Source organism: Fibrobacter sp., from assembly GCF_017545445.1.
In the GTDB taxonomy this organism is placed as follows: domain Bacteria; phylum Fibrobacterota; class Fibrobacteria; order Fibrobacterales; family Fibrobacteraceae; genus Fibrobacter.
In genome coordinates this window covers 1-115,343 of record NZ_JAFWOM010000140.1, presented here as the reverse complement: position 1 = coordinate 115,343, position 115,343 = coordinate 1, and the positions used below count along the sequence as shown (strand labels likewise).

The following is a 115,343-nucleotide window of genomic DNA, read 5'->3' as shown; positions in this document are numbered from 1 at the left end:
AAAAGTCAAAATTAGCGGGCTTGGCGACATTGACATTAAAGACAAACGCATTTTAGTAATCGACGATATCCTTGATACGGGCAACACAATGAAATCATTGGTGGAATCTCTTGCGGAGCTTGGCCCCGCATCCATCAAGACTTGTGTATTGCTGAACAAGGAATCTAGGCGAGTGGTGGATTGTCATGCCGACTTTGTCGGCTTTGAAATTGAAAATAAATTTGTGGTGGGTTACGGTCTCGATTACGCAAACGATTACCGCACCCTGCCCGAAATATGGACTCTTGAAGAAGTATGACAGAAGAGAATAATAACAACGTAGAAAATGACGACTTGAACGAAGTCAAGAAACACGCCACCCAAACGTTCGCCGCCATCGAACGCAGCTTTTCTCGCATGGCATTCCGCAAGAGGAATACGATTAGAATTATCGTCTGCCTGTTGTTCTTTATCTTGGGCTACCAAGCGAATAACTTGTTCCGTAGCGGCATCCCGACCGAAAAAATTATCGAAAAAATTGCAGCCCAGCCGGACTTGCCCAATAGCAAATGCAAGTTCCGCTATGACCGCCCGATGGAATACGCCATCATGCACGAATGCATTTTTTCGCACGATACGCCGACAAATGAAACCAAGTTAATCCAGCGTATCAATTACTGTTCTTGTGCATTGGAACGCGTACAAAAAAAGAAACCCTTCCAGAAAATGTTCGAAAACAATCTGGAGGACTTCACTTTCAAGATTCGCGAAGAAATTCTCTGCAAGGATGAAAAAATTCCGCCTGCACTGGAAATCGAATCCGAATCTTCTACCGCAAAATAGTTTTTTATACAATCGACCCCGGCACAGTGGCCGGGGTGATATTTTTTGTCGTTATCATCTCGGACTCTGTGACCGAGGTGATATTTTTTATTGTCATCCCGGATTTATTCCGGGATCAGTTTTTATTAAAGGATTAGCATTCCGTCGCCGTAGCTGAATAATTTAAGTTTATTCTCTACGGCCATTTTGTATGCGGCTAAAGTATTTTCACGGCCATAGAACGCAGACACGAGTAAAATCAAAGAACTCTTTGGCCAATGGAAGTTTGTCAAAAGCCCATCGACGAGTTTATACTTATAACCCGGATAGAAGAATGCGTATGTCACGCCCTTTTGCGGCTTCAAGAATCCGTTCGCATCGGCAATCGTCTCGACCACGCGAGTGCTTGTCGTGCCGACAGTAACGATGCGGCCTCCTTCGCGCTTGGCCTTGTTGATGATGTCTGCGTTTTCTTTCGTCAGTTCGTAGTGTTCTCCGTGCATTTTGTGCTGCGAAAAATCTTCGACGGAAATGTTCTGGAACGTTCCCGGCCCTACATGGAGCGTGACTTCGGCGACATAGACGCCTTTCGCTTTCAAGTCAGCAAGCATTTGTTCGCTAAAGTGGAGACTTGCAGTCGGAGCGGCAACGGCACCGGCGTATTTTGCAAAAATCGTCTGGTACGCTTTCTTGTCGTCTTCGTCATCGGGGCGATCGATGTAAGGCGGCAGCGGAACGTGCCCTTCCTTGTTCATGACCTCTTCCATTTCAGCAGGAGTCTTTGCAAAACGCAAAACGCGGTTGCCGTCTTCTTCATGAACTTCTTCCACGAACGTGCGAACGCCTGCCAGCGTGAGTTCTCGCCCGACTTGGAACGCCTTGCCCGGATGCACTTTGGCTTCAAAGCGGGCTTCACCTGCTTCGGAGGGGTTCAGCGCCTGCACCAAGAGAACTTCGACTTGGCCGCCAAATTGCGTCTCGCCGTATAGACGAGCGGGAATCACCTTCGTATTGTTCACCACGAGGCAATCGCCAGGACGGAACAAATCGACGATTTCCGGAGCCTTCATGATACGGCGTTCACCGCCATTCTTCGGGCAATAGAGAATATGGGTTTTGCCTTTCCCTGCCGTGCGGCTCGCAATCAGTTCTTTAGGGAATTCAAAGTTAAAGTCAGAAAGACGACATTCCATTGTTACGCCTTCATTTCCTTCAATGTAGCTTTCAATTTATCAATCATTTCGGTTTTCAGCGATTCCGGCTTCAAAATTTTGACATCTTGGAGCACGCCGAAAAGCCAAGTCTTAAAGTCTGGTGTCAAGCGGAGCTTTAAATTGACAACCATATCGCCATTGTCTTCGTTGATTTCTGCATTCGGCGAGAAACGAGATTTCAAGAATTGCGTCTTGAGCCAGTTCGACTTGATGAGAAGTGAAACTGTTTGCGGATCTTCAGCCGAAACGTACTTTCCAAACGCATACTTGTAATGTTCATCTGCGTTAAACGGCTCACGTAACGGAATGGCAGAAATGTTGGTCTGGGTGAGGTTGACGATATTTTCTACAAGGTAATTCTTGAAAACATGTGTTTCCGGGAACGTATCGTCTGCGGCAATCAAGTACAATGTGTCAATGCGCATGATGAGTTTTACCGGGCTTACTTCAACCGTTTTCTTTTCGGTGCCTTCGTTTGTGCTCTTGTACGAAATGCGAATCTTGAAACCATCGCGAATAGCTTTCAAAAGCCTTGATACCATCGCATCTTGAGCTTTGTGGTCGCAGAACGGACCGTAATCCATGATGTAATTGGGGTCGAGCGTAATCGCTTCGGCTTTGAAATTATCGGGGTCCGTAGTCTGCATGGATGTGATAACACTATCGATGAGCTTGCGGTTTTTCAAATCCACAGGAGTGGTGTCATCCATCGTCTTTTTCAGTTTTTCAAGCTGCTTGACTATTTTTTGGTTGAAATCGAGCTTTTCGGCAGTTTGGATAACGTAGAACGTTTCACCATCTTTCTTGTACTTGTGAAGTCCGCAGTTTTCTTGTTGCAAAGCATCCAAGTGACGGAAGATGGTTCTTGGCCCACAATCCATGGCTTTGGCAAGCATCGTCACCGTCATCGGGTAACGGAGTTTACTTTTAATTTTGTTGATTTTTTCGTATCCAGATGCCATATTACCCCTCCTTTTTAAGGCTTGAAAATTCTAAGGCGGTTTCCGACCGATACAGACTTTGTAAGGCCAGCAACCACTAAAAGTGCAAATTCACGTTGTGCGATATTTTTGACTCGCCCTTCGACCAAGTATCTGTTTCCCACGTATGTCACGCGAACAAATATATCTTTCAAGAAGTGGATAGAGGCGATTCTATCCATAATTTTATGACAAAGTTCCTTTTGCCCGAGATTCTTTTTTAAAATTGCAGTTCCAGATAAATTTAACGAGATGATTCCTGGAATGTTTTCAATTTGGGATCTCAATTCTGTTGGATAAACTTCGTCTTCATAATAAAATGTCACTTGAGCGTTGCCCGATTTTACTTTGACTTTGTACTTAAAAATCGGGATTGTAGCATCGTCGAGAACATCCCAAACGCATCGTTCCAAATCGCTATCGGACATTTTGGAATTTTTCCGCACGCGTACCATGTTGACGCATCCGCGAATGCCCGACATGTCATTGACGCATTCGCCAACCGCTTTTTTTGTCGCAAGGCTATTTACAAAACCTTTTAAATAAACGATTCCCTGCCCTGCTTCTACGGTCACTTCTTCGCTGAGTCCGTTCGAAAGATGTTCCAGCCTTTTACGTACGACAAAAGCGACTTCGTCATTCGGCGGATTTTCGGCATAGCGCGGATAGCTGATGAAAATCATCATGCCGTCGTCCATCAATGCGACGAGTTTATCTTTAGTCTCGTCCTTTACAACTCCGACCGCGATGCCAAACTGCTTGCGGAGCACATGATAAACGTGATCTCCCAATAACGTATAAACGCTTTGTGCCGGCAAAAGTTTGTAGCCGTCAGGCGATTCCTCATGGTCAATGGCAATCTTTGGACCTTCGTACTTTTCGTCGGTAAGTCCATTCCTTTTATAGACGACGATATCCTTGTCTTGCGATTGGAAAAAGCTCTTGACAACGCAAGGCCTTATCGCCCCGTCAAAATAAATCCAGTCACCGGGAAAAATACGGTTGTGACCATAAATTTTTGCGTATTCAGAATGAACATCGTCTTTGCGGCAGAACGCAAATTCCTGCGAAAATGCGACATGAAACGTTGCGCAGTGTGTACAAACACAGAGCAGCGGGATGCCTTTTTCTAATCCCCCATACGTCGAAAACTCTTCCATGGCGCAAATGTCATGGAGCACAGCCCGCCTGCATTGCCTACAGTATAGCTGCTGAGAGTATAACTTATAAGGGAAAAATTGACGCATGGATTGAGGGTAGTGGTTAGTGGTTGGTGATTAGTGGTTAGGGATGTAATAGGGAACGTTTTAATTACAATTCCTGTTTACTAACCACTGCTTACTAACCACTATATTCTACTTCATCATCGGCATTGCCACGTCGATGCGGCGGAGCGTTTCTTCCTTACCGAGCAACTCGAAGAGTTCCCACAAGCCAGGGCCAGCCGTCACGCCGGAGACCGCAAGGCGCGGAGCACCGACGAGTTCGCCGACTTTGTGACCGCAACGTTCTGCAAGTTCATAGAATCCTTTTTCGATGACCGGAGTCTTGAAGTCTTCGATAGAAGCGAGCATATCGCGAACAAGCGTTGCCAGTTCCTTGGAGCCTTCGCCAAAGTGCTTCTTCACGCCCTTTTCGTCGTAGGTCGTCGGGGCGACAAAGAAATAGACCGCCATGTCAGCGAGGTCCTGCACAAAGTGGGCGCGCGGCTTGAGCTGCTTCACGATTTCGTCGAGGCGTGCTTCCGGTTCGTTCGAAAGATCGATGCCCTTTGCGGCAAGGCCTTCCTTCATGATGCCCTTGAGGAATGCGTCATCGCACATGTGGATATGCTGGCCGTTCATCCACTGGAGCTTCTTTTCGTCGAAGCTGGCGGATTTCGGGTTGATGCGTTCCAGCGTGAAGCTATCGACCATTTCCTTGATAGTCATGACTTCGCGGTCGTCGCCCGGGTTCCAGCCGAGCAGAGCGAGGTAGTTCACGAGCGTTTCTGGCAAGTAGCCGAGATCGCGGAAGTCACCGACAGAAGCGGCACCCTTGCGCTTCGAAAGCTTACCGCCGTTCTTGTCGAGAATCACCGGCAAGTGGCACCATACAGGCGGTTGCCAGCCGAAAGCCTTGTAAAGGAGTTCATGCTTCGGTGTGGAACTGATCCATTCGTCACCGCGGAGCACGTGAGTCGTACCCATAAGATGGTCATCCACGACGCTTGCAAAATGGTAGGTCGGGTAACCGTCGCGCTTGATGAGCACGAGGTCGTCCAAAAGTTCGTTCTGGTAGCTGATGTGGCCGCGAATCATATCATCGAATTCGGTCACGCCAGTTTCTGGCACCTTGAAGCGGATGACAGCCTTTTCGCCAGCGGCAATGCGGGCTTCGGCTTCTTCGCGGGAAATATTACGGCAATGGCGGTCGTAACCGGTCACCGGCACATGAGACTTTTCCTGTTCGGCGCGAACTTCCTGCAGGCGTTCTTCGGTGCAGAAGCAGTAGTAGGCGCAGCCAGCATCCAAAAGCTTCTTGATTTCACGGTGGTAAATGTCCAAGCGTTCGCTCTGGAAATACGGACCGCAATCGCCTTCGCAACCCGGACCTTCATCCCACTGGAGGCCGAGCCACTTCAGGTCGCGCATCAAGTCGTGCAAAGCTGTTTCGTTATAACGTTTGCGGTCGGTATCTTCGATACGCAGATAGAACGTACCGCCCATGTGTTTAGCAAAGAAGTAGTTGTAAATAGCGGTACGCGCACCGCCCACATGCAGGTAGCCCGTCGGGCTCGGGGCAAAACGGACACGGACTGGACGGTTAGAATTGCAATTTTCGCACATAGATTCCTCTTTTTGATTTTACATGTCAAAAAATAGCAATTTATAAAGAGGATATAATTGCAGAATTTTATTTATACATCAATATAAACGTTTTTAGCAAAGAAAAAATGGGAAGTCCCCAAATGACAATGTTTAACATTATCTTCAGGAAACTTCCCAATAAGCTTATATCTTATGCGATTATGCTCTTGCAGCAAGTTCTTCGGGCGTGCGGCTGAGAATGTCCCAATCACCACGCTTGATTATCTTGTACGCATAACCTTGTTCGGTAAGGAACAGCTGGCGGTTCATTGCAAATTCCTGTTCCTTGGAGTCCTGCGTCACGATGCTGTAAAAGTGGGCTGCACCGCCGTCGCTCTTGGGGCGGAGTACGCGGCCAAGGCGCTGGGCTTCTTCTTGGCGGCTTCCGAACGTACCCGAAATCTGGATGAGCACGTTCGCATCGGGCAAGTCGATGGCAAAGTTACCAACCTTAGAGACCATGAGGTTCTTCTGTGCGCCAGAGCGGAAGGCTCCGTAAAGCTTTTCGCGTTCCTTGTTCGGAGTTTTGCCGGTAATCAACGGAATCTGCAAATCTTCGGAAAGAGCTTCGAGCTGGTCGATGTACTGGCCGATAATGAGCACGCGGTCGTCGGGCTTGCTGAAATGCTTGAGCAATCGTTCGACGATATCCGTCTTTTCGGGGTTCGTGCTCGCAAGCGTAATCTTTTCACGAACGGGAGCAAGTGCGTACTTCATCTTGAGTTCCGGTTCCATCGGAATACGGATTTCGTTACAGTCGGCAGTGGCAATCCAGCCTTGTGCTTCCAAGATGCGCCACGGGATGTCGAACTTTTTCGGTCCGATCAAGCTGAACACTTCAGTTTCTTTGTGGTCTTCGCGAACGAGCGTTGCCGTAAGGCCCAAGCGACGAGTGGCCTGCATTTCGGTACTCAGACGGAACACCGGAGCCGGGAGCAAGTGGACTTCGTCATAAATCATGAGTCCCCACTTTTCTTGACTGAACAGCGGGAAGTTGGCGAGTTCCTTCTTGACTTCTTCTTCCGTCATTTCCGGTTCTTTGACTTCCTTATCATCGTCGCCCTTCTTGGCACGTTTGCGTTGCGTCAAGATCTGGTACGTGGCGACTGTCACCGGACCGATTTCCTTGACTTCGCCGGAGTATTCCTTCACTTGGTCGAGCGTGAGGTTCGTCTTGTCGCAAATTTCGCGGATCCACTGGCGCGAAGAAGAAATGTTCGGCGTCAGAATCAAGGTCTTAGTTTGTATTAACGCCATCGTCGCAAGTCCGATAACGGTCTTACCGGAACCGCAGGGGAGCACGATTACGCCGGAACCACCCTTTTCGCTACCGCTCGCGTAGAACACTTGTGCGGCATCCTTCTGGTAATCGCGGAGCGTGAACGGCTTACCAGAAACAGTTGTTTCGCGAAGCTTAATCGGGAGCGGGTCGCCAACGGTATAACCAGCGAGGTCTTCGACCGGGAAGCCAGCATTGGTCAGCACCATCTTGAGGTGGCCGCGACGTTCCGGATCAACAACGACATGCGTGTCGTCAATATGTTCGATGATGAACGGCTCCACATCCCTCAGTTTGCAGATTTCGAGGAACATAATTTTATCATCGGATTCCATCAGCAAACGGTCATCTTCTTTTTTAAGACGGAGCAAGCCGTAGCGTGCCATGTAGTCTTCGATTTCGGTGACGACCGACGGGGGTACGGGGTAGCGACTTTGACTATCCAAGCGTTCGAGAACTTCGGGAGCGCGGAGCCCTGTCGCCGCAGCGTTCCACAAACTCAAATGAGAAATTTTATAAGTGTGCAAGTGTTCCGGGCTTTTGACAAGCTCCGTAAAAGGTGCGATTGCATCACGTGCGGTGGTATAGTTCGGATTATCGACCTCGACCATAATTTCGAGGTTGCTTTGTACAATAATTGCGCCATTCGGATTCATAGGGCGACAAATTTAGTTAATTTAACCCGTTTTCGCAAGTCTTAAGGATTTGCTTAATTTCTTACAAATAGGATTTATAAGCCCCCAAAATCAGCACCCCCTTATTCCGCAGTTTTGCGGTAGGCTTTGGGCGAAACTCCGACAAGACGCTTGAAGAACTTTCCAAAGAAAGATACATCCGGGAAGTTCAGAATTTTCGAAACTTTTTGAATGTCTCTGGAAGACGAGCGCAGCAGGACCTTCGCATCAAGCGCAATATGTTCGTCAATCCATCGCTTGGCATTCTTGCCGGTCTGCTCTTCGGCAACAGCGGAGAGGTACTTCGGCGTAATGCCAAGTTCATCGGCATAAAACTTCACGGAATGCTGTTCGCGATGATGCTCAACAACGAGGTCAATAAACTGCGAGAATAGCACCTGTCCTCGGCTCTTGACCACGTCCGCAGTAGCAGGATCGCTCCTCATTCCAATGCATTCGTACAAGAGACCAATCAAATAATTTTTCAATATTTGCAGGCGGCACGAATTCATATCGGTCGTTTCAAACTTCTTTTTCAAGAATTCAAAGCTTGAGTTCATTTGTTCAAACTCAACTCTTTCCAATTGCATCAACGGATTTTCGCGAATTTTCAGAATCAAGCGAGTCGTGTCGTCAAAGCGTATAATCAACTCGTCGATCATATTTTTTGAACAAGCTATGCAGATGGGATCAAAATTTTCCGAAACATTCTTAGCGCGTACCACCTGTTCTGGAAAAACGACAAACAAAGAACCAGCTTCGAGTTTATAATGTTTCAAATCCAATTCAACATCAACAGAGCCGCGCCTCACAAGAAGAAGTGCCGCTGCCTGAACCTTCACGTAGTTTTCTAAACCAAGTTCCTTCAAGCTGTTGAACATGGCAATCTTGTCGGGGAACATGCTCACTTCGCGTAAAAGATTCAATATCGAAAAATCCGCAGTGCGGATGTTTGTGTTCTTATGAAAAAGGATGTTATTCATTATAGAAACATCTTAGTAAAATGTTAGGAAAACGTCAATTTTATAGACGACAAAAGCACAAGCCGCGCGACGAGAGGGGACAACAGAGCAAAGCGAGCGACGCTACCTTGGTTATCCTCAAATTCAATTGCAGGCTCGAAGCGTGTGATACTTTTCCTAAGACCTACACCTAAACCCCAAATTACATCGTCTTGAGAAGGTTGTCGAAATAAACAATCGTCTTTTCGAGGCCCTTGCGGAGCGGAATCGTCGGTTCCCAGCCGAGAGCTTCTTTTGCAAGCGAGATGTCCGGGCGGCGCATCTTGGGGTCGTCTCCGGGGAGCGGCTTATATACAATCTTACTCTTGGAACCCGTAAGGTCGAGCACTTCCTTTGCAAGTTCGAGCATCGTAAATTCGCCGGGATTGCCGATGTTCACGGGGCCAATTATCTTATCCTGATTCATCATGCGGACAAAACCTTCGATGAGGTCATCCACATAGCAGAAACTGCGCGTCTGGCTACCGTCACCGTAAATCGTAAGGTCTTCGCCGTTTAACGCCTGAACGATAAAGTTCGAAACGACGCGGCCATCGTTAGGCAACATGCGCGGGCCGTACGTATTGAAAATACGAACAATGCGGATATCAACTTTGTTCTGGCGGTGGTAATCCATGAAGAGCGTCTCGGCAACGCGCTTGCCTTCGTCGTAGCAACTGCGGATGCCGATGGGGTTCACGTTTCCCCAGTAGTCTTCGGTCTGCGGATGCACGGCTGGGTCGCCATAGACTTCGCTTGTACTGGCTTGCAAAATGCGAGCATAAACACGCTTAGCCAGCCCCAACATGTTAATAGCACCCATGACGCTCGTTTTGATCGTCTTCACCGGGTTGAACTGGTAATGGATCGGACTTGCGGGGCACGCCAAATTAAAAATGCGATCGACTTCCAAAAGAATCGGTTCAGTCACATCGTGGCGGATGAGTTCAAAATTACGGTTGTCACGCAAATGAGCGACATTCGCCATTCGTCCCGTGAAATAGTTATCAAGGCAGATAACTTCATGGCCATCGTTTAAAAGTCTTTCGCAAAGGTGACTCCCTAAGAAACCTGCACCACCAGTAACTAAACAACGCATAAAAGCTCCAAATTTTACTAACCGAGGGAAATATAGTAAAGAGGTACGAGCAATAAAGGCGACATGTTACGCCTGTGGAGTGACAGTGCGCGATTTCTTCGCTTTCGGCTTTTCTCTCTTCACTTTTATTTTCTCTTTCTTAACTTTTCCATCTCCGCTTTTTGCCTTGACGATAAAAAGAATACCCACAATGAGAGCAACTCCCAAAGCAACCGACAGCAACGCACTACGCAAGAATCCGGCCACAATAAAACATACAACACTTACTGATGCGACAAATAACGCATAAGGGAACTGCGTGTTGACGTGGTTCACATGATTACACTCAGCACCGGCACTTGCCATAATCGTCGTATCTGAAATCGGCGAAATGTGGTCACCGCAGACAGCCCCCGCCATGCAAGCCGAAATCGAAATAATCATCAATTCTGGATCCACACTGGAAAAAGCAGCAACGACAATCGGAATCAAGATACCAAATGTTCCCCAAGACGTTCCTGTCGAAAACGCAAGCCCGATTCCAACGATGAAAATAATTGCCGGCATAAAGTTCATAAGAACCGTAGCTTTCCCCGTAACAATACCCGCCACAAAATCCTTCGCTCCAAGCGTATCCGTAATTCCCTTCAAGCTCCAGGCGAGCACCAAAATAATAATAGCAGGAACCATCGCCTTGAAACCTTCAGGCAAGCATTCCAAGCACTTTCCTATCTTCAAAATGCGGCGGCCCAAAAACCAAATAACAGTCACGATAAACGCGGCAAAGCTACCATACACAAGACCAACAGAAGCATCACTTCCGCCAAACGCATCGACAAAACCTTTGTGAGCCTCTCCGCTTGCAAAATATCCGCCCGTATAAATTAATCCAAGAACGCAAAATAATATCAAAGTAACAATCGGGAACACCAAATCCAGCATGGTTCCACGAGATTGTTCAACATTTACTTTTTCCATTTTCGCATCGATCATTTCTGCTGCGGACTCGTAACTTTTCATCGGGCCAAAATCGACTTTCAAAAGAACCAAAGCAAACAAAGCGACAATCGTCAACAAAGCATAGAAGTTATATGGAATAGACTTGACAAACAAACCCAAACCATCTTCGCCTTCGACAAACCCCGTCACCGCAGCCGCCCACGAACTGACTGGAGCAATAATGCAAATCGGAGCTGCAGTCGCATCAATCAAATAAGCCAATTTTTCATGGCTCACTTTAAATTTATCCGTAACAGGGCGCATCACACTCCCCACAGTAAGGCAGTTGAAGTAGTCATCGACAAAAATCAGAATACCCAGAATAATAGTCGCAATTTGGGCTCCGACCTTAGATTTGATATGCAACTTCGCCCAATTTCCAAACGCAGCCGACGCTCCAGATTTATTCATCAAGGCAACCATCGCACCCAGCATTACAAGGAAAAAGAGGATGCCCACGTTCCACGGATCAGACACTTGCTTGACCATGCCATTCTTGAAAACGGCATCCAAAAACAGCGGAAAATCCCCTTGGCTAATAAAAAGGCCTCCAATTACAATCCCAATGAAAAGGGATGAATACGCTTCCTTTGTTATAAGGGCATGAATAATCGCCACGACTGAGGGAACCAACGCCCAAAATGTGCCATGAAAAACAGATACGACTTCAACAGCTTGCTGTTCCATAATTTACTCCTCTTTAAAAGAAATAATAAAAAAAATGCAAAATTAAAGAACCAAGCAATTCAAATTATTGCAAAAAATCCCCGATCAAGTCGGGGATGGCAGTTACGAACATTGTAAAGATGACGAATTACGAAAAAAATTATTTCTCTTTCTTATCGCCGTACCTGTAGCGGTAACCATAACCATAGCCATAGCCGTAACCATAGCCATAGCCATAAGAACTGCTATCATGGACACACTGGTTGAGCACGATGGCTTTTTTCTCCAATTTCGCCAAGCTCAACTGGTCAACCGTTTCCTGGATATTTTCCATAGAATGCTTCTTGTATTCAATAACAATCAAGCCGAAATCAACCAGCTTCGCTATCGCCTGGGCATCGGACACAAGCGAGTTTGGCGGAGTATCAATAACAACAATATCGTATTTCTGCCGGCAATCCTGCAACAGTTCCGCGAAAGCCTTAGATGCAATCATTTCACCTGGGTTCGGCGTATGGGAACCATTCGGCAAGAAATATGCACCTTCACCCAAATCCACAACAACATCTTCCAGTTTGCAGGATTTGGAGATAATGTCCGTCACGCCCTTTTCGCGCTTGTGCGAAAGCCTTGACTTGCGAAGGTCAGCATCAATGAACAGCACCCGTTTATCTTGTTTGGCAAAAAGATAAGTAAGGTTCAATGCGATAAACGATTTGCCCGCCCCCGGAGCGATACCCGTCACCATAAGCACATGGCCACCTTCATCGATGCACGAGAAATCCAAAGCTGTACGCAACGTACGAATCTTTTCTACCGCTAAATCCTCGGAATCCGCCTTCGCCAAAATAAAACGCTTGTCATCTACACCAGAAAGCTTATGACTAATCTTAGTCTTGGGAACTTTCGCATAGACGCTCACGCCGGTCTCGCGTTCGATTTCAGAGGACGACCCCACGCCGCGATTACGCAGATTGCGCAACATAAAAACAAAAACCCAGCTGAAAGCGAAACCGCCACCAAACCCGAAAAAAACTATTTTCTTACGGCTAGGCGAGACCGGCTTTTTGTGTATATAAGCCGGATCAACAATACGCACGTTACCGATTTCGCTTGCACGCACTACACGGAGTTGCTGGATGTTGTTCAAAACGGACGTATAGAGTTCATTATTAATCGAGACATCTTGCTGGAGCTTTAGCACATCCTGTTGCGTCGTTGGAAGTTTTTTCGTTTTACCTTCTTCACCAGCAAGTTCTTTTTGCAACCGTTCCTGCTGTTGCAAAATAGCCTGCATCGTAGGATGGTCCGACTTGAACAAACGAGATTTTTCTTGATACGCCTGCTGTAATGAAAGCAACTGTGTTCTTAACTCCACTTGACGTTTTAACGTACCTTGAGCCTCAGCACTTAAATCTACCGTTCCAGCCTTGTTACGGTAGCTCGTCAAAAGTTGCTGAGATGAATCCAATTTAGCCTTGATGGACGGGAGCTGCGCTTCCAAAAAAGCAAGGGATTTTTCGGCCTCGGCACTGCGCATTTCAACATTCTGGCGCACATACATCTCGGCAATGGCGTTAAGCACATCCGCAGCACGGTCAGGGTAGCGGTCCGAATAAGAAATTTCAAGGATGTTCGTATTTCTCCCCTTTTCATCCGCACTAACCGCCCCTTGCAGCCCCTCTGCCACTTTCAACACAGGAGCACTCCACAAAACAAATCTCTGCCCAGGCAACGCATTCATCGACTTAACGCAAATGGCAATAGAATCAGCCCCTACAGGAACACGGTACGTTTCGCCCACCTTGCCTTCTACGACGCTAGCCCCTAGCGGTGAAATTAATTCATACGAATCAGAAGATTTGACCTCAGCAATCCACTCCCCCTCCTTTTCTTCTTCCGTCAATGGTTCGGGCGGTTCGAATAAATCCAAGTCCATACGCCCCTCGCGATGCATAAGGCGGTCAATAAAGTCCATCGGCTCCGCACCATAATTCAAGTGCAATTTTTCGACCACAGGTATCAGTACGCTGAGACTCTTCATCAAATGAATCTCCGCCAAGGCAGGACTATGCGTTTCAAAGAGATCACCCATTTCAGCAATCGCCTTGCCACTCTTCGACTTCGTGTCCAATTGCAGCATCGCGGTACTTTGGAAAACGTCCCGGCTATAGCGGGCATAAATTACCCCCGTAATTAAACCGACAATGGAGAAAAATGCGAATATCATCCAATGACGACGGAATAAGTCGAATAGTCCGAGAACGTCTTCGGTCATATCAGTAGGCTTAAAAGACGCCATCGAAGGCAATTGTCTGTTTTGATTTTGTTCGGGTATATTAGTCATAAAGCTCCCATTTTGCAGAGCAAATATAAATATTTTTTTTCAAGCCCGATATTTACGACTTCTATGCACAGTCCGAATAGGTTACATGCCAATTTTTTCGCGGACTACATGCCCCATGAACACAACGTTACCGATGATATAGCGTTTCCACATGCGGCGCGGTTCCTTGAGCAACCTGTAGAGCCACTCCAATCCCATGCGTTGCCAAATTTCCGGAGCGCGTTTATAGGTTCCGGCAAAAAAATCGAATACAGCCCCGACAGTCCCCACATGGCAATGGATATTCAACCGGTTCCAGTTGGCATACGTCCACTTTTCCTGTTTGGGTGCAGTCATGCCAATCCACAGCAAATCAGGATTTGCCTCGTTAATCGCCCGGACCATGTTCTGGTCGTCTTCCAACGTAAACTTGGGCTTGTAGGGGGGAGAATAGGTCACCACCTCGAGGTTCGAGTAAAGCGCTGCTGACTTTTTGCGGATCAAATCAAGCACCTTTTCGCTCGACCCAAGGAACATCACCTTGCCGCCAAGCCGATTGAGACGGTGCATCTCGAATGCAAACAAATCCCACCCGGCAATGCGTTCCTTCGGTTGAGTCTTGGCCTTGAGCCAACGACACGCACGCACAATGCTGATGCCATCGGGAATCAGCACATCGCCCTTCGTCAACGCCTCTTCAAAAAGGGCATCCTTACGGGCGTTATTGTACGAAAACGCATTGATCGTGTTGATCAACAGCTTGCCATCAGGCAAATCGGCCAAATTGGCCCGACAACCGAGAAGATTGAGCTCCCTTATACTTATCATAAGTTATACCATCCGCATTGGACAATAATAGCAAATTATAAGCATTTTGCAAGTTATCTACAAAAGAAAAAAAAAATTAGCACATCGCCATTCTGAAGCCAAAGCCAATAAATCTATAAATTTAACGGAAGTATGATTACGACCGCAATCTATTCTTGAAAAGATGAAACGATTTTCCACTCACCGAGGGTGCGTTTTTCGGCATCGAACGAGACGCCGATTTTAAACAATTTTTTCGGAGAACCATTCACAGCCAAGCGAGCCGAATACGGGATCAAGTAACCCCGATCGTCAATTTGCTTGAGAGCGTCATCGACGGTCCCGTTTCCATCCAACATAAACTCAAAAACATAAACTGCATCGGTCGTTTCGACGACGACATCGCAACGGCCTGCCGCAGACTTTTCTTCGCAACGCGTCAAGTACGGTGTCGCCAAGCTGAACACACAATACACAATCGTCTTGTAGTGCAATTCGCCCTGCGGTTCCGAGTCGTACGGGACACCACTCATATACGCCCGAATGACCTGAAGGACTCCGTCGATGTCGCCATCCTTCATTCCCTGAATTACCCGGCTCACGACAGTCGAATATGCGGTGCTCTGCCCGGTATAATACGCAAGAAGACACTTGGTAAAGCCTTCCGCGACTTCGTGGTTCGGGAATGCTAACACATAGGGCGAAAACTCTCCTCTGTTAAATTTTTTGATGGTGAGGTATCCGCTCTGGTACAGCATCGGGATGGGATTATCGGCTGTTTCGGTGGGGGAATCGAACACTTCGGCGGCGACGGCAAACCCCTTGTCGAATAGCTCCGCGTCCATTTTGTATTTTTTAACAAGCTTTGTCAAAATTGTCGGCGTGCCAGTCGCAAACCAATAATTAGCGAGATTCTTTTTGCTTAAAGAACTTATCAGACTAAATGGATTAAAAATATCTGGAGAATTTTCTGAAAAATGGTAGCCGTCATATTGACGCGTCAGGGCTTCGCACGCTTCGTCGTATTTCATGTCGTTTTTATCTGCAAGTGCTTGAATTTCAGGCTGCATCTGGGAGAAAACTTCTTCCTTGGTGATGCCGCAAATAGCCGCATATTCGTCATCCATCGTGATGACGTTCAAATTATTGAGTTCGCTGAAGATACTGAGCTGGCTGAACTTGCTGATGCCGGTAAGGAACACGAAGCGGAGAATACCGCCTAAGTCCTTAAGGGGGCTGAACAACTTCCGCATTTCATTCTTGAGCGTGAGCTGGAGTTCTGGATTTTCCATGCTGTCGAGCAGCGGAGCGTCGTATTCGTCAACGAGCACCACGGGAGGCATGCCGGTGGATTCATGAGCAGCCTTGATCAGCAATTCGAAGCGAACGCCCCAAGCCGACTTATCAGACGGTTCAAGCCCGTATTGCCGCTCCCATTCCCCGAGTTTCAAGTTAAGCGTGTCCGCCAAATCTTCTTCGGTAATGAACTTGTTCCCAGCAAAGCTCAGCTTGAACACCGGGTATTTTTTCCACTCGGATTCGAGCCTTTCCATGGCAAGGCCCGCAAACAGTTCCTTGCGGCCTTCAAAATAACATTGGAGAGTGCTTATCAACAGCGATTTGCCGAACCGCCGCGGACGAGACAGGAAATAAAATTGACTCGTATGAGTCAACTTATAGACAAGATCTGTCTTATCAACATAGAAATATTCGTTTTCACGAATCTGTGCAAAATCCTGCACACCAATAGGAAATCTCTTCAACGCCATACCACTAATTTAATAATTTCGGTAAAGCAACGCAATAGGGCTCAGTTCTGATAGTTTGATTAGACGACTTCAATTACGAGTTCGAAATATCGTGCGTATGAGAGAATTAAACCAAATCCACGGACATTTCTTTTTTGAGTATTTCTATAGTTTGCAAAATAAACGAATTTGCAAGCGGTTGTTGGCAAAATTTGCAAAGTTTTGCTTTTTCAAAATTTTTCGTTGTAGATTAAAGCCTCTAAACTTAACGGAGGGACTTTTATGAATCAATCTATTCCAGAAAAGCTGAAAGGCAAAACCTACATCGATCCGAGAACCGATACCGGATTCAAGAACTTGTTCGCCAGCAAGGATGCCATCAAGGACTTTGTTGACGGAATCCTGCACCTGAAAGGCGACGACCAAATCAAGGATCTGAAATACTCGTTCGATGAAGTGATTCGTTTTATGGTTCCCAAGGAACGAAAAATTTCTCTGGACGCTTTCGCAACGACCAACTCCAATCGCTTTCTCAACATCGAAATGCAAAAAGCGGACCATGGATTCTTTATCGACCGAACCATACTGTATAAAGCTTTCTTGATTATCAGGGGCAAACAGGAAATGGAAGAAACGGAAGAATTCAAGGCACTTTCCAAAGAAGAAAAGGAGTACAGGCGGTACGAAATCCCTGAATGCATTTCTATCTGGATTTGCGACTTTGAATTGCCGCAGACAATGGGGAATTACATTGACGAATGGGCCGTTTACAGCAGGGAATCGCTGAACAAAGGGAAGGCCGAAGCGATTTTCCCGAAAAATAAGTATATTATGGTTAATCTGACAAGGTTCAACAAAACCGCAGACGAAGTGAAAGACCCCGTTGACATTTGGCTCTACGTGCTCAAGCATGCGCATGAAGGCAAGCCTCTCCCTGACTTTGGGAATGACATTGTCAACGAAGCCTTGAACCGCATCAAGATCGAAAATTTGGACAAAACAACTTTGACCGAAGCGGAGAGAGAAATGACTACAAAAGAAGAAATCGCTTGCTGCTTGGCGAGTGCCAAGATAGAAACAAGACGCGAAACAAGGCACGAAACTAAAATCGAAATGGTCGATGCCATGCTTGCAAATGGAAAATTGAACGATGAAGAAATCGCCGCCATTTCCGGCTTTTCCAAAGATGACATTCTCAAACGCAAAGAGATCCTGACAAAAAGGCGATAGCCTCTAAATTTACCGAAAGAATGATTACGACCGCAATCTATTCTTCAAAAACTGAAACGATTTTCCACTCACCGAGGGTGCGTTTTTTAACATCGAACGTAGCACCAATCTTGAACAATTTTTTCGGAGAGCCGTTTGCTGTCAATCGAGCCGAATACGGAATCAAGTAACCCCGATCGTCAATTTGCTTGAGAGCGTCATCGACAGTCCCTTTTCCATCCAGTTTAAACTCGAACATATAGACCGCATTGGCGGTTTCGACAACAGCATCGCAGCGACCAGCGGCACAACATTCCTCGGTACGCACGACATACGGCGTACACAGCTTAAAAATCAGGAAAAATACTGTCTTGTAGTGGTTTTCGTCCTGACGTTCCGCATTATACGGAATACCACCAATAAACGCTTTAATAAGGACAAGGGCGTTGTCAATGTCGCGAGATTCCAAAGAATCTACAAGTCGCAACAGGAAAGAGTCGTTTTGAACAACGTCGTCCATCGCATAATACGGCATTAACGCTTTCAAGAATCCAAGGCGAACTTCATCATTCGGGAATCCCAGAATAAACCGGTTTCCTGACTTCGCCGTTTTAATGGTCAGATATCCACTCTGATACAGCATCGGGATAGGGTTTTTAGCAGTCTCGGTCGGAGCATCAAACATGTCCTGAGTAGCATCAAAACCGGAGTCAAATGGAACCGGATCAACCTTGTACTTGCTCATGAGCCGAGTCAAAATCGTCGGCGTGCCAGTTGCAAACCAGTAGTTCGCAAGTTCGCGCTTGGTTAAAGAATTTATCAAGCTGAACGGGTTAAACACGTCCGGCGAATTCTTACTGAAGTGGTAGCCATCATATTGACGAATAAGTGCCTCGCACGCTTCGTCGTATGTCATGCCGTTCTTGTCCGCGAGAGCTTGAATTTCGGGTTGCATCTGGGAGAAAACTTCTTCCTTGGTGATGCCACAGATGGCCGCATATTCGTCATCCATCGTGATAACATTCAAATTGTTGAGTTCGCTGAAGATTGAAAGCTGGCTGAACTTGCTGATGCCAGTAAGGAACACGAAGCGCAGAATGCTGCCGAGGGCTTTCAAGGGACTGTAAAGGCTACGGACTTGAATCCGGATATCATTAAAGGATTCCATTCCGAAAGTGTCAAGCATCGGGGCATCGTATTCATCAACAAGAACTACAACTTGCTTACCGGTTTGCTCATGAGCAGCTTCTATAATACGAGCCATTCGCACGCCCCAAGTGTGAATGTTTGGCTCGGGCGTAACTCCAAATCGTTTTTCATGAGGTTCTAGAATTTTGTTCAGTGATTCGACAAGGGAATCTTTGCCAGAATATTTTACGAGGCTCATATCCAGCCGAATAACCGGGTACTTTTTCCACTCAGTTTCGAGCCTTTCCATGGCAAGGCCTGCGAACAGCTCCTTGCGGCCCTCAAAATAATATTGGAGCGTGCTAATCAACAGCGATTTGCCGAACCGCCGCGGACGGGACAAAAAGTAATACAAGTCTGTATGCGTCAACTCATAGACAAGATCCGTCTTATCTACGTAATACATACCTTCTTCGCGAATTCTCGCGAAGTCCTGCACACCAATTGGAAATCTCTTCAACGCCATACCACTAATTTAATAATTTCGGTAAAGCAACGCAATAGGGCTCAGTTCTGATAGTTCGATTAGACGACTTTGATTACGAGATTGAAGTATGAAGAGTAGGAAAATGTAGCGAACCCCAGCCGAAAATTTGAAATATTACGTTCATTATAATTCGTTGCAATATTTTTTACATTCCCTTTTCAGACAACAACTTATTATACAAATCACCAATCTGTTTATTTATTGTATTTATATTAAACGTAGTTTCTGCAAAGCAAGCAGATTCCTTAGCAATAGATTCTCGAAGATCTCTGTCCGTTATAATTCTTTCCATACAGTCCGATAGTTTTTCTACATCTCCCGGAGAAAAAAGAAGCATGTTTTTCCCATCTTTTGCAACATCAGGAATACCACCAACCGGAGTCGTTATTACAGGCAAACCAAAACTCCAAGCATCCAAAACACTCATAGGAAATCCCTCTGCATAAGAAGGTAAACAAAAAACGGTCGCTTCACGGAAAGCTTTTTCTTTATCAAGCCCATTAACCCAACCAAGCCATAGAACTTGATCGCTAACATGCAATTCTTCAGCAAGCAATTTTCCCTTTTCAACTTCACCATTTCCAGCAAAAACAATCTGCCAATCAGGATATTTCACGGCTATTCTAGCAAAAGCCTTTATCATATCATCGTAACCTTTCCTATGGCATATTGTTCCAGCATAAAGAATAGAGAACTTTTTTGACAGAACACAAGAAAGGTTAGAATCTAAAGAAGAAATATTGAGAGAGGGTGGACAAGGATTGTAAATAACTTGAACCTTAACAAAAGGAAATATAGTTTCAACTTCTTTTTTCCAATACTCACTCAACACAACAACTCTATCAGCCCTCGCAAACAAAAACTTGTACAAAAAAGCATATTTACTTCGAATAGTCGTTTCAACAGAAAATGAATGAAAATGTATAACCGTTTTTTTTGATAATAGCTTTGCAAACCAAACAAAAATAATTTTTCGCATGGCAGAAGGAGGTTCGCTTAAATGGATATGCACCAAATCATAAAATGGCAATAAAAATAAATATTCAATAAATGCTGGAATAACCTTCAAAAACTTTAACAATAGGCCTTTATCTATATGGGTTTCTATCCATTTGCAATGAAATTCATTCCATTGAGCTCCCTGCTGATGAGCTTTTACGACAGAAGTTATTCCACCACGCGTTTTATGCGATGTTGCAACAACAAGAACTTTAGGCATAAACTATTCCTTAAATTTCAAGATTTTAGCAGGAATTCCTCCAACAACAGCATTATCAGGAATATCCTTTGTTACAACAGCCCCTGCACCAATAGTAACGTTATTACCGATCCGTACAGGACCAAGAATAGTCACACCAGTACTTATATAGACATTATCACCAACATAAATATTACTATCAACCTGATCTGGAGTTTTTCGACCAAAAAGAACCATAGGTAATATCGTTGTATTCTTTCCCGTATGCACATAAGTATTCATCCTTACAAATCCTGGATGAACTATATATGCTCCAGGTCCTAGAACATTAGGCATAATATAAAGCCCTGATTTTTTTTTCAATCTTCGGTAATTCCACATACACAAGATATATGGAATTAAATTAAAGATATTTCTTTTTTTATTGAGATAGTATTCATAATAGCGTAAAGCTCTCATAAAGACAATAGGAAGATAATCATCTGCAAATGTTATCCATTTTATAAAACGTCTTTTAAAAGAAACAGAATTCCTATCTTCTTTTAAATAGTATTGCAAATCTGATTTTGACTTTATCATTAATAGACCTCTAAAACTAATTTACTGTTAATGAACCCATAAATTTCATTTTGTTCGTAATTATAAGGAAAAAAGGAATTCTGCTAAATGTTTTCCAACAGTTTTGTAATTAAAAAATTTAAGTCCCACATTATAACCATTTTTTCCAATTTCTCTAGATAACTCTGGATAGGCTGAAATCCACTTAAATGCATCAATAAAACCTTGCGGATTGTAATTGCAAAAGAATGCCGAATCCTTATCTTTAAAATAGAAGTCGACTTCACCAACTTGGCAAGTTATAATTGGTGTAGCCGCTGAGGTGTACTCTGCTATTTTTTGACTAAAACGAGCATGATCTTGTTCAGAATTTGGATCCATGGGGATTATTAATCCCAAAGCATTTTCGTATAAAGAAATTAATTCGCTATATGAAATTTTTCGTTTAACTTTAACAAAATCCCCTCCCTTTATGCGTTCAATATGATCAACTATAACTTGTACCTGCGAATCGCTACCAGCCAAGATCAAAATTAAAATTTGATTATTTTTCTCACTTTTTTTATAGCTTACAAATGCATCTACAAGAGGTATTATAACTCGAGTGTATGCGGCATAAACACAATAAACAAAATAGTTAGAACTATTATTTTTTTCTTTGATTCTTTTAAACTCTGCTAATACAGGGACTTTTAAATATGGTTTGTTAAATTTTTTTATTTTTTTTATAATATATTCACTAATAGGTAAAATTCCATCTGCCAAATATCCAAAATTTTTCGTGTATAAGTAGGTACTAGGTTTTCGTAAAGGATGTGTTGATTTTATCGTGGGCAACCACTCATGAGATATAACGGCAATCTTATATCCGTATTTATGAGCGTAAAAACAATAAATTCTGTAGATGTGATAATCAGGGGCTTCCAATATCACAATATTCTTTTGGTTTTGCTTATATAGATTCTTCAAGTCTTTTTTCCAACTTGAAAGATTCCCTAACCAACTTATAAGCTGATTTCCTTTTTTGGGGTAAGAAATTACATCGCCAACATTTGCATAATGGAGTACAGAACGTCGTTCAACACAAGAGCAACCAACAATAGAATTAATTATTGTTACACACGCTCCCTGTTCCACAAGGCCACGCGCCATGAATTCTGTTTTAGTATTAGTTGCAGAAAAACTATAACCAAAACTAGAACCTGTCCCTAAAAATATAACATTCAAATTATTCACTAATCGTCCTTATCACTTTACATGGGTTTCCAGCAGCTACAACATTGGCAGGAATATCATGAGTTACAATACTCCCTGCTCCAATCACGCTATTCTCGCCAATATGTACACCTTTTAAAACTTTAACACCATATCCCAACCAAACATTATCCTCTATCACAACAGGAGCATTCTTACCTGTTCGAGGATCACCAGAATGCCAATCGCTATCTGTTATCAAAGTGTTAGCACCACATCTAACATTATTACCTAGTTTTATCGACAATGCTGCACCCATAACAGTTCCAGAAAAACCACAATTATTGCCGATATAAATTTCAGAATTTCTAGCAATTGTTGAAATCATACAAGGCGAATACACACCAATCAAATTTGATCGGTGCGATGAATTAAATCGGCAATTATCTCCTATAGAGATAATACTATTGGGTTCTGTGCGGAATACAGTTTTTCCATAAAACTGATTCTTTAGACCGATATTCACGCCCCACCACCATGCAGTTAGAATATTTGGTAAAAGCCAAATATGCGGGCGAATTCTATTTGCAACAACATTGCTATAATGAGCTAGACTATTCGATTTATGCAACATAAATATTACCAATAGCAACCAGATTCAACAGATGACGCATTTTTTATTTTTTCAGATCCATCTGGATACACCCAATACTCATTAAACAAATCTCTGTAGCAAGAGTTCGTGTATTGAGACTCCCAGCGTTTTCCTTTAATTCCAAACAAGAGCTGTAACCCTCCCCCTAGATGAAATCCCTTTTTCCCGATTTCTTTGCAATGCGCCGCCAAAGGTAAGCCATAAGCACCACACCCAATAAGAGCCACATCAAAATCTGTATGATCGATTTGCTTAATCATCGAATCCAGAGCTTCAAACCAGTTGGCAAATTTACATTTTTCACCCGCTAAAGTTTGTACAGCCTTTATAACAGTAAGACTCTTAAAATCAGGGAGCCAGTCCTTTGAAGGGAATAAATGGGCTCTTTTTTCATACTGTTTTTCAATGGTTTCCTTAAAAGGGTGAATAACAAGGACCTTTTTTCCTTCTAAAGCCTTCATCCAGGAATGTTCAACAAAAAATGGATACAGGGCTTCAAACTGAAAGAACTGACACTTGGAATTGAATGGCAAAAATTTTTCATAATAAGAAAAGCGCCCAGCCAAATCCATTGTCGGAATATACTTCATATACAATTCTGCAAACTTTTCCAATTCTTTTAAATTACCACCGGGAAAGAATCCAGAAAATTGACACAAGTTATTGTCTAATCTAGGGAAATCCCACCAGGGAAGTCTCGTTTTGTCAGTAATGTAATTAAGCAATTTCTTGAAATAGCTTATATCACTATGAACCGTAATGTAATTATTTATGACGGCACCTTCTGTCGTCCCCATTCTACCAATAAAGCAAGGCTTATCCGCACTTAATAAATCAAAAATGGCTTGATTGGCATTTTCTCTCTCATTTTCGCTAGGCCAAGACTGTCCAACATATTTTTTTCTAAAAGCTTTTTTGTAGACATTGCTTAGCAGCTTCATTATTTTCGTCTTCATATTACACCCTCGTATCATTTACGCGCTCATTCGACAAATAAATTGATTCATAGATACGTCTTAATTCTTGAGCAACATTTTGGGGATTATGCCTTTGCGATGCTCGTACTCTCGCATTTTTCCCCATATCAACATATTTAGCATAATTTTTTTCACAATCCATTATAAGCCCGGCAAGAACATACGGTTCTCCTTCCTGATACATATTCCCTTCAACCCCATCCTTCATCATACTTGCAGTACCACCAACATAGGATGCAATTATGGGCATACCAAGCATCATCGCCTCGCATAATGAATTTGGACTATTTTCAATTCTACTCACCTGAACAAATAAATTTGAAGACATCATCTTTTCAATCAGCCGAGAAGAATCCATACGGCCTAAAAATTTAACACTCGATGAATTTTTGTTAAAAGATGTCATTTTTTCAGAATACAAAGCTTTTTCGTCATTAGACGTTATACCAAGAACGTTCCATTCAAAAACAAATCCTGCATCTTCTAAAATTTGGGCCGCTTGGAAAATCACTTCGACCCCCTTCCACAAGCCAAAACTTATTGTCGAAACAATCTTGAATTTTCCATTTGATGGAGCAGTCCATTCTTTTTTGAAAAAATCGCTACGAAGAATTTCATTACAGGTATAATATTTTCTTTTCGGGTTCAATGCCAATGAACACATTTCATCCCACTTCGTACGACCAATAATATTATCTATTATTCGGTAAATTCTTTTTTCCCTTAACGATTTTCTGCAAAAATGGCGATACGAAGCAATAGAATCATCTAACAAAACCCTTTTTATAAAGGGGGAATTTTTTTTAACAATCTCTTTAGGTATTCCTGAAAAATACTTATTCTTATAAGGTCCCAAAATTCCTTGCACAGACATACAGATTTTACGAGCGCCAAGATTCTCTGCAATTAGCCCAAAATTTTCCTCAGATCCATGAATATGGATTACGTCAGGATTAACACTAGATACAACATCTAGCAAACGAGGAACTTCAACGGCGTCGAAGCAATCAGAAAATTGGGATCTAAGTCTATAGATATACCTTCCAATCTTAGAACTGTTTCCTGAACGCAATACAGGATGATAATATATGCCGGAATAGCAAAAAGGTTCCATCGGCACCCCCCAGTAAAAAGCTATATGCAGCTCCACTTGAGGGTCTTTTTTCATTTCTTGAGAAAGAGCGTACAACCACCCACCACCAGTGACAGGTTTTCCAGTGAGCTTTTCTTCAGCCTCACAGGGCGTATTAGCAAACCAAAGAATTTTCATGAGATTCTACTAATAATATGGTAAATAATAATGGGGTAAATATTTTTTGTATAACTTAACAGGATTATCAATCCATAAAGAAGGAGCTTCAAAAATTGTTTCAAAATTTTTAAAACCATAAGACATAGAATGCTTATCATTTACAAAATAAGCATTATAATAAAGACGGCATGAAATTAAAACAACCATAAGCATCAACATCTTTGCAAATTTAATTTTTCCCTCAATCAACAAGTTTTCTATAGAAATTACAATCGCAAAAATTGTGCAATATTGATAATACAATACAATTCGCCCCATATCTTTTTGAAAGTAATTTACCGTAACAAAATATAATAAAGAAGCTTTTATCAAAACAAGCCTTATACCGGATTCTTTGTTTCCATAATAAAGCAAAGTCAAAAAAACAACAGTTTCATAAAAAATATAAACAAACGTTTTTGATCTTCCACTTTCTAACTGTTGAGCATAATGGGCAAATTTTTCGGTTCTATCAGATAAAAAATAAAAAATAGAATCCGCATAATCTGACAAATTTATTAGATATTGAAGCAAAAATAAAAACAACAAAAAAACAGACATCTTTTTCGTAAGAGGTTGTTTAAGAAACACAATAGGCAGTAAAAACAACGCACCGACAGATGCTTTATGAATCATAAATGCGGCAACAAAACAGAGGAAAATATAAAAACTCTCCTTTGAAAAAAATCTTTTATCTTTAAACGATTCTAAGGACGACAAATACACACCAAGCATAACAAAAGATACAGACAAAAATTGTCTTTTCAGAGTCATAAAAGTAATCACGTAACTAAAATTAATCAGTAAAATAAAAACAAACAACCAAAGAAATCTTTCGTCAAAGCTTTTCTTACATAGCTTATACATTACAAAAATTTCAAAAGCGGCTGTTACAAGATAGTATCCAATACCTCCTATAGGTTGACAAAGTTTTAATAAAAAAGCGCACAAAGGTTCCACAACTTCGCCAAATTCAAAAATAGATTTTTCTGTATTATTTACCCAATTAAACTTACTAAGCATAACACTATAGTCAACAGTGTTATAGAATTCAAAACCATAAATAAAGAATATTACAAAAAAAGTTAGTTTATAATACAAATCACGGTCATTTTGTTTTTCTAAACAACCCACCTTATAAGCTAAATAAAACGCAATTATTGCTAAAAACGTATAAAGCATTTGACTTTTTTATATTCCAATCCAATAAAAAAATTTATTTATTCCAAAGCACTAGACGAATGAAGAACATTCTTCTAAATGTAAAAAATAGTTACTGTGCAAAATGTACACATATTTTAAACCAATCTTTTTTTTGTTTTTTCAGTCACTTTCAGATGAACCAATTTGATATATGCTTTTTCCCGCTGTAAAAAAATTCCTTTTCTAAATTTCCACAATATCACTAATCTTACAATCCACAAACGGAACTATCGCAGTTGCCCAAGCCATGCCAACACCAAAAGCATTCAGCATCAGGTTCTTGCGACCTTGCATTTTGTCTTTCAATTCGCTCACAATTGTCAGCGGCACAGAAACAGACGACGTATTTCCATATTTCTGGATTGTCCATGGAATTTTGTCATAGTTCAGCTTCATTTTCTTAGCAATGAAGTTGTTAATGAAGGCATTCGCCTGGTGAAATACGTAGTAATCAACATCTTCGATGTTCATGCCGACATGAGCGAACAAACCCTTGATATCTCTCGGAATTTCGACAATCACAAAATTGAATACATCGGCCCCCTGCATGTGGCCCTGCTCATCATTGCGAATGTTGCCGTATTCATCAACGACCTTGTCTCGCAATGTTTCAACAGAACTCATATTGCGGTATCCGCCGCCTGGAATCATGATCAATTCGCCGCGCGAGCCGTCGGAGTTCAACGAAAAATGGCTTTCGCCGAACTTTTCATCACGTTCAATCAAGGCGGCAATGCCAGCATCGCCAAAAATGAAAGCTTCGCGCCTGTCCTTACGGCTGTATACTTTGGAACGAGTTTCTCCATCAAGCAGTAATGCTTTGCGGAATCCCTTGTTTTCCATAAGCGCATAAACAATGCTCAACGCATTGATAAAGCCAGAACAGCCAAGTGAAATGTCAAAAGCCATTGTCGTCATCGGTAGCTTCAGCCTATCCTGCAACAAAATAGATGTTGCGGGCATCCTGTAGTCTGGAGTCTGCGAAAGGAAAACGACTAAATCAATTTCGTTACGGTCAATATTGTTGTCCGCAATGAGTTTTTCTGCAGCAGCAAAGCACAAGTCAGAAGAACAAGTTTTTTCATCGGCAAAGCGGCGTTCAAAAACCCCGACCTTGTCAACGACTTTTTTTACTTCTTCCCTAGGCCAAATATCAAGATCATACTCATAGTTGTTGATGACATTCTTCGGCACGCAAGCGGCCATCGCCGTTATTCCAACATCTTTAAAAGATACTATAGGCATACCAATTACTCTCTTATACTCGCCAAATTATATCCATATTATTTTTCCCATAAATCATAAGGGAATGATTCTAAAAGTCCTTTGCGTAAACCAGATAAATCTGGTAATGGTAAAGGATCCATAGTCAAAGCTTCTTCAAAAGACTCTGCAATTTTTATATTAGTTCTTCCTGTGCTATAATAGTAGTCCAAATATTTAAAATCTGTAAACTTGGGCAAACATCTAAAAAAGACCGCAGGGACGCCATACGATTCGGCCAAGATTATTCCGTGAAGTGAAGATGTATAAACGATTTCACTTGATACAATTTCATCTATAACTGATTTATAATCATTTGTGTTCATTGATACGATATTTTCATTAGGATGATTTGTTCTAAATTGTCGTTCATAAACAAATTGCGGAATAATCAACCTTCGTTTATCTTTTTTTACATCTGGATTATATATCAAAGGCATCAATATAGCTGGATCCCCGAAAACACCAGGACATTTAAAGCCATAATCTTCCAAAACCTTTTTTGTCAATGGACCTCTGACTGCACGAATATCCAGCTTTCTACGGCTTATTTTCTGCAACAAAAAAATTATATGAGAGAATCCTGGAATATTGAGTCCTTTTTGATAAAGAGCTTTTGTTTCAAAAGGAAACATACCACTTCCCCAAATAGTTGCATCTTGATAACCGCCTTGAATATTGGATCCTACGCAATAGAGATGTTTTGTAGAAGAAACTTTAGCGTTAATGTCTATTCCTTTTTGTTTTAAAAAGTATTCTACGATAACCTCTCCTAAAGAATCACCCAAATTATATGGTTTATTCTGATATAAATCATAACCAAATCGTTTAGGGTGATATTGATATATGTTGACTTGATTTTTCTTTGCGGGAATATCTAAATAGGATGCAATAATACTATTCCCTTTATAAGCTAGGCAAATCTCTCTTAAAATATACCTCAACATCCTAACTATTCTTTTCAAAAAAGAAGCCAATCGCCTAAAAATGTTATATGTTTTTGCCAACATTTATATTACCTAAGAATCACTCCGCCATCAACAACTAATGTATGTCCTGTTACCCAAGACGATGCATCTGATAGCAAATAAATAATAGCGTGGGCGATATCTTCCGGTTTACCCAAACGTCCCAAAGGATAATGCATCGCATTTTCTTTAAGTTGATCTTCAGAAATAGTCCCTGCAGACAATATATTCGTCATCACAAAACCAGGATTTACACTATTTCCTCTTATGCCGCTCTTGGCCATTTCAAGGGCAAATCCTTTCATGAAGGCATTTAAGCCACCTTTAGAAATTCCATACATCGTGTTACCGACTGTAGAAATCATCACTCCACCAATGGAAGAGGTAAATACAACAGAACTGCCCTTTGATAGTTTTTTCTTTTTCAAGAGACGTTGTGTCAAAAGAACAGGTCCAATCATATTCACGTTCAACACTTCGGACAAATCAGCGTTGTTAATAAATTTGACTGGAAGAGTCTTAACAATGCCTGCATTTAAGGATACACCATCAAGAGCCGGCAAAGATTCAACCAAAGCTGAAACACCGTCTTCATTGGACAGATCAGCAATGAACATCTGATGCTCCTGACCGTAAGATCTATCCAATGAATCAAAAGTTTCTTTTAAGCGAGCCTCATTTCGGGCTGTAATGCAAACGCAAGCACCCATCTTGGAGCATTCAATAGCCGTTGTGCGACCAATTCCTGACGAAGCTCCAGTTACAAGAACCTTCTTACCTTCTAATGAAAACGGATTATACGACATGAACCTTATCTACCTCCTCATCCGATACTTCAACAAGATCGGATATTACTAGGTTATCTGTTTCAAAATAAGTTGTACCCCAAGAAAGTCCAACACCAAAGCCACAGCAAATGAATTTTGCTGGCTTAACATCGGCCTTTCCCTTAAGTTCAGCCACAATAGTCATGGGGATACTAGCCCCATTCGTATTACCAAAACGATACATACTAGACGGAACTTTTTCCATCGGCAGTTTTAACTTTTTGGCAATCATGTTGTTCATCTTGCTATTCGCTTGATGGAAAACATACCAATCCGCCTGCAAATAATCAAAATTATAATGTGTTGCAAGAGATTTGACCGACTTTGGAGCAGCCGTTATGCCAAAAGAGAAAACATCCATTCCTTTCATGCGAGATTGGAGCCTATAGGTTTCCTTTCCGTCAACAATCTCTGTATCGAAACTGGCTGGAGTAACAGGATTGCGAGCTCCACCTTCTGGTGTAATGATCGCGTCAAAGCCACTGCCATCTGTACCAAAATGGAATTTAATGCCAGCATTACATTCTTCATATTCCACGGCGGTAACCGTTCCCGCACTGCCAAACAAAGGATTTCTACGGCGTTGCGGTCCTTTGAAACGAGCCTTAGCTTCACCGCACATGACCAAAGCTTTTTTTATAGAACCTCTGCCAAGAATAGATGCTGCGGAACTCAACCCATAGACCCAACCAGAACAACCTAATGAGATGTCTTCAGCATAGCATTCTTGTGGAAGTCCCAATCGATCCTGTAAAATACAAGCTGTTGCTGGCAAAATATAGTCAGGAGTTTGCGAAACAAAGAATATCGCACCGATATCTTCTTTGTTCCATTTTAAATCAGATATGAGTTTTTCCGCAGCAGCATAACACAAATCTGATGTTGTCAGCGAATAGCTAACCCGACGTTCTTTTACACCCGTCGTTTTAACAAAATCCTCCGGAGAATACTCTGTAGAAACAGCATCATCTTCTGTTGGGTGTAAATTGTCGGCAATATTTTGAGGAACACCGGCCGATATGCCGGCAATTCGAACGTTCGGGAAAGACAAAAACGCCATTATTTTTTTCCTTTCACAGTATTGAACAAATCTTCAATGGTTGTAGCATTTTCAAGGTCTGCGCCTTTGAGCGTGACATCATATTCTTCATCAACCATTGCAATGATGTTAAGAGCCATCAAAGACGACCATTCGTCCAAGTCGTGGAACTTGGTGTCTGCCTTGAATTCGGCAGCATCAGTTTCTTCGAACTGTTCGGCAAAGTGTTCAATGAATTCGTTGATATCCATGTTTATCTCCTATTTATGGTTATTTGTTTATAGTTAAAAAGAAAGTTTTGTTGCAGGGACCCCAAATACATGGAGTCCATCTTTTATATTACGTGTTACTAGACTATGCGATCCAACATCGACATTGTTTCCAACCTTTTTTTGTCGAATTAGAGTTGAACGAACATGCATTATAGACTGGGAGCCAATTTCAGCACCTCCCCCTATAAAACAATATGCTTCGATAGATGTATAATCACCTATTTTCGTATCATGCCCTATATCGCAAAAAATATGTATTATGGAATGCTTTCCAATGGAAACGTTATCAGAAATCACTGCTAACGACGAAATGTAGGATCCTTCTCCAACAGTTGCAGTTGGATTGACGTAGGCTTTATTTCCTATAATAGAAATAAAATGCCCTCCTTTTTTTTCAATTATGTCCGCGTAATGCTTGCGCCATTTTGGGTCTCCCATAGCGACAAAGAAAACATCATCTGGCTGAACTACGTAATCTTCTGGTGAGGATATTATAGGTGGATAATTCCCTTTTAATCCTTCGAAAGCGTCTGTTTTGCTGTCAAGGAAACCTTTGATATCAAATTCACCGTTGATATAAGCCTTCGTGTAAATGACAGTAGAAAGGATTTCTCGTCCCCATCCTCTTGCACCCACAATCAATAAATGCTTCATTCTTTCTATATCCTCATTAAGTTACTGTGATAATATTGTTTATGAGTTATTCGCATTTGTTATTATGTCAATAACACGGCTTATATTTTCGTCCGTAAGCCCAGCATACATAGGCAAACAAATGACTTCGTCCGCCATACGTGTTGCCACAGGAAGATTTTCCTTAGTTGCAGATGGCAGTCCGCGATAAACGGCAAAACTTGAAATGAGCGGATAGAAATAACGGCGACCCAAAATGCCATTTTCCTTCATTTTTTCATAAAGGGCATCACGGCTCATGCCGTACTCCTTTTCGTTCACGAAAATTGGAAAATACGAATAGTTGTATGTGACATCATCGCGTTCCTTGAACATCGAAATTCCGGGCACATTCTCGAGTGCGGCTCGATACCTTAAAGCAACATTCTTACGAGCTGCAATAGCGTCATCAATATGTTTCAAATTGCACAAGCCATAAGCAGAGCGAATCTCATCCATCTTGCTGTTGATACCGGGAGCAACTACAGTTGTTTCACCAGCGAATCCAAAATTTTTGAGATAATCTATACGTTTTTTCGTGCGTGCGTCGTGACAGATGAGGGCACCGCCTTCAACAGTATTATATGTTTTGGTGGCATGGAAACTGAGTGTATTCATATCGCCAGCATCCAAAATCGTCTTGCCATTAATTTTCACATTGAAAGCATGAGCAGCATCATAAATAACAGCAAGTCCATAGCAATCGGCGATTTTCTGAATGGCTTCAATATCACACGGATTCCCATAAACATGTACCGGCATGATTGCGGTAGTTTTAGGGGTAATCGCTTCTTCGATTTTTTTCGGATCAAGGTTGCCGGTAGCCGAATCGACATCGACAAAAACCGGAGTAAGGCCGTTCCACCAAATAGAATGAGTCGTTGCAACGAAACTGTACGGAGTGGTAATAACTTCACCGGTAATACGCATTGCTTGCAATGCCGTAATCAGAGGCAGCGTTCCATTAGTGAACAAACTGATGTATTCAACGCCAAGGTATTCAGCGAGAGCTGCTTCAAGTTCTTTGTGATACGATCCATTATTAGTAAGCCATTTACGCTCCCAAATGTCCTTGAGCAAAGGAATGAATTCGTCCAAAGAAGGAAGAAGCGGCGAGGTTACAGTTATATTTTCTTGATTTTTCATAAACTTCTATTTTCCCATTTTCAAGCCCAACCATTTTTTTACATATGATGTAACCACATATTTTTTTAACCTTAGACGAAAACGTTCTATATGAAAGAAAAAAGCTATTCTAAACTTAATAGGCATACGTCGTGCATAATACTCACGCGTATTACTTACATTACGCATGAAACGATAATTATTCATTGGGTCAACAAAATGACTAGCACTTTTTTCAAGGACTCGATACACTGCAGTAACATCATTCATAAAATGAATTTTATACAAAGAAGCAGCTTGTAGAATTATTAAAATATCTCCACAAAAAAATTTCATTTGGTTCAAATCAGGTAAACCATTATAAATATCCCTTCTAAAAAGCCAGGAACACGGAGCTGCAAAACGACCATTCCATATATAATCACCTAAAGTATCAATGTTGTTACATTTTTGAACTTTAGTAAAAAAACATTCTTCAAGCTTACCACTTTTTTGAAAAAATCTATTTACCTCAGTACGAACTAACCCACAATCTGGATGAGATTCCAAATAATCAACCTGTTTTTGCAATTTTAAAGGATCTATCCAGTAATCATCACCTTCACATATAGCAACATACTTACCACGATTATTTTTTGCATCTCGAATTACTTTTGTAAGTTCACCATTCGCTTTTGAATATAAATTTTCTTTTTCAAACAAAGGCTTGAAAATTTTGGGATACAGAGCAGTATATCGTCTTATTATTTCAGGACTTTCATCCGTTGAAGCATCATCATGGATAAAGATTTCAAAAGGAAAATTTGTTTCCTGAATTAAAAAACCTTTTATACAATCTTCTATGTACTTTGCATGATTGTAAACCATGCAAAGTATTGTTACAACTGGCTTATCATATACTTTAGGCCAATTTTTCATTATTTCATCTTGAGATCTATAATTCATAAAAAACCTTTTATGCAAATTTTTTTCGTTTTACACTGTATTCACATATCATATTAAGCAAATATACAACCCCTTCTAATTGAAGTAATTTCGCAATAGCAACATAAATTACACACCCACAGATCGGAAGAATTATTAATTGGAAAATGGGAGACAATCCCAATGAAGAGACATAGAAAAGAACTAATCCTATTCCAAAAGACAATAGATACGACGGAAAAATATCTTTCATTTGCTCAGCATATCCATAATTAAGCAACGTCTTATTTGGATATGCATTTATAAACGAAGCCATAATTGAAGTTACTGCTCCAGAACAAGCGATACCTATTGGCGTACGAAAATAATAGATAAACAAAACCAACATCAATAATCCTACTATTTTTTTGATAATCTCCAATTTCAAGAAAATATCACTTCTGCCAACGGCGTTTATAGCAGACAAGTTAGATGTATGTATAGGCCAAAAAGAATAAATAAAACAATAAATTTGAACAAACGGCACACAAGGTAACCATTTTTCACCAAGAACAACTAATACAAGAGGTTCAGCCAAAGCTGCAAGCATAGCCATCAATGGTACAATTACGAAAGAACTAGTAACAATCGACCGACGAACAAGCTGTTTTAAACGAGATTTATCATCTTGATACATTGAAAAAGCCGGAAATAGAACTGCTTGGATGGATGAGTTTATATTAGAAATAATGATACTAGGAAAATGACTACCTCTTGAATAAAAACCTAACACTGTCGGGGCAAATATTTTTCCAATAACTAAGCTATGTAAATTGCCATACACGACATCTAAAAGCGAAGAACATAAAAGTTTCCAACCAAAAGAGAGCAATTCTTTGACTCGGGCCCACGAAAATAAAAGTTGAGGCCTCCACTTAACAGTAAACCACATAAATATACACATTAAAGATACATTAGCAAGCTGTTGAATTACCAATGCCCACACACCAAATCCATAATACGCAAAAAATATTCCAGCGATTCCCGAGGGAATGACAGCACAAATACTACGAAAGAAAAGCTTCTTAAACAGCATATGACGAGCAACATACGCATTTTGAATAGAATTAAATACTCCTATAATAAGCGTAAAAGAAAGGCATCTAATTACAGGAACTAACTCATTCCGCTCATAAAACGAAGCTATTAAAGGAGCACAAGCAAATAGAGCAACATAAAAAACAACCGCAATAGCCAAACTAACAAAAAAAACCGAGGAAAAATCAATATTATCAGCATCTTTTTTCTGAACCAAAGCCGTACTAAAACCGGCCTGAATAAAAACCCCCGCTATATTTGTAAAAACAAGGACCAAAGCAATTAAACCAAAATCTTCAGGAGCTAAAATACGAGCAAGTACTATGGAGACAACAAAGCTAGCCATTTGCGAACTGCTTCGTTCCAAAAATTTCCAAATTAAAGAAGTTATGACTGTTGACCTAAATGAAGGCATAAAAAGACACTTTCCTCAGAAGCCTTGACGTGCATACTTAGCATCATATAAACATATATTTTTCATCATTACCCCGCCTCCCGATGCACCACCATCATCTGTTGATAATCTTCACAATTTTGCAACCCGTTGATATCAAAATTTACAAAAAAATTCTTCCGGTCCGCAGATAAACAGGTCGGAGAATGGTCAACTCCTACTTCAAACCAATCGGAGGAACAACCATGACTCGCAACCATGTTTTTCAATTCGTCAAGAATATCTACAAGCATCTCGGGAATGATAAATAAGGCGGTTGCCTTGACAAGAATGTATCGCTCAAAAGCAGCCACCGTCCCCTCTTACTTCACTAATCCCTTTTCGAGGTATTCCGCCAAGTTCGTGCGGGTCACGCTCGCAACGTGGTCAGCGGCGACTTTCTGCATGTCATGGTGGACCATGATCTGCACAAGCTGCTCAAAAGAGGTCTTCTGCGGGTTCCAGCCGAGTTCGGCCTTGGCCTTGGTCGGGTCGCCCCAGAGGTTCACCACGTCGGTCGGGCGGTAGAAGTCTTTCGAGACTGCCACGACGGTTTTGCCATTCGCCACATTGATTCCTCTTTCGTTCACGCCCTCGCCTTCCCAGCGGAGTTCTATGCCAGCATGGTGGAACGCGAGCGTCGCGAATTCACGGACGGTGTGCTGCACGCCAGTCGCAATCACGAAGTCTTCGGGCTTGTCGTGCTGCAGAATGAGCCACATGCATTCCACATAATCCTTGGCATAGCCCCAGTCGCGGAGGCTGTCGAGGTTGCCGAGGTACAGGCAATCTTGCTTGCCCTGAGCAATGCGGGCGGCGGCGAGCGTAATCTTACGGGTCACGAAGGTTTCGCCGCGGCGTTCGGATTCATGATTGAACAAAATGCCGGAGCAGCAGAACATGTTGTAGGCTTCGCGGTATTCCTTGACAATCCAATAGCCGTAAAGCTTGGCTACAGCATACGGGCTGTACGGGTGGAACGGGGTGTTCTCGTTCTGCGGGACTTCTTCGACCTTTCCGTAAAGTTCACTTGTGCTGGCCTGGTAAATGCGGCAGGTTTCTTCCAAATGATTCGTTCGCACGGCTTCCAAGATGCGGAGCACGCCCGTTGCATCGACATCGGCGGTAAATTCCGGGGAATCGAACGAAACCTGCACATGGCTCTGGGCCGCGAGGTTGTAGATTTCGGTCGGTTGCACCTTCCCCACCACCTTCACGAGGCTCATGGAGTCGCCCATGTCGGCGTAGTGCAGGTGGAAATTCGGCTTGCCTTCGAGGTGGGCGATGCGTTCACGGAAATCCACCGAAGAGCGGCGGATGATGCCGTGGACTTCATAGCCCTTGGCCAGCAAAAATTCGGAAAGATAGGAGCCGTCTTGGCCCGTGACACCAGTGATCAATGCAACGTTTCGTTTTGTCATTTGTTTGTACCTTTAAATGTTCTAGATTGCTTCGCTCGCAATGACATGTTTCGGCCCTTCGGCATGCTCAGGGACCTTATTAAGATTAATGAGCCAAGCTCCCTTTGTACCAGTCAAATAGTTTCTGTACGCCTTGGTCGATTTCGACTTTGTGCGTCCAGCCGAGGCTGTGGAGTTTGCTCACGTCGATGAGTTTGCGCATTGTGCCGTCGGGCTTGCTTGCGTCAAACACAACTTCGCCTTCGAAGCCCACGGCCTTCACCACAAGTTCGCTGAGTTCGCGGATGGTGAGTTCCTTGCCCGTGCCCACGTTGATGTGGCAGTTGCGGATTTCACCGAGTTTCGGGATAGCGCCGCCGCGGCCAGCACTGTGGTTGCGGTCAACAGCACCATCGACGCTTGCGCCATAATGCACACTAGAGTATTTCTCGATGCCGATGATGTCGCTAAAGTTCACGTTCAAAAGCACATGGACCGAAGCGTCTGCCATGTCTTCGCTCCAGAGGAATTCGCGGAGCGGCTTGCCCGTGCCCCAAAGCGTCACCTTGTTGTTCTCGATACCGTACTTGGTGAGGACTTTCAAGATTTCATCTTGCGAGGCGTTACCGTTGATGCCTTCGACGGGGCGTTTGTCCATATCGATCTTGATGCTTTGCCAGTCGTTGTCGTGGATGAGCTTGGCCAGATAAATCTTGCGCATCATGGCCGGCATCACGTGACTGTTTTCCAAGTGGAAGTTGTCGTTCGGTCCGTAAAGGTTTGTGGGCATCACGGCGATGTAGTTGGTGCCATATTGCAAGTTGTAGCTTTCGCACATCTTGAGGCCCGCAATTTTCGCAATGGCGTATTCCTCGTTCGTGTATTCGAGTTCGCTTGTGAGGAGCGCGTCTTCTTTCATGGGCTGCGGAGCATTTTTCGGATAAATGCAGGTAGAGCCAAGGAACAAAAACTTCTTAACGTTGTGTGCATATGCCTCGCTGAATACGTTGCACTGGATTTTCATGTTCATCATCATGAAATCGGCACGATAAAGCGAGTTCGCCATAATGCCGCCGACAAAGGCCGCCGCGAGCACAACGGCATCAGGGCGTTCCTCGTCAAAAAATTTCTTGACAGCGTACTGGTCCGTTAAATCGAGTTCCTTATGGGTACGCCCGACTAGATTGTTGTAACCGCGAGATTTAAGGTTGTTCCAAATGGCAGAACCCACCAACCCGTGATGTCCAGCAACATAAATTTTTGAATTTTTATCTAGCATAATCCTTTTCCACACAACCCCTATTGCAAACAAGGCCTCTTGCCGCATTGGGTTTCATACAATCCAAGCAATTCTTTATAGAACGAACGACGTAATCCCTATAGCCAAACCATTTCGTCTTAAAGAATTTTTTATTAAACGAAGTCATCGCCCTGAAATATTTACGGCCACGGCGTTGTTCGTAAAAATCTTCGCTAACTCGCTTATACACCAACGTCTTTTGGATATTATACCCTTTGGCACAAATGCCTAAAAGCCTGATAAACAAGGCGTAATCTTCGGCCAAATAGAAATCTTCATAATTTCCACAGGCAAGCACCATTCTCTTTTTGAACAAAACAGACGAATGGGCCATCGGAACTTTTCTTTTTGCAAATCTGTATATCTGCTCCGGGGTTTCGGGATACTTCCGGTGAGCAACAACATTGTCCGTAGATTCAACAAATTCATCGATGTCGGACCCCACCATGTCAACCTTGTTTTCAAACAAGGCGCCAAGTTCTTCTTCGATGCGAGTCGGAACAGAATAACCATCCGCGTCCATACAAGCGATAAAGCCGTGCGAACAAGCGAGAACACCCTGTTGCAAGGCCAGCCCCACGCTAACCTTATCTGGCAAGGGCAAAATCTTGATTATTTCAGGATTATTTTCTTTGTACCGATATATCGTTGCATCCAAACTGTCTGCCAAGGGACCGTTTTGGACCAAAACAATCTCGTCAGGTTTCACAGTCTGGCAAAGCATGCTATCCAAAGCAACAGATAGCCATTCGGATTTATCCTCATTGCAAACGCAGAGCAGTGCACTGTACGCAGATAGACTCACAAAATTAGTTCCTTTATCATTGTAAAACAAACTATTATGGTTAAATATAAATAACTACAAAAAAACTTACAAGACTGTAATGGAAAAAATTTTATTTTCCGTGCAAAAATCTTTCATTTTGTGAGAAAAATCAAATTGAAATGGGAATTAATAACTAAAAACTATTAATTTAAACTATATAAGGAACCCCTAAAATGGTGATATTGCGCAAAAGCACCCTAATTTTATATATTTTAGAGCAAGAAAGGGGCTATAATGAGTCTTAGGGTTAAAATTGAGCATTTTCGTGCAGTTGAATCTGCCGAAATAAAACTGGACGGAATTTCAGTATTATCCGGAATAAATGGTTCCGGAAAAAGCACTATAGCCAATCAAACATACAATTTGTTGTCTTCGGCCATCAAATACGAAGAAATCGTGGATCAAAACACGTGGGCAAAAGATATCCTGCCCATAATCCAAGCATTATTTTTTGCAAGCAATAACTTAACCGGACTTATCTCAAAAACGGCATTGGCAAAATTGACCAATGAACTATATCCTTTCTTTAGCACCAACTATATTCACCTAGAAAAGCTTCATGCAGCAATCCAAACATTAAAAAATGCACTTGAAACAATTCCTTTTATAAGCCCGCTCGATAAAAAGCAAAACCAAATTAAGAGGACCCGGAAAATATTCGAATCCATTATCGGCAATATTGTTGATATTATAGATTTACCAGAAATCGCAACATATATAGACGAACGTCTGTATCAAATAGAAAAAGAAGCAACTCGGGCAAAAGCAGAACGCAAAGCCGGCCTATTCCAAAAATTCTGGAAAAACGCCTTTGGCGAAGGTAACGGCATCAATCCAAATTTATTTAACATTTATGAAGAATCCGTTCCTATTTTAGATACAGAGAACGATAACGTAGCAATTCCAAGTACCGTCAAGAACGTATTCTACATAGATTCCCCTATGGCTTTGGGAGAAAATCAATCCTACCGGCCACACTGGAACTTATTGAACAATTCCCTAAAAAGAAAAAATTCGTATTCCGACTTTGACTTTACCGGCAATGAAAACTTAGGGTTATTAAACGGAAGTTCTAATTGGGTAAAGAAAGATAATTACGAGCAATTTATTTACCACCGTCCAGACGGTAAATCATTTAACCTTTTGGAATGCGCGACAGGTTTAAAGTCATTTTCCATACTTCAAATGCTTTACGCCTCTGGGAATCTTAATGACAAGACATTACTGATTCTTGACGAACCCGAAGCTCATCTTCATCCTCAATGGGTAGTCGAATATGCCCGTCTTGTAATTCGTCTCCATAAACACCTCGGAGTTAAATTTCTCATCGCAAGCCACAGTCCTGATTTTATCAGAGCAATCAAGCATGTCTCAGAACACGAATTTGGAAACAATGTTCAAGACAAAGTATGTTTTTATCTTGCAGAAAGCATAAATTCTGACTCTTATACATATCAATTCAAAAACTGTGGCTTGAATATTTCCCCAATATTCAAGGTATTCAACAAATCTTTAGAAAAGATTGACTTGTATTCCGGGATAGAGGATTTTGATGCCTAAATATGACTACCAAAAGTCTGCAAACCTTGTAAATCGATGTGCACCGCAAGCACGTACTGATTTTTATTCATTAGCACAAAAAGAAAACCAACCAGACCAGAATCTTAAACAGACCGATTTTGCTTATACACCTAACAGCGCCCTTGTTGTAGATGGAGATAACTTGGCAAAAGTATGTTCACCAAGCCTACAGCCTTGTTCCATGGATTTTGCGTTCATTTTAGACAACGATAGTGCGTTGCTTGGAGATATGAAGTTTAATGTAGACGCCTCAATTCGAAAGCAATTGAAAAAAATTCTAAAAAAATTCAAAGGCACCTATAATAATCTCCATGCCCTTGTTTCTTCTTTTCACAACACAAGTTTTGTCCTATTCAACGAAGCAAGCTTTGAAGAAGGCGTTAGCGTTTTATCACGTCTAGACGAAGAATTTCAGGACGACAGTCTCGTATCCGCTCTAAAACTTCATTTTAAAGCGGAAACTCTTCCATCATTTTCTAAAAAGTTTTTCTAAAACAACATCATCCGAATCCGACCCCGGAACGGTGTCCGGGGTGACAGTTATTCACATAAAACGTCCCCAAAACGGGGAACAACTTAAATGCGCATCGAGATGTCGAGGGCTTTGACGCTGTGCGTGAGGGCACCGACGGAGATGAAGTCGAGGCCGAGCGTTGCAATCTGCTTCGCGCGTTCGAGCGTCATGTTGCCGGAACCTTCCACAAGCACCTTGTCGCCGCTTTCCTTGATAATTTTCAAAGCTTCGGCCATCATTTCGTTGCTCATGTTGTCGAGCATGATGACATCGACACCCTTGTTGAGGAGTGCGCGGAGCTGGTCAAAGTTTTCGACTTCCATTTCGACCATCAAGCCCTGCTTGTTGTTCTTCTTGACGACTTCAAGAGCTTCAAGCACGCCACCGGCGGCGGCAATGTGGTTATCCTTCACGAGCACCATGTCAAAGAGGCCCATGCGGTGGTTGGAACCGCCACCGACGCGAACGGCGTATTTCTGCAACGTGCGGAATCCAGGAATCGTCTTGCGGGTGTCGAGCACCTTCGTCTTGCCGCCTTTCAAAGCTTCCTGGAACGTGTGAGCAACCGTTGCCACACCGGAGAGCTGCTGGATGAAGTTCAGGAGCGTGCGTTCGCCCGTCAAAAGTTCATGCGTCGTACCGTCGAGTTCGGCAATCAAGTCACCCTTCTTCACCACGTCGCCATCTTTCTTGTGGAGCGTCACCTTGGCGTTCGCCTTGAGTTCCTGGAACACGAGTTCGATAATCGGGAGGCCGGCGAGCACGCCATCTTCTTTTGCGATGAGGCGGGCATGCTGTTTCTGGTCTGCAGGGATGGTCCATTCGCTCGTGACATCGCCCGTGCGAACGTCTTCCGCCAAAGCGAGGCGGATCATGGTGAGAGCATCTTCGGTTGGGAAAACTGGAGTAGAATTATCGCCGTACATAAGAAGTGGTTAGTGGTTGGTGGTTAGTGGTTAGTAGGAAGTAGGAAGTAGAAAGTTTTTTATAATCGCGGCGCAGCCGCCTAACTAACCCTGTCTACTAGCCACTGCCTACTGTCTACTGCGAAGCTATTGTGCGCCTTTTCCGGTTAAAACAACATAAACTGTTCGAGCTAAAATCTGGAAATCCAAAAGCAGGCTCATGTTTTCGTAATAGTACATATCGTACTGGAGCTTGATCTGCACGTCCTCGATGCTCGTATCGTAGTGGTGGCAAACTTGCGCCCAGCCCGTGAGGCCCGGCTTCATCTTGAGGCGGCTGATGTAGAATGGAATCTGTTCGCGAAGCTTTCCGATGAACACGGCGCGTTCCGGACGAGGGCCCACCATGCTCATGTCGCCTTTCAGCACGCAAAGAATTTGCGGAAGTTCATCGATGCGGGTCTTGCGGAGGAACTTGCCCACTTTCGTAATACGCGGGTCATCTTTTGTCGCCCACTGGGCGCCGAACTTTTCGGCATCGGTACGCATGGTGCGGAATTTATAAACAGTAAACGGCTTGCCGTAAAGGCCAATGCGTTCCTGCGAATAAAATACCGGGCCGCGATCTTCAAGCTTAATTGCAATGGCCGCAAGCAAACAAATCGGGAGCGAAATCAATCCAAGGAAAAGCCCGAAAGCGATATCGATAAAGCGCTTGACCCGCACTTGCCATGGCGGCATCGTGAATGCAAATAGTTCCTGCAATTCAAAGCCATAAACGAGGTTCGCCTTGAACCGTCCATTCACAACGTTGTATAGTTCAGGGACAATGTAAATATGCAACGGGAGATCGCAAATCCAGACTAGCACGCGCATAATCTCTTGCGGCGAAGAACTTTCGTGCGCAATGATAATGCCACTGACTTTGAACTTTTTGACTAGTTCTGGCAGGTCGGAATATTTACCAAGAACAGGAACGTTCGCAAATGTTTTCGGCAAAACTTGGAACCGTTCATCGACAAAGCCCACGACCCGCTGACCGCGAGCCGGAGTCTTTGCAAGATCTTCTGCAATCTTCTGTCCGGCTTCCGTCGCCCCGAGAACGAGAATGTTGTTCGCGCCATACCCCATGCGTAGCAAAGCCCGCAAAAAGATATAGATGAGCATGCGGAATGCCGCTACCGACAAGATTGCCAGCCCACCGTAAATAAATATCCACGGGAACCTGGAACCGTAAAGATAACCTTCGCTGAGCGGCTGGTTCGTAAAGACCTTCCCCATGAACTCTGCACCGAAAAGGCAAAGAATGACAAGAACCACGCCTATTACAACCGCCCGTAAGACGCGTAAAACTTGGTGAGTTCTCGATTGTAACAACCACGAACGGTACAGTCCGGCAAAGGCAAACAGCGAAAGCCAACCGACATTCAAAACGAGTCCGTACTGCCAGTAGCTTTCGAACGTCTTGTTCGGATCGAACTTGTCAGGAATCCAACCACTATGGAACTGCACCCAAAACGCCAAGGCGAAGCAAATCGACAAGGCTACAAAATCCGAGAGGATTAAGAGTATTCGTTCCAGAGTAGTTGCACGAACCATATTCGACCTACATTATCAGGCAAGTTATTAAGCGAGGAAGCGGATGACCTGGCTCTTCTCGACAATTTCGGAGAGCGCGTTCACAGCATCCACAGCCTTGGTAAGCTTGCTATCGAGAGTCTTTTCCGTAATGACGACGATGGACACCTTGCCCGGATCGTTCACGTCCTTCTGGATAATCGTTTCGATGGAGATGTTGTTGTCAGCGAGGATCTTCGTAATCTTCGCGAGCACGCCACAAGCGTCACGGGAGGTGAAACGGAGGTAGTAGCGGGCGCTAGTTTCAGAAATCGGAACGAGCGTTGCAGAGTTTTCGACGTTGAACCAGCCCATCGGGAGCGCCTTGCGTTCCCCCATGTCGGTTGCGCGGGCAAGAGACACGAGGTCGGCCACAACAGCGGAAGCAGTCGGGAGACGGCCAGCGCCAGCACCGGTCTGGAGCGTTTCGCCGAGGTTGTCGCACTGGAGATACACGGCGTTCAAGACGCGGTTCACGCTAGCAAGCTGATGGGTGAGCGGAACAAAGCACGGATGGACACGGGCATCCACGCGTTCGCCATCGCGGCGGTAAATGCCGAGGAGCTTCACGCAGCAGCCGAGTTCCTTGGCAATGGCGATATCCTGAGCGGTAATCTTGGAAATGCCGGAAACGTAAATCTTTTCGAAATCGACACGGTGACCGCTGCAGAGACTAGCAAGGAGGGCAGTCTTGTGTGCAGAGTCGATGCCTTCGATGTCAAACGTCGGGTCAGCTTCGGCAAAACCGAGCTTCTGGGCATCCTTCAACACAACATCAAAATCGAGTCCTTCTTCGGCCATGCGGCTGAGGATGTAGTTGCAGGTGCCGTTGATGATGCAGCTCAAGCTTTCGACAGTAGAGCCAAGCAAACCTTCCTGCAAACTGCGGATGATAGGAATGCCACCACCGACAGCGGCTTCGAACAGCACATGCAAGCCCTTCTTGGCTGCAAGCGGGAAAATTTCGTGACCGTACTTCGCGAGGAGAGCCTTGTTTGCCGTGACCACGTGCTTGCCACTTTCGAGAGCCGCAAGAATCCACTTGCGCGGCATGTTGTAGCCACCAGCGAGTTCCACAAGCACGTCAATATCGCTACCGGCAATCATTTCGTCGGCGTTGGTCGAAACCTTGTAGCCCTTAGCCTTATACGGGGCAACTTCTTCTTCGGACTTGGCGCAGATGCAGGAGAGTTCCAGTTCGACTCCCAATTTTTCCTTGTATTCTGCAATCTTCTGTTCAAGAATCTGAATGACACCACCACCAACAGTACCCGTGCCAATTAAACCAATACGCAACATATAGCGTCTCCATTTTAAATTTTTACGGAGTAAATATAGTAATTAGTAGGAAGTCGGAAGTAGGAAGTAGGAAGTGACAGTAGGACAAATCCCCATAAGGCTCGTGTTACTTGAAAACGCTCACTTTGCGGCTTCCATTGCCAATCCGTAACACGTAGCTACCTGACGTGGGCACGTTCACGTTAAAGCTTGCACTGTTGGCCGTTCCGCGAAGCACCATATTGCCCTGCATGTCGAACAATGCGTACGTTGCACCGACGCGAGCACCCGCCACCTGCAACATATTGCCCTGAACAGTCACACTAAACTGCAGCGGCACAGCAACCATTTCAATGCTGTTCGTCTTGGAACTGCTCGAAGATTTACCAGACTTTTTACTCGAACTGGACTGCTTCGGAGCGCTTGAACTGGACGACTTAACAACGCTAGAACTAGACTGTTTTACAGAGGAACTGGACTTAACGACAGAAGAACTGCTCGCCACGCTCGACGATGACTTCTCGGAACTTGAAGACTTCGCAGAGCTGCTGCTTGATTTCGGTAGTTCGACAGAGGAACTCGATTCCTCAGAAGAACTAGACGCCACTTCCGAAGAACTCGAAATCAGCGTACTGTCAAGTTCCCACTTGGCATAGAACACCTTCATGTCCGTTCCGCATACATCCACCGATGTTTCTGGAGAACCAGAATAAGAACTACTGCCATACCACCCTGCAAAAATGTAGCCTTCGCGAGAAACATACTGCGAATCCGGCAGATTCACCGGCACGCCTTCTTCGTAATAAGTCACTTCATGGTCTTTCGCAATCGAAGCACCTTCACCCACAACAAGCATCACGCGATGTTTTACGTTGTCCCAATTCAAGTGCGGGAGAATTTTCGTTCCAGCAGGATCCTCAGCCCACGCAAAGCCATCTTGGCCATTTTCTTTCGGTTTCTCGCCATCCTTTTCGTACCAGCCACGCAGCGAATCCGCTACAGAGCCGCCCATCAGCTTTTCTTCGGTGACAGCAACAAAACCGCTATCTCTAACATTGGGGACAAAAATCCCCTCAGCCATAGAATCCAAGATAAACGCTTGCAGATTACCCTGATTTAAATAGAAAGCATTGTCAAACGAATAGGAGCCACCTTCACCAAAACCGACGAGCGAAGCAACAGCACCAACCTCATCACCAAAATCTGCAACAGAAACAATTTCGCCCGCATTGTAGCTGTTGAACACATCAACGCTTCCGTCAACCGTTTTCATCCATCCTAGTATCCCCGCCACATTTTTAGAGCCTGTTACACGACCTTTATTGTAACTGTTAATGAAGACGAGAACAGGATATCCATAACCGGTTCCGACAAGGCCGCCCACATCCATTATTCCATGAACCTCGCCATCATTGAAACTACGCAAAATAGTGAGCGTCTGGTAATGATAAATATACCCGACAAGACCGCCCACATTGCTAAATCCCGAAACAGATCCCGAATTATAGGAGTCTATGATATCTACTGAAGTTTCATTAATCTCTCCAACGAAACCGCCAGACTTTTCCTTGAAAGCATTGACAGAACCCATGTTATAGCAATCCAATATTTTCGTTTCCAAGTTTACAGAACCGATAATGCCCCCAGCAGCAACATCTGCATTAACGAAACTCCTGTTGTAACTACCCGTTATCTCTGTTATCACCTCTATTTGACCGACAAAGCCACCGACATTTTCCTGACCTTCAACCACGCCATTCGAATGCGAGTTCGTTATGGTCAAGGAACTTTCTTCCGTACTAGCATAGGCATACCCAGCAAAGGCTCCAACTCTATAGCCTCCCCTGAAATAAAAATCTTCAAGTCCCAAGTTCTTTATTTCGACCTTCTTTACACCCCTTTCACCGAAATAGATTTCGCCAATAAATCCTACACCATCTTCATCTTCTGTATCATCGTAATAAAGCCCGTAAATCGTGTGTCCATCGCCATCGAATACACCCTCGAATTTCATCATCGGAGTCCATTTCCTGAACGTTCCTTGCTCATTCAATTTTCCGTCCGTGGTCAGCACATGCTCGTTCACCACGATATCCTGAGTCAACTTTCCACAGGCTCCGTTTTCAGGCTCGCCTCCATAAGTTCCATTGACTATGGATGCAAAATTGTACAATTCTTGAGCATCAGAAATCAGATAACAACGTCCATCGAAATCCAACAATCTTGTCCAACGGGCATATAGAGTTTTGGCTCCGGTCTCGGTCGTACCAATTTTATCCAGTTTTACATCCTTGTCCGTAGGATTTGCAACCGCGTACCAGCCTTCAAAGATATATCCTTTTCGCTTGAAATTTTCAGGAAGCTTCAATCCCATTCCCAACGTATAGGTTGAAGGATAATCATTCGTATCCCCCTCAAAAGTATGCCATGTGATTGGATACACACTAACAGAAGCGTTCACCTTTCCGCTCAAGTCGGGGTACATTCCTTCACCGATGGATTTCTGGCCCCAGACTTCATTGTTCTGGTGCAAATATGTTGCCACGACACCATTGAAAAACAAAGAGTCCTCTACATCAGTCACGCCATCGCAGGGCGTTCCGTCGGAGACTTTCCTATTTACAGTTTTTTCAATTACAAGTTCACTATACTCTATCTTCCCTATCAACCCGTTTTTCACTTTGCCATTTTGGATAATATCTGCGGCATTGTAAGAATTCACAATAAAAGGGAGCACTCTTTCGACACTTCCCACAAAGCCCCCAATAGGATAATCAAACTCTCCTTCAGGCAGGAAGGTTTCGACAGTTCCCCTATTATAGGAGTTTTCGATACGCAACGTATCACTATTATTTACAGTTCCTATAAGATCTATATTAGCCGAACCAACCAAGCCTCCGACAGCGGACGCTGCTTTAACATAACCGACATTATAGCTTTCCTTTATAGTTCCCTGCCCCGCTCCAACCAAGCCGCCAACATTAGTTGTCAAACCATAGACGGCCCCCGAATTGTAACATTTTTCGATAATAAACTTGGCACTGCGATCATCCAACCTTGAAGAGCTTTCAACGCGACCCATCAACCCGCCTACATCACCATATCCACTAACGGATCCCGTATTATAAGAATTGAACAAAATAACCGTTGATGAAAGTGCAACATCGCCCACAAGGCCACCCGTCGATGAACTTCTTTCGTAGGTAGAAACAATTACACCTTCGTTATGGCAATCCTTTATCGTAAGCATAGCCGAACCACCAACAAGACCGACCAAGCCAGCAACACCGTTCCCTCCCGAAAGGACTTCTATCGTAGCAGCACTATAGCTATTTTCAATTGTCACAGTATCATAGACTTGTGCGGCAATAGCGCCAATTCTGCTATTATAAGTGCTATCCGGAACATAAAAGTACGAATCTACGATTCCTAGATTTTTTACAGACCCTCTCAAATAAAAGAACAAGCCTAGGTGATCGAAGCTTTTCTGGTACAAGCCCGATATCGTATGGTTCTGCCCGTCAAATGTACCTTCAAAAGACCTTATGGATTCCCATGGTCTAAAAGGACCTTCATTGGGAGTTCCATCCGCCTTCAGCACATTCTCGTTCACCACGATGTCCTGAGTCAACTTGGCGCAGTCCAAACGCATTGCCAGAGAATCTTCATCATAGGAGTTGTATATCTGGTTCAACTGATACAGGTCATCTGCACTGCCAATCAGGTAACAACCGTCCGATTGGGTTAAAGCGGCATTTGCCGATATGGCTGTAAAAAGAAACATTGCCAAAGAACCCAAAAATGTAAATCTCATAAAATTCCTTTATTATTTTTTCTTAAAAAAATATTTAAAATTAAGATACAAAACGTTTCAATTTCAGACCAAAACAAACCAAAAAAGTTCCATATAACATGTTTTTCTTTAAGTTTCTATTTACAGAATTATTCCAAACTACACCCAACTAATCGCTGTTTACTATATTTTTAACCATGGAACAGGAAGCCGTAAACCCAGCTATTGGTTCAATTCTTAACGAACAAAAGTTAAAGAACATTGTCTATCCAGCCAGACTTTTCAAAGCCAGGCTTAACGAAGAGTTTCTGAGAGCGAACAGAACCCGCAAGCCCTTCCTTTTCATTAAAATTTACTCGCACCAGTTCGACGTGCTCGGCTGGGGGCGCCCCTCCAAGATTGTCGAGAACACATGGAAGATTAGCGTCCTTACGATGTTTTCGCACCTGCGTTTTATCGATGTATTGGGCTACCTCTCCGACAACAGCGGTATCGGCATCATCTTGCTCAATTCCGATCTGAGCACCTTGGAATCTATCCGCAAAGAAATCCTCCACAAGCTGAACGATGCAGGCTTAATCCAGGCACTCCGCCACAAGCCGAATGCTCCGATTTTCCAGGCCTACCTCTACACCGGCTATCAAGAAAAAGAAAACATCGAATTGGACAACAAGCTGAAGGAATTCAACAGTACGAACGGAAGTTTCTTCACGCTGAACCGCTTGAACCTCTCGGACATTTGGGTTCACCCACACAAAATCCGCATTAGGCACATCATCAAAAGGACTGTCGATGTTACGTGCACATCGCTTGCACTCATTTTTCTCTCGCCCCTCCTTTTGTTCTGCGCTCTCGCTGTCAAGATTAGCGACCCGAAGGGCCCAATCATCTTTAAGCAGACCCGCGTAGGCAAGAACGGTGCACTCTTTACGATGTACAAGTTCCGCAGTATGTATGTCGATGCCGAAGAACGCAAAAAAGAACTCATGGCCCAAAACGAAACCGGCGGAAAGACTTTCAAGATGAAAAACGATCCGCGCATTTATCCGTTCGGTCACATACTCCGCAAGTTCAGCCTCGACGAACTGCCTCAGCTCATCAACATTCTCAAAGGCGAAATGTCCATTGTCGGCCCCCGTCCGCCAATCCCAGATGAAGTTGCGGAATACGAACCATGGCACCGCATGCGTCTCTCCGTGACTCCGGGTCTCACCTGTATTTGGCAGGTTAGCGGTCGTAGCAACATATCATTTGAAGGGCAAATGCGTCTCGACAACGACTACATCCGCCGCGACGGCAAAATAGCCGAAGACTTCAAGCTCATCCTCAAGACGTTCAAAGTTGTGTTCAAAGGCGAAGGAGCGTACTGATTTAGATGAGAGGTTGCATCCAACAACCTACCGTCAACTAAAGCTATGCTTCTCCGTGTTCCTGTCTTTTACGATTCGTTCCATTGCATTGCAGACAAATGCACCGACACCTGTTGTGTCGGGTGGGAAATCGATATCGACGAAAACAGCTTAAAAAGATACGCCACCATCAAAGACGACTTCGGGAACTCCCTCCGCCAAAATATCGAAGACGGGCACTTCAAATTACGCGAAGGCGACCGCTGCCCGTTTTTAAAGCAAGACGGACTCTGCGACATGATATGCCATCTTGGCGAATCTAGCCTCTGCGACATTTGCCGCGAACACCCGCGCTTCGTCGAAGTCTATGGCGACATCATGGAAAAAGGACTTGGTCTCTGTTGCGAAGAAGCCGTGCGGCTCTTGCTCAATGCCAAAGGTAACGAGCTCACCCCCATCGCATTTGTCGAACGCGAAGTCAACGACGAACCCGACGACATCCCAGACGATGCTCGCGAAGCCCGCGATGCAATACTCGGCGAACGAGAGCATTTGTTCAAAATCCTCGCCGACCACGCACGACCGCTCAACGAACGCCTCGTCGAACTGCTAGACTTTGCCGTAGAAACAAGCGGCATTGAATATTGCGACTTCAACGGCGACCGCCACAGCAAAACAGACCTCGGCGATAACAGCGACAACATTTCAAACAACATCCTCCAGTCGTGGATCGACAGCCTCGGCAAAGGCGAAAGTTTCGGCCCCGCCTGGGACCAAGCCTACAAAGAGCTTTCGCTAATTGCGAACGCTCCTCGCGCAAACGGAGCAAGCTCACTCGGTTTAAGCGTCGGACTTTTCACCGAAAGTGACGGAGAAAAAATCATAACCTACTTGCTGTTCCGCTACTACGCCAAAAGCTTGTTCGACGGCAACAGCCTTACCAAAGTCCAATTTGCATTGTACTTCTGGATTATGCTTCAAAAATTCGGCGATATCTTTGCAAAAACCGCAGAAACGCCAAACGCAAGCGATTCGGCAAACGCCCCAACCGCAAAAATTGCAGCCATCAAATTGCTCAGCAAGCAAACCGAATATTCCGAAGAAATCATGAACATTCTAGAGCAAGAATTCATTGAAAATCCGTTATTTTCGCCAGAAAATTTCAAAAAAGTCCTCAAGCGTTAAATTTATCATGCGAAAATGTGTTTTTTTACAATTTTTTTCCCATTTTTTGCGAAATATCACAATTCAGTCTCGTTTTTTTTGGTATTTTACAACTGTTTAATTTGGGTTTTGTCTATTGAATTAGGAGTCGTGTATGCTTAACCGCATTTTCAGTTTGATTGTTCTTGCTGCAGCAATGTGTTTTGCGCAGTTTGCACCGGAACCGCAGGTCGCCGATATCAAATTGATGATGGATCCGGCAACCAATCAACCCATGGTCATGGACTTTTCGAAACAACTTTCGGGCATCAGCGATCCGGGTATCCTGTTCAGCCATTTCAGTAATCGTCCGCTGCTCATTTACTACTTCAGCCCCAAGTGCCCACATTGCCAAAAGCACTTCCCTGAAATCCAGAACCTTATCAAGGAATACGAGTCCAAGGGACTCACGGGCATCGCCATTGGCTTGAACGGCGGCATCAAGAAGAACGACATCCGTTTGTTCATCGACCAGTACCATGCGGTCATCCCGGTATTCCAGGACACCGACAGCAAGTTTGGCCCGGCATACGGCACTGGCTATATCCCAGTCGTTTACTTGGTACAGAAAGACGGCACGTTCTACCGCTACGAAACGCTGAACGAAGCGAACATGAACCATCTCCGCGCTACGCTGAACCAGATTCTGAAGAAGCAGTAAGGTATTTCCACACTTTTTACGTCACCAGACGGTATGAAAAAAGCCCCACGAGGGGGCTTTTTTCGTACCGTCGGCGGGATTCGAACCCACGACCCATTGCTTAGAAGGCAATTGCTCTATCCAACTGAGCTACGACGGCCTAACCTGTTTAAGGTGGCTCAAATATAGCAAAATTTATTTATTTTCGTCAAACGCCTGCTTTATACGTTCCAGTCGCAGAAATTCTTGAGCATGGCAAGGCCGACTTCGCCGCTTTTTTCTTGATGGAACTGGCTTGCAATTAAGTTGTCCTTACCAATAAGTCCGGAGAACGTCTGCGTGCCGTAAGTCGTTTCTGCAAAGGCGTACTCCGCAGGAACTTGCGGATAGTACGAATGCACGTAATAAAAATCGCAACCGCTGCGGATTCCCTTCATGATGGGATGTTCGCGAGTAAAGTTCACTTGGTTCCAACCCATGTGCGGAATCTTGAGGCCCGGTTCGTCCTTGAACCGCACGGCACGCCCCGGAATAAGTCCAAGCGTCTTGACGCCGCCGTCTTCCTCGCTTTCTTCGAGCACAATCTGGCAGCCAATGCAAATGCCGAGCACCGGATTGCCGGCCTTCACGACAGCCTTAATCGCTTCGCCGATACCCGTCTTAGTCAAGGTTTCCATAGCCGATGCTGCAGCACCGACTCCCGGGAAAATCAACCGAGTCGCTTTCGCGATTTCGTCAGCATCGCGACTGACCTTCGCATCTACGCCAATAAACTTGAGCGCATTCATCACCGATGTCAAGTTGCCCGCATTGTAATCCACAACAGTAATAGCCATAAGAACCTCTTTTTTACACCGCAAAGATAGAAAAAGAACCGCCGGAGCGGTTCTTTTATACAAGTTCTTTCGATTCGCAAATTAGAACCAGCGCCAAGTCACACCGATGAGAATCGTGTTCTTGTGCTGAGAGTCCTTGTCCAAGTCCTTGTCGTAAGCGATATCGTAACCAACCTGGAGTTCAAATAGCGGAGAAAACGTCACTGCAAGGAGGTTTTCCCATTTGCCGTCAATTTCATCGAATCCCTTAAAGTTAATGAAAGCCCACAGACGGCTCTTGAAAGTCACGAATTCCGTCACAACATACTTAAATTCGGTAATGCTTTCAAGACCCGGTTCATCCTTGAACTTTTCGATCTTTTTCGTATCAGGGTCATCGGCATAAGCGTAAGTGTCCGAATCATCAGCCACTATCGTCATGCGATTAGCAAAACCAAGACGTGTCGAGAAATTTTCATTCGGGAAATACCCGATACCAGCCATCTGCGTGACATAGCCCGGCGCCATGAAATGCGAAACAGTCGTCTTGATTTCGTTGCCATCTTCGTCTTCGCTATAGACATAGCCTCTCATGAACTGAGATTCGAAACGAGCGCCAATGTAGGGTTTGAACAACGGGAACGCATGGAAATCAGCCATCGTCTCGACAAAAATCTTATCCGAAGACTTGCGGCGGCCAAAGCCATCCGTCCAGGTCTGCCCCAGTTCGAGATCCACTTTGCTAGTCCAATCAGCGATGCTGAAGGGGATCCTGAGATCGGCATTGTACGTAAAAAGCCACGTTGAGGAAGAAGTCCCGCTTTCCTGTTTCCAGTTGTGGAAATCCATACGGGTGTACTTGATGGCGGCGACAACGTCAGCCTTCCCCCCCCATTCTTCCGGGAGATAGCCTTCAAACATGCCACCATCAGCAAAAGCCGCCGATGCAGAAATAAGAGCAGCGCATCCAATTGTAAGCAACGATTTCTTCATATCACTTCCTTGTTTACGGTCTTTCATTCCATCAGACCCATTGAACTTATTTGCTATTAAAGATAATTATTTTTTTTGGAAAAAGTTATCTAACAACAAATACATTACTATTATTGCATACATGCTACTCAGAAGCCTCATTTTTGCAATTACCGCATTTTTTTGCATCGGAACTGCCGCAGCCACCGAGCACAAATCGCCTTGGCAGTTCGAAGCGGGCATTTCAGCGGGTCGGCCCACCCCAATCATGATCAATGCTGGAGTCGGTTACGAGAATGTTTTTTTTAGAGTCACAGGCGGAGGCTTGCACCTCGGATCCAACGAATTCTGGGTCGGTTACCGAGGAAACCTCGCATGGAAGTTTTTCCGCGAACTCCCCTTTTCGCTAGACTTAGGAATTAGCAGCGGTTACGCATTTGCAAAGGCGCCAAACGAAATTTTGAGGGCTCTCAATAGAGCAAACAAAAAACGCTACGTGCGTTCGTACAATTACAAAGAATCGTTCGACGTATCCGCAGACATCCGAGCGAACATTTATGGATTTTTCACAGAACTAGGAATTCCACTCCACTTCTTTTCAAAACACAATGAACCCACAGTCATCTGGCAAGCCGGATATGCGTATAGGTTTTAATAACTAGCGGTTCGTTGACGGTCGCGAAGCTAAACTTTTTTACTTTTCTATAGTCTCGATCTGCTTCGAGAGTTCACTCGCTAGCTGAGAATCTTCGTTATAAATTGCGTTAATTCGTTTGCAACTAAGTTCGAGCAAATTGCGGGCCTCAATAGAATCGCTTTGTTTGCGGAGTTCACGCAATGCCTTGTCGATTCGCTTGACGTCGTTCTGGTCGGGGTAGCCCTTCATGAACGTGTAGAAAAGCTGAATTTGTGTGTTGTACTCGCTGTCGGATTCGCAAGCGAGCAAGAACGGGATGACTCGTACGTTGAGGAGCTTCGAGAGGTCGCCCATGAACGTGTTGAGCGTGAGCCCCTTCGGAAAAAGTTCTTCGGTATCGTTCTGGAGGTCCTCGGTGCCCACGAAATCGCCTTCTTCGAACTGCGAAAGCATTTCGTTCAGCATATCCATTTCGCTGCGTTTTGCTTGTTCGCGATACTTCGCCTGGTAGTAGATGGGGAGCGTCGTGAGGCAATAATGAGCTTGGTTTGCACCGATGAATTCGCCGATGTAATAGATGTCGGCATCTTCTTTGAGGATGTCTTCTTCGTTGCTGAAATTTCCGATGCGAGCAGGAATGGGAATAACTTCCATGCTCGAAAGTTCATGGAGGCGTTCGCGCATGGCATCAACATCGACGTTTTCAGGGAGTTCTACGCCGTTTTCTTCCATCGTCTTGAGGAAGCTGTTGAATTTCGCATCGACGACGCGGTCTCTTTCACGTTTGCTGGGCCTGTCATTGAACTGTCGAAAATCACCTTCCAACGTCAAAAGGCCGTTTTTGATCATGTCGTCAAACGGCGTTTCTGCAGGTTCGGCATCCGGGGTAGGCAAAATGCGTGCGTAAGCAATCATTCTGCCACATAACTGTTCGTCATTTCCTTTTTTCTGTTCAATTCCAAGCATGGTTTAAAATTAACAAATTCTAACGGACTTGGACCAATTTTTGTTTATGATATCCTTGCGATGCGGTTCTTACGATGTAAATTCCGGGAGCAAGTCCATTCAACGAGGCAGAACCCTTTGCATAGCGAACGAGTTTTCCGTTCATATCGTAAATGCGGGTCGCTTCAACAGAGTTGTTGAACCAGAGAGCTTTTGAAAGAATGGTTGTCGAGGTGTCGCCCTTTTCGACTTTCTTTTCGATCAATTCTATTTGGTCGAGATTGGGGCCGTCGTTTCCGTCAACGGTGGCAAACGTGATGTAGCCGGCACCCTTGGAAAGCGTGATGGTCGTGGTGTCCGTTGCCCATGTCGTCCAGTTGTCCGTTGCGTCGTACATGCGAGTTTCGGCTCCCTTGCAGCCGTCAATCCCGGCGGTGCATTTTCCGGGGGCAGCAATGGCGAGGCCGCGCGCTTTGCCACTGCCATTCGCATACGTCATGACCATCGTGTATTCGCCGGGGAATTCCGCATAGACGGGGACTTGGACGGTCGAATGTCCCGTGCCGAAGTTGATGTAACCTGTGCCTGCAAACCCTGCGTTCGTGCTTTCGATAATCGCGTTATCGACGATGCCGGATTCCGCTTGGAATTTCGTCGTTCCTTTGGCTTCAAAGGTTGCACCGATATCGATGTCCTTGGTCATCGTGGTTTTCCAAGTGTTGGATGTGCCTGCAGTCACGGCATCCTTGCCAGTCCAGCCAGCGAATTTCCAACCTGCGGCAGGTTCCGCAGTGATGGTAATGGCGGTTCCTTCTGCAATTTTTTCGCGATTCGGAGAGATAGTAACAGTTCCGCCGATGGATTGCGATAGCGTTACTTTGTAGTATGTCACGTTCGCTTCGAGGACCGTGATTTCGTTCGAAGTTGCGCCGAGTCCGCCCATGGAATTTGCTGCTCGAACCGTTACTTTAGAGCCAGCAGCGATACTCCCCACATCAATGGAATTGGATGTGGTGTTGCTGTGGTATTTGCCGTTCACAAAGACAGCCCAGCAGATGGCGTTGTCGTCGTCATCCCAAACGATGTTCGCGCCTTCTTGTGAAATTTTCGGAGCGGAGACTTGCGCGGTAAGTTTATTCGGAGCCCAGTTGTCTGTTCCGCCAAGGACGTTTGCAAGAGTGTATTTGGCGGCATCGTTTGCATCCCAAACGGTCTTGAGCGTCGAAGTGGAGCCATCCTTGCTCCCGTCAAAGTAGGTGCGGCGGCGGCTCGTGTTGACGGGGTTTCCGTTTCCGTCCTTGCTGTTGTATTCGCCATAGACGACAGGGGCGGAATTCATGTTCGTAAACCAGCCTTCGGCGGCAGGCTGCGCAACCATCTTGGTGTTCAAGAACACCACCTTGGCGTGTCCCCAGGAACGTCCCAAATAAAACGTTCCGTTAAAACTGTTGTTCGAAACTGTTATGGTTGTGTTATTAAAGACGTAGCCCCAATCCCCTGGATTCTGCGATGCGGTGATGTAACCGCCGTTTCGCGTCATCACAAGCTTTGTGCCTTCGAAGAATACGTCGCCGCCGCCGCAGATAAAGTCAACCGTTCCGTCGATTTCGCCGCCTTCCCAGTACGTGCGACCTTTTTTGGTGTAGTACGTGTCTTGGCCGCTCAGCAAACGGACGTTCTTATAAATAAACTTGTCGCCTTCGTTTTGCTGCAAAGCCACTTGACGAGCCGCACCGGATGTACTGAAGGTGCTCTTGTTCTTGAGCGTGATATCTTGCATGTACATGTCGTTATTTTTCGGGAAGTAGAGCGTAGCCGTGGTGCTGATGCCTTCGGTATCGGTCGTGTTCGAAATAGTCGTATTTTCGAGGGATTGCCCGATGATGGAAACATGCGATGGGCTGAACGTCGTCTTTCCATGTTCATCACCCGTAAGCTTTGTCAAGTCGTATTCACCGTTCGGGAGAAAGATGATGAAACGTTTGGATTCGCTAGCCCCAGATGCGGCAGCTTTGGCGATGGCCGCCTTGAAGTCGCCATCGACTCCCACGACAAAGTCAAAACCGCGCTTCGCAATAGCGAAAGCACTCGTCGCAACTGCAAGCGACGCACACATAGAAAATTTGAACAACCAACAGTTTAACATATCACCTCGATTCTAACGCATGGATTGCTGCTCCTGCGAACCTAACTCAACTAAGGCAACAAATTGCCAAGTTTCGAATATCGCCTCCGGCTCGCAATGACAATTTTTTTCCCTATCATCCCGGACTCTCAGGTCACTGAGCCTGTCGAAGTGCCGGGATCGGCTTACACATTCTTTTCCCTGTCATCCCTGACTCTCAGGTCACTGAGCCTGTCGAAGTGCCGGAATCGGCTTACACATTCTTTTCCCTGTCATCCCTGACTCTTTTTTCCTGTCATCCCGGACTCTCAGGTCACTGAGCCTGTCGAAGTGCCGGGATCGGCTTACACTTTTCCTCTACTTGGTCGCCCCGTTTACTCTAAATGTTCTTCCGTCATTACGCATAAAATAGACTCCTGCACTTTTGCCGTTGTTTCTATAATTAACAAAGTAACGGTCCGGCGAAACGTTCGCGGCCCGCTGCGATTCAAACTCGCCAATCACAGTCCTGTCCGAATCGCCGACATCGACATTGCCCGCATGCAGCCCAGCATCCTGCCAGCCGATGTAATCGATGTTCGCCATGCCATCTTTCGAAAGACTCGTGAACTTGAGTTCGCTGTAGCCTTGGGGCAGTTCCAATTCCAACGTAGCCGTTTTCCATTCCGTCCAGTTGCCGGTCGATTCCATGCTGCCGTCGGCGAGCAGCGTCTTATCGCCCACAGTAATGCTAAAGCCGCGACCAGAACCACCGCCGTTTGCGAATCTTACATACAACTTATACTTCCCCGTTTTTTCTGCCGTAATGCCATAAGTCACAAAACTTCCGATCGAATTGTCAACGTTCGCATAGCCATCGCCGACATACCCCGTATTCGTCGTTTCCTTGACGCCCTTGATATCGATAAAGTTCACACCGTCGATGTACGCTTTGCAAGTATCGCTCCCGCACATTGCCGCTGGCGGCGGAGGCGGAACGTAATCGTCATCCATTTTGGCAAGTGCTTCGAGGTAAGCTTTTTCCGTGCTCAAGAGCGCCGTGCCGTAATCGCCAGCCCACTGGTAGCCGGTGCGGCGTTCTTCGCTGATTTTTGTGAAGTCTTGCGTCTTGGTGCTAGCCCCTTCGCGGTCGCAAAAGAAGTAGTTGTCGTTGTTGACTTCGTAAAAGCGATACCACAGAACGTTGCCGTCGCGTTTTTCGAATGTGCCCGCTTTCTTGTTGAAGTAAAGTCCGGTGACGCGGGTTTTCTTGTACCATTCGATGGCTCCCTTGACGGATTTCTGGATGGCTTCGGTTTGTTCGGGCCAGTTCATCAAGAACCATACGGCTCCTGCGGATTCGCTGCCGGATTTGCTGGCGAGTTCGTAAGCGCGTGCGCCAACTGGAGCCATGCTGTTTGTGTCGTGCTGGGCGCACCAGACGGTGGGTTTCCCGTCGTTTACGATTTGCGCTTTGAGCAAAAAGTCGATAGCCTTGTCCAATGCGCTTTTCATCTTGCTGCGGGTGGCGTCGTCGATCATGTCCGAGTCAAAAGGCGATGTGGAATTCGCGATGTCCATCATCGTAACCATGGCGCGGATCATGGCGTTGTCGTTCAGCGTAATTTGGTCAGAATAGTTGCCACGCTTGGGCCATACTTGCGGGAGTCCGCCCTTGGAACGCTGCATCGTCAAAAGGAAGTTAACAGCCCTGTTGAAACTTGTCTTGAAAGCGGCCTTGTAAGATGCGTTCGTCGTTGCTTTGTAACGCACGGCGAGGAGTCGCATTTCTTGGATAGTCGCATTGTTGTCGATAGTGCCGAGGTCGCCGCCGCCTTTCGCTTGCCATTCGGATTTTTGCCCGCCGGAATAGGCACTTTTGTACTTGTCGGCCATTGCTTTGTAAAAACCGCCATTTGCGATTTGCCAAGTCGTCATGTTGTAGGTGTACTGGTCAATGTCCATGCCTGATGCCGCCGACGTCAGCTCCGAATAGCCGCGATAGCTATTGATTTTCGAGACCGCCGTCGCCGGGGGAACATAGCTCGCAGCCGCAGAATATGTCGCGACAGACATTGTCGCTACAAGAAAAATGTAATTGCCAAACCAAATGCTCTTCATTCTAACCCTTTTGAAGATTTTCCCACACTACCTTTATAATCTATATTTAAATAATACGTTTTTCATTATGAATTTTTTTTAAGTGTTGTCTATAGACTATAGACATCGCATTATTTTTATTCTCTATTCAATTTTTTGGCAATGTGAACGAGTAAACGGCCTAAAAGAACGAGCAATCAGCCTAAAACGGCCTTTTAAAGCGAAAATGCGAGGCAATTTTACATACTAAAAGCACCTTTGCCCGCATTTAGTATGTAAACGAGGCAATCGTTTTTCACCCCTTACATACTAAATGGCATTTTTGGGGCACTTAGTATGTAATTTTGACGTTAAAAAGACGCTTTTTGAGGTTTTTAGAAGGCCTGAGAACCTTAAAATCGTATTTTGAGGGGATTTTTTAGATCTTCCGACCCATTTTTACATACTAAAACGTCCATTTTCTTTTTTAGTATGTATTCAAACAAATTAACATTTTCCGTTTTACATACTAAAAGCCCATTTGGGTGCATTTAGTATGTAACGCGACAAAGCACGCACCTAAGAATGCGACAACGCATGCGACACGGCGATGCATGCGATGCGGCGACGCACGCACCAAAAGCGCACAATTCCGTGAAGTTTTGTTCAACAGAGTCTTCGGACGTGAATCCTCAAGATGACGCAGCTCATTTATAATACGCACCGTATTATATTTTTCTAAAAATTTTTAAGAAAGTTCATTTTTCCTTAAAATTCTTTAAAAAATTGATGTTTGTATAATAAAATTTGTTGCATACTTCTTAAAATTAGTTTAAATTATAGGTATGAAACCAATAACTGAATATCAAGACTACCGAGAATACATGCGCGACTTCTACGAAGAACGCAAACGCAGTTCTTTGTTCTCGTGGCGCGAATTCTCCAAGTTGGCGGGGTTCACCTCGCCCAACTACATCCAGCTCGTATGCGAAGGAAAAAGCCGCCTGAGCAAAACGGGTGTCGAAAAGGTCGCTACGGCCATGGAGCTTGCGGGTTCCGACCGCGATTATTTCCTTGCGATGGAGCGTTTTGGCGATGCCAAAAGCGACAGCAAGAAAATCCTAGCATTCAACGAAATGCAGAAAATCGCGAAAGAAAACCGCTTGCGTGTCGTCGATGGCGAAGCGTTCAAGTATTTCGAATCGTGGGTGAACCCGGTCATGCGGGAACTTGCCCCGATCAAGCCTGGAGCAAAGCCATTGGAACTGGCGCGCAACTGCTACCCGGTCGTGAGCGCGACTGAAGTCCGCCAATCCCTGGACTTTATGGTCCACGCGAATTTCTTGAAAAAGATCGGTGAGGATACCTACGAACAAACAGAAAAGATTGTGACGGGATCTTCCGAGGCGATTCCTTTGGCGCTTCGTTCCATGAACCGCCAAATGTCAAAGTTTGCGACAGACGCCATTGACGATATTCCATCAGAAAAGCGCCATATTGCCGGCGTGACGCTTGGTTTGTCCGACGCCACGTACAAATGGCTCGTGCAAAAGCTTGAATTGCTCAGGCAGCAGGTGGTTGCCATTGCTGCCAAAGAAAAAGATTACGATAAAGTATATCGTTTAAATTTACAACTTTTCCCACTTACGAAAGGGAAGGAGGCCTAAGATGAGAAAACTGAATAAATTAATCCTGGTGGGTTTAGTCGCCTTTTGTGCATCTTGTTCGAGCGAACAGAGCACTACTGGTGCAACCACCGAACCGAACACTTCGCCTGTAGCTCAGCTGACAGATGAGCAGAAAGTTATTTTGGCAAAGTCGCTATTATTCTTGATGGATCCGGTAGCAAGCGATTCATTAAAGAATCTTTTTGATTCAGCATACGCATCTTCGGGTTATGATATCAACAAAATGTACAATGAATACATTCACCCGCTTCCGTGGAGTATCAAGAACAACCGTGTTTACCACCATCCCAGCAAGGATGGACGTAAAGTTTGCGACATTGTGACTTATTCGATGGAAAACAAATTAGAAAGGAATGGCGTGTTGATCGCCACATCGTATGATGACGACCATGAATGCGCCCACAACTTCGATCCGTATAAAAAATGCTACTCGGACGAAGCCGCACAAGACTATTTCTACAATCATCCTAACGAAACCATCGAAGCTACAAAAATTGTTTATGTTGATAGCGTCCCTGTCGTAATCAGCTCCATGGGATCAAGAAAAATGAGAAATAGTTTCTGGGGATATGGAGTTTCTTGTGCCGAGGCATTGGATCGCTTCAAGCAGTCTTGTACCTCTTTGAACGGACTCTTCTGGGATTTGGGAGACGGGTGTAGCGAAGATGACTTGGAAGTGGTTTGCGCCTCTTTCCTCCCGGACGATCAAGCATGGTATGATGTCTTGAACACTTATACCGCACAGTATCAAAAGCAATGTCTTGATGATTCCATAAACTATGCTCCGTTTGATGACGAAAATTACGTTCGCATCGACCCTTATACGTACCAGCCTTATTTGGATAGTTTGAATAGAGTCGCCTTTGCGGAAAGAGATTGGGCTAATACTTTAAAGCGTACAACGTATGCTTATAAGTGGCAGTTCTCGATAATCGATAGTACAGTCAAAGTTAATTCGAGCGGCAAAGTTATTTACAAAGAAATAGATGATAGTAAGCTTTATGGAGGATTGAGTCTCGGTTATAATACGCTACCCAATACTCCATTCGCAGATGCATACCGCAAAGAAGGCGTTTATGTATTGCCGGATTCGTTAGTGACAACGTTCTTCCCCAAGTTGGCTGAATATCCGGGCAGATTGGACGAGTTTAGGACGTACCGTTCTTCTAAGAACTCCATTTACTACCTCGTTGTTCTGAAAGACGTTGGCGCCAAGGGACATTTATTGACTCGCATTGACGGAAATGGAATTTATGTGACAGATATCGTGAAGAGCGGAAGCAGCTGCCCCGAAGATACGACGGTTTACTATCCTATAATTTTGTTGGCGGATTCACCGGATTGGGATGGTTTGAATCACCCCATTGTGAAAACGACTTATGCAAGCGACAAATGGAATTGCGACAAGCCGGAATCTCTTACAAAAATTGAGCCATACGGTGAGTGGATTATTTCTACGATGTACGATTATGGCGAATATGTAAAACTATTCGGTTCAAACTAACTTCATTTCATCACCTTCTTAAAAACACGCGCCATCAGGAGGGGGAAGCCTCCCTGACTTCCTAAAACGTCATCTCCGACTTGTTCGGGGATGACTTTTGTTTGCAATAAAAAATTTTACGGTATATCTACAAAACATTTATATATATATTACTTTGGATTTCATCTATGAGGAGCGTATTATGAAATTGCACAAAATAATAACGATATCCATTGCTGTCGGAATCATGTCTATTGTTGCAGGTTGCATGGGAAACGCCGCAGCGACTTATTGGGACGGCAAGAAATACGAAATTCTTGAATACCATTGGGGCGCGCCCACCGAAATGCAAAAGAATGAAAATGGGACTTCTACGGCCATATTCCGTGCCGATGGCGATTGCGTTGCAACGTTCAATATGGATGCTCAAGGAATCATCACAAGCCATAACATTGTAGGCGGTTGCCATTACGATGCCTATAATCGTTTGCAAAATGTTGAGCACTAGTTTTTGCAAGTGCAATCGTTTGAAACGGACGGCTTAAAGGCGATGCGAAAACGGGATTCTGTTTTCGCATTTTCTATCTTTACCGTCGTATGAATACCAAAATCTATTACACCCTTACAGATGAATCGCCGTTCTTGGCGACTCAATCTTTGCTTCCTATCGTATCTGCTTTCGCAAAGACTGCCGGTATCGATGTCGAAACTAAGAACATTTCCTTGCCGGGCCGCATTCTCGCCGCTTTCGCGGACACGCTCCCGGCAGGTACGACGTTTGCAGGCAAGCCGGTGACGGACGACCTCGCGTTCCTCGGCAAGCTCACGCTTGAACCGGATGCAAACATCATCAAACTCCCGAACATTTCTGCATCGGTACCGCAGCTCAAGGCCGCTATTGCCGAACTCCAGAAGAACGGCTACGCTCTCCCGGACTACCCGGATGCTCCTGCCAACGACGAAGAAAAGGCAATCCGCGCTCGCTACGACAAGGTGAAGGGTTCCGCCGTGAACCCGGTGCTTCGCCAGGGCAACTCCGATCGTCGCGCTCCTAACGCTGTCAAGAACTATGCCCGCAACAATCCGCATAGCAACGGCAACTGGAACGAATCCGTTAAAACGCATGTCGCGAGCATGCAAGCCGACGACTTCTACGGTAACGAAAAGTCTATCACCATGCCTGACGCTGACACGTTCAAGATTGAATTCGTCGACGAAGCGGGTGCCGTTACGGAACTTCGTGCCGCAAAGCCGCTCCTGAAGGGCGAAATCATCGATGCGACCGTCATGCGCATGGCCGCTCTTGAAAAGTTCATCGCTAATGCGATGGCCGAAGCTAAAGCCAAGGGCCTCCTCTTCTCCGTGCACCTCAAGGCCACGATGATGAAGGTCTCTGACCCGGTGCTGTTCGGTGCATTTGTCCGCGTGTTCTTCAAGGACGTGTTCACGAAGTACGCTGACCTCTTCAAGGAACTCGGAATTGACGCCAACAACGGTCTCGGCGATTTGTACAAACGCTTGGAAGGCAATGCGAAGGAAGCCGAAGTTCGCGCAGCCATTGACGCTGCTCTCGCTGCAGGCCCGGACCTTGCCATGGTCGATTCTGCCAAGGGCGTTACGAATTTGCATGTGCCGAGCGATGTGATTATCGATGCTTCGATGCCGGCCATGATTCGCAATTCCGGCTGCATGTGGAACAAGGAAGGCAAGCTGCAAGAAGTTGTCGCCTGCATTCCGGACCGCTGCTACGCCGGCATCTACGACGAAACGATTGAATTCTGCAAGCAGAACGGCGCATTCGACTCTAAAACCATGGGTACCGTGCCGAACGTGGGCCTCATGGCTCAGGGTGCCGAAGAATACGGCAGCCACGACAAGACGTTTGTCGCAAAGGGCAAGGGCGTTATCCGTGCCGTGAACGGCAAGGGCGAAGTGCTCTTGCAGCAGAATGTGGAAACTGGCGACATTTTCCGCATGTGCCAGGCGAAGGACGCTCCGGTGCGCGACTGGGTGAAGCTCGCTGTAACGCGTGCCCGCCTCAGCAACACGCCCGCGATTTTCTGGCTCGATCCGGAACGCGCCCATGACCGCGAAATCCAGAAGAAAGTCGAAGCCTACTTGCCGGAACATGACCTCAACGGTCTCGACATCAAGATTATGAGCCCGCGTAAAGCGATTGTCGAAACGATGAAGCGTGCGAAGGCCGGTCTCGACACCATCGGCGTGACGGGCAACGTCATGCGCGACTACCTCACAGACCTTTTCCCGATTCTCGAAGTCGGTACTTCTGCAAAGATGCTTTCCATCGTGCCGCTCATGGCGGGCGGCGGCCTCTACGAAACGGGTGCAGGTGGATCCGCTCCGAAGCAAGTGCAACAGTTCCTCGCCGAAAATTACCTCCGCTGGGATTCTCTTGGCGAATACTTCGCGCTGGTGCCTGCATTTGAACAAGTTGCATTGAAGGAAGGCAACAAGAAGGCGAAGGTCTTGGCCGATACGCTGGATGAGGCTAACGGCAAGATTCTCGAATTCAACCGCACCCCGGCCCGCAAGATCGGTGAACTCGACAACCGTGGTTCCCACTTCTACCTCGCTCTCTACTGGTCGCAGGCTCTCGCCGCCCAGAAGGACGACGCAGAACTCGCCGCCAAGTTCGCTCCGATCGCTGCCGCTCTCTCCGCGAAGGAATCCGAGATTGTCGCCGCACTCGCTGCTGAACAGGGTAAGCCTGCCGATATCGGTGGTTACTATGTCCCGAAGGCAGAACTTCTCAAGAAGTGGATGCGCCCGGTCGAAGCGTTCAACGCGATTATCGACAACATTTAAATTGTCCACTGGCTTGTCATCCCGGCCTTGTGCCGGGAACAGCATCGCCATAAAAAAAGTTGCGTCACAAGACGCAACTTTTTTTATTTGTAAAATTCTATTCCTTTATGCATCGTACTGAAAACGCCGCTTTTTTCGACCACCAATAAAATTGAGCAAAAAAACTGCAATAATCAAGTTCCAAAGCGTTTTTAGTATTTTCTTCAGGGCCGTCTGTAGAACACCAAAAAACGGCACGCTCACCCAAATCCATAAAAGAACCATGAGACGATCGATAGCCAGCACCAACTGCGGAAAACCCGTTGAATTCGTCGGAGCAGGATAAGTAACACCACCAACAAATGACTGGGTGCACTCGTTCCATCCCTCTTTGGACATAATTCCAAATGGAGCCATATAGTAGCTCCAGTCCAAAGATGCCTCCTGAATTCTTTCAGACAGCGGTCTCAGCATAATTGCAAAATCTTCCCTTGTCGGGAGTCGATAGCCTTTAGGACAAACTTTTTCAGCAGCTTCGTATGTATAAAGGCGACCCGCATTTTTGCAAGCTTCGTCAAGGCCATAGTAGCAGAAACTGGATTCTGAAGCATAATTCAAGTTCTCCGCCATCCACACCTGTTCGCCAATAGCGACCGTCTTGTACGATTGGCCATCACGTTCATCGACAAAGCTTCCATGAGTCACATCCGCAGGAGTAATCGCTTTTTTCGATGAACTCGACAAATATGTTTTAACGACTGAGCTGCTTAAATATAAACGGGATTCGCTAGATTCTGTAGAATCTGGAGCGGAAGTGCTTTTTTCATCCCCGCAAGCAACAAAAGCTGCTCCCAACAAAAAAACAATCAAAGTAAAGGCTATATATTTTTTCATAGTTTCAACGCTGCGACATTTCAGCCGCCCATAGCCAACATCCAACTATCTATTATTCAAGTAGTCCAGAACTTTATTCGTAAGGTCGTTTTCTTTTTTCCAGAAGAGCACGGCACCCGTGGCACGATCAACCACCATGTCGTAGCCTTCTTGCAACGCGATTTCGTTCACGGCCTTGCGGATAAGCTGGATAATCGGAGCACTCACCTTTTCATTTTCGGTGATGAGTTCACCATTACGGCCATACACGCGGTCAATGAAGGACTTGAGTTCCGTATCCTTCTTGTTGTACTCGGCTTCAAGTTCGCGCTTCTTTTCGTCAGAAAGCATGAGAACCTGCTTATCAAGTTTTTCCTTGATGGCGGCAAGTTCCTTCTGCAAGAGGTTCGCTTGCTGTTCCCATTTAGCCACCTGACGGTCGTATTCTTCTTGCGCCCTTCTAGTGCCCTTATACCCGTCGAAGATAATCTTTGAATCCACATGGGCAATGCGGAGTCCATCTTCGGCAAAGCTTGCACAAGCAAATACTACCGAAATTAAAACGATCAACTTGCGAAACATAACGCTCCTCCCGTCAAGTTAGAAAGCCTGACCAATGACAAAGTTGAATTCCATATCGCCCACCTTGGAGTATCTTGTACCGTTGTAGGCTTCACCCGGATCGAGCGGCCAAGCAAAGTCGAAACCGATAATGCCAAGCATCGGTACCACAACGCGGAAACCGAAACCGATATCCTTCTTGAGGGTGGTCGGATCCCATTCGCTGAGCGGATTCTTCTTTGGCTTGTCAATACGCTTTTCCGTATCAATGCGTTCACCGAACACGTTACCGGCATCAAAGAAGAACGGCAAGAGATAGAACGTCTGCGGCACAAGGCCCAGCTGGAGTTCCGCACCGATGTACTGGTAGCTGCGGCCCAAGCGGCTACTGCCGATGGAACCAGAACCGTAACCGCGCATCATACCGTCATACCCGAGCACGCCGCCCATTCTGTACAAAGTGCGGTGTTGCAGTTTATCGCCAAAGATAATGCCGTATTCGTTTGTAAGTGCAATCGACAAGCGGTCACGGAACAGCGGGAACCACCACTTGATGGAGAAGTCCGCCTTGATAAACTCAAAGTCACTGCCAAAGGCGGCATTCGCCCACTGCACGTCGAGCACGTAACGGGAGCCTTCAGTCGGGAACTGTGGCAAGTTCTTGTCATCACGCTGGATGCGGAAGTTGAACGCCGATTCGATACCTGTATAGACCACGTAGCTGTTCTTGATGTTCGGGCCCTGGTCGTTCATGAGCCAGCCGTAACCCACTTGTCCGTAGAAGTAGTCATCCGGCCACTTGAGTCGCTTACCCACAAAGATGTTTCCGCCGTAACGCGTAATGTCGTGGTCGTCGTACTTTTCCATGTTCCACCAGGAGTAGCTGAGGCTAGCACCCAACGTAATCGGCTTATCGAGGAACCACGGTTCGGTGAAGCTGATGGTTGCGCTCTTCTTGTCAGCACCGTATTCGAGGCTAAGAGCCGCCTGTTGACCATCACCCATACAGCAGTTCGGGATCGAGACACTTGCAGTACCGACAAAGCCATCGCTTTCGCTGTAAGAAACACCCAAACTGAACTGGCCCGTACCGGCTTGCTTTTCTTGCACGGCAAAGTCCAAATCTACTTCTTGCTCGCCCACGACCTTGATGTCCGGTACAACCATGTCGAAGTAGTTGAGCTGCATAATGTCGCGGAAACTGCGCTCCAAAGCAGACTGGCGGTATGTATCGCCCGGATACAGACGCACTTCGCGGCGAATCACCTTTTCGTTCGTCTTGGTGTTCCCATGGATATGCACCTTGTGAATCTGAGCGGGCAGACCTTCGTTCATCTTGTACGCAAGGTTCACGATAGAATCGTTTTCAAACGTTCTTTCTTCGTCGAACTGGGCAAAGAGATACCCGTCTTCGCGGTAGGAATCCAGCAAAGCCTTGCGGGACGCTTCGTAAAGATACTGGTCAAAAACGGCACCGCTATCCAAACGGAATTCGTACGCCAGCATCTTGTCGCTCTGCACTTCGTTCCCCGTAAAGTGTAGGCTACCCATGTAGTAGCGACGACCTTCGGTCACGTCGATATGCACGATGATATCGCTCGACGTCTTGATGTTGTCGTACTTGTACAAGGCCGGAATCATGTCTTCAATCATGTAACGCACGAGGAGCTTGCTTTCGTAAGCGGTGCGTTTCTTGATTTTGAGGAGAGAATCAATCTTCGAGTTACTCCACTTGCGGTCAGCGACCAGTCCAAGCCACTTGTCGCGGGCACTTTCGTAACGGATAATGTCGTTCAAAAGCTTCCATGCGTCTTCTTCTTCCTTGATCTGAGGAACGCGCCTGGTCACCGGATTCTTGTCGCCCGCCTTGCGCATGTGCCTATAGAAGTGAGTCGCTTCCATCGTCGGCATGCCAGCCATCTTGTAAAGCGGGTTCGACGTATCGGCTATGGCCTCGTTCAATTGCGTGTAAAGCGGAGCCAGACGTTCTCCAACCGGCACCATCCGTCCAAGATAGAACAAGCAAGTGGAATCCGGCAGATACTCCGCGTGATAGTCGTTGAGTTCTGCATCCAAGAAACCGAAATGGCGGAACACGTTCAGCACCGTATCGCGGTCTGCTTCAAAGACGTTTTCCTTAAATTCGCCGCCGCCCCACCACTGATTTTCTTTGGAAAGCATGTGCTCGGTGATTTCTTCAATCGGCACGTGGTCGTTGCCTTTCACGTCAAAGCCGCGGACACGCACCTTGGAACCTTCGCGAATCACGAAAGTCACCTTGTTCTGGTATTCGTCAATCGGCTCTTCGCGGTAGCCCACTTCGGCAAGCAAAAAACCTTCGGAGCGGTAATGTTCGAGCAAAGCCTGGCGTGTACGTTCCAACTGCGCCTTGCTATAGACGTGCCCCGGAATCATGTGAATCTTGAGCCGCAAGTCATCTTCGGAAACTTCGTCGCAACCATCCAAAATCGTCGTATCCAAGGCCGGGAGTTCCTTGATCTTGAACACAAGTTCCACATCGGAACCTTCACCCACGTAATCCACCCAGGCAGTCACATCGTCAAACAAGCCGGAAGCGTAAAGCGAACTCACCGAATTTTCAACTTTTTCTGAAAGAGACGTGGGAGAAAAACTTTGCCCCACACGAATGCCGATACGTCCAAGAACGGAACGTTCATCCATATGGTGTGTACCTTCGACACGAATCTTGTTGATCTTATTCTCAACCATATATTTGTCGGAAATTTGCGACATGTCCAACAATTGGGCATTCGACATACCGACCAAAGCAAGAGCAAATAAAAGCGAACGGGAACGCAGAATAGACCTACCTATAAAAGCAGTTTATTTAAATTTCTGACCAAAAATACAAAAATTACGTTTCCCTCGCCCACTCGAGTTTTTGAAAAACAGGCTCATGACCGATTTAAGATCATCGCTTACGTGATGACTGAGCGAGGAAGTGTCGTATATGCAAGAGATTACGTGCAAGGAGATCCCCGATGGTTCGGCAAGCTCACCAACCTTAGTCGGGGATGACAGCAATGGTGTTCGCCTTTAGAGGTTGTCTATCGCCTTCGGCTTCTTCGTCATTCCGACCGGAGCCTGTGCTGAGCGAAGTCGAAGTAAGCCGGAATCTAATTCGCTAAAGATGGCGGATCAGGTCCACCACGTGCCATAGCACACCATTTTTCAAAGCGCATTTTACACTTTTTGAAAGTATTACACAAACATCATAGCGTTCGCGGGTGAAGACATCATTACCCATATATATGGATAAAATCTAACAGCTCTTTTCCGCAAAGAAAAAGAAACGAACCTTATTTAAACGCAACGCATGAGCATTATATATATTTAAGGCGAAATTTTTAACTCAACCCTTATTGAAGGATATTATGCGCTCTACAGCTTGGAACGACGAAGAAAACAAAGTCCTGCCCGAAATGGCACTCGACTTTATGCCCGAAGAAAAATTACGCGAACTGCAGTTGCAGCGTCTGCGTGCAACCGTGAAACTCGCCTACGAAAAGGTTCCGCTGTTCCACGAACGCATGGTCGAAAAAGGCGTGACCCCCGACGACATCAAAACCTTGAAGGACATCGTGAAGATTCCGTTCTCCATGAAGAAGGACTTGCGCGACACTTATCCGTACGGTCTCTTTGCAGTCGATATGAGCGAAGTCGTGCGTTTGCATGCAAGCTCCGGCACTACCGGTAAGCCGATTGTCGTCGGTTATACCAAGGAAGACATGGAAGTCTGGGCCCAGGTCGTGAAGCGCGGCCTCCTCGCCTGCGGATTCCGCAGCACAGACATCGTGCAGAACTTCTACGGCTACGGTCTCTTTACAGGCGGCCTTGGCATCCACGGCGGTTTCGAAGCGCTCGGCGCCACAGTCGTGCCGATTAGCGGCGGCAACACCGAACGTCAGGTGATGCTCATGAAGGACTTTGGCGTGACCGCCGTCGGTGGCACTCCGAGCTACTTTGTCCGCATTATCGACGTGGCCGAAAAGATGGGCGTCGATATTTCGAAGCTCAAGGTCAAGCGCGGTATCTTCGGTGCAGAACCGTGGAGCGACGGCATGCGCGACTACATCGAAGAAAAGACGGGCATCAAGGCATACGACATTTACGGCCTTTCTGAAATTGTCGGACCGGGTGTCGGTTGCGAATGCGAATGCCGCGACGGCATCCACATTTTCGAAGACCACTTCTACCCCGAAATTGTTGACCCGGAAACGCTTGAACCGCTCCCGGACGGACAAGAAGGCGAACTCGTCATCAGCACGCTCAGCAAGCGCGCCATGCCGATTTTGCGCTACCGCACTCGTGACATCACCGCTATCGAAAATACGAAGTGCAAGTGCGGTCGCACCATCCGCCGCATCCGCCGCATTGGCCGCCGCAGCGATGACATGATCATCATGCGTGGCGTGAACGTGTTCCCGAGCCAGATCGAAACAGCACTCCTCCGCGCCGAAAAGGCTTTGCCGCACTACCAGATTGTGCTTGACACCAAGAACAACATGGACACGCTCGAAGTCAAGGTCGAAGTTTCCCGCGACATGGTGAGCGACTCCATGAGCGACATGGAACAGCTGAACAAGAAGTTCAAGCACTCCATTGAACAAATTCTCGGTATTTCCGTAATCGTTACGTTGTGCGAACCGGATTCGCTGCCGCGTAGCGAAGGCAAGGCCAAGAGAGTCATTGATAACAGGAAGAAGATTTAGCAGGAAGTGGTTAGTGATTAGTGGTTGGTGGTTAGAATTTACAAATGCGGCAAAGCCGCCCTGTTTACTAACCACTGCATACTAACCACTAATACCTAGCAACGTTTATACAAGGAGAAATTTTATGAAGATTCCACAAGTATCCGTATTCGTTACGAATCGTCCGGGCCGTCTCCAAGCAGTCTGCCGTTCATTGGCTGACGCAGGCATCAACCTTCTCTCGCTCACGCTTGCCGATTCCGGCGAATTCGGGCTTATCCGCCTTATCGTGAACGACTCGGAAAAGGCTGTCGATGTTCTCGCGAAATCCGGCCTCAGTGCAACCGTCACTGACGTTGTCGCATGCCCAGTCGAAGACAGAGTGGGTGGTCTCGCAGACCTCCTCGACGTTCTTGGCGACTTGCAGATTGACTACATGTACGCCTATCCGTCTGAATGCAAGACGGCGACGAACATCATGATTCTTCGATTCAGCGATACCGAAAAGGCTCTCGCCGTCTTGAACGAAAAGAAATTCAAGACGCTCAGCACCGAAGAAATGCTGGGGTAGTTATTGGTCAATGGTCATTAGTCAATGGGTGTTGGTCGTCGGCTAATGATTTTTGCAGAATGAACAGCTTACAACACGTCATACGGAGTGGCAACACCACGAAGTATCCAGTGATTTAAAGCAGCTAAACGTTTTATCGTTTAGCTGTTTTTATATGCAAAAGACCTCCCGATGGGGAGGCCTTTTAAAATTTTACGTTATACGCTTTTTATTAGCGAACACCGCATGTCAGCGGAACATCAATATCAAACATTAGAGTCGTACCGACAGGTATTCCACCAGCAATCACCTGAACTTCCTTATAATCTTGCCCACTAATAGGAACCTTATTAATGGTTCCGCTAAAGGCACCAGTCGAGGAATTTGCTTTTACACGATCAATCTTGCAGAATACATAACCATCATTATTTACATTCACAACAACAGCCGATGTACCCTTAGGCAAATCGATAGCACCAGCGCCTTGAGTCGTCGTAATTTGATATTCCGGACCGTCAGTAATCTTTACTGCAGGGCAAGTCTTTACTTCAATCACAGTATTGTCGTTGTTCTTGACCATGAGTTTCGGAACATATCCCTCATTTGCAGCGGTAAAGTTCTTGGTATATGAAGTATCACCCGGAACGCCATCCCACTCGTAAGAAAGAGTCAAACCGGCACCCGTAGTACAACCCGACACGGACCAAGACACATCCGGAGTTGCGGTAAAGTCCACCGACTTAGATGCACTCGTGCACTTGCAACCCGTAATTTTAGCGCCATTTACCTGAACAGGGTCGCAGTTAATACTAAAGGAACCCTTTGACGTTGCGAGAATAAGCGTTGCAGTATGCTGTCCAGATGTTGCATACAAGACGGTATCGCTCATAAACTTTGCACCTTTACCATCAAGTGCTTCAGGCGAACCACCAGGGGTTGACCACTTCAGCTGAGCAGAAAGCATGTCCGTTGTCTTCACAATTCCGCCCACAGTATATTTCCAAACGACAGGCTTACCCTGATCAACAATCGGTTCAAGCGGAGCACAGGTTCCACCACCTGTGTTACTAGGAGCTACAGACGAACTAGACACTTCCTTATATGGAGGCCTTGAACTAGACGAACCCGGGTCATAGATGAAAGAACTTGATGAACTAAGGTTAATTTCAAACGACGATGAAGACTGCTGCACCACCGAAGAAAATGTCGGAATAAATATCGAAGAACTCGATCTTGGTTTTGGAGCTACAGAAGAACTACTTACTACAGCACCTACAAAACATTCAGGGCAACTTTCACGAGTTATTGCCGAGGTAGCGAGACCCGTAATATCCTCTGGGTCAGTCTGAACAATCATAATACCATCGCTGCCCTCAAGATCAAACTTTACAATGTCTCCGCTTCCGCAAGCCCAAAAAGTTGTAGCTATACCCAAAGACATTAATCCTGCATAAATCTTTTTATTCATAAAAAACCTCTTAGCTGAAAAATAACATAAATCATGGCAATATGCAAATACTGTAAGCGTTTTTTATTAAGGATTTCCACAAAAAAACGCTCCAGAAAAAGCATCCGGAGCGTTTGTAAATTTAATTATACAGATTTTATTCATTTATGCAACAAAACGTTTCATAAGGTTGCAGCTAAAGGTCAATGAGTCCAATTGAAGATGACGATTTCGGGGCCGCCTTGGAAGAGCTTGACTTCGGTGCAGTCGAGGAAGAACTTTCTTCAGGTGGCGGCTCAGAAGCAGAGCTTGCAGCCTTCGCCTCGACAGTAAGGTACGGATCTCCATTCTCGTCAATGCCGCAATCAAGCATGCCCTGTCCTGCAAACTGCACCATCGGAGATTTTTGTCCCGGAGACGAATACGTTACAGTAATATTCGTGGCACCATTGCCTTGCTTTTGTCCAGAAACGAGCTTGCCATCTTTTCCAAGGTCACTCCAGTTATGGTAAGCCGAAAGAGCTCCACCAATAGAATCCGCGACAAACCATTCAACAGTATCGCCCACAAACACCTTCGACTTGCTTACAGCACAGTGACCTTCAGGTATGGCGCTAGACGAAGACCTCCCTGACGAGCTGCTCCTTCTGGCGGCAGACGAAGAGGATACCACAGAAGACGAAGAAATCGTTTCGCCCTCAACATGGACAACCACATTCCTACAGTCAACTTCCACATCGCCAAAAGTAAGCTCAGGCCCTAGCTTTGTGCCCTTCGACGTGAACTTCACCGTAATTTCAGGCAATCCGGAACCAGTGAGTTCGCCCTTCACAAGTCCATTTTCGACATCCTTAGCTTTATTCACGTCCTTCCATTCAAATTTGGCGGAATCAATGGAATTTTCCTCAGGCAGATAACGCCAGGTAACAGTATCCCCGACATACACAACATCAGGCGCGTCCAAAACGCACCAGCCAGAAACTTGCGGCCCCACCGAACTGCTAGAAACAGCCGAACTGGAAGAACGTTTCTTCGAGCTGCTGGATCTTACTCTACTCGAACTAGACACAGAACTGCTGGACTTGGGCTTACTCGAACTGGAAACGGCGCTAGAACTACTAGAGCGTTCTCTGCGTGAGCTGCTACTAGCATCCTCGGAGCTGCTACTAACAAGATAAACAGCGCTACAGCCATTTTTCTTGCCCTCCTTGCTTTCGCAGTAATTCATAAAGGCTTCTGCGACTTGGTAGGTACTAGCTTCGCCCATTTTGGTTTTCACCATTTCGTCCTGGTCATCGGCATATAAAACATCACCTTCACCACACGCCCACATGAACATCATTGCAGACGAGAAAATTAACGGCATTAAAAATGTTCTTTTCATATTATTCCCCATTTCTTTAAATTCTATTCCTGCGTTTCACCATCCACCGATATTTTACGTTGTCCAGTAATGAACTGGTGCACGTAAGGATTGCTTGTATTTTTGATTTCTTCGACAGTACCGACTTCGATAATGCGACCGTTCAAGAGCATCGCAATTCGATCGGCCACCTTGAACGCGCTCACCATGTCATGCGTCACTACGACTGACGTAACGCCGAGCTTGCTCTGCATATCGAGAATAAGGTCATTAATGACGTCACTCGTAATCGGGTCAAGGCCGGTCGTCGGTTCATCGTACAAAAGAATTTCAGGATTCAAGGCTATCGCTCTTGCAAGCGCCACACGTTTGCGCATGCCCCCCGAAAGTTCCGACGGCATCTTTGTACGGAATGACGGCACCAAGTTTATCAACTTGAGTTTTTCTGTCACTACGTCCTGAATTTCCTTTTCGGACATTTCAGGATGGTGTTCGCGGAGCGCAAAAGCGATATTCTCGCCTGTGTCCATGGAGTCGAACAAGGCTCCCATTTGGAACAACATTCCCATTTTTCGACGAATCGTTCGCGTATCGAAAAACTGCGGAGTACTAATCGTCACGCCATCGACAGTCACTTCACCGCCATCCGGCTGTAGCAGTCCAATCATGTGCTTCAAGATAACAGACTTACCGCCACCGGACTTTCCGATGATGACCATCGTTTCGCCACGGCGAATATCCAAGTTCACGTCTTCGAGAACGGTCTGAGGTCCAAAGGACTTTTTAAGACCTTTGAGTCGGATGGCGATATCGTTCGGATCGATTTTTACATTCGGCATAAACTAAGACCTCTAGAAGAACATGAACGCATCAAGAATAAAGTCAGAAACCAAAATCATAAGGCAACTCGAAACAACAACGCTCATCGTTGCAAGGCCCACGCCATGAGCCCCCGCCTTGGAATGCGTCCCGTGGTAGTATGCGAGCACAAAGATGATCGTTCCAAACACAACAGACTTGATAATCCCCGCCCACAAGTCCATATTGCTGAACAAGTATTGCATACCCGTAGAATACGTGTAGGTCGTGATATCAAGCGCAAGCACACAAACTATCCAGCCGCCAATCAACGCCAGAGCATTGGAAATGGCAGTCAAGCACGGAATCATCGTCAAGAAGGCAAAGAACCTCGGCATCGCGAGGTAGCGGTACGGGTCTAGCCCAAGCACCACGTATGCAGCAAGTTCTTCCTTTTCTTTCATGGAACCGATTTCTGCGGCAACAGCACTGCCCACGCGTCCCGAAAGCACGATTGCCGTAAGCAAAGGGCCCAGTTCAATGAGCACCATCTTGCATGCCGCCGTCCCCACAAACTTGTCCGAGACGAGATTGTGGAATTCAAACTCTGCCATGATAGTCGCGACCATGCCTGTAAAGATGGAGGTCACGAACAAAAGCGGAAGCGATGAAACTCCCACGGAAATCATTTCCTTGACAATCAATGCAGGATTTTTATGTACAAAGCGGAACTGCTTGAGCGTGATAAGCAAAATGCAAATGCACTCGCCCACTGCGGCGATCGCATCGACAATTACTTGTCCAATCCAATGTATAGGTTTCAGAATCAATGGCATCGTCACCTCTTAAAATTCACCGAAATCGGCGACCTGCGGTCCGCCGCCATCGTCATCTGAACCATACTGATAAGCTTCGTCGCCTTCACCGCCCTGCTGCTCCGTCGCATCGTAGAACGTCGTGTATTCCGGCACGAAACTCATGTCAATATCCTTCACGGAACCGTTACGGTGCTTTGCCACAATGAGACGTGCCTTGTAGCGGTCTTCGTCCTTGTGCGTCTGGACGAACTCGCGTTCCACGAACCACACCATGTCGGCGTCCTGTTCGATAGAACCGGATTCACGCAAGTCCGAAAGCTGCGGGCGTTCGCGGCCTTTTTCTTCGACCTTACGACTGAGCTGAGCAAGCGCGATGACCGGGATTTGCAGTTCCTTCGCGAGAATTTTTAAGCCACGGGAAATCGCACCGATAGCGACGGCACGGTTTTCTTCTTTGCCGGTTTTCATCAACTGCAAGTAGTCGATGATGAGCAAGTCAAGGTGGCCCTTATGCTTGAGCTGGCGCGCCTTGCTCATGAGTTCCATGATGCCAAGGTCGGCGTTGTCATCGACGAACAGCGGAGACTGGTTAATCGGAGTCACCGCGGCGATGAGTTTTTTCATCTCGTCGTGATTGAGCTTGCCATTGCGGAGACGGCTCTGATCGACTTGAGCCTGCGAGCACAGCAGACGCTGTGCAAGCTGCATGCCGTCCATTTCGAGGCTGAAGAATGCTACGTTCTTCCCGAATTTGATGGCGGCGTTTGCAGCGACCGTGAGCGCAAAAGATGTTTTTCCGACACCAGGGCGTGCGGCCAAGATAATCAAATCGGAATTCTGGAGACCGTTCGTAAGTTCATCGAGTTCCGTGATGCCCGTCGGCACGCCTGTCATGCCGTCTTTGCGGTTGTTGAGGCGTTCCAGAAGCGGAGCCACAAAGTTGTCGATAGACTTGAGGGTGTTGCGCACTTGGTTATCGGCAATTGCAAAGATGTCGCGTTCTGCATCCTGCAAAACGTTATCCGGCGTAGAAGACGGATCCATCGACTTGCGGATAATTTCAGAAGACGTACGGATAAGCTTGCGGAGCACCGCCTTGCTGCGGAGATGTTCCAACTGCCACGGTACATTCGCCGACGACGCAACGGACTCCATTAATTCAAAGATGTATTCACGGCCACCGACAAGGTCAAGCTTACCCATCTTCGTGAGTTCCGCAGAAAGCGTCACAGGATCAATGGGAGTCACCGCCTTGTTCAAGCTGCAAAGGGCATTCCAAATCAGCTGATGGCGTTCCATGTAGAAGAAATCATCGTCCGTAATGGCCATCACCGCGACGCCCATCACTTCGGGATCGCGCAAAATACCGCCCAACAGGCAACGCTCCGCCTCGACATCGGCGGGCATTTGGCGGCCATCAAACGACTTTGACGAATTTTCTTCTGACATACTATAAAAACCTACTAAAATATAACAATATTATGTTACGAGGAACTTTCGATAAAGCACCCTAGAGAGCCAAAACAATGGCATGTGTATCGCGATGTGTGCGATTTCGCACAGTTCCGACAAAGACTTGATCAGAGCCAAGCCATTATTTTGCAGTAAAGAGGCCGCTACGCGGGATATGCACCTTCCACGTCAGCCATTTGAGTTGTTTGTCGCTCGTCATTGCATATGCATCGACTAGCGAAACCGTCTTTGTGCCGTTGAAATCAAGCGCCGTACCGGCGAGATCGTTGAAGTTTTTGCCTTTGCTGAACACGTCATAGAAAAGCGGTTCGCCAAAGGTTATCATGATTTCGGGCGCGATAAAGGAAAGTTCCTTTGTCAGCATTCGACGGAGCGAGGCAAGCAGAATCGGAGAGAGCGCTCGCGGTGCATCCTTGTAGAAATACGTGATGCCCAGCGTTTCCGGGGCGTAGCCAAGACTTGCAAACAAACGAGAAATCATTTCACCTGTGGGCGACTTGAAAAAAATGCCCGTCAGCTCGCCCGGCTTGGGGGCGGCAAGCAAAATCAAGAGACGCGGGTGTTCCGGGCCTTCGTAACGAACAACGTTTGCTGCACGCGCGTAAAGGGCGTCTGTCTTGAGCGCATCGTAGAAAGCGTTGAGAGAATCGGCGAGTTCGTAAGCGGCAGTCGTTTTTTTAACTGCACGCGGAGCGATTGTCATCGCGGCATCGGCTGTAGGCTTTGGAGCCGGGCGCGGCTGCGGAGCTGCAGGTTGTGCAGGAGTCGCGAAAGGGGCCGGTTGCTGGAATGCGGACTGCGTAGGCGCTTGAGTCGCGAATGACGCGGGCTGTTGGAAAGCGGACTGCGCGGAATTCGGGAACGGTGCGGACGAAGCGGCGGGAGTCGCAAAAGCAGGTTTCGGAGGCGTGAACGCAGGACGCGACATTTGCGGCATCGGATTTGACGGACGGGATGCGCTAACAGCGGACTTTTTGCGGGTCAATGTCCACGGCTCGTCGAAAAGCAAGTCCGCCTCGCCCATGTCAATTTGGCCTTGCAGATACTTGCGAAGTTCGCTAAAATTCAATTCTTCGGGCATGTCCATCCTCTAAACGTTCTTTAACTGGTCCAGCGTAAAATCTACAATTTCTTGAGCGAGATCGATTTTAGAACCCAACTTCATTTCGGGAATTTCAATGCAAGGTGCATCGCCAGATTCGACGTGTTTCGCAGTAGCAAGATTCGCGCGGATCAAAGTGTAACGCACTTCATCAAAACCAAAACCGCTGTTTGCGGCCACGGGAGCGTTGAGGAGGAGCGCATCGGCACCACTTTTCTTGAGTTTTTCTGCGGCATGTTCCTTGAAATGATCAGTTTCAAGCGCAAAACCGATAATCACTTGGTCAGCGCGTTTTTGAGCCACACTGTCGCGCAAGATGTTCGGATTCGGTTCCAGTTCCAGAATGAGCTGGCTGCGACTATCCTTGATTTTCTCGGTGGCGGCAACCTTCGGACGGTAATCGGCCACGGCGGCACAATGCACAAGCACATCGGCGTTTTTCATCTGTTCGAGAACTGCCTTGTGCATGTCGCAAGCACTTTTAATTTTCGTCACGTGGACAGCACCCGGGAATTCCGCTTCCATCGGGCCCGCGACAACGCTCACATCAAAGCCGTTCGCAAGGAACGTCGCCGCAATAGCGACCGCAGTTTTTCCGCTACTGCGATTGCTGATGTAGCGTACCGGGTCAATCGCTTCTTCGGTGCGACCAGCCGTGATAAGGACGCGAGGAACAGAGGACGTGGCTTCGATTTGGGCAAATGCGGGAAAATCCTGCAAGGCGGTTTCTTGAAGGTACTGCGCGGCTGGAGATTGCGCTGCGCAAGATTTGACTGGACCCTTCGTTTCACTCAGGGTGACGGATTCGTTCAGGATGACACTGCTTGCTTCCAAATAGGCGACGATTTCGGCGGGGTCGAGGAGGCGACCTTTGCCGACTTCGCCGCAGGCAAGCTCGCCCGCCGGACTGTCCATCACAAACGTATTTTCAAAACTGCGGAGCGTTTCGAGATTGCGCTTGACCGCCGGAGAATTGTACATCGCGACATTCATCGCAGGGGCGATAAAACGCGGACCCGTACAGCTCATAAAGCAAAGACTCACTGGGTCATCCGCAATGCCATAGACAAACTTTCCAATGACATTTGCTGTCGCCGGAACGACGAGATAAAGGTCGGCCCAACGCGGAAAATCTATATGCTGGAACGGGCGCGCTTCGACGGCACCATTTTTAAGGTAAACGGGACACTTAGAGAGGCTTGCAAATGTAAGCGGAGCGACAAACTGCGTCGCGGCTTCGGTCATGCAGACGCGTACTTCCGCGCCCTTCTTTTGCAACAGGCGCAACAGCTCACAGCTCTTGTAAGCGGCAATTCCGCCCGAGACTCCAAGAAGAATTTTCTTTCCAGCGAGATTCATGGAATGCAAGATAGAAAAATAACGAGAAATAGCTTAGTTAATAGTCATTGGTCAATAGTCATTGGCCAACCTTAATCCGAGGTGACAAAGCGTAAAAATCAGAATTCTATTACAAACTTTTAACTTTTTTCCCAGCAAGCCAAGGAATAAAGCGATTGATAAACAAAATTACGGGAACAAGGATGGTGAGCGTCGCGATAGTCATTGCAAGGCCCGCGGCTAGCGAAGTTTCTAGAATTTCAGGGGGCACATGCAACACTTTAAAGAGTACACCTCGTAAAAGACTCTGAACAATCATATGTAACGCAAAAATCGTCAGCGTATTCTGTCCTACAAAATTTAGGATAACATTATTTTTTAGAATTTTTGAAAAAGCGACTAACGTTAATAATCCAGAATGAATCATCACTGTATGCATCAACAAAAATAGGGTATCCGTATTTTCACGAACAATAAACGCAAAGCCAAATACAAAAGCGGAAGCAACAAAAGCAATCACATTTCGCTTTGTAGAACAAAGGATCTTATCCGTAACATTCCATTTCGAAATCACATACCCTAGAGCAAGGAAATAAAGGCAAAAAGGGATTTGATCGATATTCCAAAACAAATGCGGCAGTTGAAGTTTTTCCATATATGTTATATAAAAGAGTCCGGGAACATATAGAACTATTACCAAAAAAGCCATCAAAATATTTTTCCGCAAACGAAGCAGTCCCCAAAAGCAAAGTTCCGTCATGAAAAGACATGTCAAGAACCAAAGCGGAGTCACAAAAAATTCGCTGTTCGTTCCACATAAAATCTGCAACAAGACATCTAGTGGCGAAGCATCCGTCTGGAACGACATGCCAAAATTACAACGGACAAAGAACCAAAATGCAAAGAGAATTGCCGAAAATCCAAAGTAAGGAACAACAAGCGCACGACTCTTTTTTCGGACTAATTTCGTAAAAGGAACATTCGCAGAACGATCAAAAGTGAACCCCGAAAGAAAAAAGAACGCAGGCATGACAAACGAAAAAATTATTTCGTTGACAAGGTATATTGATTGAACATGTCCTAGTGCAACCAAACTAATAGCAAGGGCCTTGCAGTTGTCTATCCAAACGATGCGTTTTGTGATGCGTGATTTTTGAAATTCCATACAACAATAATATAAAATTTATATGCATTTCAAGATGTGTATGGCAACCCCGGCACTAAGGCCGAGGTGACAACGTAGAATGGATGTGTCCGGCGACCCCGTCCACATTCGCGGATCATGACCACATAAGCGTCAAAGCGCAAGTGGTCAAAGAGAATAAAATCCGAGGTGACAAAAAAAGAAACCCCGCGAGTGAACGCGGGATTCCTTTTAAGCTTGTGAAGATGTTGGTTAGCAGTTTCGAGATTTAACTAGATCCTTCGACTTCGTGCTACGCACTTCGCTCAGGATGACACGTTCTATCTACTTTCTACTGCCAGTTTCCAACTAAATTAAGCTTCTTCTTCAGACTTTTCAGCCTTCTTCTTGGAAGCCTTCTTCTTCGGAGCAACAGCTTCGCCAATCGTGGTGCCGTTTTCGCCCGGCTTGTGGGAGTCCATCCAAGCCTTGAGTTCAGCGGATTCACGGTTCTTGAAGTAGTCAACAACGGAGAGGTAGATCTTGCGGTTGTTCTGATCGATTTCGGTCACGACAGCCGGAACTTCGTCGCCAACCTTGAATGCATCGGCCGGAACCTTGATGTATTCAGCGGTGAGCTTGGAGACCGGGATGAAGCCTTCGATACCGTCAGCGAGTTCAACCACGACGCCGCGGTCGAGCATGCGAACGATCTTGCCCTTGACTTCAGAGTCAACCGGGTAGGTGGAATCAATAGAATCCCACGGGTCTTCGGTGAGGTGCTTCATGGAGAGAGAAATGCGGCGCTTTTCCTTATCGACGGCGAGAACGACGCATTCAACCTTGTCACCCTTCTTGACCATTTCGTTCGGGTGGGTGATCTTCTTGGTCCAGGACATGTCAGAGACGTGGATGAGGCCATCAACACCTTCCTTGATTTCGACGAATGCGCCGAAGGAAGCGATGTTGCGGATTTCACCGACGACGCGTGCGCCCGGCGGAAGTTCGGTTTCGATAGAATCCCACGGATCAGATTCGAGCTGCTTCATGCCGAGAGAGATACGTTCTGCATCTTCTTCAACCTTGAGAACGACAGCTTCAACTTCCTGACCGACGGTGAGGATTTTGGACGGGTGCTTGACGTGCTGGGTCCAGGACATTTCAGAAACGTGGATGAGACCTTCAACACCGCTGTCGAGTTCAACGAATGCACCGTAATCCGTGATGGAAACAACCTTACCCTTAACAATAGCGCCTTCCGGATAACGTTCGGCGATATCCTTCCACGGATGCGGCTTAAGCTGCTTCATGCCGAGAGAGATGCGTTCCTTCTTGTCGTTGAAGTCGAGAACCATGACTTCGACTTCCTGGCCGAGCTGGAGCATTTCGGACGGGTGGTTGATGCGCTTGTAGCTCATGTCGGTGATGTGGAGGAGGCCATCTACGCCGCCAAGGTCGATGAATGCACCGAAGTCGGTGATGTTCTTGACGATACCCTTGCGGACCTGGTTCTTCTCGAGAGTTTCGAGAACGTCGCCACGCTGCTTGTTGCGTTCTTCTTCGAGAACAACACGGCGAGAAACGACGATGTTGCGACGAGCCTTGTTGACCTTGATAACCTTGAGGTCGAAGTCCTGACCGATAAGAGCGTTGATGTCCGGAATCTGACGGAGGTCGATCTGAGAGCCCGGGAGGAAGGCATCGATACCAAAGAGATCGACGACAACGCCGCCCTTGATGCGCTTCGTGAGAGTGCCGCGTACGACTTCGTTGTTTTCGAATGCAGCGTGGATGCGATCCCACACGCGAACGAAGTCAGCCTTCTGCTTGGAGAGGATGAGGCGACCGTCTTCGTCTTCGAGCTTTTCGACGAACACTTCGATTTCGGAACCGAGTTCGAGAGAATCAGTATCCTTGAATTCGGCGCGATCAATAACGCCTTCGGACTTGTAGTTCACGTCGACGAGAACTTCCTGTTCGTTCACCTGGCTGATCTTGCCCGTGACGAGCTTGCCCTGTTCGAGGCAGCCCATGCCGGCATAGACGTCAGCGTTGGCCTTGCGGAAGTCCGGGGAGCATTCACCCTGAGCGGCGAGAATTTCTTCGAGATCTTCTCGAGTTCCGAATTTGAGATTTTGAGACATATTGTTTGTTTCTTTTGCAGGAGAAGATATTTAGTGGTTAGTGGTTAGTGGTTAGTGGTTGGTGGTTAGTGAAAACCAACTCTAGACTAAGGAAGCTAATCAGATTAAATACATACTCCTGTTGATTGTTGTGGTTAAAAGACTCAGGGCTACGCCACTACACCTACGTAGTCGAGAATCTTTTGAACCTGTTGTTCGATTGAGATGTGTGTAGTGTCAATTTCAATAGCATCGTCCGCCTTCTTTAACGGGGCGGTCGCACGAGAGGAGTCCAAGCGGTCGCGTTCGACCAAGTTGTTGAGGACTTCTTCGAGGGTAACTTTTTCGCCTTTTTCAAGGAGTTCCTTGTAGCGGCGTTCAGCGCGGACCTTCACGTCCGTCACCATGAAAAACTTGTACTTCGCATCGGGGAATACGACAGTTCCGATGTCGCGGCCATCCAAAATGCAGCTCTGCTTCTTGCCGATTTCGCGCTGCTGCTTGGTCATTGCGGCACGGACCGACGGGAGGGCACAGTAGATGCTCACGTTGCTCGATACGCGCATGCCACGGATTTCGCTTTCACGGGAAACGCCGTTGATAAGCACGTGGTTTTCGGAGTCGAACCCGAGTGTGAGGTTAGAGAGCAATTCGTCCATAGCCGGGCCTTCTTCAGCAGCGAGACCGGCATCGAGGGCGGCGAGCGTCACGGCGCGGTACATCGCACCTGTGTCGAGGTAGGTAATGCCCAATTTCTTTGCAATAAGCTTTGCGGTGGTACTCTTGCCTGTGCCAGAGCCCCCATCAAGGGCGATAACAAAATTTTCCGAATTACTCATGAGTGCGAGCAAATATAGAAAAAGACGACAAATGCGTAAAGCCGAATACCGCGACCAAGCTTGCTTGGGCATGGTTGAGGCTAGCATTTGGTACTTGAGCGAAGCGAAAGTACAAAGACGAGAGAATGAAGTCAAAAATAAGGCTTTTTCAACTATCGACTAATGACCATTGACCAATAACTAACGACTAATGACTAGTAATAATAATCAGTGGGGCGATCGTAATAATAATAGTTGGCGTAGCCTTCGTAGGTATCTATATAGATAAATTCGAGACCGTCGGTATAGACTATATACCTTTCATCGTCTCCCGGGAATTCATAAAAGCGGTCACCGCCATCAAATCGCTCAAAATATTCATCAGGGTCGTAATACGAGCATTCGTCATCGATACAGAACGTTGCAAAACCATCGTAAGTAATCCGTACATCGACACTCAACGAAGGAGACAAGATATAAGGAAATCCGCAATTATACGACTGCCCAAAAGCATCGTAGCGGCAATCTTCACCATAGTAGTAATAGAATCGGTTATAGAAAGAACGGCTGACTCCGCCACCAGAACCACCACCGTATCCGCCACCGCCTGAACCACCGTACCCGCCATCGTCTGGACCAACACTCAAATCCGGCCCGCAAGCCACTAAGGCAAAAGCAATCAGCAACAAAGGCAAAGCACAAAAACGCTTCATAGTCACTCCTAAAAAAATAATCCCCAAGCCAGAGCCGGGGATTACAATCTACAAAAATAAATTAACAAAAGCCAACAGGATTACTTACCGTAAGCACCATTGTAAGACTCGACCGAGCCATTATCACGAGTAGCTTCCGGGGCAAGGAGTTCACCGGTGCTGCCGTACTTGCGCTTTTCGTCGTCCGTGAGGCGGTTCGTGAGAACTTCAACCTGCGGTTCCTGATTAGCGTTAGCTTCTTCTTCCATGAGAATCTTCTGCCCTTCTTCAAGACGGCGCTTGATGCGGTCTTCTTCCATCTGCTTCAAGTTCCTGCCCACCTGAGCCTGTTCTTCAGAAACCCTGTAACGTTCGTTGGATTCATCCATCACAGCCTTGATGCCCACGAGACGCCCCTCGGAGTCCAGCGAGAGATTCGACGACCTGCGGAGCGTAGAGAGCGGGAGACGATTTGCAGCCGTCTGGTATTCCGGCAAGAACTCATAGCCGTCCGACGTACCGATAGCCATGGCTTCACTCGGAGTCACATAGCCCAAAGCTTCTTGCCAACGAGAACTCTGGACGCTAGAGGTAAACGACACCAGCGTTTCATCCAAGCTGTAAACTTCTTCGTTCCCCTTCGGAGCGTTACCCGCGCAACCCCAAAGGAATATACTTACTACGGATAAAAGAGCAAAAAGTTTTTTCATGAGAACTCCTCCTAAAAAAATTTCATTAGAAATATAAACAATTTAAAACATACATTTTATTTAAGTTATTACTTTTTTTGCATAAAAAGAACCCAAATCAAACGATAGTGGAAAAAATTCCCTCTCATTTTCTACATTACCACCACTGTATGAACGAATCTAATACTCAGTCTGTTGAAAACGCGGAACCCATGCCGGGAGAAAAGTCCGACGTCTATCGCATCCACACCAAGGACAATAGAGAAATCATCCTCGTGGGGACCGCACACATTTCGCAAATTTCCAAGGACCTCGTCCACGAGACCATCGAAAACGAATCACCGGATACCGTCTGCGTTGAACTCGACGAAGGACGTTACAAGTCTATCCAAGACCCAGACCGCTGGAAAAATACAGACCTGAAAGAAGTTATCAAGAAAAAACAACTGGCGACCCTTATCGCGAACCTCGTGCTCGGTTCGTACCAAAAACGCATGGGAGCACAGACCGGAGTAAAACCTGGGGCCGAACTCAAGGAAGCGGTCGATATCGCCAACAGCAAAAACATTCCTCTGGTGCTCGCCGACCGCGACATCAAGATTACGCTACGCCGCACATGGGCATGCACTCCGTGGTACCGCAAGTTTAACTTGCTCGGCGGGTTGTTCACAAGTATTTTTGACAAAACCGAAATCAACGAAGAAGAACTCCAGAAGATCAAGGAGAAGGACGCTCTCAACTCCATGATGCAGGAATTCGGCAAGAGTTTCCCCGAAGTGAAACAAGTGCTGATTGACGAACGAGACCAATTCCTCGCCAGCAAGATCAAGAACGCACAAGGAAACAAGGTCGTCGCTGTAGTCGGAGCTGGTCACATGCGCGGCATCGCAAGCATTATCGAAGACGACAAGGAACTGCCAAGCGAGGAGTCTATTTCCATTATTCCAAAGGGCACATCGCTTTGGACTATTCTCGGTTGGACTATCACGCTCGCCATTATCGCAAGCATTGTTCTAATTGGTTATGTTGCAGGAATCGAAAAAGCCGGCCAACTCAGTCTGCAGTGGGCAATGTACACTGGCGGGGGCGCCATGCTTGGAGCGATCATCGCTGGCGGCCATCCGCTGACCATACTTGTAGCGCTGGTCATGGCTCCGTTCACAGGCCTCACTCCGCTAATCGGAGTCGGGTTTTTCACTGCACTCACGCAAGCCTATGTGAGGCCGCCTCGCGTGTCTGAAATGGAAACGCTCTCCGATGACATTTGGCAAGTCCGGCACTGGTGGAAGAACCGCGTGACACGCGTCATCCTCTGTTTCCTTTGTCCTGGATTTCCCGCCATCATCGGAAAAATTCTCGCGATATTCAAGATATACCAGGCATTCTAGTTCGATAGAATTAGTTTGTTCAAAATTTTATTGAACGCACCTTACAGAGAATCCGAACTTTTTCGGTTTCATCATATAACTGAAGCCCATTGACTTTGACGACAAGTACCACACGGAGGCTTTATCGCCTTCGACATCGGCACTCCAGAAAAACGCGAACTTGTTTTCGTTGCCGTATGTTTCGTCGTCGAACATATTGCCTGCGGGCATTGCACTGAACTTGAGCGAATCGTTTCCATTCGTCTCGCCAGACCAGCCGTAACTAGCTTTGATGAGGTAGCCTGCATTGAAATCTCCGCCAGCAGCTTTCCACAAGCTTTCAAATTCTTCGTTTGTCGGCAAATGGAATCCATCAGGGCAAGCGACCTTTGCCGCCTCCCACGTATAGAGCCGCCCATAAACCATGCAATTATCTTCATCTTCCCTATAGCAGGTGCTGCCGGGCACATTGTAATTTAAGTTGTCCGCCATCCAAGTGCGGTCAGCTATTTTGACGGTGCGGTATTTTTGCTTATCGCGAGAGTCTTTAAGTTCTTGCTTGTTTGCTTTGGGAGCGGCAAGAGATGTGCTGGAAGCGACAAGTGCTATTACAAGAGCTGATGATAGATAATTCATATTCAAGTTTTTAAGGGAGATGCCCGACCAAGTCGGGCATGACAAATTCATGAAGGTAGCTCAATTAATGGCAGAGTCAGTGCGGACAGATGGCGGCACTTCGGCAAGCTCAGTGACCTTAGTCCGCCATGACCGCCATCTATTTTCGACTTTACTTTTCCACACCGATGAGCTGGGCTTCGCCACGTCCCGGGAGCGGCTTGAAAATTTTAACGTTCGTCTGCACCGTAGGACCGCCAAAAGCGTTCATTTCGCAGACAAAGAGGTAGTTCATGCCAGCCACCACTTGCGAAGATACGCTGAGCGGCTTCAAGCCTAAGTAAGCATAATCCTTCGTGCCTTCGGCAAATGCAGCAGAATCTTCAGCCGTGAGCGGACGCTGTTCCGAAAAACCGCCCATCAGCATTTCTTCGGTCGCTCCCGTTTCGAGATTTCCGAAGAACGCAGCGACTTCGGCCTTAGCCGTTTCGACACCGCCTTCGGCGTTGATTCGCTTGTTAGAAATCCCATAAGCGAGCGTCACGTTGGCGTTCGGTTCAAGCGTCTTGAGTTCTTCCGAGCTCGCCTTGCGACCGCCGCTGCCGTATGTGCAGAACGGCACAACGACTTTACCGCTCAAATCGTTCGCTTCGAGGAACGTGTAAATCGGCGGAGTGAACGTCCCGAACATAATCGGATAGCCAAGGAACACGGTATCGTACTTGTCAACGTTGAGTTTTGCATTCACGAGAGCGGGCCACTGTTTGCTTTCGCGTTCGGCACGGACTTCGGCAATCGTGCTGTCATAAGTCGAGGGGAAAGGCTTCACCAGCAGGAGTTCAAAATCATCGGCATGGCGGGCTTCCTTGATAACTTGTGCTAATTTTTTGGTCGCACCCGTCTGCGAGAAATAAACGACCACAGACTTGGACGTTTGCGCAGCAACTTCGGCTCCACCTTCAGACAGCGACTTCGAAAGTGCAGCTTCCTGCTTGTTGCAAGCAGAGAACATCGCCGATGCGGCAAATACCGTCGACACTGCAAGAGTAAATTTCAAGGAATGGGACATAAAGACCTCCAAGTTAAACTTTTCAATGAAAAAGATATTTATTTTTTAAAAGGAGGAGTTCCATGGAATTTATAATCATTGCCTTATTGCTCGGTTTTATAATGTTCATCATTACATTCGGGCTTGCATGGTTCATAACAAAAAAAGAAAGACATGCATCCAAGTTAGAGCAAAATCAGAATTTACTTGTTCAATTTCAAAAAACTGCCAAAGGGTTCAAGATTACCACAATCACATCCGTCTGCCTCCCCCTGCTATTGCTCTTCCCATTTCTATTCGATAAACCAACACACTCTAGCGCAGACGACCTTCTTGTATTCTTCATTTTTTTATCTATAGAAATACTCATTCCATCACTTTGTTGCATTCCTAGCTACAATTACCTTTTCAGCACAGTCGACAACACGAAAGTCTTTTACATTCTACTCATTCCATTCATTCACATTTTCTTGACAGGAATCTTTTTGACTCTAGTAGGCGGCGGTTTTCTCGGAATATTTCTCATAATTCCATACGTAATTATTTTAGCCGTAATGGCAAGAATTTTGTATTTTAAAAGAAAACAGTTTAACGCAAAACAGACCGACTAGTTCAAAGAATTTCTATGTATTTAAGTTCCGATTTACGTGCCGTTTTATTTTTCGCAATGATAACGTTTCCGGTGGTATTGTTCATAATCGCAATTCACATTTTCATCGTGCGACGGATGACAAAAAAAGAAAGGCAAGAGATTCGGCTTCCTCAGAATAAAAATTTTTGGATTCAATGCAAAAAAGCCGCGTTAGGATTCAAGATAGCCACAGTATTATTTGGAGCCGCTCATTACTTATTTTTGTTACCGATCGTCAACGATGATGATTTTGGGGCTGCGGTCATCTTTTTTGAGATTTTCGCTCTTTCCACAATCATATTTGCGTCATCGTTATCAAGCATATACTGTTACAATTTTCTCTTTTTCGTAAACAGAGAAAAAGCCACCCAGATTCTGCTTGTTCCAGTAACCTTAGCAATCCTCATAGATGCTTTATTTTCCGTACTTTATGCAATTGCTCTAAACATAGATAACATACTTTCGCTTATTATTATTCCTTGCACAATCATCTTTTGCATCATCATAATGGCAAAAATTTTATCTAAAAAAAGAAAGCGTTTTTACGCAAAGCAGGGCAACCAGTAAAAAGGAATCCAATGGAAAATTTTTCAACTTTTTATATTCATTTCATAGACTTTCTGACTTTTTTATGTTTCTGTAGCCCGTTCATTTTATTTCTCGGAATCATAATCGCATTCAATATATTCATTGTGCGGCACCTGACAAAAAACGAGAGGCTAAAACTCGAAAAGCCGCAAAACAAGGAATTGTGGATTAAATCCAAAAAAGCCGCGTTGGGATTCAAGATTGCCACCATCGCATTTTTGTCCATCCCATTACTATTGCTCATTCCATTCGCCTGCGAACCGGCGGACAACGGCTACGGAGATGCCGCTTTTGCAATCTTGCTTGGAGTATCTATCGCCATATTCCTTTCATCATTCAGCACGATTTACTGCTACAATTTTCTTTTTTACGTTGCTAGCGACAACACAGCATCTATCATCCTGTGCATTCCGCTCTCCTTCTTAATCCTATGTTGTCTTGTGGCTTTTCCGATTCTTTTTCCATGTGCCATTTTCATGGTCATAGCGGGTTTAATTTTGCAATCAAAAAGAAAACGGTTTTACAAGGCAATTGCGGATACGGAATGCAAATTGATTCAAGAGCAAAGCGAGAGTTAATCCTCAAAAATATCTGATTCGCAAATGTGGTAAGTATCTTCGAAACTGGTGAAAGTTCCGTCTTTTTTAGCATGGCGGCAAACTACCGGAAGCGAGCGTTCTCTCTTGACGCATCCATTTTGGACAAGAGTTTTTCCGTCAGCTTCATAGACGTTCATACAATCGACATCTTGACAAGGGCGACCGCCCATGCCCATCGTAGAATAACCGTAATCAAAAACTTTGCCTTTGTATGTAAACCTAATGGAATAAGTTCCATGCGATCCACCACCGTAGTATTTCACATCCGTAATTTCTTGCTTGGAACCATTGACAAAAAATTCTGCCTTATGAACATCATATACAGGGATTAGCTCGCTTCCGATACATTTTGTCGGATTACTCTGCACATACACAAAGCCTTCTTCGCCATCATATTTAAAGCTACAAATGAGATCTTTTTCTTCAACATATCTTTTAAACACCGTGTATGCAGAGCTGTCCATGCAGAAAAGAGCTTCCTGATTTGGAACGCGGATATCAAAAAGTTTCGTCGGGTCTGCGACCGTTTCGCTGCTGGATGACAAGGCGACCGTCGCGGCACTTGACGAACTGTTACTGGATCCGGTTAATGAGCTTGTCGAATTATCGCTGGAGCTTAGGATGACGGTTTGCGATGAGCTGCTCACGTCATTGCGAATGCTTGAAGAACTATTCTCGTCATTGCGAGAACTTGAAGATTCCGGATCAAATCCGGAATGACGGGAGGAGCTGCTGGATGGATCCCCTACGCTTTGCTCCGAGGATGACGACGTGGGAGCAGTCACGGACGACGACACGGCGACCGCCGTGGCACTTGACGAACTGTTACTGGATCCGGTTGATGAGCTTGTCGAATTATCGCTGGAGCTCAGGATGACGGTTTGCGATGAGCTACTCACGTCATTGCGAATGCTTGAAGAACTATTCTCGTCATTGCGAGAGTTCGAAGAACTCGAAGCAATCCAAGAGGAACTCATTAAATTTTCAGATTCCACTTTGAATATACTATCGGAATTTTCATCGGCGCAAGCAACAAAAAGCAGTGAGCAAATTGGCAAAATCTTATATAAATTCATAACAACACCTATTAAAGAATATATGGACGAACTTGTTTAAAAATCAACTTGCGGTCTTCCCCCATCACCTTGAATTCAATGTCGAGGGCAAGTGCGTCGGAATACACGTTGTAAAGTACCGCAAAACGGTTTTGAATTTTCAAAACAAATTGATAAAGCGAATATATTTCACCATCCGTCAGAATCAACGAATCAGGACACAACGAAGAATGTTGCAACAAAACACTCTGTACGCCGCGTGCCGGAGGCGGAGATGGAATAATCGAAATGATTTCCGGGAGTTCGCCGCCTTCGGGATTCGTAATTGACGTTTCGCCCACTTGGATATTCGCATAAATTCCTGCAACCGAGTAATCCGCAATGTTCTGCGTGATGATAACGCCATTCGCAACTTCATCGGGGTACGCTTCATGAACCGCAACAGCCATTTGCACAGACATGTGATTGATGTTCCAAAGAGTCCGTTCCTCGAACGCCTTGAAGCTCCACACAGAAGCCCACACCTTGCGAATTTCATCGGACGGCAAATCCTTTTCGCGTGCCGTCGCCTTGACGGACTTATAAAGCCCAGCCCCGTTAAAGTCTTCCAAATCCTCGGAATTCGTACTGGAACGCAGACGCACACCCGCTTCACCGTAAAGCGTGCGAACTTTAGCATCGAGAGCATCGCCAAAATCTTTATCCACAGGAATATGCTTGAACATATAGCGGATGTTGTCGAGTACAGCTTCTCGCAAACGCGTATCCGTCACAAAATCTTCACGAGCGATAAGATTTTCAATGTAGCTACGGAGCGTAGCAGACTTGGACGCTTCGGCTGATTCAGTTCCCTGAGCTTGCCGAAGGGCACTGACGCAGGCATTTTTCACTTGCGTACAAATTTCAGACGCACGGCCTTCTTTTCCGCAATCCTCAAAAGAGCGTCCGCACAGTTCCTCCGTGACTTGAGCGTAATCCATAAAGTTGCTGTAATGGTAGAACGGAACTGCAAATCCGTCTGGTGAATTTTCGGGAATCAACTTGTGAAGTTCAGCAAGATTCGCCGCCTTCACGCCCACTGATTTTGATGATTTGAAATCGAGATTTGCAAAATCGACGAGTCCCGAATCCGACAAATCGAACGAAAGCGTTTTCTGTTCACGCACATTCTTGTTCCAGAACGCTTGAGCCTCATCGAGCGTTGCTTCGTGGACCGTATAAGAGTTCGATTTAACTTCCAGCTTTACAAGCTTTCCGCAAAGAGCTAGCAAACTATCAGGGAGTTCATTCCCGTTAAAGGCGATGTTCGGCGTCTTGCGTGCTTGAGCAGCAAGGTTCACATGCGAAAGTGGCGTCTGAGCGTCCTTACTGATGGTAGCCGCGACAAGCGGTATTTCGGCAGGGAGCGTTTCAAGAATCAAAATATCATGCGAAGAGACAATCGCCGTATCGAGTTCTGCGGCAGTGAGCTTGCGGAGCGTCCCGTAAGCCGTTCCCGTATTCATAATCTGGTAAGGAATATCACCAAAAAGTTCCGCATGCGTAAAGACGAGAATATCCGCTTTTTTAAATTCGTCAGCGTATTCGGCAGCAGCCCTCTCGGCGGTCGAGCCCGCCGGCATATAGAACAAGCGATTTTTAGAACCACTCGAATTGAGGAACAACAATCTTTCTTCAATTAACTTATAAGCAAGAGCAACTTGCTCCGGCGAGATATAATCCGACGGGAAAAACGTCAACGCAATCATGGAATCGACAGACGGATAATAAGCAAGCGTTCCTGCGGCAGTATTCTTTTCGGCACTAAAATACGTTTCCACATTAAAAACAGCAAGCGAACGCGTATCGCCCAGCACCATTTCCGCAAAATCGTAATGATACGAATACCTCATCGTATTCATAAAATGGACCTGAGGTTTGTCGGTATCAAAATCCGCAATGACAAATTTTACGAGATAGCTTATCCCCATTTCCGTTTTCGAGGCATAGGACATCTTGCGGAAAGCCGTGTAGCCATCTTGTTTGTAAAAACCGGTATATTCATCATCGTTCTGGATAAAAACGGGAAGCGGAGAATCGCTGGATCCTATGGATGAACTGCTTACGTCATTGCGAGAACTCGAAGAACTGATAGAATCCACGCCACTCGAAGATTCCGGGTCAAGCCCGGAATGACGAGAAGAACTAGAGACTGCATCGCCACATTCTCCAGATTGTTCATCACAAGGAAAAACGAAAGCCGGATTGTCATCACTACACGCCAACAACGCCGCCATCAGTAATGCAAGCAAGAATTGAATATAAGCGAAGCGACCCAAACGCATTATAAGCTCCTAACAAACTATTTTTCACTATTCAGACAAACGACTATCGCCCGGACAAAGTTCAAAATTGTCGGTAAAACCACCAAACGAACCATCATCCACGTTCGCAAAACGACATACAATAGGCAATTGCCGAACCTTGCTTAAATCATCACCATTAATGTTGCAACCGTCTTCTATGAGCGTCGTACCATCGGCCTCATAAACTTTGAGACAATCCATTTCATGGCAAGGGCGAAAAGCAAAACCGTTTATTGAAGAACGTGAATATTCAAATACTTTGCCATCATAGCTAAAGCGGAATGAGTCAGCATGATGATTTCCGCCCCAGTCATACGTCACGTCATTCAAAGTTTCATACTTTCCGTTGACATAGATAACAGCCGAATCGACCCCAATATCAGGGTAAAAACCCCAATGCGACGTACACCCCGTAGGCGAAGCCTGCACATAAACATAGCCTTCCATACCCGCATACTTAAAAGAACAAATCCAATCTTTCTGGTCGAAATCGCCTTCGAAACCTCCCAATTCTTGCGTCAAGTCGCAGTGATAAACCGCTTTTTTCGGAACCCGCGTCTTGAAGATTTGCAATGGATCGCCAGAGACTTCACCCGACAATTTTTTTGCAGAAGAACTCGACCCTTCGACAGGCTAAGGGACCTTGGAACTGCAACTTGTCACCCTAGAGTCGCTAGACGATAGGGTCCAGGATGACGAAGATGAACCACTCATGTCATTGCGAGAGTTCGAAGAGCTCGAAGCAATCCATGCGGAACTAGACTGATTTTCGGACCATGCGTCGAACGCACTGGAGGAATCTTCACCACAAGCGACAACGAGCAACAACGAAGATAGAGGCAATAAAAATCGTTTCATAAAACACTTCCTTAACCTTTTTACAATCGTAAATATACAATCACCCTTCCGTCTAGTCAATATCTTTATGCAACAAAAATCTAAATTTTTAACAAAAAATTGACTATTTTCACAAAAAATCTATACTAAATTTACATATATGCAACAATCGTAGCATATAGATCAACAAGTTTCGTAAAAACGGATTGTTACATGACAGACTTATTTGTTTATTTTAAGAAGAATCAAAAGGATTGTTGTTATGGGATATTCATCTAGCCACATTTTCGGAACTGCTGCTGTGCTTTTAGCAGCATGTTTCACAACCGCAACTCACGCCGCCATTGACGTCACCGTCAATACGCAGAAAGGCGTCATGAAAATTTCGCCGTATCTGTACGGGCGAAACATTGACAAAATAAGCGACGGCACCGCCGAAACCGATTCTACCGAAGAAGCGTTCATCAACCAGATGCTCGAAGCGGGCGTTCACTTTTTGCGTGCAAACAACGGCAACAACGCCACGCGATACAACTGGCGCCACAAAATGACCGTTCACCCCGACTGGTACAACAACGTCTATTCGCACGACTGGGCAAACACCGCTCAGAAAGTCCTCGGTAAGATGCCCGGAATCGACGCCATGTACGCTTTCCAGCTCACCGGATGGGCAGCAAGTTCCACCGAATACAACTTTGGCGACTGGAACTGGAAACAGGAACATGGTCAAAACGCAAAATCAACGCTCGATCTCGCGGGTGGCGGCGAAGTCGCTGACGATGGCGAAACGCTTATCAAGGCTGGCGACTACAAACTCTACAACATGGAATGGCCCGCCGATTCCACCGTGGCTATCATTCCCTATTGGCGTGACGAGCTCAAGTTTGACATGAACCGTTTCAAGTACTGGAGCATGGACAACGAAATGGAAATCTGGCGCGGCACGCATTCCGACCTCGACTTGCCCGTCACGGGAGATTTTCTAGTAGAGCATTACATTGACGTTGCCAAGAAAGCCCGAGCTCTGTGGAAAGACATCAAGCTCACCGGCCCAGTCACTGCAAACGAATGGCAATGGTGTTCTATCGGCTCGTACAACAAAGAAGACCGTCCTAAAGGTCCCGACCGCAACTACTGTTGGCTCGAATACTTTATCATGAAAATCGCCGAAGAACAGAAAAAATCCGGAGTGCGACTGCTCGACGTTTTCGACATACATTGGTACCCGAGCGAAAAAGATTACGAATCCCGCATGAACTGGCACCGCGTACTGTTCGACACGACCTACAACTACCCCGGCGCCAACGGAATCAAGAACGTCACCGGCAAATGGGACAACAACAAAACCAAGGAATTCATCTTCAAGCGAATCAACGACTGGCTTAATCAATACTTCGGCGAAGGCCACGGCATCACGCTTGGCATCACCGAAACAAGCCTTATCGACGAAAACGACCCGATGGTCACAGCCCTCACCTACGCCTCGTTCATCGGCACCATGCAAGAAAACGGCGTCGAGATTTTCACCCCGTGGACTTGGAACGACGGCATGTACGAAGTTCTTCACCTTTTCAGTCGTTACGGCCACGCAAACCGCGTGCAATCGACATCTTCTAACGATTCACTCGTTTCCGCATACAGTTCCATTACAAACAAAGGCGATTCGCTGACAGTCATCTTTGTAAACCGCGCCGAAAAAGACGCTCAAGACGTGCAACTGAAGGTGGAAAATTTCGATGCAAAAACAAAATTCAAAACGCTCACCCTTGCAGGAATTACAGGCGAAACGTTCGTATCGCACACGAAAAACGCCCTGAAAGAAGACGCCGTAAGTGCTAAAGTCAGCGGGGGTTCGACCAGCACAACCACAAGTTTTGCAAATAAATTCACAATGACATTACCTGCAAAATCCATCACCGCAGTACTCTTGAGCACAGAAAAACCCCAAGTCGTAGATTCAACCGACGCCATCAAACCCGGCGAGCTACATAGACGCTCAGGAATTAGCACCGCGAGATTCGCCATCGCCACACAAGGCCGGAACATAGTTGTGTCGAGTATTGCGGGCAACCGAAATAACGCCGCCACAACGCGATACGCTTTAAGCAACGTTCTCGGACAAGTGATCGCAAGCGGATTTTGGAACGCAGGCTCACCAACACTCAACCTTACAGCGCCACGCGCCGGCAAATACATTTTAAAAGTCGATGCACAGAGTTATAACATTGTCGTGAAATAAGGATCAAGACGATGGAACTTGTACTAATTTTTATTTTGCCATTTTCAATACCGATTTTAATTCAATCGCTTATATCATTTTTCTCTTTTAAAAGGCGAACCACATCAAAAGAAAGCCAACATCTCGACTTATTGCGAAACAAAAAATTACTTTCTTCAACAAAAAAAGTAATAGGAGGCTTCAAAATCGCCACAAACGCGTTCCTATTCATCCCCACATTATATTGCATTATAAACATTTCACACGGACAGCTTGGTTATCATGACGTTTTAAATCCATACATCCTCTTAATTATCCCGGCCCTTGCTGTATTTGCATCCAGCATGTCATGCGTATCCTTTTTTTGCAATCAACTTTTTTCGGCTACAAGCAACGCCAAAGCGATATTCTTTTTATCATTGCCATTTATTCCATCAATTTCTTTAGGTATCTACTTCGTCATTCTAGGAATAGCAATCGATGAAGGAATCAAGACATTCTTTCTTCTTATTGGAATAGAACTTCTTGTTTTATATGCAATCGCCTTAGGTATAATGGCCTTCATTTTAGTTTCTATAAGAAAATCATTTACCTTGAAAATAAACCAAAGCAATTCGTAACAGGATATTTCGATGGGACTTTTATTTTTATTATTGTATATTTTATCCGTTTTATTTCCGACAATAGTTCTCTCATGTATTCTCTCATGTATAATCATTCCAAGTTCCACATTATTGTTCATTATCCTCATGCGCATCACAAACCTCACTCCTTGGCGAGTTCCATCAAAAGATGGAGAGGTTCTTAATTTATCGCAAAACGAGAATTTTCACAATTCATTTAGAACAACAACAAAATGCTTCAAGATCGCCACAACAATTTTTTTATCCATTCCCTCATTATTTTGTTTTACAAACATCATTTCTGATTTTGAGAACTTCCTTTTATTAATTCTTCCGTGTCTAATGACATTTGCTTTCAGCATGATATTCTTATTTTTTTACAAGCACCTTTTTGTAGCAAAAAACAACGCCGAAGCCATAATCGTTCTAGCATCGCCATTCATTCTTTCATTTTTTTCTTTTTCCTTAGATATTTTATTTTCCTTCCACTATAAAATCAATCAGTATCTTTGGATAGCGATAATTATATACGCAATCGCCATAACAATAATGTCCATCATTTTACTTTTTTTAAGAAAACACTTTAAAAAAGAATGCGATAGCCCAGAACAACAGAGCGAATAGGGAGCGCGCCCTCTTTCGTATATCTTTCTTTACATCTATTGTACATTTTTTTATTTATCTTAATTATTGGGTGTTCCAATTTGGATTAGGGTAAATTGAGGAGTACATAAGATGAAAAAGGCTCATGCTTTAGCGGGTCTTGTGTTTGGCACAACCCTTTTAGGTGCAGGTATCACAAATGCCTTCGCCGCAGACGAAACCCTTAGATCCCTTGCAGAAAAAAATGGCATCTACGTCGGAGCTATTCTGAATTCGCAATGGTTCAGTGGCGGCCTTCCCGGCAATTACGAGCAAATTCACAAAACCCAATTCAACATCGTCGTTGCCGAAAACGAGATGAAGTTCGATGCAACCGAGCCGCAGGAAGGCAGGTTCAACTACGGCAATGGCGACAAAATGGTCAAATACGCCCAGCAAAACGGGATGCGAGTCCGCGGCCATGCCCTCGCCTGGCACAGCCAAGTCCCGGGCTGGGTGAACAACTACAGGAATGACAAGCAAAAACTGCTCAAGGTGCTCAAGAACCACATCCAAAATGTGGTCGGACACTGGAAAGGCAAAGTTGCCGAATGGGACGTGGTGAACGAAGCCATCAGCAACAACGAACCGATGTGGCGCTCCCAATCCGTCTGGTACCAGGGCATCGGTCCGGAATTCATCGACTCCGCATTCGTGTGGACGCACGCCGTTGACCCGGACGCGGAACTCTGCTATAACGACTACAACCTCGAACAAGGCATCAACCCGAAGGCAAAAGCGGGTTTCTTGCTGGAGCAGGTGAAGCGTTGGGTCAAGAACGGCATTCCTATCCATTGCGTGGGTTCTCAGACGCACGTGGAAGACACCACCACCGACAAGCACTTTATCGGCTCGCCAGATAGCCTCCGCTCTCTCGCCAAGGAACTTGCAAAACTTAATGTCAAGCTGAAAATTACAGAACTCGATATCGGATTCAAGAGCGGCATCAACGTCAGCAAAAAAGACCTTGAACGTCAGGGACAAACGTTCCGTCAATACCTGGACATCATCCTCGAAGAACCGAATGCGGACACGTACCTGATTTGGGGCGTATCTGACAAATGGAGCTGGCTTGGCGGACTGAATAGGCAAAAAGGCCTTATCTACGATGACAATTTGAAACCGAAGCCCGCTTTCGACAGCATCTTGGTGAGACTCCAGACTTATGAACCGCCCAAGGATACAGCCAAGAAGGACACCACTGTAACGGATACGACGAAAAAAGATACAACAGTCAAGGACACGACCAAAAAGGACACCGCAGAAGCCATCAAACTGTTCGCAAACCACGGCAGTCTTTCGATGCACCTTGCCGGTCGCACGCTGTTCATTACGGGAGCCACCGCCAAGGCAACTAAAGTTGACATATTCGACATGCAGGGCCGCCCCGTGTTCAGCACACTATGCAAAAACGGAGCCGCAGAGCTGGATAACCTTTCTGAAGGATTCTATGTAGTCCGCGTCAAGAGTGGAATGTCGAATTTGATTCAGAGAGTTACGATAAAATAAAAGACTTCATGAATCCTATCGGACTTCGCCCCTCCTGGATGACAACGCATTTACCGGCCCGGCTCAACGCGAGCTGGGGCTTTTTTCAAAAAAAATCTTGTTTATAACGATATCAAAGCCTCTCCTAAAGCAAATAAAGATGAACGTCATATATTGCATTGCAATGAATTTAAAATCGATCTTCATGCCGAAATTAAAGCAAGAAAGAGATTCTTCTTCAGATATAATTATATATTTAATGAAAACAGACTTTTTGGTTAAAGGATAAACATGGCCACAGCAACAAAAGAAGCCATAACTGAGTCATCAGATAACAAGAAACGCCAATCGGTATATTCCAAGGCGGGTTTTGCGGCGTTCAACAAGGCTCGTTCAAATGGAGTGCCAGTCTGTTTTACCGAAGGAACCGTAATCTATAAAATGTTTCCCAGCGGAAAACGAACCGCCATCGGACATGTAAAACCGCCCGTGAAAATCGAAAAAAAAGTTATCTGCATATGATCACGAAACGTTTTAGAGTATTCGCTGGGCCTAATGGCTCCGGCAAATCCAGTTTGTATGACCATCTCATAAAACAAAAATATTTCGCAGAAAGGCTCGACATCAATGCAGATAAAATTGCCAAGGATTTAAAACAAAAAGGGTTCAGCATCAAAGGCTGGCCTATTTCATGCCATATAGAAGAGTTTCTTGTTTCTGCAAGTAAAAATACACGTCCTAGCAATGACACGACCATTGAATATATTGAAAAAAGAATCGTGTTTGAAAAAAACCTTTTTAGATGGAATGGTAAAAAAGACTACAAGACCATAAATACCGTTGCAGCCTATATTGTTGATTATTTGATGGCTAAAATGCTTGAACATGACGGCACATTTTTCTACGAAACTGTATTTTCACACAAATCAAAACTGCAGTTATTGCAGGAAGCAAAAGATAAGGGGTTCAAGGTTTACCTCTACTTTGTATCAACACAAGATCCGACAATCAACTGGGAACGCGTTCAGAGCCGTGTGAAACAAGGTGGGCATGGAGTGCCTAAGGAAAAAGTATTCAGTCGATATTTCATGTACATTATTGTAAGGCGTGAGAAGGTTTATAGCCTTTCAACTAAAGAGAACGACGTCATTCCCCGGCTCAACGCGAGCTGGGGCTTTTTCGTATTTGACTTTTAAAGCAGTTTTATTTATCTTTCGTTTTGGTGCAAATGGGTTGATAAAGGAATACGAGATGAAAAAGATTCACGCTTTATCGCATTTTGCATTGTGCACCGCAATTATAGGCGTAGGCTTCATGAACGCCCAAGCCGCAGACGAAACTATTCGACAGCTCGCCAAGGAACGCGGTCGCTTTATCGGCACAATCTTGAACAGCGAATGGTTCAACGATGCGATTGAACCGGAATTCGAAGAAATCCACAAGACGCAATTCAACGTAGTCGTCGCCGAAAACGAAATGAAGTTCGACGCGACCGAACCCAAAGAAGACGAGTTCAACTTCGAAAAGGGCGACAAGATGGTCAAATACGCACAAGCGAACGGACTCCGTGTCCGTGGCCACGCACTCGCCTGGCACAGCCAAGTTGCAAATTGGGTGAACAATTACAAAGGGCAGAAACAAAAACTGCTCGCTGTCCTCAAGAACCACATCACCAAAGTCGTCGGACACTGGAAAGGCCAAATCGCCGAATGGGACGTGGTGAACGAAGCTATCAATGACGATTACAATGCCGATTGGCGTTCTACAAACTCCGTGTGGTACGAAGGCATCGGCGCAGAATTTCTCGACTCCGCATTTGTCTGGGCACACGAAGCCGACCCGGACGCAGAACTTTGCTATAACGACTACTCCATCGAATGGGGGCTGCGCGAAGGTTCCAAAGCAAGTTTTGTCGTGGAACAAGTGAAGCGTTGGAAAAAGAACAACATCCCCATCACTTGCGTAGGGACGCAGACGCACATAGAAATTGCACATGAAACGACTCCGCAAAATGTGCGCGCTCTTGCAAAAGCACTTGCTGAACTTGGAGTAACATTGAACATCACCGAACTCGACATCGGATTTCCGAAGGGTTCGGCAGGCAAGCTCACTGCCGCAGACTACGCCAAGCAAGGGCACTTGTACCGCCAATTCATGGACGTGTTCCTCGAAGAACCGAACATGGGCGAATTTGTCATCTGGGGACTTACCGATGCGCACAGCTGGCTCGACGAACAACAGGGCAAGACCGAAGGGTTGCTCTTTGACAAGCAATACAAACCGAAGCCCGCATACGATAGCGTCATGGCAAGCCTCAAGGCGCACCCCGCTTCTGAAGTCAAAACGCCATACCCAGATTCTATCCTGAACCCGCCCGACACAACCGCAAAGGACACCACAGTAAAAGATACAACGGTTAAAGACACGACGGTTCGCGATACAACCGTCAAGGACACGAGCGATGCCATCAAGATGTTCGCAATACCGAACAACATTTCCATACACATTGCAGGCCGCACGTTGTTCGTTATGGGAACCGCAGCGAAGGATTCCAAAGTCGAAGTGTTCGACATGCAAGGCCGCCCCATTTTCAGCATGGAAAACAGCAAGGGCGTATTCGACCTTTCCTCCATCGCCGACGGTCTGTACGTGGTGCGTGTCCGTAGCGGTTCAGCAAGCCTCGTAACGAGAATTTCCATACGGTAGCTAAGGCACATTTTTCTATATTTGCCATCAGTCAGTTCGAAATCCATCCTGACTATAAACAAAACTAGGAGCCAAAATGAATGGCAATAAAAAAAATGCGTTATTAGTCCTATCCGGAGGGATGGACAGCGTAACCTTGCTCTACGACAGGGCCGAAGAAATCGCGCTCGCCGTCTCGTTCGATTACGGCAGCAACCACAACCACAAGGAAATCCCATTCGCAAAAAAACATTGCGAAGCTCTGGGCATTCCACATGTCGTGATTCCGCTGAAGTTTATGGCGGAACATTTCGAATCATCGCTGCTCTCCGGAGCGGATGCAATTCCCGAAGGGCATTACGCCGACGAAAACATGAAATCGACCGTAGTTCCCTTCCGCAATGGAATTATGTTGTCTATTGCGGCTGGCCTCGCAGAAAGCAAGGGACTCCAAAAAGTCATGATGGCAAACCACTTCGGCGACCATGACGTTTACCCTGACTGCCGCAAAGAATTTGTAGATAACATGTCGGCGGCAATTTCGGCAGGAACATATGCGAATATATTCATCGATGCCCCCTACACTTCCATTTCAAAAGCGGATATCGCCCGCAAGGGAGCGGCCCTCGGCATTGATTACGCACAAACTTGGTCTTGCTACAAGGGTCTCGAAAAGCACTGCGGCAAATGCGGCACTTGTATCGAACGCAAAGAAGCTCTCGCTGCAGCAGGCATCACCGACAACACGGAGTATCTGGCATGAGCAAATATCGCGTCATCAAGCGGATGGAAATCTCGGGAGCACACCGTCTTTCGCTCCCTTACGAAAGCAAATGCCGTGGACTCCATGGCCATAACTGGATTATCACCGTCTTTTGCGAATCCGAAACGCTTGACGAGAACGGCATGGTCGTCGATTTTTCGAAAGTCAAGGAACTCGTGCACGGAAAGCTAGATCACCAGTTCTTGAACGACGTCATCGACGTGAATCCAACTGCCGAGAACATGGCCCGCTGGATTTGCGACCGCGTTCCGCACTGCTACAAAGTGCAAATTCAGGAAAGCGAAGGCAACATCGTTGAGTACGAAAAATAACCGAGGCTAAAATGAAAGTCTCCGAAATTTTCGTAAGCATCGAAGGCGAAGGCATCCGCACAGGACTTGCCGCAGTTTTCGTTCGGCTGTTCGGTTGCAATTTACGTTGTTCCTACTGCGATTCGATGTACGCCGTAGAGGGTAACGATTACACGCAAATGAGCGTCGAAGAGATCATGGCGGCCATCGAAAAAACTGGGATTCGTCATGTAACATTGACCGGCGGCGAGCCATTGATTCACCCCGGTACGTGGGAACTGTTGCAAATTCTGAGCGACCGCGGCTATCAAGTGAACATCGAAACGAACGGCACAGTCGCATGTCAAAAGCACTTACCGGGTGTCTTTTACACAATGGACTGGAAATGCAAAAGTAGCGGCATGACGCATCAAATGAAGATGGAAAATCTCGCAACGCTCGACAAACACGATGTGCTCAAATTCGTCGTCGGTTCCGTAGAAGATTTGCAAGAAACATCTTCGGTAGTCGCAGAACTCGCACATCGATTGCCGCAGAACATGCCGCAAATATTTATTTCACCAGTCTTCGGAAAACTTGAAAACGAAAAAATAGTGGAATGGATGCTTTCGGACAAAACAATGCTCCAAAATAACGCCCGTTTCCAAGTACAACTTCACAAAGTCATTTGGGATCCAAACCGCCGAGGCGTATAGTTCTGAGATTCTAAAAAAAATTTTCTCTAATGTGACCTAGTCACAGTTTTACCACACCGCAAAATCTAAAATATAGGTGTAAACAAGAAAAAAGAGGTAAAACAATGACTGAATTAAAAATCACAAGTGAAAATTTTGAACGCGAAGTCCTTAATTCCGACAAGCCCGTCTTAATCGACTTTTGGGCACCGTGGTGCGGCCCTTGCAGGATGCTTTCGCCCACCATCTCCGAAATCACGGAGGAATACAAGGACAAAGTAAAAGTCGGTAAGGTGAACGTCGATGAAGAAGGGGAACTTGCCACCATATTCCGCGTGTCCAGCATTCCGCTGCTCGTTGTCATGAAAAAAGGCAAAGTCGTAAACTCCTCCGTTGGCGTCCGCCCGAAAAACCAAATCGTCGGAATGTTATAAGCAATCATACCATGCCCGCGTGGTTCAGCAAGCACACCAACCTTAGCGGGCATTTTTTATATTGCTGTATAAGGGGCATTTAATGAACAACGAATTCAAAGCAATTTCCATCAGCCAAATCTTACCGAAAATTCCGTTTTGGGCAAATCTTTCTTCAGAAGAAAAAGCGATTGTTTCGCAGCGTGCCATCACAAAACGCTTCAACAAGAATCAGCTGGTGAGCAGCAACAGTTCCGCATGCCTCGGAATCATCCTCATTTTGAGCGGTGGAATCCGCGTAAGCCTCATTTCTGACGAAGGTCGCGAAGTCACGCTCTACCGCGCCCATGCAAACGAGTTCTGCGTTTCGACAGCCTTTTGCGTCATCCAACAACTGACATTCGATGCCATCGTCACCGCCGAAGAAGATACAACCGTGCTTGTCATTCCCTCTTCCGTTTGCGCTCGCCTTATGGATTCGAACATTCACGTCCGTGCATTCGTCTTCGAAAGCTCCACCAAACGTTATTCGCAGACAATTTGGGCAATCCAGCAAATGCTTTTCAAGCGATTTGACCAACGCCTCGCCGCTTACATCATTGACGCCTACCAAAGCACAGGCAATCCCGAAATCAAGAAAACGCAAGAAGAAATCGCCCGCGACGTAAATTCTGCCCGCGAAGTCGTCGCCCGCATGCTCAAGGAATTCGCCACCAAAGGACTTGTCGAAATCAAGCGCGGAAAAATCGTACTCAAGAACATCGAAGGGCTGAAAAGATTGGTATAATTTTCTAATTTTGTGCCCGTCCGACGCATCCCGCGCCGCATTTAACTAACCGGAGGCTAAAATGGCACTTCAATTCTATAACACTGCATCGCGTAAGAAAGAGATTTTCACACTTCCTGAAGGCGTTCCCGCCGTGCGCATGTACTGTTGTGGCCCGACGGTGTACCACTTTGCCCACATCGGCAACCTCCGCACCTACATTTTCGAAGACTTCCTGGTCCGTACGCTTAAGTACTACGGCTACAAGGTGAACCACATCGTGAACATCACTGACGTGGGCCACCTCACCAGCGATGCAGACTCCGGCGACGACAAGATGGAAAAGGGCGCTGCACGCGAAGGCAAGTCCGTTTGGGACATCGCAAAGTTCTACACCGACGCATTCATGGCCGACTGGCACCGCTTAAACATCCAGGAACCGACCCGCTGGACGCCGGCAACGCAACACATCCAGGAACAAATTGACTTGGTGAAGACCTTGGAAGAAAAGGGCTACACCTACCGCACTAGCGATGGCATCTACTTCGACAGCCTCAAGTTCCCGCGCTACGCTGACTTTGCTCGCCTCGACGTGGAAAACCTCCGCAAGGGTAGCCGCATCGACATGGGCGAAAAGAAGAACGCCACCGACTTCGCTCTCTGGAAGTTCAGCCCGAAGGACAAAAAGCGCGCCATGGAATGGGACAGCCCATGGGGTGTCGGATTCCCTGGCTGGCACATCGAATGCTCCGCCATGGCCATGAAGTATAACGGCCCGACACTCGACATTCACTGCGGCGGCACCGACCACATCCGCGTGCACCACACCAACGAAATCGCCCAAAGCGAATGCGCCAACGGCGTTCAGTTTGCACGCTTCTGGATGCACGGAGAATTCCTGCGCACCGCTAGCGAAGAAAAGCTTGAAGACGGCACGACCGAAACCAAGTTCGGCAAGATGAGCAAGTCTAGCGGAGAATTCCTGACGGTCACGCTTCTGATGGACCGCGGCTTCAACCCGCTCGACTACCGCTTCTTCGCGATTGGCAGCCACTACCGCAACTACCTGAACTTCACGTGGGAAGCTTTGGAAGGCGCGAAGGAAGGCCTCAAGAGCTTGCACAAGAAGACAGACCCGCTGATTGGCAAGGCTACCGCCATCACTAGCGAAGCAGCCAAGGCGTTCCAGAACGAGTTCAAGGAAGCTATCGGCGACGACTTGAACATGCCGCGTGCACTCGGCATCATGAACACGATGCTCAAGAGCGAAATCGATGACGGCGAAAAGGCTGCCCTCGTGGCCGACTTCGACCAGATTTTCGGCCTGAAGCTCGACCAGCCTCGTGAAGAATACGCCAAGAAGGGCGCGAACGACGGCGTAGATGTCGCAAAGATCGAAGCGCTGATTGCCGCCCGTAAGGAAGCCCGTGCCAACAAGAACTGGGCCGAAAGTGACCGCATCCGCGACGAACTCGCCGCCATGAACGTGGTCATCAAGGACAGCAAAGAAGGCACGACCTGGGAAATTAAAGGTTAGTAGACGGTAGGAAGTAGGAAGTAGACAGTGGTTAATGGTTAGGAGAGTGTCATCCTGAGCAAGTGTAACGAGTCGAAGGATCTCTAACTGAACATTGTCATGCCCGCCATCGTGCGGGCATTTTTTTAAAGTGTCATCCTGAGCGAGTGCAACGAGTCGAAGGATCTCTGACTAAACATTATCATGGCGGCCCCAGAGCCGCCATCTTTTTTATAAATTACCTTCGATGATTTTTTTGCTTATCGTCATATACGTAGCATTTATTGGGCTAGGCCTCCCCGACACCATTCTCGGAGCCGCTTGGCCGCTCATGCAGCAAGACCTCAACACGCCCATTTCGGCAGCCGGCATTCTCTCCATTATAGTTTCCATCGGGACAATCATATCCAGTTTACTGACACCAAAGTTCCTCCGCATTCTAGGGACAGGCAAGCTCGTCGCCTACAGCATCGCGCTTACAGCAATCGCCTCCATCGGTTACGGATTTGCGGACTCGTTCAACATTCTCTGCTTATGGGCAATCCCGATGGGCATTGGAGCTGGCGCCGTTGACGTGGCCATGAACAACTTCGCCGCCGTTTATCTGGAATCCAAGCATACGAACTGGCTGCACGCAAGCTGGGGAATCGGGGCGACACTCGGACCATCGCTCCTTTCATTCTCGATTATGACAAGCAACGGTTGGCGAGGAGCTTATGAAATGGTCGCCATTCTTCTAGCAATCATTTTCACGATGATTCTGATTTCGCTCCCGCTGTGGAAAAAGCAAGAAGCAAATGGCGGAGTATCGGGCGCCACGAATCTCGAAACCGCAACACACGATAGCAAAGCCAACAATTCCGCACAGCTCAGTTTCCGCGAAGCCCTCCGCGTTCCCGGCATGAAACTTTCGTTTTTCACGTTCTTCTTTTATTCTGCGCTCGAAATTTCGACAAGCCTTTGGTGCGGCACCTACCTCACCGCTTGCGGATTCAAGCCCGAAGTCGGAGCAATGGTCGTTTCGTTGATGTTTGCCTCCGTGATGATCGGGCGAATCATCAGTGGATTTTTCGCCATCAAGTTTACCGATCACCGATTGATTTACGCAGGCATTTTCATCGTCGCTGCAGGCTGCCTAGTGCTTTCGCTCCCACTTCCGCTATGGATGTTGCCCGTTTGCATTTGCTTGCTCGGACTCGGCTGCGCCCCCGTCTATCCCTCCCTCATCCACGCGACCCCGGCACGTTTCGGCGAAGCACTTTCGAGCCGCGCCATCAGCATCCAGCTAGCCGGTTCTTACGTCGGCTCCATCATCATGCCCCCTGCGTTCGGTCTCGTCGCCACTAAATTTTCCGTCCATCTTTGGCCTATTTCCCTCTCCATCTTTGTCGGATTATTACTTTTATGCGTACTGCTGCTAGACTTTGTCACGCACCGCAAGCTCAACAAATCTTACGCACGGGAACGCGTCCTAGACATTCTCCACGAAGTTTCCATGGAAAGCGTCAAACGGGAACGTTTAAAACGCAAGCGCAAAAAGAAACGTTAAGAGGTTTATGATGAATATCAAGCAATTTGTATTCAATCCGTTCGGTGTAAACGCCTACATTTTAAGCAATAATGCCGGCGACGCCATCTTGATAGACCCCAGCGTAAGCAACGCCCGCGAACAGGCGGCACTAGCTGATTACATCAAGAGCGAGCACCTCAACGTTCGCCGCCTTCTGAACACACACTTGCATCTCGATCACGTGCTCGGAAACGCCTTTATCGAACGCACTTACAACATCAAAGCCGAAGCGCATAAAGCAGACGAATTCCTTTTAGGCTTGCAGCAAGAACAAGCTCAAATGTTCGGCCTCCCCTGCAACGACATCGCCCCCGCTCTCGGCAAATTCCTTGACGAAGGCGACAACGTTGAAATTCCAGAAATCAAATTGCAAGTGATTCACGTTGCAGGCCACTCCCCCGGCGGTCTCGCGTTCTACTGCGAAAATCCCGGCAAAGTGAACGGACAAGACAACGTACCGCCACTCCTTTTCCCTGGCGATATTTTATTCGCAGGCAGCCGCGGACGCAGCGACCTTTTCGGCGGCGACGAATTCACCCTCGTAAGCGGCATTAAAAGCAAACTGCTCACGCTCCCTAGCGAAACCATCGTTTTTCCCGGCCACGGCCCGATGACCACCATCGGTGACGAGAAAATTTGGTATTAAGAATCTATTACTTCAACTTGCTTTTTAAAGTAGCAACTTCCTCCGGAGTCATTCCGAGTACTCTCAAATATTTCTCCGTTGCGGTAGCCCAATCGGCATGGTCTATATCAGGAACTTCAATCTTCTCTGCGTGATAGACTGCTTGCAAATTCCTTGTAACGACATTCTTGAAAAAATCCACTTGCTGTTCATTCAAAGGAACTTGCTTTCCATCGACAACGTTATAGTAGTTGCTAAACGTCTTCGCGTAATCAGCCTGAATATCTTCGGAAGTTGCCCCCATCAGCGCTTCCAAAACGGAAATCGTAAAACCGGTGCGGTCCATGCCATAAGTACAATGCACTAAATACGGCCCATCATGCTCAATCATAAAGCGGAACCCTTTTACAAGTCTCTTTTGGAACGACCTGGTAAAGAATTCTACGGGCATTGCTAAAAAGATTGCGTTTTGCGACGAATAATAAGATGAGTCAAAACCATTAAATGACTTGGCACTCTCCTCAGAATCCGCTAGATTTATAAACGTGGCAACCCCCGCTTCTTTCGCGAGAGAATCCGCCTTGAGATTGCGTCCGAGACAATTGTCAATGGGGCTAGAAGAACGATAGAGTTTGTTCTTACCCATACCCGTGGTGCGGACTTCCCTAAAGTTTGCAAATTCTTCAACGGAAAGTTCTGGATAATTTTCTATGTAATAATCCATGTACTGGGCATAACGCATTTCGAGGCCAAACAGAAAGCCGCCCTTTTCCTTCATGGAGATAGTAACTTTTATGGGTTTCGTTAAATCCTTTATTCTAAGAGCATCAGATAACAGCCCGTTATGGATTGTCAAAAGTACATTTTCCGAACCACTTATTGCCGAAACCATGAACCATGCAATAGGCACGTCCCCAGAAGACTCCGCTACCGGCATTTCAAGAGTATCGTAGCCGTCTATCGCCACAGTCACAATATCGCCAAGTTCGAACTTAGTCAAGAAGGAATCCGCCGGGTAATCGAGATACAATTTGCCAGAGTAGAGTTCCCCCGTACTATCCCCCAGAATGTAGGTGCGAATTATATCACCGTTTTCAGAATTTGCATGGAGTTCTGCTGTGTCTTTTGTGGTGGTATCAGTTTTTGTAACAGCGGTATCAGACGCTGTAGTATCCTTAGTTGCAGTCTGAGGAACAGCAATCTCATCGACCGGAAGCGATGGATTTGGTTCAGTACATGCAAGAAAAACCTGTGTGCCGAAAAGAAATGCAGCAAAAATGGACCAGATTTTTTTATTTGGCGACATAAAGCTCTCTACAATGGGGGGATTACAATCAATATAACTCTTTTCTGAACAAATCGCTAAAAAAAATCCAATTTAACATCAAAGCACTTCGTGCATGACCGCTGCGCAAACCTATAACCAAAAAATCCAATTACAAATAGCTCTTGAACTTGGGCATCGGTTCTTCGGCGGGCTTTTTCTTGGGTACGTAAATCTTGATTGCATACACATTAAAGTCCGTCTCGGCGACGATGTCGCCTTCTTGCAAGTCTTCGTAAATGTCGATTTCTATTTCCACACCATCGCGTGCAATGCAGCGGATAGAACGCGCCGTCAGTTCCTCTCGTAAAAGAGGAACGTCAACGACCTTCTTGTAAGTGCCGTGATGAGTCGTGCCAAGAATCCGATTGCAAAGCATGGAACGCAATGTAGAAAATAGTAGGAAGTAGGATGTAGGAAGTAGGAAGGATTTTTTAATCTTTTACTATCTTTCCTGTCTACCGTCTACTTCCTACTGTCTACTAAATCATGGCCCGCCATGCTTAGCCACAACAAGAAGTCTGTACGCAGTGGTTAGTAAACAGGACAATGTAACCATCAAACGGTCCCCTCCAAGATGACCATTCCTAACCACCAACCACTAGCCACTAATCACTTCTTATTTACTATCTTTCCTGTCTACCGTCTACTTCCTACTGTCTACTAAATCATGGCTCGCGCACGTAAGACTATTACTCCTGATCCGTATGCAAAACCGATAGCTAAACCGCTACCGCCTTCCAAGAGCTTGCCCGGAAAACTCAAGCAGTTCCAGGCGCCCACGCGTGCGGATTTTGACCTCGTAAGTCCTTACGGTGCTGCAGGCGACCAGCCCAAAGCCATCGAAGAATTGACCGAAGGTTTCAAGAACGGCGAACAGTTCCAGACGCTTCTCGGCGTGACCGGTTCCGGCAAGACGTTCACGATGGCAAATGTCATCAAAAATGTCGGCAAGCCAACGCTCATTCTCACGCACAACAAGACGCTCGCCGCCCAGCTTTATCAGGAATTCAAGTCATTCTTCCCGAACAACGCGGTGGAATACTTCGTCAGTTATTACGATTACTTCCAGCCCGAAGCCTACATTCCGCACACGGACACGTTCATCGAAAAAGACGCAAGCATCAACGACGAGATCGACAAGCTCCGTCTGCGCGCAACGGCCAACCTCCTCACCCGCCGCGATGTCATCATCGTTGCTTCCGTAAGCTGCATTTATGGCCTCGGCAGCCCGAGCGAATACTTCGACTTGATGGTTCGCATCAAGAAGGGCGACATTTACGACCGCGACCGCATTCTGCGAGACCTTGTCCACATCCAGTATTCGCGCAACGACTTTAGCCTCGACCGAGGCTCATTCCGCGTCCGCGGCGACGTGATCGAAGTCCACCCGAGCTACGACGAAGATGGGCTGCGCATTGAACTTTTCGGCGACGAAGTCGATCGCCTCTGCCGTTTCAACATTGTCACAGGCGAAGTCATCAAGGAAGTCGAAGAACTCACCATCGCACCAGCTAAGCACTTTGTCACCAAAGAAGAAAATCGCGCGGGTATGCTGCAACGCATCCAACTCGAACTTACCGACCGCCTTGCCGAACTCGACAAGGAAGGCAAAGTATTGGAATCGGCACGCCTTTCGAGCCGCACCCGCTACGACATGGAAATGCTCCGCGAAACCGGCATGTGCAACGGCATCGAAAACTACTCCCGCATCATCGAAGACCGCGCTCCGGGCACACGCCCCTTCACGCTTATCGACTACTTTGGCGACGACTGGCTTTTGATGATCGACGAATCGCACGTGAGCATCCCGCAAGTAGGCGGCATGGCCGAAGGCGACAAGTCCCGCAAGACCACGCTTGTGCAGTACGGGTTCCGCCTGCCCTGCGCTCTCGACAACCGCCCGATGAACTTCGCCGAATTCGAGTACATGTACCCGAAGCAGGTGCTATTCGTGAGCGCGACCCCCGGCGATTACGAACTCAAAAAGACCAGCGGAGTCGTGACCGAACAGATCAACCGACCGACCGGACTTTTGGACCCGAAGATTGAGTTGTTCCCGATTCAAGGACAAATGGACGTACTCCTGTATCGCATCGAAGAAGTCGTGAAAAACGGCGACCGCGTGCTCGTCACGACGCTCACCAAGAAGATGGCGCAGGACCTCACGGAATTTTTCATCGAAGCAAACATCCGTGCCAAATACCTCCACAGCGACATCAAGACGCTCGAGCGCCACGAACTCATCCGCGGGCTCCGCAGCGGTGAATTTGACGTGCTCGTGGGCATCAACCTCTTGCGCGAAGGTCTCGACCTCCCCGAAGTGAGCATGGTCGCGATTCTCGATGCCGACAAAGAAGGCTTCCTCCGCAACTACCGCAGCCTCATCCAGACGATGGGCCGCGCAAGCCGTAATGTGAACGGCACAGTGCTTTTGTTTGCGGACAACATGACCGAAAGTTTGCAAAAAGCCATCGACGAGACAAACCGCCGTCGCACCTTGCAAGAGGAATTCAACGCCGAACACCATATCACACCAAAGTCCGTCACCCGCAAAATCGAAGAAGACCTGCGAATCATCGACCCGCTGGGCGATTTAGACGATGGTTCGACAGGCTCACCAACCTGGGAGAGAGACGAGAGATGGGATGAGGAAAATAGCGAAGACATCACCCCTGGTATCCGCCCGATGGAACCGTTGCAGCCCTCGCGCTTTAGACGAGAGAACGCTCGCAAGCGAGCTACAGACGAGGGACGAAAGAAAGCCACGACCGGCAACCGTTCTGCGGCATCCCCGTCTAACGTCATTGCAAGCTACACTTACTCCGAGCGAAGCGTGGGAGCCCGGCGAAGCAATCCAGGCAACTCCAAGCTCGCGGATCTAGAACGCCAAATGAAGGAAGCTGCAGCCCGCCTCGACTTCGAAGAAGCTGCCCGAATCCGCGATATTATACGCTCCATGAACGTCTAACGAAAACTTTATTTTACAATCGTTTGTAAAAATATCCAAATTACTGTTCTATGATGCAAATCACGCATTTTCAACAACTTTTTTAAACACTTTTTTTTTAAATTAGTAGTGCTTTTTTTCCATATTTTGTTTATTTTCATTAAAAGATTACAGAGAAAGGGTATTAATATGAATTCAAAATTCTTAACGCCACTGATTTTAGGTTGTGCACTCGGTATGGGTGCATTGAGTTTTGTTGCATGCGGTAATGATAGCACCTCCGCTCCGCCGATGCCGTCAGGCAGTTCTTCATCTGCCTTTGTTCCAATGTCTTTGCCTCAGCCTACTATAGAAACCGCAATCGTATTCTCCAATCTTGGAGTCAGTGCAACAAACGCTACCAAAGTTAAGTTTAGAGGAGATATCACTCTCGACTTGGGCGATTCCTCTACAGTTGCAAACGTTGATGAAGCTCGTTTCACCGACATTAGATTCGATATTGTCAGCAAGAGCCAAACCAGCGGTGGTGTTGCAACGACATTAACACCGATTGATTTTGCAAGTTCTAAAATCACAACCATAAACCTTCAGGAATATGGTCTTTACACGAACCTCGAAGAAAACTATACCGAATGCGGCGAATTCACGCTCTACATTACGGCAAAGGCCTACGATGGAGCAATCGAATCCGTCACTATCGATACAATTGGCTTCGTTCGTCCTGAAGAAAAATGCAAAATTCCAGAAAGCTCTTCCTCCGAAGCTAAGGTTCCGGGTGCACCGCTTGATACAATTTCCATCGAATTCAACACCAAGATTCATAAATGCTTGAGTTTTGCTTCAGGAAAAGCTTCAGATGCTACTACTGGAGACATGTGCTTCAAGACCTTTGGCACTGGCGGAAACGTTCTTCTTTCTAGTACAACAGGCATCCAGTTTGCGGCCTTTGACAATGAAAGCGATGGAGACAGAACCACTAACTATAGTAAGAACTGGTTGCCGCAAAATCCGACAACAGATTCCTTTACTTACCTCAAGGGCGCTCTTAAAGAAACTGTTCCGGACTTCTTGGGTGTAGTTGATTTGTTCTACGTGGGAATTGGTCCTAAATACGTTCCCAATACAGGTTCTGCAACAGACTTCTACGCATTTATTGTCACGGAAGCCTCTGCACCTGATTCCAACGGAGACGTCTCTTTCAAATTGCTCGTCTATAAAGCGAAGTAATCTAAAATAGATTTTCCTATAGAAGCTCTCCCAAGTCGGGAGGGCTTTTTTAATGCTCCTTAAACATTTTACCAGACTCAAAAAAGAATCTGCAAGCACACCCACTTCTCATGCATTGCACACTTTTCTATATTGGCGCTCCTTCGGAGCGCTTTTGGCATCTACGATGCCATGCGGCTGCATCTCGGCCATAGGCAATGTAAACATTGCCTGCGGCACTCAATTTGCACGCATTTAGTACGGCTCGGCAATGTCAAAACAACAAGTTGTTTTGAAGTCTTCGACGTCAGTGGCTACGGCTCGCAAATGCAAAAACAAGTTTTTGCGCATTCTCACCTTGCACACTTTTGCCGCAGCACTCGCCTTTGACACTCTTCGAGTGTCTTTTGCTAGGCTCAAAAGTGGGCCTGTAAACAGTCCCGTTTCACTCGCCTTACGCAAAAGTTTCTAAATTTGTCGCGTAACATTTTAATGGAGTAAATATGCTCAAGAAACTTTCCAACTTCCCTGGCATCAAGGGCCCGGTCGTCACCATCGTGATGGACGGTTTTGGTATCACCGATAAGGTCGAAGGCAACGCCATCAAGGCTGCCCGCACCCCGACTCTCGACAACCTCTTCAAGATGTACCCGAACGTTCTCTTGAAGGCTCACGGTCGCGCCGTCGGTATGCCGACCAACGAAGACATGGGTAACTCCGAAGTCGGCCACAACGCTATCGGTGCTGGCCAGGTTTACAACCAGGGTGCAGCCCTCGTTGCAGACGCCATCAACAGCGGCGACATCTTCGACCGTGACGCTTGGAAGGAAATCTCCGGCAACGTTCGTGAAAAGAACACGGTTCTCCACTTCATCGGCCTCTTTAGCGATGGTAACGTTCACTCCAACATCGCTCACCTCAAGGCTATGGTCGCCCAGGCCAAGAAGGAAGGCGTCAAGAAGGTTCGCGTCCACATTCTCCTCGACGGTCGTGACGTTCCGGAAACCTCCGCTCTCGATTACGTTGGCCCGTTCGAAAAGTTCCTCGACGAACTCCGCACTCCGGAATTCGACGTTTGCATTGCTAGC

98 protein-coding genes, 1 tRNA gene and 2 pseudogenes (1 of these 101 running past the window's edge) are annotated in these 115,343 nt (G+C 46.1%); 35 read left to right on the top strand and 66 right to left on the bottom strand.

Features of this window, described 5'->3' with window-relative positions; all coding sequences use genetic code 11:
• Positions 1-298, top strand: partial view of a hypoxanthine phosphoribosyltransferase gene (gene hpt / locus IKG78_RS16590; protein WP_290945535.1) — the 3' portion only. 224 nt of this gene lie to the left of the window's left edge; only the last 298 of its 522 coding nucleotides appear in the window; its start codon lies beyond the left edge, outside the window; it ends in the stop codon at positions 296-298.
• Positions 295-822 carry a hypothetical protein gene (locus tag IKG78_RS16585; RefSeq protein ID WP_290945533.1) on the top strand — a complete coding sequence of 176 codons (528 nt, stop codon included), beginning with the start codon at positions 295-297 and terminating at the stop codon, positions 820-822. The genes hpt and IKG78_RS16585 overlap by 4 nt, the downstream gene beginning before the upstream one ends.
• 125 nt (positions 823-947) lie before the next feature.
• Here IKG78_RS16585 and queA read toward each other — a convergent pair whose 3' ends face one another.
• The 11 genes from queA to IKG78_RS16530 form a co-directional block, all read right to left on the bottom strand.
• The gene (gene queA / locus IKG78_RS16580) at positions 948-1,994 is read right to left on the bottom strand and encodes a tRNA preQ1(34) S-adenosylmethionine ribosyltransferase-isomerase QueA (protein ID WP_290945531.1); all 1,047 of its coding nucleotides are present in this window, start codon (positions 1,992-1,994) and stop codon (positions 948-950) included.
• Between the two features lie 2 nt (positions 1,995-1,996).
• On the bottom strand, positions 1,997-2,977 hold the full coding sequence (locus tag IKG78_RS16575) for a WYL domain-containing protein (protein WP_290945529.1): 981 nt from the start codon (positions 2,975-2,977) through the stop codon (positions 1,997-1,999).
• A 14-nt stretch (positions 2,978-2,991) separates the two neighbouring features.
• The gene (locus IKG78_RS16570; RefSeq protein WP_290945527.1) at positions 2,992-4,176 is read right to left on the bottom strand and encodes a BON domain-containing protein; all 1,185 of its coding nucleotides are present in this window, start codon (positions 4,174-4,176) and stop codon (positions 2,992-2,994) included.
• A 174-nt stretch (positions 4,177-4,350) separates the two neighbouring features.
• The gene (gltX, locus tag IKG78_RS16565; RefSeq protein ID WP_290945525.1) at positions 4,351-5,823 is read right to left on the bottom strand and encodes a glutamate--tRNA ligase; all 1,473 of its coding nucleotides are present in this window, start codon (positions 5,821-5,823) and stop codon (positions 4,351-4,353) included.
• A 180-nt stretch (positions 5,824-6,003) separates the two neighbouring features.
• Positions 6,004-7,779, bottom strand: coding sequence for a DNA repair helicase XPB (locus IKG78_RS16560; RefSeq protein WP_290945523.1), 1,776 nt, complete (start codon positions 7,777-7,779; stop codon positions 6,004-6,006).
• A 101-nt stretch (positions 7,780-7,880) separates the two neighbouring features.
• Entirely contained in the window at positions 7,881-8,780 is a 900-nt protein-coding gene (locus IKG78_RS16555; protein ID WP_290945521.1) for a helix-turn-helix domain-containing protein, read from the bottom strand.
• Positions 8,781-8,961: 181 nt separating this feature from the next.
• Positions 8,962-9,897, bottom strand: a complete 936-nt coding sequence (locus IKG78_RS16550; protein WP_290945519.1) for a UDP-glucuronic acid decarboxylase family protein — start codon at positions 9,895-9,897, stop codon at positions 8,962-8,964.
• 66 nt (positions 9,898-9,963) lie between these two features.
• Positions 9,964-11,562 carry a Na+/H+ antiporter NhaC family protein gene (locus IKG78_RS16545; protein ID WP_290945517.1) on the bottom strand — a complete coding sequence of 533 codons (1,599 nt, stop codon included), beginning with the start codon at positions 11,560-11,562 and terminating at the stop codon, positions 9,964-9,966.
• A 139-nt stretch (positions 11,563-11,701) separates the two neighbouring features.
• Positions 11,702-13,888, bottom strand: coding sequence for a polysaccharide biosynthesis tyrosine autokinase (locus IKG78_RS16540; protein WP_290945516.1), 2,187 nt, complete (start codon positions 13,886-13,888; stop codon positions 11,702-11,704).
• Between the two features lie 81 nt (positions 13,889-13,969).
• Complete coding sequence (locus tag IKG78_RS16535) at positions 13,970-14,695, bottom strand: WecB/TagA/CpsF family glycosyltransferase (protein ID WP_290945514.1); 726 nt, start codon at positions 14,693-14,695, stop codon at positions 13,970-13,972.
• Positions 14,696-14,844: 149 nt separating this feature from the next.
• Complete coding sequence (locus tag IKG78_RS16530) at positions 14,845-16,443, bottom strand: ATP-binding protein (protein WP_290945512.1); 1,599 nt, start codon at positions 16,441-16,443, stop codon at positions 14,845-14,847.
• Positions 16,444-16,704: 261 nt separating this feature from the next.
• Here IKG78_RS16530 and IKG78_RS16525 point away from each other — a divergent pair, with 261 nt between their 5' ends.
• Entirely contained in the window at positions 16,705-17,652 is a 948-nt protein-coding gene (locus IKG78_RS16525; protein ID WP_290945510.1) for an Rpn family recombination-promoting nuclease/putative transposase, read from the top strand.
• Positions 17,653-17,689: 37 nt separating this feature from the next.
• Here IKG78_RS16525 and IKG78_RS16520 read toward each other — a convergent pair whose 3' ends face one another.
• The 21 genes from IKG78_RS16520 to IKG78_RS16420 all read right to left on the bottom strand — a co-directional run bounded on the left by IKG78_RS16520 (position 17,690) and on the right by IKG78_RS16420 (position 38,487).
• Positions 17,690-19,285 carry an ATP-binding protein gene (locus IKG78_RS16520; RefSeq protein WP_290945508.1) on the bottom strand — a complete coding sequence of 532 codons (1,596 nt, stop codon included), beginning with the start codon at positions 19,283-19,285 and terminating at the stop codon, positions 17,690-17,692.
• Between the two features lie 166 nt (positions 19,286-19,451).
• Positions 19,452-20,525 (bottom strand): glycosyltransferase family 4 protein, encoded by a 1,074-nt coding sequence (locus tag IKG78_RS16515; RefSeq protein WP_290945506.1) that lies wholly within the window; start codon positions 20,523-20,525, stop codon positions 19,452-19,454.
• Positions 20,526-20,528: 3 nt separating this feature from the next.
• On the bottom strand, positions 20,529-21,083 hold the full coding sequence (locus IKG78_RS16510; protein ID WP_290945504.1) for a hypothetical protein: 555 nt from the start codon (positions 21,081-21,083) through the stop codon (positions 20,529-20,531).
• 60 nt (positions 21,084-21,143) lie between these two features.
• Positions 21,144-22,298 (bottom strand): glycosyltransferase, encoded by a 1,155-nt coding sequence (locus IKG78_RS16505; protein ID WP_290945502.1) that lies wholly within the window; start codon positions 22,296-22,298, stop codon positions 21,144-21,146.
• Positions 22,291-22,890, bottom strand: a complete 600-nt coding sequence (locus tag IKG78_RS16500) for a DapH/DapD/GlmU-related protein (RefSeq protein ID WP_290945500.1) — start codon at positions 22,888-22,890, stop codon at positions 22,291-22,293. The genes IKG78_RS16505 and IKG78_RS16500 overlap by 8 nt, the downstream gene beginning before the upstream one ends.
• A 5-nt stretch (positions 22,891-22,895) precedes the next feature.
• Entirely contained in the window at positions 22,896-23,867 is a 972-nt protein-coding gene (locus tag IKG78_RS16495; protein WP_290945498.1) for a hypothetical protein, read from the bottom strand.
• Position 23,868: 1 nt separating this feature from the next.
• A complete protein-coding gene (locus IKG78_RS16490) occupies positions 23,869-25,158 on the bottom strand; it encodes a glycosyltransferase (RefSeq protein WP_290945496.1) in 1,290 nt (429 codons plus the stop codon).
• Between the two features lie 9 nt (positions 25,159-25,167).
• Positions 25,168-26,361, bottom strand: coding sequence for an EpsG family protein (locus IKG78_RS16485; protein ID WP_290945494.1), 1,194 nt, complete (start codon positions 26,359-26,361; stop codon positions 25,168-25,170).
• Between the two features lie 204 nt (positions 26,362-26,565).
• Entirely contained in the window at positions 26,566-27,627 is a 1,062-nt protein-coding gene (locus tag IKG78_RS16480) for a ketoacyl-ACP synthase III (protein WP_290945492.1), read from the bottom strand.
• Positions 27,628-27,665: 38 nt separating this feature from the next.
• Complete coding sequence (locus tag IKG78_RS16475; protein ID WP_290945491.1) at positions 27,666-28,655, bottom strand: polysaccharide pyruvyl transferase family protein; 990 nt, start codon at positions 28,653-28,655, stop codon at positions 27,666-27,668.
• 5 nt (positions 28,656-28,660) lie between these two features.
• On the bottom strand, positions 28,661-29,419 hold the full coding sequence (locus tag IKG78_RS16470) for an SDR family oxidoreductase (RefSeq protein ID WP_290945489.1): 759 nt from the start codon (positions 29,417-29,419) through the stop codon (positions 28,661-28,663).
• Positions 29,409-30,500, bottom strand: a complete 1,092-nt coding sequence (locus tag IKG78_RS16465; RefSeq protein ID WP_290945487.1) for a ketoacyl-ACP synthase III — start codon at positions 30,498-30,500, stop codon at positions 29,409-29,411. Before IKG78_RS16465 ends, IKG78_RS16470 begins: the two co-directional genes overlap by 11 nt.
• The gene (locus IKG78_RS16460; protein WP_290945485.1) at positions 30,500-30,730 is read right to left on the bottom strand and encodes an acyl carrier protein; all 231 of its coding nucleotides are present in this window, start codon (positions 30,728-30,730) and stop codon (positions 30,500-30,502) included. The genes IKG78_RS16465 and IKG78_RS16460 overlap by 1 nt, the downstream gene beginning before the upstream one ends.
• A gap of 33 nt (positions 30,731-30,763) precedes the next feature.
• Positions 30,764-31,405 (bottom strand): hypothetical protein, encoded by a 642-nt coding sequence (locus tag IKG78_RS16455; protein ID WP_290945483.1) that lies wholly within the window; start codon positions 31,403-31,405, stop codon positions 30,764-30,766.
• A 39-nt stretch (positions 31,406-31,444) separates the two neighbouring features.
• Positions 31,445-32,569: a DegT/DnrJ/EryC1/StrS family aminotransferase gene (locus tag IKG78_RS16450; protein WP_290945481.1), complete on the bottom strand. Its 1,125-nt coding sequence runs from the start codon at positions 32,567-32,569 to the stop codon at positions 31,445-31,447.
• A 6-nt stretch (positions 32,570-32,575) separates the two neighbouring features.
• Positions 32,576-33,493, bottom strand: coding sequence for a glycosyltransferase (locus IKG78_RS16445; RefSeq protein WP_290945479.1), 918 nt, complete (start codon positions 33,491-33,493; stop codon positions 32,576-32,578).
• A 10-nt stretch (positions 33,494-33,503) separates the two neighbouring features.
• Positions 33,504-34,964 carry a lipopolysaccharide biosynthesis protein gene (locus IKG78_RS16440; protein ID WP_290945477.1) on the bottom strand — a complete coding sequence of 487 codons (1,461 nt, stop codon included), beginning with the start codon at positions 34,962-34,964 and terminating at the stop codon, positions 33,504-33,506.
• A gap of 68 nt (positions 34,965-35,032) precedes the next feature.
• Entirely contained in the window at positions 35,033-35,296 is a 264-nt protein-coding gene (locus IKG78_RS16435; protein ID WP_290945475.1) for a hypothetical protein, read from the bottom strand.
• A gap of 9 nt (positions 35,297-35,305) precedes the next feature.
• Positions 35,306-36,403: a GDP-mannose 4,6-dehydratase gene (gene gmd / locus IKG78_RS16430; protein ID WP_290945473.1), complete on the bottom strand. Its 1,098-nt coding sequence runs from the start codon at positions 36,401-36,403 to the stop codon at positions 35,306-35,308.
• An 85-nt stretch (positions 36,404-36,488) separates the two neighbouring features.
• Positions 36,489-37,661, bottom strand: coding sequence for a GDP-L-fucose synthase (locus IKG78_RS16425; RefSeq protein WP_290945472.1), 1,173 nt, complete (start codon positions 37,659-37,661; stop codon positions 36,489-36,491).
• On the bottom strand, positions 37,651-38,487 hold the full coding sequence (locus IKG78_RS16420; RefSeq protein WP_290945471.1) for a glycosyltransferase: 837 nt from the start codon (positions 38,485-38,487) through the stop codon (positions 37,651-37,653). The genes IKG78_RS16425 and IKG78_RS16420 overlap by 11 nt, the downstream gene beginning before the upstream one ends.
• A 255-nt stretch (positions 38,488-38,742) precedes the next feature.
• On the opposite strand from IKG78_RS16420, the gene IKG78_RS16415 reads away from it, so the two are divergent.
• Complete coding sequence (locus tag IKG78_RS16415; protein WP_290945470.1) at positions 38,743-40,068, top strand: AAA family ATPase; 1,326 nt, start codon at positions 38,743-38,745, stop codon at positions 40,066-40,068.
• Entirely contained in the window at positions 40,061-40,582 is a 522-nt protein-coding gene (locus IKG78_RS16410) for a hypothetical protein (protein WP_290945468.1), read from the top strand. The genes IKG78_RS16415 and IKG78_RS16410 overlap by 8 nt, the downstream gene beginning before the upstream one ends.
• 83 nt (positions 40,583-40,665) lie before the next feature.
• Here IKG78_RS16410 and nadC read toward each other — a convergent pair whose 3' ends face one another.
• From nadC to IKG78_RS16390, 4 genes are all read right to left on the bottom strand, one after another.
• On the bottom strand, positions 40,666-41,529 hold the full coding sequence (gene nadC / locus IKG78_RS16405; protein WP_073423287.1) for a carboxylating nicotinate-nucleotide diphosphorylase: 864 nt from the start codon (positions 41,527-41,529) through the stop codon (positions 40,666-40,668).
• 126 nt (positions 41,530-41,655) lie between these two features.
• The gene (locus tag IKG78_RS16400; protein WP_290945465.1) at positions 41,656-43,107 is read right to left on the bottom strand and encodes a sugar transferase; all 1,452 of its coding nucleotides are present in this window, start codon (positions 43,105-43,107) and stop codon (positions 41,656-41,658) included.
• A gap of 27 nt (positions 43,108-43,134) precedes the next feature.
• Positions 43,135-44,424: a homoserine dehydrogenase gene (locus tag IKG78_RS16395; RefSeq protein WP_290945463.1), complete on the bottom strand. Its 1,290-nt coding sequence runs from the start codon at positions 44,422-44,424 to the stop codon at positions 43,135-43,137.
• A 106-nt stretch (positions 44,425-44,530) separates the two neighbouring features.
• Positions 44,531-48,217 (bottom strand): InlB B-repeat-containing protein, encoded by a 3,687-nt coding sequence (locus tag IKG78_RS16390; protein ID WP_290945461.1) that lies wholly within the window; start codon positions 48,215-48,217, stop codon positions 44,531-44,533.
• A gap of 176 nt (positions 48,218-48,393) precedes the next feature.
• On the opposite strand from IKG78_RS16390, the gene IKG78_RS16385 reads away from it, so the two are divergent.
• The 3 genes from IKG78_RS16385 to IKG78_RS16375 all read left to right on the top strand — a co-directional run bounded on the left by IKG78_RS16385 (position 48,394) and on the right by IKG78_RS16375 (position 51,409).
• Complete coding sequence (locus IKG78_RS16385) at positions 48,394-49,566, top strand: sugar transferase (protein ID WP_290945459.1); 1,173 nt, start codon at positions 48,394-48,396, stop codon at positions 49,564-49,566.
• Positions 49,567-49,611: 45 nt separating this feature from the next.
• Complete coding sequence (gene fliB / locus IKG78_RS16380) at positions 49,612-50,730, top strand: flagellin lysine-N-methylase (protein WP_290945457.1); 1,119 nt, start codon at positions 49,612-49,614, stop codon at positions 50,728-50,730.
• Positions 50,731-50,863: 133 nt separating this feature from the next.
• Complete coding sequence (locus IKG78_RS16375) at positions 50,864-51,409, top strand: TlpA disulfide reductase family protein (RefSeq protein ID WP_290945455.1); 546 nt, start codon at positions 50,864-50,866, stop codon at positions 51,407-51,409.
• A gap of 65 nt (positions 51,410-51,474) precedes the next feature.
• Here IKG78_RS16375 and IKG78_RS16370 read toward each other — a convergent pair.
• The 3 genes from IKG78_RS16370 to IKG78_RS16360 form a co-directional block, all read right to left on the bottom strand.
• Positions 51,475-51,548 (bottom strand) — tRNA-Arg (locus IKG78_RS16370).
• Between the two features lie 61 nt (positions 51,549-51,609).
• Positions 51,610-52,224 carry an imidazole glycerol phosphate synthase subunit HisH gene (gene hisH, locus IKG78_RS16365; RefSeq protein ID WP_290945453.1) on the bottom strand — a complete coding sequence of 205 codons (615 nt, stop codon included), beginning with the start codon at positions 52,222-52,224 and terminating at the stop codon, positions 51,610-51,612.
• Between the two features lie 81 nt (positions 52,225-52,305).
• Positions 52,306-53,196, bottom strand: a complete 891-nt coding sequence (locus tag IKG78_RS16360; protein ID WP_290945451.1) for a DUF3078 domain-containing protein — start codon at positions 53,194-53,196, stop codon at positions 52,306-52,308.
• A gap of 121 nt (positions 53,197-53,317) precedes the next feature.
• Here IKG78_RS16360 and IKG78_RS16355 point away from each other — a divergent pair, with 121 nt between their 5' ends.
• On the top strand, positions 53,318-53,830 hold the full coding sequence (locus IKG78_RS16355) for a hypothetical protein (protein WP_290945449.1): 513 nt from the start codon (positions 53,318-53,320) through the stop codon (positions 53,828-53,830).
• Positions 53,831-53,869: 39 nt separating this feature from the next.
• Here IKG78_RS16355 and IKG78_RS16350 read toward each other — a convergent pair whose 3' ends face one another.
• From IKG78_RS16350 to pelA, 3 genes are all read right to left on the bottom strand, one after another.
• Entirely contained in the window at positions 53,870-54,778 is a 909-nt protein-coding gene (locus IKG78_RS16350; protein ID WP_290945447.1) for a hypothetical protein, read from the bottom strand.
• Between the two features lie 19 nt (positions 54,779-54,797).
• Positions 54,798-56,903, bottom strand: a complete 2,106-nt coding sequence (locus IKG78_RS16345; protein ID WP_290945445.1) for a pectinesterase family protein — start codon at positions 56,901-56,903, stop codon at positions 54,798-54,800.
• 336 nt (positions 56,904-57,239) lie between these two features.
• Positions 57,240-58,982, bottom strand: coding sequence for a pectate lyase (gene pelA, locus IKG78_RS16340; protein WP_290945443.1), 1,743 nt, complete (start codon positions 58,980-58,982; stop codon positions 57,240-57,242).
• Between the two features lie 803 nt (positions 58,983-59,785).
• Between pelA and IKG78_RS16335 the strand changes: the two genes are divergently transcribed.
• From IKG78_RS16335 to IKG78_RS16320, 4 genes are all read left to right on the top strand, one after another.
• Positions 59,786-60,607 (top strand): TIGR02147 family protein, encoded by an 822-nt coding sequence (locus tag IKG78_RS16335; protein ID WP_290945441.1) that lies wholly within the window; start codon positions 59,786-59,788, stop codon positions 60,605-60,607.
• Position 60,608: 1 nt separating this feature from the next.
• Entirely contained in the window at positions 60,609-62,132 is a 1,524-nt protein-coding gene (locus tag IKG78_RS16330) for a hypothetical protein (RefSeq protein ID WP_290945439.1), read from the top strand.
• 181 nt (positions 62,133-62,313) lie between these two features.
• On the top strand, positions 62,314-62,619 hold the full coding sequence (locus tag IKG78_RS16325) for a hypothetical protein (RefSeq protein WP_290945437.1): 306 nt from the start codon (positions 62,314-62,316) through the stop codon (positions 62,617-62,619).
• Between the two features lie 89 nt (positions 62,620-62,708).
• Complete coding sequence (locus tag IKG78_RS16320; protein ID WP_290945435.1) at positions 62,709-64,937, top strand: NADP-dependent isocitrate dehydrogenase; 2,229 nt, start codon at positions 62,709-62,711, stop codon at positions 64,935-64,937.
• A gap of 97 nt (positions 64,938-65,034) precedes the next feature.
• On the opposite strand, the gene IKG78_RS20435 is transcribed toward IKG78_RS16320, so the two are convergent.
• The 4 genes and pseudogenes from IKG78_RS20435 to IKG78_RS16305 form a co-directional block, all read right to left on the bottom strand.
• A complete protein-coding gene (locus IKG78_RS20435) occupies positions 65,035-65,190 on the bottom strand; it encodes a hypothetical protein (protein WP_366075676.1) in 156 nt (51 codons plus the stop codon).
• A gap of 110 nt (positions 65,191-65,300) precedes the next feature.
• Positions 65,301-65,810: pseudogene (locus IKG78_RS16315) on the bottom strand (FISUMP domain-containing protein); the annotation flags it as partial.
• A gap of 45 nt (positions 65,811-65,855) precedes the next feature.
• The gene (locus IKG78_RS16310) at positions 65,856-66,371 is read right to left on the bottom strand and encodes an OmpH family outer membrane protein (RefSeq protein ID WP_290945431.1); all 516 of its coding nucleotides are present in this window, start codon (positions 66,369-66,371) and stop codon (positions 65,856-65,858) included.
• 18 nt (positions 66,372-66,389) lie between these two features.
• Positions 66,390-69,080, bottom strand: coding sequence for a POTRA domain-containing protein (locus IKG78_RS16305; RefSeq protein ID WP_290945429.1), 2,691 nt, complete (start codon positions 69,078-69,080; stop codon positions 66,390-66,392).
• A gap of 665 nt (positions 69,081-69,745) precedes the next feature.
• Between IKG78_RS16305 and IKG78_RS16300 the strand changes: the two genes are divergently transcribed.
• Positions 69,746-71,083 (top strand): phenylacetate--CoA ligase, encoded by a 1,338-nt coding sequence (locus tag IKG78_RS16300; protein ID WP_290945427.1) that lies wholly within the window; start codon positions 69,746-69,748, stop codon positions 71,081-71,083.
• Positions 71,084-71,207: 124 nt separating this feature from the next.
• Positions 71,208-71,633 (top strand): ACT domain-containing protein, encoded by a 426-nt coding sequence (locus tag IKG78_RS16295; RefSeq protein WP_290945425.1) that lies wholly within the window; start codon positions 71,208-71,210, stop codon positions 71,631-71,633.
• A 211-nt stretch (positions 71,634-71,844) separates the two neighbouring features.
• Here the strand turns inward: IKG78_RS16295 and IKG78_RS16290 are convergent, their stop codons facing one another.
• The 10 genes from IKG78_RS16290 to cmk form a co-directional block, all read right to left on the bottom strand.
• Positions 71,845-73,080, bottom strand: a complete 1,236-nt coding sequence (locus tag IKG78_RS16290) for a hypothetical protein (protein ID WP_290945423.1) — start codon at positions 73,078-73,080, stop codon at positions 71,845-71,847.
• A 175-nt stretch (positions 73,081-73,255) separates the two neighbouring features.
• Entirely contained in the window at positions 73,256-74,443 is a 1,188-nt protein-coding gene (locus tag IKG78_RS16285; protein ID WP_290945421.1) for a hypothetical protein, read from the bottom strand.
• A gap of 23 nt (positions 74,444-74,466) precedes the next feature.
• Positions 74,467-75,261, bottom strand: coding sequence for an ABC transporter ATP-binding protein (locus tag IKG78_RS16280; protein ID WP_290945419.1), 795 nt, complete (start codon positions 75,259-75,261; stop codon positions 74,467-74,469).
• A gap of 12 nt (positions 75,262-75,273) precedes the next feature.
• A complete protein-coding gene (locus IKG78_RS16275) occupies positions 75,274-76,056 on the bottom strand; it encodes an ABC transporter permease (protein WP_290945417.1) in 783 nt (260 codons plus the stop codon).
• A 9-nt stretch (positions 76,057-76,065) separates the two neighbouring features.
• Positions 76,066-77,487, bottom strand: coding sequence for a replicative DNA helicase (gene dnaB / locus IKG78_RS16270; RefSeq protein WP_290945415.1), 1,422 nt, complete (start codon positions 77,485-77,487; stop codon positions 76,066-76,068).
• Between the two features lie 145 nt (positions 77,488-77,632).
• The gene (locus IKG78_RS16265; protein WP_290945413.1) at positions 77,633-78,592 is read right to left on the bottom strand and encodes a uracil-DNA glycosylase family protein; all 960 of its coding nucleotides are present in this window, start codon (positions 78,590-78,592) and stop codon (positions 77,633-77,635) included.
• Between the two features lie 9 nt (positions 78,593-78,601).
• Entirely contained in the window at positions 78,602-79,972 is a 1,371-nt protein-coding gene (locus tag IKG78_RS16260; protein WP_290945411.1) for a bifunctional phosphopantothenoylcysteine decarboxylase/phosphopantothenate synthase, read from the bottom strand.
• 109 nt (positions 79,973-80,081) lie between these two features.
• Positions 80,082-81,116: an acyltransferase family protein gene (locus IKG78_RS16255; protein ID WP_290945409.1), complete on the bottom strand. Its 1,035-nt coding sequence runs from the start codon at positions 81,114-81,116 to the stop codon at positions 80,082-80,084.
• A 332-nt stretch (positions 81,117-81,448) separates the two neighbouring features.
• Positions 81,449-83,218, bottom strand: a complete 1,770-nt coding sequence (rpsA, locus tag IKG78_RS16250) for a 30S ribosomal protein S1 (protein ID WP_290945407.1) — start codon at positions 83,216-83,218, stop codon at positions 81,449-81,451.
• 149 nt (positions 83,219-83,367) lie between these two features.
• Positions 83,368-84,036, bottom strand: a complete 669-nt coding sequence (gene cmk / locus IKG78_RS16245; protein WP_290945405.1) for a (d)CMP kinase — start codon at positions 84,034-84,036, stop codon at positions 83,368-83,370.
• 31 nt (positions 84,037-84,067) lie between these two features.
• On the opposite strand from cmk, the gene IKG78_RS16240 reads away from it, so the two are divergent.
• On the top strand, positions 84,068-84,199 hold the full coding sequence (locus IKG78_RS16240) for a hypothetical protein (RefSeq protein ID WP_290945403.1): 132 nt from the start codon (positions 84,068-84,070) through the stop codon (positions 84,197-84,199).
• 31 nt (positions 84,200-84,230) lie between these two features.
• Here the strand turns inward: IKG78_RS16240 and IKG78_RS16235 are convergent, their stop codons facing one another.
• Entirely contained in the window at positions 84,231-84,728 is a 498-nt protein-coding gene (locus IKG78_RS16235) for a hypothetical protein (protein ID WP_290945401.1), read from the bottom strand.
• Positions 84,729-84,808: 80 nt separating this feature from the next.
• Positions 84,809-85,417, bottom strand: coding sequence for a hypothetical protein (locus IKG78_RS16230; RefSeq protein WP_290945399.1), 609 nt, complete (start codon positions 85,415-85,417; stop codon positions 84,809-84,811).
• Positions 85,418-85,566: 149 nt separating this feature from the next.
• On the opposite strand from IKG78_RS16230, the gene IKG78_RS16225 reads away from it, so the two are divergent.
• The gene (locus tag IKG78_RS16225; RefSeq protein WP_290945397.1) at positions 85,567-86,784 is read left to right on the top strand and encodes a TraB/GumN family protein; all 1,218 of its coding nucleotides are present in this window, start codon (positions 85,567-85,569) and stop codon (positions 86,782-86,784) included.
• A 27-nt stretch (positions 86,785-86,811) separates the two neighbouring features.
• On the opposite strand, the gene IKG78_RS16220 is transcribed toward IKG78_RS16225, so the two are convergent.
• A complete protein-coding gene (locus IKG78_RS16220) occupies positions 86,812-87,450 on the bottom strand; it encodes a fibrobacter succinogenes major paralogous domain-containing protein (RefSeq protein ID WP_290945395.1) in 639 nt (212 codons plus the stop codon).
• A gap of 100 nt (positions 87,451-87,550) precedes the next feature.
• Complete coding sequence (locus IKG78_RS16215; protein ID WP_290945393.1) at positions 87,551-88,447, bottom strand: flavodoxin; 897 nt, start codon at positions 88,445-88,447, stop codon at positions 87,551-87,553.
• A 706-nt stretch (positions 88,448-89,153) separates the two neighbouring features.
• Between IKG78_RS16215 and IKG78_RS16210 the strand changes: the two genes are divergently transcribed.
• Both IKG78_RS16210 and IKG78_RS16205 read left to right on the top strand, forming a co-directional pair.
• Positions 89,154-89,624: a hypothetical protein gene (locus tag IKG78_RS16210; RefSeq protein WP_290945391.1), complete on the top strand. Its 471-nt coding sequence runs from the start codon at positions 89,154-89,156 to the stop codon at positions 89,622-89,624.
• A 125-nt stretch (positions 89,625-89,749) separates the two neighbouring features.
• Entirely contained in the window at positions 89,750-90,223 is a 474-nt protein-coding gene (locus IKG78_RS16205; RefSeq protein ID WP_290945389.1) for a hypothetical protein, read from the top strand.
• Here IKG78_RS16205 and IKG78_RS16200 read toward each other — a convergent pair.
• From IKG78_RS16200 to IKG78_RS16185, 4 genes are read right to left on the bottom strand one after another with little or no spacing between them, the layout of a single operon-like run.
• Positions 90,220-91,320 (bottom strand): hypothetical protein, encoded by a 1,101-nt coding sequence (locus IKG78_RS16200; RefSeq protein ID WP_290945387.1) that lies wholly within the window; start codon positions 91,318-91,320, stop codon positions 90,220-90,222. The two genes, IKG78_RS16205 and IKG78_RS16200, sit on opposite strands and share 4 nt — an antisense overlap.
• Before the next feature lie 11 nt (positions 91,321-91,331).
• Positions 91,332-93,623, bottom strand: coding sequence for a PEP/pyruvate-binding domain-containing protein (locus IKG78_RS16195; protein ID WP_290945385.1), 2,292 nt, complete (start codon positions 93,621-93,623; stop codon positions 91,332-91,334).
• Between the two features lie 27 nt (positions 93,624-93,650).
• Positions 93,651-94,217 (bottom strand): hypothetical protein, encoded by a 567-nt coding sequence (locus tag IKG78_RS16190; protein ID WP_290945383.1) that lies wholly within the window; start codon positions 94,215-94,217, stop codon positions 93,651-93,653.
• A gap of 60 nt (positions 94,218-94,277) precedes the next feature.
• On the bottom strand, positions 94,278-94,502 hold the full coding sequence (locus IKG78_RS16185) for a hypothetical protein (protein ID WP_290945381.1): 225 nt from the start codon (positions 94,500-94,502) through the stop codon (positions 94,278-94,280).
• A gap of 241 nt (positions 94,503-94,743) precedes the next feature.
• On the opposite strand from IKG78_RS16185, the gene IKG78_RS16180 reads away from it, so the two are divergent.
• From IKG78_RS16180 to IKG78_RS16120, 13 genes are all read left to right on the top strand, one after another.
• Positions 94,744-96,720 carry a glycoside hydrolase family 44 protein gene (locus IKG78_RS16180; RefSeq protein WP_290945379.1) on the top strand — a complete coding sequence of 659 codons (1,977 nt, stop codon included), beginning with the start codon at positions 94,744-94,746 and terminating at the stop codon, positions 96,718-96,720.
• Between the two features lie 11 nt (positions 96,721-96,731).
• Positions 96,732-97,319: a hypothetical protein gene (locus IKG78_RS16175; RefSeq protein ID WP_290945377.1), complete on the top strand. Its 588-nt coding sequence runs from the start codon at positions 96,732-96,734 to the stop codon at positions 97,317-97,319.
• A gap of 738 nt (positions 97,320-98,057) precedes the next feature.
• Positions 98,058-99,473, top strand: a complete 1,416-nt coding sequence (locus IKG78_RS16170; protein ID WP_290945375.1) for an endo-1,4-beta-xylanase — start codon at positions 98,058-98,060, stop codon at positions 99,471-99,473.
• A 497-nt stretch (positions 99,474-99,970) separates the two neighbouring features.
• The gene (locus tag IKG78_RS16165; protein ID WP_290945373.1) at positions 99,971-100,648 is read left to right on the top strand and encodes a zeta toxin family protein; all 678 of its coding nucleotides are present in this window, start codon (positions 99,971-99,973) and stop codon (positions 100,646-100,648) included.
• Positions 100,649-100,703: 55 nt separating this feature from the next.
• A complete protein-coding gene (locus IKG78_RS16160) occupies positions 100,704-102,158 on the top strand; it encodes an endo-1,4-beta-xylanase (protein ID WP_290945371.1) in 1,455 nt (484 codons plus the stop codon).
• A gap of 76 nt (positions 102,159-102,234) precedes the next feature.
• On the top strand, positions 102,235-102,900 hold the full coding sequence (queC, locus tag IKG78_RS16155; protein ID WP_290945369.1) for a 7-cyano-7-deazaguanine synthase QueC: 666 nt from the start codon (positions 102,235-102,237) through the stop codon (positions 102,898-102,900).
• Positions 102,897-103,232: a 6-carboxytetrahydropterin synthase QueD gene (gene queD / locus IKG78_RS16150; RefSeq protein ID WP_290945367.1), complete on the top strand. Its 336-nt coding sequence runs from the start codon at positions 102,897-102,899 to the stop codon at positions 103,230-103,232. The genes queC and queD overlap by 4 nt, the downstream gene beginning before the upstream one ends.
• An 11-nt stretch (positions 103,233-103,243) precedes the next feature.
• A complete protein-coding gene (locus tag IKG78_RS16145) occupies positions 103,244-103,906 on the top strand; it encodes a radical SAM protein (RefSeq protein ID WP_290945365.1) in 663 nt (220 codons plus the stop codon).
• A gap of 104 nt (positions 103,907-104,010) precedes the next feature.
• On the top strand, positions 104,011-104,319 hold the full coding sequence (gene trxA / locus IKG78_RS16140) for a thioredoxin (protein WP_290945364.1): 309 nt from the start codon (positions 104,011-104,013) through the stop codon (positions 104,317-104,319).
• 82 nt (positions 104,320-104,401) lie between these two features.
• On the top strand, positions 104,402-105,085 hold the full coding sequence (locus IKG78_RS16135; RefSeq protein ID WP_290945362.1) for a Crp/Fnr family transcriptional regulator: 684 nt from the start codon (positions 104,402-104,404) through the stop codon (positions 105,083-105,085).
• A 61-nt stretch (positions 105,086-105,146) separates the two neighbouring features.
• Positions 105,147-106,601 (top strand): cysteine--tRNA ligase, encoded by a 1,455-nt coding sequence (gene cysS, locus IKG78_RS16130; protein WP_290945360.1) that lies wholly within the window; start codon positions 105,147-105,149, stop codon positions 106,599-106,601.
• 235 nt (positions 106,602-106,836) lie between these two features.
• Complete coding sequence (locus IKG78_RS16125) at positions 106,837-108,129, top strand: MFS transporter (protein ID WP_290945358.1); 1,293 nt, start codon at positions 106,837-106,839, stop codon at positions 108,127-108,129.
• Positions 108,130-108,136: 7 nt separating this feature from the next.
• Positions 108,137-108,796 carry an MBL fold metallo-hydrolase gene (locus tag IKG78_RS16120; RefSeq protein ID WP_290945356.1) on the top strand — a complete coding sequence of 220 codons (660 nt, stop codon included), beginning with the start codon at positions 108,137-108,139 and terminating at the stop codon, positions 108,794-108,796.
• A 7-nt stretch (positions 108,797-108,803) separates the two neighbouring features.
• On the opposite strand, the gene IKG78_RS16115 is transcribed toward IKG78_RS16120, so the two are convergent.
• Both IKG78_RS16115 and IKG78_RS16110 read right to left on the bottom strand, forming a co-directional pair.
• On the bottom strand, positions 108,804-110,081 hold the full coding sequence (locus IKG78_RS16115; RefSeq protein WP_290945354.1) for a tyrosine-protein phosphatase: 1,278 nt from the start codon (positions 110,079-110,081) through the stop codon (positions 108,804-108,806).
• A 130-nt stretch (positions 110,082-110,211) separates the two neighbouring features.
• Positions 110,212-110,478: a hypothetical protein gene (locus IKG78_RS16110; RefSeq protein WP_290945352.1), complete on the bottom strand. Its 267-nt coding sequence runs from the start codon at positions 110,476-110,478 to the stop codon at positions 110,212-110,214.
• A gap of 291 nt (positions 110,479-110,769) precedes the next feature.
• On the opposite strand from IKG78_RS16110, the gene uvrB reads away from it, so the two are divergent.
• The 3 genes and pseudogenes from uvrB to IKG78_RS16095 form a co-directional block, all read left to right on the top strand.
• A complete protein-coding gene (gene uvrB / locus IKG78_RS16105) occupies positions 110,770-113,070 on the top strand; it encodes an excinuclease ABC subunit UvrB (RefSeq protein ID WP_290945350.1) in 2,301 nt (766 codons plus the stop codon).
• A 168-nt stretch (positions 113,071-113,238) separates the two neighbouring features.
• Positions 113,239-114,276: a hypothetical protein gene (locus IKG78_RS16100; RefSeq protein ID WP_290945348.1), complete on the top strand. Its 1,038-nt coding sequence runs from the start codon at positions 113,239-113,241 to the stop codon at positions 114,274-114,276.
• Between the two features lie 482 nt (positions 114,277-114,758).
• Positions 114,759-115,343: pseudogene (locus IKG78_RS16095) on the top strand (2,3-bisphosphoglycerate-independent phosphoglycerate mutase); the annotation flags it as partial.

Excerpts from the sequence above, each read along its gene's own strand:
- IKG78_RS16480 (WP_290945492.1), bottom strand. The coding sequence starts at position 27,627 with ATGCCTATAGTATCTTTTAAAGATGTTGGAATAACGGCGATGGCCGCT.
- pelA (WP_290945443.1), bottom strand. The coding sequence starts at position 58,982 with ATGAAGAGCATTTGGTTTGGCAATTACATTTTTCTTGTAGCGACAATG.
- IKG78_RS16160 (WP_290945371.1), top strand. The coding sequence starts at position 100,704 with ATGAAAAAGATTCACGCTTTATCGCATTTTGCATTGTGCACCGCAATT.
- nadC (WP_073423287.1), bottom strand. The coding sequence starts at position 41,529 with ATGTACGGCGATAATTCTACTCCAGTTTTCCCAACCGAAGATGCTCTC.
- IKG78_RS16285 (WP_290945421.1), bottom strand. The coding sequence starts at position 74,443 with ATGAAAAGAACATTTTTAATGCCGTTAATTTTCTCGTCTGCAATGATG.
- IKG78_RS16265 (WP_290945413.1), bottom strand. The coding sequence starts at position 78,592 with ATGCCCGAAGAATTGAATTTTAGCGAACTTCGCAAGTATCTGCAAGGC.
- IKG78_RS16545 (WP_290945517.1), bottom strand. The coding sequence starts at position 11,562 with ATGGAACAGCAAGCTGTTGAAGTCGTATCTGTTTTTCATGGCACATTT.
- IKG78_RS16100 (WP_290945348.1), top strand. The coding sequence starts at position 113,239 with ATGAATTCAAAATTCTTAACGCCACTGATTTTAGGTTGTGCACTCGGT.
- IKG78_RS16310 (WP_290945431.1), bottom strand. The coding sequence starts at position 66,371 with ATGTTTCGCAAGTTGATCGTTTTAATTTCGGTAGTATTTGCTTGTGCA.
- IKG78_RS16485 (WP_290945494.1), bottom strand. The coding sequence starts at position 26,361 with ATGCTTTATACGTTTTTAGCAATAATTGCGTTTTATTTAGCTTATAAG.
- IKG78_RS16220 (WP_290945395.1), bottom strand. The coding sequence starts at position 87,450 with ATGAATTTGTCATGCCCGACTTGGTCGGGCATCTCCCTTAAAAACTTG.
- IKG78_RS16535 (WP_290945514.1), bottom strand. The coding sequence starts at position 14,695 with ATGATAAGTATAAGGGAGCTCAATCTTCTCGGTTGTCGGGCCAATTTG.
- IKG78_RS16400 (WP_290945465.1), bottom strand. The coding sequence starts at position 43,107 with ATGGTTCGTGCAACTACTCTGGAACGAATACTCTTAATCCTCTCGGAT.
- IKG78_RS16325 (WP_290945437.1), top strand. The coding sequence starts at position 62,314 with ATGAAATTGCACAAAATAATAACGATATCCATTGCTGTCGGAATCATG.
- IKG78_RS16235 (WP_290945401.1), bottom strand. The coding sequence starts at position 84,728 with ATGAAGCGTTTTTGTGCTTTGCCTTTGTTGCTGATTGCTTTTGCCTTA.
- IKG78_RS16210 (WP_290945391.1), top strand. The coding sequence starts at position 89,154 with ATGACAAAAAAAGAAAGGCAAGAGATTCGGCTTCCTCAGAATAAAAAT.
- IKG78_RS16515 (WP_290945506.1), bottom strand. The coding sequence starts at position 20,525 with ATGCCTAAAGTTCTTGTTGTTGCAACATCGCATAAAACGCGTGGTGGA.
- IKG78_RS16135 (WP_290945362.1), top strand. The coding sequence starts at position 104,402 with ATGAACAACGAATTCAAAGCAATTTCCATCAGCCAAATCTTACCGAAA.
- IKG78_RS16440 (WP_290945477.1), bottom strand. The coding sequence starts at position 34,964 with ATGCCTTCATTTAGGTCAACAGTCATAACTTCTTTAATTTGGAAATTT.
- queA (WP_290945531.1), bottom strand. The coding sequence starts at position 1,994 with ATGGAATGTCGTCTTTCTGACTTTAACTTTGAATTCCCTAAAGAACTG.
- IKG78_RS16520 (WP_290945508.1), bottom strand. The coding sequence starts at position 19,285 with ATGGCGTTGAAGAGATTTCCAATTGGTGTGCAGGACTTCGCGAGAATT.
- IKG78_RS16320 (WP_290945435.1), top strand. The coding sequence starts at position 62,709 with ATGAATACCAAAATCTATTACACCCTTACAGATGAATCGCCGTTCTTG.
- IKG78_RS16500 (WP_290945500.1), bottom strand. The coding sequence starts at position 22,890 with ATGTTGCATAAATCGAATAGTCTAGCTCATTATAGCAATGTTGTTGCA.
- IKG78_RS16475 (WP_290945491.1), bottom strand. The coding sequence starts at position 28,655 with ATGTTGGCAAAAACATATAACATTTTTAGGCGATTGGCTTCTTTTTTG.
- IKG78_RS16445 (WP_290945479.1), bottom strand. The coding sequence starts at position 33,493 with ATGAATTATAGATCTCAAGATGAAATAATGAAAAATTGGCCTAAAGTA.
- IKG78_RS16525 (WP_290945510.1), top strand. The coding sequence starts at position 16,705 with ATGAATCAATCTATTCCAGAAAAGCTGAAAGGCAAAACCTACATCGAT.
- gmd (WP_290945473.1), bottom strand. The coding sequence starts at position 36,403 with ATGACAAAACGAAACGTTGCATTGATCACTGGTGTCACGGGCCAAGAC.
- uvrB (WP_290945350.1), top strand. The coding sequence starts at position 110,770 with ATGGCTCGCGCACGTAAGACTATTACTCCTGATCCGTATGCAAAACCG.
- IKG78_RS16180 (WP_290945379.1), top strand. The coding sequence starts at position 94,744 with ATGGGATATTCATCTAGCCACATTTTCGGAACTGCTGCTGTGCTTTTA.
- IKG78_RS16165 (WP_290945373.1), top strand. The coding sequence starts at position 99,971 with ATGATCACGAAACGTTTTAGAGTATTCGCTGGGCCTAATGGCTCCGGC.
- queC (WP_290945369.1), top strand. The coding sequence starts at position 102,235 with ATGAATGGCAATAAAAAAAATGCGTTATTAGTCCTATCCGGAGGGATG.
- IKG78_RS20435 (WP_366075676.1), bottom strand. The coding sequence starts at position 65,190 with ATGGATTTGGGTGAGCGTGCCGTTTTTTGGTGTTCTACAGACGGCCCT.
- IKG78_RS16230 (WP_290945399.1), bottom strand. The coding sequence starts at position 85,417 with ATGAAAAAACTTTTTGCTCTTTTATCCGTAGTAAGTATATTCCTTTGG.
- IKG78_RS16305 (WP_290945429.1), bottom strand. The coding sequence starts at position 69,080 with ATGGTTGAGAATAAGATCAACAAGATTCGTGTCGAAGGTACACACCAT.
- IKG78_RS16540 (WP_290945516.1), bottom strand. The coding sequence starts at position 13,888 with ATGACTAATATACCCGAACAAAATCAAAACAGACAATTGCCTTCGATG.
- queD (WP_290945367.1), top strand. The coding sequence starts at position 102,897 with ATGAGCAAATATCGCGTCATCAAGCGGATGGAAATCTCGGGAGCACAC.
- IKG78_RS16490 (WP_290945496.1), bottom strand. The coding sequence starts at position 25,158 with ATGAAAATTCTTTGGTTTGCTAATACGCCCTGTGAGGCTGAAGAAAAG.
- IKG78_RS16300 (WP_290945427.1), top strand. The coding sequence starts at position 69,746 with ATGCGCTCTACAGCTTGGAACGACGAAGAAAACAAAGTCCTGCCCGAA.
- IKG78_RS16395 (WP_290945463.1), bottom strand. The coding sequence starts at position 44,424 with ATGTTGCGTATTGGTTTAATTGGCACGGGTACTGTTGGTGGTGGTGTC.
- IKG78_RS16495 (WP_290945498.1), bottom strand. The coding sequence starts at position 23,867 with ATGAAGACGAAAATAATGAAGCTGCTAAGCAATGTCTACAAAAAAGCT.
- IKG78_RS16460 (WP_290945485.1), bottom strand. The coding sequence starts at position 30,730 with ATGGATATCAACGAATTCATTGAACACTTTGCCGAACAGTTCGAAGAA.
- IKG78_RS16290 (WP_290945423.1), bottom strand. The coding sequence starts at position 73,080 with ATGAATAAAAAGATTTATGCAGGATTAATGTCTTTGGGTATAGCTACA.
- IKG78_RS16260 (WP_290945411.1), bottom strand. The coding sequence starts at position 79,972 with ATGAATCTCGCTGGAAAGAAAATTCTTCTTGGAGTCTCGGGCGGAATT.
- trxA (WP_290945364.1), top strand. The coding sequence starts at position 104,011 with ATGACTGAATTAAAAATCACAAGTGAAAATTTTGAACGCGAAGTCCTT.
- IKG78_RS16185 (WP_290945381.1), bottom strand. The coding sequence starts at position 94,502 with ATGAAACGATTTTTATTGCCTCTATCTTCGTTGTTGCTCGTTGTCGCT.
- dnaB (WP_290945415.1), bottom strand. The coding sequence starts at position 77,487 with ATGTCAGAAGAAAATTCGTCAAAGTCGTTTGATGGCCGCCAAATGCCC.
- IKG78_RS16225 (WP_290945397.1), top strand. The coding sequence starts at position 85,567 with ATGAACGAATCTAATACTCAGTCTGTTGAAAACGCGGAACCCATGCCG.
- IKG78_RS16215 (WP_290945393.1), bottom strand. The coding sequence starts at position 88,447 with ATGTCCCATTCCTTGAAATTTACTCTTGCAGTGTCGACGGTATTTGCC.
- hisH (WP_290945453.1), bottom strand. The coding sequence starts at position 52,224 with ATGGCTATTACTGTTGTGGATTACAATGCGGGCAACTTGACATCGGTG.
- IKG78_RS16360 (WP_290945451.1), bottom strand. The coding sequence starts at position 53,196 with ATGAAGAAATCGTTGCTTACAATTGGATGCGCTGCTCTTATTTCTGCA.
- IKG78_RS16275 (WP_290945417.1), bottom strand. The coding sequence starts at position 76,056 with ATGCCATTGATTCTGAAACCTATACATTGGATTGGACAAGTAATTGTC.
- IKG78_RS16170 (WP_290945375.1), top strand. The coding sequence starts at position 98,058 with ATGAAAAAGGCTCATGCTTTAGCGGGTCTTGTGTTTGGCACAACCCTT.
- IKG78_RS16175 (WP_290945377.1), top strand. The coding sequence starts at position 96,732 with ATGGAACTTGTACTAATTTTTATTTTGCCATTTTCAATACCGATTTTA.
- IKG78_RS16195 (WP_290945385.1), bottom strand. The coding sequence starts at position 93,623 with ATGCGTTTGGGTCGCTTCGCTTATATTCAATTCTTGCTTGCATTACTG.
- IKG78_RS16255 (WP_290945409.1), bottom strand. The coding sequence starts at position 81,116 with ATGGAATTTCAAAAATCACGCATCACAAAACGCATCGTTTGGATAGAC.
- IKG78_RS16555 (WP_290945521.1), bottom strand. The coding sequence starts at position 8,780 with ATGAATAACATCCTTTTTCATAAGAACACAAACATCCGCACTGCGGAT.
- IKG78_RS16240 (WP_290945403.1), top strand. The coding sequence starts at position 84,068 with ATGCGTAAAGCCGAATACCGCGACCAAGCTTGCTTGGGCATGGTTGAG.
- fliB (WP_290945457.1), top strand. The coding sequence starts at position 49,612 with ATGCTTCTCCGTGTTCCTGTCTTTTACGATTCGTTCCATTGCATTGCA.
- IKG78_RS16355 (WP_290945449.1), top strand. The coding sequence starts at position 53,318 with ATGCTACTCAGAAGCCTCATTTTTGCAATTACCGCATTTTTTTGCATC.
- IKG78_RS16330 (WP_290945439.1), top strand. The coding sequence starts at position 60,609 with ATGAGAAAACTGAATAAATTAATCCTGGTGGGTTTAGTCGCCTTTTGT.
- rpsA (WP_290945407.1), bottom strand. The coding sequence starts at position 83,218 with ATGTCTCAAAATCTCAAATTCGGAACTCGAGAAGATCTCGAAGAAATT.
- IKG78_RS16550 (WP_290945519.1), bottom strand. The coding sequence starts at position 9,897 with ATGCGTTGTTTAGTTACTGGTGGTGCAGGTTTCTTAGGGAGTCACCTT.
- IKG78_RS16350 (WP_290945447.1), bottom strand. The coding sequence starts at position 54,778 with ATGCTTGGAATTGAACAGAAAAAAGGAAATGACGAACAGTTATGTGGC.
- IKG78_RS16145 (WP_290945365.1), top strand. The coding sequence starts at position 103,244 with ATGAAAGTCTCCGAAATTTTCGTAAGCATCGAAGGCGAAGGCATCCGC.
- IKG78_RS16115 (WP_290945354.1), bottom strand. The coding sequence starts at position 110,081 with ATGTCGCCAAATAAAAAAATCTGGTCCATTTTTGCTGCATTTCTTTTC.
- IKG78_RS16450 (WP_290945481.1), bottom strand. The coding sequence starts at position 32,569 with ATGAAAAATCAAGAAAATATAACTGTAACCTCGCCGCTTCTTCCTTCT.
- gltX (WP_290945525.1), bottom strand. The coding sequence starts at position 5,823 with ATGTGCGAAAATTGCAATTCTAACCGTCCAGTCCGTGTCCGTTTTGCC.
- IKG78_RS16410 (WP_290945468.1), top strand. The coding sequence starts at position 40,061 with ATGCCTAAATATGACTACCAAAAGTCTGCAAACCTTGTAAATCGATGT.
- IKG78_RS16200 (WP_290945387.1), bottom strand. The coding sequence starts at position 91,320 with ATGAATTTATATAAGATTTTGCCAATTTGCTCACTGCTTTTTGTTGCT.
- IKG78_RS16560 (WP_290945523.1), bottom strand. The coding sequence starts at position 7,779 with ATGAATCCGAATGGCGCAATTATTGTACAAAGCAACCTCGAAATTATG.
- IKG78_RS16385 (WP_290945459.1), top strand. The coding sequence starts at position 48,394 with ATGGAACAGGAAGCCGTAAACCCAGCTATTGGTTCAATTCTTAACGAA.
- IKG78_RS16280 (WP_290945419.1), bottom strand. The coding sequence starts at position 75,261 with ATGCCGAATGTAAAAATCGATCCGAACGATATCGCCATCCGACTCAAA.
- IKG78_RS16110 (WP_290945352.1), bottom strand. The coding sequence starts at position 110,478 with ATGCTTTGCAATCGGATTCTTGGCACGACTCATCACGGCACTTACAAG.
- IKG78_RS16465 (WP_290945487.1), bottom strand. The coding sequence starts at position 30,500 with ATGGCGTTTTTGTCTTTCCCGAACGTTCGAATTGCCGGCATATCGGCC.
- IKG78_RS16120 (WP_290945356.1), top strand. The coding sequence starts at position 108,137 with ATGATGAATATCAAGCAATTTGTATTCAATCCGTTCGGTGTAAACGCC.
- IKG78_RS16510 (WP_290945504.1), bottom strand. The coding sequence starts at position 21,083 with ATGATAAAGTCAAAATCAGATTTGCAATACTATTTAAAAGAAGATAGG.
- IKG78_RS16575 (WP_290945529.1), bottom strand. The coding sequence starts at position 2,977 with ATGGCATCTGGATACGAAAAAATCAACAAAATTAAAAGTAAACTCCGT.
- IKG78_RS16375 (WP_290945455.1), top strand. The coding sequence starts at position 50,864 with ATGCTTAACCGCATTTTCAGTTTGATTGTTCTTGCTGCAGCAATGTGT.
- IKG78_RS16295 (WP_290945425.1), top strand. The coding sequence starts at position 71,208 with ATGAAGATTCCACAAGTATCCGTATTCGTTACGAATCGTCCGGGCCGT.
- cmk (WP_290945405.1), bottom strand. The coding sequence starts at position 84,036 with ATGAGTAATTCGGAAAATTTTGTTATCGCCCTTGATGGGGGCTCTGGC.
- IKG78_RS16455 (WP_290945483.1), bottom strand. The coding sequence starts at position 31,405 with ATGAAGCATTTATTGATTGTGGGTGCAAGAGGATGGGGACGAGAAATC.
- IKG78_RS16390 (WP_290945461.1), bottom strand. The coding sequence starts at position 48,217 with ATGAGATTTACATTTTTGGGTTCTTTGGCAATGTTTCTTTTTACAGCC.
- IKG78_RS16585 (WP_290945533.1), top strand. The coding sequence starts at position 295 with ATGACAGAAGAGAATAATAACAACGTAGAAAATGACGACTTGAACGAA.
- IKG78_RS16345 (WP_290945445.1), bottom strand. The coding sequence starts at position 56,903 with ATGTTAAACTGTTGGTTGTTCAAATTTTCTATGTGTGCGTCGCTTGCA.
- IKG78_RS16530 (WP_290945512.1), bottom strand. The coding sequence starts at position 16,443 with ATGGCGTTGAAGAGATTTCCTATTGGTGTGCAGGATTTTGCACAGATT.
- IKG78_RS16335 (WP_290945441.1), top strand. The coding sequence starts at position 59,786 with ATGAAACCAATAACTGAATATCAAGACTACCGAGAATACATGCGCGAC.
- IKG78_RS16415 (WP_290945470.1), top strand. The coding sequence starts at position 38,743 with ATGAGTCTTAGGGTTAAAATTGAGCATTTTCGTGCAGTTGAATCTGCC.
- cysS (WP_290945360.1), top strand. The coding sequence starts at position 105,147 with ATGGCACTTCAATTCTATAACACTGCATCGCGTAAGAAAGAGATTTTC.
- IKG78_RS16425 (WP_290945472.1), bottom strand. The coding sequence starts at position 37,661 with ATGCTAGATAAAAATTCAAAAATTTATGTTGCTGGACATCACGGGTTG.
- IKG78_RS16470 (WP_290945489.1), bottom strand. The coding sequence starts at position 29,419 with ATGTCGTATAATCCGTTTTCATTAGAAGGTAAGAAGGTTCTTGTAACT.